The sequence below is a fragment of the Stenotrophomonas maltophilia genome (assembly GCF_002799245.1).
In the GTDB taxonomy this organism is placed as follows: Bacteria; Pseudomonadota; Gammaproteobacteria; order Xanthomonadales; family Xanthomonadaceae; genus Stenotrophomonas; species Stenotrophomonas maltophilia_S.
The window spans coordinates 450,182-537,472 of the sequence record NZ_NEQV01000004.1; the positions used below are offsets into that span (position 1 = coordinate 450,182).

General features: G+C 67.4%; 81 protein-coding genes and 1 tRNA gene (1 of these 82 running past the window's edge). 41 read left to right on the top strand and 41 right to left on the bottom strand.

Annotated elements, in window-relative coordinates:
• From B9Y64_RS14400 to B9Y64_RS14445, 10 genes are all read left to right on the top strand, one after another.
• Window positions 1-3,448: the 3' portion of a host specificity protein J gene (locus tag B9Y64_RS14400; RefSeq protein WP_100441287.1), read on the top strand. It extends 41 nt beyond the left edge of the window; 3,448 of the gene's 3,489 nt are visible here — the last part of the coding sequence; its start codon lies off the left edge, out of view; the stop codon is at window positions 3,446-3,448.
• A 71-nt stretch (window positions 3,449-3,519) separates the two neighbouring features.
• Window positions 3,520-3,726 (top strand): hypothetical protein, encoded by a 207-nt coding sequence (locus B9Y64_RS14405; RefSeq protein ID WP_157804521.1) that lies wholly within the window; start codon window positions 3,520-3,522, stop codon window positions 3,724-3,726.
• A gap of 1 nt (window position 3,727) precedes the next feature.
• Window positions 3,728-4,405, top strand: coding sequence for a hypothetical protein (locus B9Y64_RS21980; protein ID WP_157804522.1), 678 nt, complete (start codon window positions 3,728-3,730; stop codon window positions 4,403-4,405).
• Between the two features lie 222 nt (window positions 4,406-4,627).
• Window positions 4,628-6,082: a SulP family inorganic anion transporter gene (locus B9Y64_RS14415; RefSeq protein ID WP_100441289.1), complete on the top strand. Its 1,455-nt coding sequence runs from the start codon at window positions 4,628-4,630 to the stop codon at window positions 6,080-6,082.
• Between the two features lie 157 nt (window positions 6,083-6,239).
• The gene (locus B9Y64_RS14420) at window positions 6,240-7,115 is read left to right on the top strand and encodes a lysozyme inhibitor LprI family protein (RefSeq protein WP_157804523.1); all 876 of its coding nucleotides are present in this window, start codon (window positions 6,240-6,242) and stop codon (window positions 7,113-7,115) included.
• A 60-nt stretch (window positions 7,116-7,175) separates the two neighbouring features.
• Entirely contained in the window at window positions 7,176-9,908 is a 2,733-nt protein-coding gene (locus tag B9Y64_RS14425; RefSeq protein ID WP_100441291.1) for a peptidoglycan-binding domain-containing protein, read from the top strand.
• Window positions 9,909-9,997: 89 nt separating this feature from the next.
• Window positions 9,998-11,029, top strand: coding sequence for a tRNA dihydrouridine(20/20a) synthase DusA (gene dusA, locus B9Y64_RS14430; protein ID WP_162292376.1), 1,032 nt, complete (start codon window positions 9,998-10,000; stop codon window positions 11,027-11,029).
• Window positions 11,030-11,242: 213 nt separating this feature from the next.
• Complete coding sequence (locus B9Y64_RS14435) at window positions 11,243-11,617, top strand: hypothetical protein (RefSeq protein ID WP_100441292.1); 375 nt, start codon at window positions 11,243-11,245, stop codon at window positions 11,615-11,617.
• Between the two features lie 73 nt (window positions 11,618-11,690).
• Window positions 11,691-12,374, top strand: a complete 684-nt coding sequence (locus B9Y64_RS14440) for a response regulator transcription factor (RefSeq protein WP_004136763.1) — start codon at window positions 11,691-11,693, stop codon at window positions 12,372-12,374.
• Between the two features lie 25 nt (window positions 12,375-12,399).
• Window positions 12,400-13,824, top strand: a complete 1,425-nt coding sequence (locus B9Y64_RS14445; protein WP_100441293.1) for an ATP-binding protein — start codon at window positions 12,400-12,402, stop codon at window positions 13,822-13,824.
• A 68-nt stretch (window positions 13,825-13,892) separates the two neighbouring features.
• On the opposite strand, the gene B9Y64_RS14450 is transcribed toward B9Y64_RS14445, so the two are convergent.
• Entirely contained in the window at window positions 13,893-14,684 is a 792-nt protein-coding gene (locus B9Y64_RS14450; protein ID WP_202909071.1) for a zinc-dependent peptidase, read from the bottom strand.
• Window positions 14,651-14,935 carry a hypothetical protein gene (locus B9Y64_RS14455; protein ID WP_014035646.1) on the bottom strand — a complete coding sequence of 95 codons (285 nt, stop codon included), beginning with the start codon at window positions 14,933-14,935 and terminating at the stop codon, window positions 14,651-14,653. The genes B9Y64_RS14450 and B9Y64_RS14455 overlap by 34 nt, the downstream gene beginning before the upstream one ends.
• Before the next feature lie 144 nt (window positions 14,936-15,079).
• On the opposite strand from B9Y64_RS14455, the gene birA reads away from it, so the two are divergent.
• The 4 genes from birA to B9Y64_RS14475 all read left to right on the top strand — a co-directional run bounded on the left by birA (window position 15,080) and on the right by B9Y64_RS14475 (window position 17,768).
• Window positions 15,080-16,048 (top strand): bifunctional biotin--[acetyl-CoA-carboxylase] ligase/biotin operon repressor BirA, encoded by a 969-nt coding sequence (gene birA, locus B9Y64_RS14460; protein WP_100441295.1) that lies wholly within the window; start codon window positions 15,080-15,082, stop codon window positions 16,046-16,048.
• Entirely contained in the window at window positions 16,045-16,776 is a 732-nt protein-coding gene (locus B9Y64_RS14465) for a type III pantothenate kinase (protein ID WP_100441296.1), read from the top strand. The genes birA and B9Y64_RS14465 overlap by 4 nt, the downstream gene beginning before the upstream one ends.
• 9 nt (window positions 16,777-16,785) lie before the next feature.
• Window positions 16,786-17,652, top strand: a complete 867-nt coding sequence (locus B9Y64_RS14470; protein ID WP_100441297.1) for an SPOR domain-containing protein — start codon at window positions 16,786-16,788, stop codon at window positions 17,650-17,652.
• 40 nt (window positions 17,653-17,692) lie between these two features.
• Window positions 17,693-17,768: transfer RNA gene (locus tag B9Y64_RS14475), tRNA-Thr, on the top strand.
• 110 nt (window positions 17,769-17,878) lie between these two features.
• Here the strand turns inward: B9Y64_RS14475 and B9Y64_RS21985 are convergent.
• The 3 genes from B9Y64_RS21985 to B9Y64_RS14480 all read right to left on the bottom strand — a co-directional run bounded on the left by B9Y64_RS21985 (window position 17,879) and on the right by B9Y64_RS14480 (window position 19,954).
• Window positions 17,879-18,664, bottom strand: coding sequence for a hypothetical protein (locus tag B9Y64_RS21985; RefSeq protein WP_157804524.1), 786 nt, complete (start codon window positions 18,662-18,664; stop codon window positions 17,879-17,881).
• A 54-nt stretch (window positions 18,665-18,718) separates the two neighbouring features.
• The gene (locus B9Y64_RS21990) at window positions 18,719-19,321 is read right to left on the bottom strand and encodes a hypothetical protein (protein WP_157804525.1); all 603 of its coding nucleotides are present in this window, start codon (window positions 19,319-19,321) and stop codon (window positions 18,719-18,721) included.
• Window positions 19,322-19,549: 228 nt separating this feature from the next.
• Entirely contained in the window at window positions 19,550-19,954 is a 405-nt protein-coding gene (locus B9Y64_RS14480) for a hypothetical protein (protein ID WP_100441298.1), read from the bottom strand.
• A gap of 595 nt (window positions 19,955-20,549) precedes the next feature.
• Between B9Y64_RS14480 and B9Y64_RS14485 the strand changes: the two genes are divergently transcribed.
• Window positions 20,550-21,320 (top strand): DUF3011 domain-containing protein, encoded by a 771-nt coding sequence (locus B9Y64_RS14485; RefSeq protein ID WP_100441299.1) that lies wholly within the window; start codon window positions 20,550-20,552, stop codon window positions 21,318-21,320.
• A 75-nt stretch (window positions 21,321-21,395) separates the two neighbouring features.
• Here B9Y64_RS14485 and B9Y64_RS14490 read toward each other — a convergent pair whose 3' ends face one another.
• Window positions 21,396-21,848 (bottom strand): hypothetical protein, encoded by a 453-nt coding sequence (locus B9Y64_RS14490; protein WP_100441300.1) that lies wholly within the window; start codon window positions 21,846-21,848, stop codon window positions 21,396-21,398.
• A gap of 273 nt (window positions 21,849-22,121) precedes the next feature.
• On the opposite strand from B9Y64_RS14490, the gene rocF reads away from it, so the two are divergent.
• The 3 genes from rocF (at window position 22,122) to B9Y64_RS14505 (ending at window position 23,774) form a co-directional block, all read left to right on the top strand.
• Window positions 22,122-23,042 (top strand): arginase, encoded by a 921-nt coding sequence (rocF, locus tag B9Y64_RS14495; protein WP_049431469.1) that lies wholly within the window; start codon window positions 22,122-22,124, stop codon window positions 23,040-23,042.
• A gap of 160 nt (window positions 23,043-23,202) precedes the next feature.
• Window positions 23,203-23,340: an entericidin A/B family lipoprotein gene (locus B9Y64_RS14500; protein WP_014035659.1), complete on the top strand. Its 138-nt coding sequence runs from the start codon at window positions 23,203-23,205 to the stop codon at window positions 23,338-23,340.
• A 212-nt stretch (window positions 23,341-23,552) separates the two neighbouring features.
• On the top strand, window positions 23,553-23,774 hold the full coding sequence (locus B9Y64_RS14505; RefSeq protein ID WP_004137109.1) for a CsbD family protein: 222 nt from the start codon (window positions 23,553-23,555) through the stop codon (window positions 23,772-23,774).
• A gap of 72 nt (window positions 23,775-23,846) precedes the next feature.
• Here B9Y64_RS14505 and B9Y64_RS14510 read toward each other — a convergent pair whose 3' ends face one another.
• Window positions 23,847-24,653: a hypothetical protein gene (locus B9Y64_RS14510; RefSeq protein WP_100441301.1), complete on the bottom strand. Its 807-nt coding sequence runs from the start codon at window positions 24,651-24,653 to the stop codon at window positions 23,847-23,849.
• 108 nt (window positions 24,654-24,761) lie between these two features.
• On the opposite strand from B9Y64_RS14510, the gene B9Y64_RS14515 reads away from it, so the two are divergent.
• The 4 genes from B9Y64_RS14515 to B9Y64_RS14530 all read left to right on the top strand — a co-directional run bounded on the left by B9Y64_RS14515 (window position 24,762) and on the right by B9Y64_RS14530 (window position 29,429).
• On the top strand, window positions 24,762-26,057 hold the full coding sequence (locus B9Y64_RS14515) for a tryptophan--tRNA ligase (protein ID WP_100441302.1): 1,296 nt from the start codon (window positions 24,762-24,764) through the stop codon (window positions 26,055-26,057).
• Between the two features lie 202 nt (window positions 26,058-26,259).
• Complete coding sequence (locus B9Y64_RS14520) at window positions 26,260-26,556, top strand: hypothetical protein (RefSeq protein ID WP_100441303.1); 297 nt, start codon at window positions 26,260-26,262, stop codon at window positions 26,554-26,556.
• A 182-nt stretch (window positions 26,557-26,738) separates the two neighbouring features.
• Window positions 26,739-27,671, top strand: coding sequence for an MBL fold metallo-hydrolase (locus B9Y64_RS14525; protein WP_100441304.1), 933 nt, complete (start codon window positions 26,739-26,741; stop codon window positions 27,669-27,671).
• Window positions 27,672-27,776: 105 nt separating this feature from the next.
• A complete protein-coding gene (locus B9Y64_RS14530; RefSeq protein ID WP_100441305.1) occupies window positions 27,777-29,429 on the top strand; it encodes a M28 family metallopeptidase in 1,653 nt (550 codons plus the stop codon).
• A gap of 92 nt (window positions 29,430-29,521) precedes the next feature.
• On the opposite strand, the gene B9Y64_RS14535 is transcribed toward B9Y64_RS14530, so the two are convergent.
• Window positions 29,522-29,875, bottom strand: coding sequence for a hypothetical protein (locus tag B9Y64_RS14535; protein ID WP_238379907.1), 354 nt, complete (start codon window positions 29,873-29,875; stop codon window positions 29,522-29,524).
• Window positions 29,876-29,885: 10 nt separating this feature from the next.
• On the bottom strand, window positions 29,886-31,220 hold the full coding sequence (locus B9Y64_RS14540; protein ID WP_010486964.1) for an MFS transporter: 1,335 nt from the start codon (window positions 31,218-31,220) through the stop codon (window positions 29,886-29,888).
• A gap of 224 nt (window positions 31,221-31,444) precedes the next feature.
• Here B9Y64_RS14540 and yedA point away from each other — a divergent pair, with 224 nt between their 5' ends.
• Together yedA and rarD are read left to right on the top strand one after the other, a co-directional pair.
• The gene (gene yedA / locus B9Y64_RS14545; RefSeq protein WP_100441306.1) at window positions 31,445-32,350 is read left to right on the top strand and encodes a drug/metabolite exporter YedA; all 906 of its coding nucleotides are present in this window, start codon (window positions 31,445-31,447) and stop codon (window positions 32,348-32,350) included.
• Window positions 32,347-33,240, top strand: coding sequence for an EamA family transporter RarD (gene rarD, locus B9Y64_RS14550; RefSeq protein WP_100441307.1), 894 nt, complete (start codon window positions 32,347-32,349; stop codon window positions 33,238-33,240). Before yedA ends, rarD begins: the two co-directional genes overlap by 4 nt.
• A gap of 153 nt (window positions 33,241-33,393) precedes the next feature.
• On the opposite strand, the gene B9Y64_RS14555 is transcribed toward rarD, so the two are convergent.
• The 5 genes from B9Y64_RS14555 to B9Y64_RS14575 all read right to left on the bottom strand — a co-directional run bounded on the left by B9Y64_RS14555 (window position 33,394) and on the right by B9Y64_RS14575 (window position 41,179).
• Window positions 33,394-36,219: a TonB-dependent receptor gene (locus B9Y64_RS14555; RefSeq protein ID WP_100441308.1), complete on the bottom strand. Its 2,826-nt coding sequence runs from the start codon at window positions 36,217-36,219 to the stop codon at window positions 33,394-33,396.
• A 412-nt stretch (window positions 36,220-36,631) separates the two neighbouring features.
• Window positions 36,632-37,954 carry an ABC transporter permease gene (locus B9Y64_RS14560; RefSeq protein ID WP_100441309.1) on the bottom strand — a complete coding sequence of 441 codons (1,323 nt, stop codon included), beginning with the start codon at window positions 37,952-37,954 and terminating at the stop codon, window positions 36,632-36,634.
• A 13-nt stretch (window positions 37,955-37,967) separates the two neighbouring features.
• Complete coding sequence (locus B9Y64_RS14565) at window positions 37,968-39,125, bottom strand: ABC transporter permease (RefSeq protein ID WP_100441310.1); 1,158 nt, start codon at window positions 39,123-39,125, stop codon at window positions 37,968-37,970.
• Between the two features lie 14 nt (window positions 39,126-39,139).
• Window positions 39,140-39,829 (bottom strand): ABC transporter ATP-binding protein, encoded by a 690-nt coding sequence (locus B9Y64_RS14570; protein WP_004137569.1) that lies wholly within the window; start codon window positions 39,827-39,829, stop codon window positions 39,140-39,142.
• A gap of 102 nt (window positions 39,830-39,931) precedes the next feature.
• Window positions 39,932-41,179 (bottom strand): efflux RND transporter periplasmic adaptor subunit, encoded by a 1,248-nt coding sequence (locus tag B9Y64_RS14575; protein WP_100441311.1) that lies wholly within the window; start codon window positions 41,177-41,179, stop codon window positions 39,932-39,934.
• Window positions 41,180-41,380: 201 nt separating this feature from the next.
• On the opposite strand from B9Y64_RS14575, the gene B9Y64_RS14580 reads away from it, so the two are divergent.
• The 4 genes from B9Y64_RS14580 to B9Y64_RS14595 are packed head-to-tail and all read left to right on the top strand — an operon-like array spanning window position 41,381 to window position 44,885.
• Window positions 41,381-42,277 (top strand): ABC transporter ATP-binding protein, encoded by an 897-nt coding sequence (locus B9Y64_RS14580; RefSeq protein ID WP_100441312.1) that lies wholly within the window; start codon window positions 41,381-41,383, stop codon window positions 42,275-42,277.
• On the top strand, window positions 42,274-43,056 hold the full coding sequence (locus B9Y64_RS14585; RefSeq protein ID WP_100441313.1) for an ABC transporter permease: 783 nt from the start codon (window positions 42,274-42,276) through the stop codon (window positions 43,054-43,056). Before B9Y64_RS14580 ends, B9Y64_RS14585 begins: the two co-directional genes overlap by 4 nt.
• Window positions 43,057-43,062: 6 nt before the next feature.
• On the top strand, window positions 43,063-44,286 hold the full coding sequence (locus B9Y64_RS14590) for a sensor histidine kinase (protein ID WP_100441314.1): 1,224 nt from the start codon (window positions 43,063-43,065) through the stop codon (window positions 44,284-44,286).
• Entirely contained in the window at window positions 44,283-44,885 is a 603-nt protein-coding gene (locus B9Y64_RS14595) for a response regulator transcription factor (protein ID WP_100441315.1), read from the top strand. Before B9Y64_RS14590 ends, B9Y64_RS14595 begins: the two co-directional genes overlap by 4 nt.
• A 702-nt stretch (window positions 44,886-45,587) precedes the next feature.
• On the opposite strand, the gene B9Y64_RS14600 is transcribed toward B9Y64_RS14595, so the two are convergent.
• The 9 genes from B9Y64_RS14600 to B9Y64_RS14640 all read right to left on the bottom strand — a co-directional run bounded on the left by B9Y64_RS14600 (window position 45,588) and on the right by B9Y64_RS14640 (window position 53,498).
• The gene (locus tag B9Y64_RS14600; RefSeq protein WP_100441316.1) at window positions 45,588-46,124 is read right to left on the bottom strand and encodes a cytochrome b; all 537 of its coding nucleotides are present in this window, start codon (window positions 46,122-46,124) and stop codon (window positions 45,588-45,590) included.
• Window positions 46,121-47,224 carry a catalase family peroxidase gene (locus B9Y64_RS14605; RefSeq protein ID WP_100441317.1) on the bottom strand — a complete coding sequence of 368 codons (1,104 nt, stop codon included), beginning with the start codon at window positions 47,222-47,224 and terminating at the stop codon, window positions 46,121-46,123. The genes B9Y64_RS14600 and B9Y64_RS14605 overlap by 4 nt, the downstream gene beginning before the upstream one ends.
• Before the next feature lie 143 nt (window positions 47,225-47,367).
• Window positions 47,368-48,735 carry a leucyl aminopeptidase family protein gene (locus tag B9Y64_RS14610; RefSeq protein ID WP_100441318.1) on the bottom strand — a complete coding sequence of 456 codons (1,368 nt, stop codon included), beginning with the start codon at window positions 48,733-48,735 and terminating at the stop codon, window positions 47,368-47,370.
• Window positions 48,736-48,738: 3 nt separating this feature from the next.
• Window positions 48,739-49,458 carry an HAD family hydrolase gene (locus tag B9Y64_RS14615; protein WP_100441319.1) on the bottom strand — a complete coding sequence of 240 codons (720 nt, stop codon included), beginning with the start codon at window positions 49,456-49,458 and terminating at the stop codon, window positions 48,739-48,741.
• Window positions 49,459-49,489: 31 nt separating this feature from the next.
• Window positions 49,490-50,599: an AI-2E family transporter gene (locus B9Y64_RS14620; RefSeq protein ID WP_100441320.1), complete on the bottom strand. Its 1,110-nt coding sequence runs from the start codon at window positions 50,597-50,599 to the stop codon at window positions 49,490-49,492.
• Between the two features lie 67 nt (window positions 50,600-50,666).
• Window positions 50,667-51,122: a protein sip-5 gene (locus tag B9Y64_RS14625; RefSeq protein WP_100441321.1), complete on the bottom strand. Its 456-nt coding sequence runs from the start codon at window positions 51,120-51,122 to the stop codon at window positions 50,667-50,669.
• Window positions 51,119-51,589: a phage holin family protein gene (locus tag B9Y64_RS14630; RefSeq protein ID WP_100441322.1), complete on the bottom strand. Its 471-nt coding sequence runs from the start codon at window positions 51,587-51,589 to the stop codon at window positions 51,119-51,121. The genes B9Y64_RS14625 and B9Y64_RS14630 overlap by 4 nt, the downstream gene beginning before the upstream one ends.
• 8 nt (window positions 51,590-51,597) lie before the next feature.
• Entirely contained in the window at window positions 51,598-51,963 is a 366-nt protein-coding gene (locus tag B9Y64_RS14635; RefSeq protein ID WP_099551487.1) for a hypothetical protein, read from the bottom strand.
• A gap of 101 nt (window positions 51,964-52,064) precedes the next feature.
• Window positions 52,065-53,498 (bottom strand): Do family serine endopeptidase, encoded by a 1,434-nt coding sequence (locus B9Y64_RS14640; protein WP_100441323.1) that lies wholly within the window; start codon window positions 53,496-53,498, stop codon window positions 52,065-52,067.
• Window positions 53,499-53,987: 489 nt separating this feature from the next.
• Here B9Y64_RS14640 and B9Y64_RS14645 point away from each other — a divergent pair, with 489 nt between their 5' ends.
• Together B9Y64_RS14645 and B9Y64_RS14650 are read left to right on the top strand one after the other, a co-directional pair.
• Complete coding sequence (locus tag B9Y64_RS14645; RefSeq protein ID WP_100441324.1) at window positions 53,988-54,875, top strand: histone; 888 nt, start codon at window positions 53,988-53,990, stop codon at window positions 54,873-54,875.
• Window positions 54,876-54,982: 107 nt separating this feature from the next.
• A complete protein-coding gene (locus B9Y64_RS14650; RefSeq protein ID WP_100441325.1) occupies window positions 54,983-55,669 on the top strand; it encodes a hypothetical protein in 687 nt (228 codons plus the stop codon).
• 15 nt (window positions 55,670-55,684) lie between these two features.
• On the opposite strand, the gene B9Y64_RS14655 is transcribed toward B9Y64_RS14650, so the two are convergent.
• The gene (locus B9Y64_RS14655; RefSeq protein WP_100441326.1) at window positions 55,685-56,044 is read right to left on the bottom strand and encodes a DUF1428 domain-containing protein; all 360 of its coding nucleotides are present in this window, start codon (window positions 56,042-56,044) and stop codon (window positions 55,685-55,687) included.
• A 427-nt stretch (window positions 56,045-56,471) separates the two neighbouring features.
• On the opposite strand from B9Y64_RS14655, the gene B9Y64_RS14660 reads away from it, so the two are divergent.
• Entirely contained in the window at window positions 56,472-57,044 is a 573-nt protein-coding gene (locus tag B9Y64_RS14660) for an Ax21 family protein (protein ID WP_100441327.1), read from the top strand.
• A 102-nt stretch (window positions 57,045-57,146) separates the two neighbouring features.
• Here B9Y64_RS14660 and B9Y64_RS14665 read toward each other — a convergent pair whose 3' ends face one another.
• Complete coding sequence (locus tag B9Y64_RS14665) at window positions 57,147-57,536, bottom strand: DUF6165 family protein (RefSeq protein ID WP_046984111.1); 390 nt, start codon at window positions 57,534-57,536, stop codon at window positions 57,147-57,149.
• Window positions 57,537-57,714: 178 nt separating this feature from the next.
• Between B9Y64_RS14665 and B9Y64_RS14670 the strand changes: the two genes are divergently transcribed.
• Window positions 57,715-58,413, top strand: a complete 699-nt coding sequence (locus B9Y64_RS14670; RefSeq protein ID WP_100441328.1) for a TorF family putative porin — start codon at window positions 57,715-57,717, stop codon at window positions 58,411-58,413.
• Here B9Y64_RS14670 and B9Y64_RS14675 read toward each other — a convergent pair.
• Window positions 58,410-59,558 carry an MFS transporter gene (locus tag B9Y64_RS14675; protein WP_343124715.1) on the bottom strand — a complete coding sequence of 383 codons (1,149 nt, stop codon included), beginning with the start codon at window positions 59,556-59,558 and terminating at the stop codon, window positions 58,410-58,412. The two genes, B9Y64_RS14670 and B9Y64_RS14675, sit on opposite strands and share 4 nt — an antisense overlap.
• Before the next feature lie 143 nt (window positions 59,559-59,701).
• Here B9Y64_RS14675 and B9Y64_RS14680 point away from each other — a divergent pair, with 143 nt between their 5' ends.
• Window positions 59,702-60,589, top strand: a complete 888-nt coding sequence (locus B9Y64_RS14680) for a LysR family transcriptional regulator (RefSeq protein ID WP_100441330.1) — start codon at window positions 59,702-59,704, stop codon at window positions 60,587-60,589.
• Here the strand turns inward: B9Y64_RS14680 and B9Y64_RS14685 are convergent.
• The gene (locus tag B9Y64_RS14685) at window positions 60,558-61,025 is read right to left on the bottom strand and encodes a DUF1456 family protein (protein WP_100441331.1); all 468 of its coding nucleotides are present in this window, start codon (window positions 61,023-61,025) and stop codon (window positions 60,558-60,560) included. The two genes, B9Y64_RS14680 and B9Y64_RS14685, sit on opposite strands and share 32 nt — an antisense overlap.
• A gap of 149 nt (window positions 61,026-61,174) precedes the next feature.
• Between B9Y64_RS14685 and B9Y64_RS14690 the strand changes: the two genes are divergently transcribed.
• Window positions 61,175-61,927, top strand: coding sequence for an SDR family NAD(P)-dependent oxidoreductase (locus tag B9Y64_RS14690; RefSeq protein ID WP_100441332.1), 753 nt, complete (start codon window positions 61,175-61,177; stop codon window positions 61,925-61,927).
• A gap of 131 nt (window positions 61,928-62,058) precedes the next feature.
• Here the strand turns inward: B9Y64_RS14690 and B9Y64_RS14695 are convergent, their stop codons facing one another.
• The 4 genes from B9Y64_RS14695 to B9Y64_RS14710 form a co-directional block, all read right to left on the bottom strand.
• On the bottom strand, window positions 62,059-62,967 hold the full coding sequence (locus tag B9Y64_RS14695; protein ID WP_100441333.1) for an SPOR domain-containing protein: 909 nt from the start codon (window positions 62,965-62,967) through the stop codon (window positions 62,059-62,061).
• A gap of 21 nt (window positions 62,968-62,988) precedes the next feature.
• Window positions 62,989-64,677 carry an arginine--tRNA ligase gene (gene argS, locus B9Y64_RS14700; protein WP_100441334.1) on the bottom strand — a complete coding sequence of 563 codons (1,689 nt, stop codon included), beginning with the start codon at window positions 64,675-64,677 and terminating at the stop codon, window positions 62,989-62,991.
• Between the two features lie 113 nt (window positions 64,678-64,790).
• The gene (gene radC, locus B9Y64_RS14705) at window positions 64,791-65,495 is read right to left on the bottom strand and encodes a RadC family protein (protein WP_100441373.1); all 705 of its coding nucleotides are present in this window, start codon (window positions 65,493-65,495) and stop codon (window positions 64,791-64,793) included.
• A gap of 70 nt (window positions 65,496-65,565) precedes the next feature.
• Window positions 65,566-66,192 (bottom strand): response regulator transcription factor, encoded by a 627-nt coding sequence (locus tag B9Y64_RS14710; RefSeq protein WP_100441335.1) that lies wholly within the window; start codon window positions 66,190-66,192, stop codon window positions 65,566-65,568.
• Between the two features lie 198 nt (window positions 66,193-66,390).
• Here B9Y64_RS14710 and coaBC point away from each other — a divergent pair, with 198 nt between their 5' ends.
• From coaBC to B9Y64_RS14725, 3 genes are read left to right on the top strand one after another with little or no spacing between them, the layout of a single operon-like run.
• Window positions 66,391-67,680 carry a bifunctional phosphopantothenoylcysteine decarboxylase/phosphopantothenate--cysteine ligase CoaBC gene (gene coaBC, locus B9Y64_RS14715; RefSeq protein ID WP_100441336.1) on the top strand — a complete coding sequence of 430 codons (1,290 nt, stop codon included), beginning with the start codon at window positions 66,391-66,393 and terminating at the stop codon, window positions 67,678-67,680.
• On the top strand, window positions 67,677-68,150 hold the full coding sequence (dut, locus tag B9Y64_RS14720; protein ID WP_100441337.1) for a dUTP diphosphatase: 474 nt from the start codon (window positions 67,677-67,679) through the stop codon (window positions 68,148-68,150). Before coaBC ends, dut begins: the two co-directional genes overlap by 4 nt.
• Before the next feature lie 12 nt (window positions 68,151-68,162).
• Window positions 68,163-70,511, top strand: coding sequence for a phosphomannomutase/phosphoglucomutase (locus tag B9Y64_RS14725; RefSeq protein ID WP_100441338.1), 2,349 nt, complete (start codon window positions 68,163-68,165; stop codon window positions 70,509-70,511).
• A 115-nt stretch (window positions 70,512-70,626) separates the two neighbouring features.
• Here B9Y64_RS14725 and B9Y64_RS14730 read toward each other — a convergent pair whose 3' ends face one another.
• The 8 genes from B9Y64_RS14730 to pyrE form a co-directional block, all read right to left on the bottom strand.
• A complete protein-coding gene (locus B9Y64_RS14730) occupies window positions 70,627-71,340 on the bottom strand; it encodes a response regulator transcription factor (RefSeq protein ID WP_100441339.1) in 714 nt (237 codons plus the stop codon).
• The gene (locus B9Y64_RS14735) at window positions 71,321-73,981 is read right to left on the bottom strand and encodes a sensor histidine kinase (protein ID WP_100441340.1); all 2,661 of its coding nucleotides are present in this window, start codon (window positions 73,979-73,981) and stop codon (window positions 71,321-71,323) included. Before B9Y64_RS14735 ends, B9Y64_RS14730 begins: the two co-directional genes overlap by 20 nt.
• Before the next feature lie 51 nt (window positions 73,982-74,032).
• The gene (gene kdpC, locus B9Y64_RS14740) at window positions 74,033-74,683 is read right to left on the bottom strand and encodes a potassium-transporting ATPase subunit KdpC (protein WP_100441341.1); all 651 of its coding nucleotides are present in this window, start codon (window positions 74,681-74,683) and stop codon (window positions 74,033-74,035) included.
• Window positions 74,680-76,752, bottom strand: coding sequence for a potassium-transporting ATPase subunit KdpB (gene kdpB / locus B9Y64_RS14745; protein ID WP_100441342.1), 2,073 nt, complete (start codon window positions 76,750-76,752; stop codon window positions 74,680-74,682). The genes kdpC and kdpB overlap by 4 nt, the downstream gene beginning before the upstream one ends.
• Before the next feature lie 10 nt (window positions 76,753-76,762).
• The gene (gene kdpA / locus B9Y64_RS14750; protein ID WP_100441343.1) at window positions 76,763-78,472 is read right to left on the bottom strand and encodes a potassium-transporting ATPase subunit KdpA; all 1,710 of its coding nucleotides are present in this window, start codon (window positions 78,470-78,472) and stop codon (window positions 76,763-76,765) included.
• 12 nt (window positions 78,473-78,484) lie between these two features.
• Window positions 78,485-78,577, bottom strand: coding sequence for a potassium-transporting ATPase subunit F (locus tag B9Y64_RS14755; protein WP_005407770.1), 93 nt, complete (start codon window positions 78,575-78,577; stop codon window positions 78,485-78,487).
• A 244-nt stretch (window positions 78,578-78,821) separates the two neighbouring features.
• Complete coding sequence (locus tag B9Y64_RS14760) at window positions 78,822-79,472, bottom strand: hypothetical protein (protein ID WP_100441344.1); 651 nt, start codon at window positions 79,470-79,472, stop codon at window positions 78,822-78,824.
• 18 nt (window positions 79,473-79,490) lie between these two features.
• Window positions 79,491-80,150 carry an orotate phosphoribosyltransferase gene (pyrE, locus tag B9Y64_RS14765; protein ID WP_010486876.1) on the bottom strand — a complete coding sequence of 220 codons (660 nt, stop codon included), beginning with the start codon at window positions 80,148-80,150 and terminating at the stop codon, window positions 79,491-79,493.
• Window positions 80,151-80,312: 162 nt separating this feature from the next.
• On the opposite strand from pyrE, the gene B9Y64_RS14770 reads away from it, so the two are divergent.
• From B9Y64_RS14770 to B9Y64_RS14780, 3 genes are all read left to right on the top strand, one after another.
• Window positions 80,313-81,113: an exodeoxyribonuclease III gene (locus B9Y64_RS14770; RefSeq protein ID WP_100441345.1), complete on the top strand. Its 801-nt coding sequence runs from the start codon at window positions 80,313-80,315 to the stop codon at window positions 81,111-81,113.
• Window positions 81,110-82,414 carry an AmpG family muropeptide MFS transporter gene (locus B9Y64_RS14775; RefSeq protein ID WP_100441346.1) on the top strand — a complete coding sequence of 435 codons (1,305 nt, stop codon included), beginning with the start codon at window positions 81,110-81,112 and terminating at the stop codon, window positions 82,412-82,414. The genes B9Y64_RS14770 and B9Y64_RS14775 overlap by 4 nt, the downstream gene beginning before the upstream one ends.
• Window positions 82,415-82,492: 78 nt before the next feature.
• Window positions 82,493-82,723, top strand: a complete 231-nt coding sequence (locus B9Y64_RS14780; RefSeq protein ID WP_005420465.1) for a hypothetical protein — start codon at window positions 82,493-82,495, stop codon at window positions 82,721-82,723.
• A gap of 50 nt (window positions 82,724-82,773) precedes the next feature.
• Here the strand turns inward: B9Y64_RS14780 and B9Y64_RS14785 are convergent, their stop codons facing one another.
• Both B9Y64_RS14785 and B9Y64_RS14790 read right to left on the bottom strand, forming a co-directional pair.
• Window positions 82,774-83,901, bottom strand: coding sequence for an anhydro-N-acetylmuramic acid kinase (locus B9Y64_RS14785; protein WP_100441374.1), 1,128 nt, complete (start codon window positions 83,899-83,901; stop codon window positions 82,774-82,776).
• 65 nt (window positions 83,902-83,966) lie between these two features.
• Window positions 83,967-85,439, bottom strand: coding sequence for a M23 family metallopeptidase (locus B9Y64_RS14790; RefSeq protein ID WP_100441347.1), 1,473 nt, complete (start codon window positions 85,437-85,439; stop codon window positions 83,967-83,969).
• Window positions 85,440-85,606: 167 nt separating this feature from the next.
• Between B9Y64_RS14790 and tyrS the strand changes: the two genes are divergently transcribed.
• A complete protein-coding gene (gene tyrS, locus B9Y64_RS14795) occupies window positions 85,607-86,818 on the top strand; it encodes a tyrosine--tRNA ligase (RefSeq protein ID WP_100441348.1) in 1,212 nt (403 codons plus the stop codon).
• Window positions 86,819-87,291 lie beyond the last annotated feature (473 nt).

Genomic DNA, 87,291 nt, shown 5'->3' on the forward strand with positions numbered 1-87,291 from the left:
ATCGGCTCCCCTGCTGGCGGGTGCGAAGAAGGGCAGCAGCAATGCGCGGACCCCGGTCGAAACCGCCGACAGCCTGCACTCGATGGCGGTTGCCCGCATCATCGACCTGGCCAGCGAAGGCGAGATCCGCGGCCTGGTCGCCGGCAGGCAGTCGATCTACCTGGACCAGGTGCCGATCGAGAATCCGGACGGCACGCTGAATTTCTCCGGCGTGGACGTGCAGACGCGTTCCGGCACCCAGGACCAGGAGCACATCAGCGGCTTCCCGTCCATCGAGAACGAAGTCGGCGTCAACGTCGAGCTGCGCAGCGATGCGCCGGTGGTGCGCACCGTATCCGGTGCCGACCTGTCGGCCGTCCGTATCCGCTTCGCGGTGCCGGCGCTGCAGAAGACCAACACCGAGAACGGTGACACCGAAGGCTACCGGATCATGTATGCGGTGGATCTGTCCACCGACGGTGGCCCGTTCAGCACGGTGCTGACCGATGCCTTCAGTGGCAAGACCACCACCCAGTACGAGCGCAGCCGCCGCATCGATCTGCCTGCCGGTAGCCAGTGGCAGGTGCGTATCCGCCGTCTGACCGCCAACGCCAACAGCAGCACCATCGCCGATACCATCAACGTGCTGTCGATGACCGAGATCATCGATGCCAAGCTGCGCTATCCGAACTGCGCGCTGGCGGCGGTGCAGGTCGACGCCAGCCAGTTCCAGAACATCCCCACCCGGTCCTACCAGCTCTGGGGGCGCATCGTGCGCATCCCCTCCAACTACGATCCACTCAGTCGTCTCTACAGCGGCGTGTGGGACGGTACCTTCAAGAGCGGGTGGACCAACAACCCGGCGTGGGTGTTCTTCGACATCGTCACCAACGATCGCTTCGGGCTGGGCCATCGTGTTCCGCTGGACTGGGTGGACAAGTGGCGGCTGTACCAGATCGCGCGCTACTGCGATGAACTGGTCAGCGACGGCCAGGGCGGCAAGGAGCCGCGCTTCACCTGCAGCCTGTACCTGCAGACCCGCGCCGAGGCCTATCGCGTGCTGCAGGACATCGCCACCATGTTCCGCGGCATCAGCTTCTATGCGGCGGGGCAGGTGATGGCCTCGGCCGACATGCCCAAGGACCCGGTGCTGACCTACAGCCAGGCCAACGTCATCGAAGGGCGCTTCCACTATGCGGGCAGCAGCCGCACGGCGCGGCACACGGTGGCGCTGGTGTCGTGGATCGATCCGGACGACTTCGGCCGGCAGAAGGTCGAGGTGGTGCAGCATCTGCCCGGCGTGGCCCGCTACGGCATCAACCAGACCGAAGTGACGGCGGTGGGCTGCCATTCGCGTTCGCAGGCGCAGCGCGTGGGCAACCATATCCTGCATACCGAAATGCTGGAAACAGAGACCATCAGCTTTTCGGTGGGATTGGATGCACTGGGCTGCATGCCTGGTGATGTGATCCAGGTGGCCGACCCGAACCGCGCCGGCCGCCGCAATGCCGGTCGCATCCGCAGTGCAGGTACACGCAGCCTGGTGCTGGACCGCATGCCGGAACAGGTCGCTGCCGGTGACACCCTGCGTGCCACCCTGCCCAGCGGGCAGACCGAAGCACGCACGGTGCAGTCGGTGGACGGCGAGACGGTGACCGTCACCGCGCCGTGGTCGGCGCTGCCGGTCGCGCAGTCGGTGTGGGCGCTGGAATCGCCGGAGCTGGCCCTGCAGCACTATCGCGTGCTGTCGATCAGCGAGGGCGACGAGCTGACCTACCAGATCACCGCGCTCAAGCACGTGCCGGGCAAGTACGCGGCCATCGACGATGGCACGCGCCTGGAGCAGCCGCCGATCAGCATCATCCCGCCCAGCGTGCAGCCGGCACCGGCCAACGTGCGGATGGCCTCGCATGTGGTGGTGGACCAGGGCATCGCCACCTCCGTGCTCACCATCGAGTGGGATGCCGCGGACAAAGCGATCGGCTATGACGTGGAATGGCGGCGTGGTGATCTCAACTGGGTCCGCGCTGGCCGCGTCGGGACGCAGAGCCTGGAGGTGCGGGGCGTCTACGCAGGCGAGTACCTGGCCCGCGTACGCGCGGTCAATGCGCTGGGCGCGGTGTCGCAGCCGACGCTCAGTGTGCTCACCACCATTGAAGGAAAGACGACGCCGCCACCCTCGCTGGCATCGTTGACCAGCACCGCTCGCCCCTTCGGCATCGCACTGTCCTGGGGTTTCCCCGCAGGTGCAACCGATACTGAAAGGACCGAGCTCTGGTACAGCACCGGCCCCAATCGCGAGAGCGCGATCAAGCTGGGCGATTTCGCCTATCCGCAGGCCCAGCATCAGATGAACGGCCTGGCCGCTGGCGCGCGCTTCTGGTTCTGGGGTCGGCTGGTGGACCGAAGTGGCAACATCGGCCCGTGGTACCCGGCGCAAGCCGGGGTGATGGGTGAATCGAGCAGCAACCCGGACGACTACGACGCTTACTTTGCCGGCCGCATCAACGAAAGCGCGCTGGGGCAACAGCTGAAGGGCAAGATCGAGCGCGTCACCGAGGTGTTGCCGCTGGTCTGGGATGCCTCGGCAACCTACACCCCGGGCCAGACCGTCATTCATGACGGCCGGATCTGGAGCTGGCAGGGCACTGCCGCAGGCAATGAAACGCCGCCGGGCAGCCACTGGAAGAACATCGGTGATGCCATCGCCGAGGCGGGCGCCATCGTTGGCCGTGTCGACCAGCTGGAAATGGACGTGACCGACGTCGATGGCAAGGTGGCCGCGCAGGGGCAGAAGGTCGATGGCCTGTTCGCCCAGGTCAGCGATCACAGTGCCGGTGAGGAGGACTACAACGTCGGCGAGAACGATGTCAGCGCCGGCGCCATCACCGTCTACAGCGTGATGGCCGAAAAGGATGCGGCACTGGCCAAGCGCGTGGATACAGTCGAAGCGTCCATCGACGGTGTACCCGGCAAGATCGAAGGCGTCAGTGCGGCGGTCCAGCAGGTCTCGCAGGCCGTGGTCAACCTGGATGGCAAGGTCAGCGCGACCTATACGGTCAAGGCGCAGATCACCAGCGCCGGGCAGATCTACATGGCCGGCATGGGTCTGGGTGTCGAGCAGCAGCCGGATGGCAGCTACCAGAGCCAGATCCTGATGCAGGCCGATCGCTTCGCGCTGATCAACGAGAGAAACGGACAGATCACCACGCCCTTCGTGGTCGAGAACGGCCAGACCTTCATCAGCCAGGCATTGATCGGAAACGGCAGGATCCAGAACGCGATGATCGGCGATTTCATCCAGTCCAATGCGGTGGGTGCGAGAGGGCAGCCACGCTGGCGGTTGGACAAGAGCGGCGCGATGACCATGACCGGTCCCGACAATGGCGGCTATCTGACCATCGTCAACAATGTGATCCAGGTATTTGATGCAGCAGGAACGCTGCGCGTGCAGATGGGGGTGTGGTGATGCCAGTAGGAATCCAGGTCTTCAACGCTGATGGCAGTCTGGGCTATGACCCGCAAGGCAGGTTGTTTCGCGTGCTTGCAAGCATCCAGTACAGCACGGTCGACGGCAGCGCAGCCTTCTCCCGGCAACCGGAAGATACCGACCTGACGGCGGTTGCCCGTGGCAGGTATGCCCCGGAATTCTCCATTGACGTGGCCTCCGGCATTGTCAGCTGGCGCCATGTCAATGTTCCCGCCAAGGACCGCTATCCCGGTATCGTCGAAGTATGGGCCCGCTGACATGACTGCAGGAATCAAGATCATCAACGACTGGGGCACCGTATTGATCGACGATGCCTTCCCGACACTCGCCATGCTGGCGCAAGGCACCACCACGCTGGATGGCGAGGGGAGCGGGTACATCGGCAACCATGCTGGCATGGTGGCCGTGCGTTCGACCTCGGTGGTCGGAAGCCAGCACTTCAACGAGATCGACGGATATCCGGCTGGGTTGTACCTGTTCGGACCTCCCGGCGCGGTGGTGCAGTGGTATGTGTACGCGCCGCCGCAGGAGCCACCGAGCAATTTTGGCCTGATCATCCGTGACGGTGCCGGCCGGCTGATGTTCGATGCAGGCAGAAAAGCTGCGCGTGTGGCTGGCCTCCGCTCTGCATCGACACGGCCTGGCTGGCAGGGGAGTGCCCAGTTTGATCCGGGACGTGCCTGGGCAGTGATGCCCTTGGTCTACGCGTACGATTCGGTGAACACGTTCCAGCGATGGGGCGATCCACAGGAGTACCTGCAACACGAGGACGTAAGTGTTTCCGGAGCGGCGATCAACGGTGGAGCCATCACCTTCGGGATGACGCGGACGGCGCGGCGCACTTACGGTCCCTACTACGGACTACCTCTCCCCACCCGGTTCACCTATACCGGGAACAATGCAGCTCTCGCGGTGCTTGATGTAACCGGCTACTAGTGCAGACCACGCGTCGGTCGGGAAACAGCGGCGCGGGCGGCCATTTGAGCCGCCCGCGCCGTTCCCGTAGACTGCGCGCCTCCTACGTATCGACGCCCGCCTGCAGTGATCACGCCACCCTGACCCTTGCCGCCCATCGGCAGCCGGCCCGCCCGGCTCAGGAACCCGTGTCTTTCCACTGCAGCGCCATGCGGCCACGCCCGCGTGCGTGCGGAGTTTTCCATGCAAACGTCCTACCCCCTGCGCCAGCAATGGCTCGGCAACATCCGTGGTGATCTGCTGTCCGGCATGGTCGTCGCCCTGGCCCTGATTCCCGAGGCCATCGCCTTCTCGCTCATTGCCGGCGTCGACCCCAAGGTCGGCCTGTACGCCGCGTTCTCCATCGCGGTGATCACCGCCATCGCGGGCGGCCGGCCGGGCATGATCTCCGCTGCTACCGGTGCGATGGCGCTGGTGATGGTCGATCTGGTCAAGGACCACGGCCTGCAGTACCTGTTTGCCGCCAGCATCCTGGCTGGCCTGCTGCAGGTGCTGGCCGGCGTGTTCAAGCTCGGTTCGCTGATGCGCTTTGTCTCGCGCTCGGTCATCACCGGCTTCGTCAACGCGTTGGCGATCCTGATCTTCCTGGCGCAGATGCCCGAGCTGATCGGTCGCGGCCCGGCCGTCTACGTACTGTGTACCGCCGCGTTGGCGATCATCTACCTGCTGCCGCGCCTCACCCGCGCCGTGCCGTCGCCGCTGGTGGCCATCGTCGTGCTCACCGCCATAGTGATCGGCTTCGATGTGGAGGTGCGCAGCGTGGGTGACATGGGCCAGCTGCCGGACAGCCTGCCGCACTTCCTGCTGCCCGATGTGCCGCTCACCTGGGAAACGCTGCGCATCCTGCTGCCGGTGTCGGCCACGCTGGCCGTGGTCGGCCTGCTCGAATCGATGATGACGCTGCAGATCGTCGAGGACATCACCGAGACGCCCAGCCAGCGCAACCGCGAATGCGTCGGGCAGGGCGTGGCGAATACGGTGACCGGTTTCCTCGGCGGCATGGCGGGCTGCGCGATGATCGGCCAGTCGGTGATCAACGTGACCTCCGGTGGCCGTGGTCGCCTGTCCTGCCTGGTGGCCGGCGTGCTGCTGCTGGTGCTGGTGGTGTACGGCAGCGACCTGGTGCGGCAGATCCCGATGGCCGCGCTGGTGGCAGTGATGATCATGGTCAGCATCGGCACCTTCAGCTGGCGCTCGTTGCGCGACCTGCGCACGCATCCGCGCAGTTCATCTGCGGTGATGCTGCTGACCGTGGTGGTCACCGTGGCCACCCACGATCTGGCCAAGGGCGTGCTCAGTGGCGTGCTGCTGTCGGCGCTGTTCTTCGCGCGCAAGGTTGGCCGCATGCTGGATGTGCGGCGCGAGGACGCTGGAGACATGCAGGTCTACCGCGTACGTGGCCAGGTGTTCTTCGCCTCGGCCGGCCAGCTCGGCGCCGCGTTCGATTACCAGCACGTGGCGCCGAAGGTGCAGATCGACCTGCGCGACGCCCATCTGTGGGACCTGACGGCTGTGGCTGCACTGCAGCGCGCGCAGGAAAAGCTGGCCGCGCAGGGTGCCGGGGTGACGGTGGTGGGCCTCAATGCGGCCAGCCAGACGTTGATCGAACAGGTAGGCGGGCGCGCTGGCGGGCACTGACGTTCAGGCGTCCGGCTTCTGCGACAACGTGCACGCATTCTGAATCCAGTCAGGCATCTGAAATCCATGCTGTCGTAGCATTGCCCGCGTGATGGGGCCGATGGACGGCCCCTCCCTGCCAGCACGATGCTGGCGACACGCAAGGGAGAAGCAGGCAATGCAGGCAACAGGCGCGCTTGGGCGCAACGTACGGGTCGGCTTCGGCCGTGGGTATTGGAAGGTGCTGGCCCTGTGCCTGGCACTTGCCGCATGCCAGGCACCTTCTTCCCAGGCAGCGGCCGAAGCGGCTGCGCCCGCGTCGATCGCCGCGACATCGCCGGTAGCGTCCCCCGGCCCGGCATCCGCAGATTCCCCACGGTACCCGGATACGTCCTATACCGAAGGTCGGCTGCGTCCCGCCTATGGCTGGTGTGTGGATGGGGTGGAGGATGCAGGCAAGCTCCAGGCCTGTGGCAAGGACGAACTCGCTTACCAGGAAGGGCGCCTCGAACAGGCGGCCAGCAAGGCGGTGGCTGGGCTCGACGCCGCTGCCCGGACCGCGTTCCAGGCCACCCAGGCGAGCTGGCGCAGCGATACAGACCGCTATTGCCGCCAGGCCCCCAACGGCAGCGTGCAGCAGCTGCAGGTCGCGCAGGAATGCCGCCTGTACCGTGTCGCCAATCGTGCCGACCAGCTGCTGGCGCAGAGCGCGCCGCCGGATACCTCGTATACCCAGGCAACGCTGCGTCCGGAGTACACCCGTTGCGTGCAGGACGCCCGCGGCCTCGACGACCAGCTGGAAGCCTGTGATGCGGCCGAGCTCAGCCATCACAAGGCGTTGCTGGAAGCACAGGTCGCGCGACTGATGGACAGCCCCGATGGCCCGGCCAAGGACCGCTGGATGGACGAGCAGGCCAACTGGGTCGCAGACACCGAAAAGCGCTGTGCGCCTGCCAGCGACCATGTGGGGCCGATGCTGGATGCACAGTCGTGCCGCATCAACCGGTATGCCAACCGCGCCGTCGAGCTGCACGCGCGCGTGCTGACGCCCTGATCCACCGTCGCCAGAAGGCGATTGCACCCGGTCATTCCTCCACGGACAAGGAAGTGAGACATGCCAAACAACATTGACACCCGCAACCTGGACGCCACTGCCGGCGCGGTGTTCTTTGCTGTCGGACGCGGCACCGAAGGCGGTGGATCGTCGTACCACCTCAGCATTGCCGGCATCACCAGGAACTTGAACGAGCCGCAATGGGGCACGGTCAGCGCGGTGAGGGACAACAGCGGCTATTCGCTGGGCACCATCCAGGTGGATTTCGGCCAACGTGGCGAGTGGCCGCTGGGCGCGACTGAAGAGCGCAAACTGAAGCCGGGCGAGACAACGTATGTCGATGGGGTCATCGGCCAGGCCAGCGCCTACGCCAAGGCACACAACCTGCCCTTCACGCATGACCGCGCCGATCTGCGTGCGGATCTGCTCAGCCACGGCAACGGTGAGGGAAAGCGCTCGTCCATCCGGTTCATCGATGCACCGACGCGCGACAGCATCAATGCCTGGGCCGGCTCGCCGGAAGGCAAGCAGTGGATCCACACGCACATCGATTACCCGCAGGTGCGCAATGCAACGCATATCGCCATGACCATGCTGGACAAGCATGGCAGCGGCATTGCCGAGGACAAGCGCTTCGAAGCCATCGCGTTGATCGCCAAGACCGCCAACCAGCTGCCGGGCCGGTTGGATGGCCTGGAAGCAGTGCTCAAGCGCGGGGGGGATTACCAGGATCTGCGCGATCAGGCCACCGCGATCCGCCATCGCACTCCTTCCTATGCCGGGTTGGCCGCTGCCGACGTCGCAGCAGGTTATGAAGATGCCTATGCGCAGCACTCCGCCGAAATGGACCGCGCGCACCTGAAGGTCGGAAGCCGCGATTTCGCGCCCGCCACCGAAGGCAGCGATCCTGATATCCGCGTTGCGCTGCAGCAGGCACGTTCGCACCACGCCGGCGGGAGTGCACAGGTCCTGAAGGAAGGTTCCAGCGGCCGCGCGGTGGAAAAGCTGGAGCACAACCTGCACACGCTGGGCTATGGCGGCGCAGGCGCGCAGGCCATCCATCCCGACCGGCAGTTCGATGCGGCCACCCGGCAGGCCGTCGAAGCCTTCCAGCGCGATCATGGGCTGACCCCGGTGGATGGCAAGGCCGGGCCGGCCACGCTGAGCGCGATCGATCGCGAGGCGCGTGGGCTGCAACGCGACATGGCAGCGCTGGGTCTGACCGATGCACACGGTAAAGCGATCACCGCCGATGGTTACCTGGGGGCTGGCAGCCAGCACGCTCTCAACACCTTCCAGCAGCGGCACCATCTGCCGGCCACCGGCATGGCCGACGCCGGCACGCGCGGTGCGCTCCAGGCCGAAGCGGCACAGCACCGACCTGCAACGCCGGCACCGGCCGCGCCCGCTGCACCGGCCGCTGCACCCGCACCCGAACGTCACAGTGGACCGGCCGCAGCCGCCGCACCCGGCGGCCAGCGCATCTCGGTCGTGGAGCCGTTCGGCAATGGCGGCAGCAACCGCACCTTGCGCCACGGCATCAGCGGCGAAGAAGCGTTCCGCGAACTGAAGATCCACCACCCCAACACCAACGCGGCTGCCGTACGCGCGGGTGATGCCAGCCGGGTCGACCGCAGTGCGGAAATGGTCGAGGGCGAGCTGGAGGCCGTGCGCAGGCGCGGCGACGTCAACGGTATTCCGCTGGTGCAGAAGGACCTGATCCTGACCGACCGGTCAGGCGGGCGCAGTCTGATGGTTCCCAGTCCCGTCGCCGGTTACGTCAAGCTCAACAACGACGGCACCAACTCGATCAGCATCTACAGCCATCCGCTCGACGATGCGCGCCGCGAGCTGGTAGGCCAGGTGCTGCACGGCGAGCGCGGATCCATTCCGTACAAGAACGGGGACTTCGTGGAGTACGGCGCGCCGCTGGTGCGGCAGTCGGACGTGGGCTCGCCGGGTGCCGTGCATGCGCACATCGAGGTCGAGCCGGATCAGTATCGGCGCTATCTGGGCGACATCCTCAACGACCGCATCACCCTGGGCGGCAAGGTGCAGGCGCAGGGGCCCGAGGCCGCACAGGCCGCACGCAGCGCGCAGCAGGCGCCGATGGCCGATGGCGTGCTGAAGCAGGGCGAGCGCGGCGATGAGGTCAAGGCATTGCAGGGCAAGCTGGCCGCGCTGGGTTATGCCGGGGCCGATGGCCGGCCGCTGCATGCCGATGGCGTGTATGGCAAGGACACGCTCGCAGCGGTCAAGCAGTTCCAGGCCAACAACGGCCTGGACGACGATGGCAAGGCTGGCCGGAAGACCCTGGCGCAGGTCGACGCCCCCGACGCGGTGAAGGCCGCTACCCAGTCGGCGGCACCGGCCCGGGCCGAACCTGCGGCGCCGGCCAGCATGCGTGACCCCGGGCATGCCGACAACGCGCGTTTCGGCCAGGCCCTGGACAAGCTGCAGGCGCTGGAGCAGCAGCGCGCCCAGGCTGGCCTGAAGCCGCTGTTCGCCAACCCGCAGGAAGCCGAGCGTGCGGCCGGCCAGCTGGCCTACGAAAGCAAGGTGTCCGGCATGCGCCAGATCGACCACGTCGTGGCCCGTCCCGACGGCACCGGCCTGTTCGCGGTGCAGGGCGAGCCGGGTGATCCGGCGGCGCAGCGGACCTTCGTCGACCGCCAGCAGGCGGTATCGCAGTCGGTCGAGGCCAGCAGCCGGCAGAGCGAAGCGCTGGACAGCCAGTTCAACCAGCGTGCGCAGGAACAGCAGCAGGAACAGGTGCGCAGCCGCGGGTTGTAAGCCACGCGGCGTCCCGGGGCCGGTCGGCCGGCCCCGGAGCCACCCGCCGCCATTCAGCCGTCCGGTGTAAACTATTGATCTCACTGGCAATGCCAGTCTCCACGATCAACACGCCGATGACGTCCGCCACCGCCCGTTACGCCGATTCCCTGCGCCTGTCCGTTGCCCCGATGATGGACTGGACCGATCGCCATTGCCGCGTGTTCCATCGCGTGCTGGCACCGGGTGTGCGCCTGTACACGGAAATGGTGCACGCCAACGCGGTCATCCACGGTGATCGCGAGCGCCTGCTCGGCTTCGACCGCAGCGAGCAGCCGCTGGCGCTGCAGCTGGGTGGCAGCGACCCGGCGCTGCTGGCGCAGGCCGCGCGCATCGCTGCCGACTGGGGCTACGACGAGGTCAACCTCAACTGTGGCTGCCCGTCCGACCGCGTGCAGGCCGGGCGCTTCGGCGCCTGCCTGATGCGCGAGCCGGTACTGGTGGCCGACTGCGTGGCGGCGATGGTCGATGCCGTCGGGATTCCGGTGACGGTGAAGTGCCGCCTGGGCGTGGATGAGGACAACGACTACGACGTGTTCGCCGCTTTCGTCGACCGCCAGGTCGCAGCCGGTGCCGCGATGGTGGTGGTGCATGCGCGCAACGCGTGGCTGAAGGGCCTGTCGCCGAAGGAGAACCGCGAGGTTCCGCCGCTGAAGTACGACTGGGCCTACCGCCTGAAGCAGGAGCGCCCGGCGCTGCCGGTGGTGCTCAACGGCGGCCTGGCCAGCATCGAGGCGGTGCAGGCGCAGGCTGCGCACGTCGATGGCGTGATGCTGGGCCGCGCGGCCTACCACGACCCCTACCTGCTGCATCAGCTGGAGGCGCTGCAGACCGGCGCCCCGCTGCAGGCCCGCGGCGACCTTCTGCGCGCGCTGCGCCCCTATGTGGAAGCGCGCCTGGGCGAGGGCCTGGCGCTGAAGCACATCACCCGCCACCTGCTCGGCCTGTTCCACGGCCAGCCCGGTGGCCGCGCATTCCGCCAGGTGCTGAGCGAGGGCGCACACCGCCCGGGCGCCGGTTGGAGCCTGGTCGAGCAGGCGCTGGCAGTGACCGAACGCGACGCCGATCGCGCTGCCGCGTGACCTACGTCACATTCCTGACTTGACACGACGCGGCAATTGGTCCCGAATGTTCACCTAGCTGAACATCGCGGGGCAGCGGCCGGAAAAGTTCAGACCGGATTCACTGCCCCAAACCAAGAATTTGCAAAGGATTTGTAAAGCGCCGGGCCCGAAACCCGGCATCCGGATTTACGACTTTTGAACGAATCGCCGTGCTCGGCTAGGATCGCATCGATGTCTTCCGCTTCCCTCCATTGCCGCATTGCCCTGGCCACCTGCGTTGTGCTGGCGGCTGCGCCGCTGTCGTCGGCGCTGGCACAGCAGCCGCCGCGTGGTGAGCAGGGGCGTGCGGAGATGATGGATCGAGGCGAGCGTGGCAACCGTGGCGACGAGCGTTCGCTGTCCGATGCCGTGCGCCGCGTGCAGCGCACCACGGGTGGCCACATCCTCGGTGCCGAGCGCGTGCCGTTCGATGGTCGTGATATCAACCGGGTGAAGTACATGGACGACCGGGGCCGGGTCCGCTACATGGACGACCCCGCCCCGTCGCGTTCACAGCCGCGCACGCCGCGGTCGGATATGTCATCACTACGCGGCGATAACCCCTGAACAGGGATAGTTGCCGCTATCAACCCGTACCCCACAGGCCTCCGGGCCACACCCAGGACACTAGGGAGAGTTCATGCGTATCCTTCTGGTCGAAGACGAAGCCCCGCTGCGTGAGACCCTGGCAGCCCGGCTCAAGCGCGAAGGCTTTGCCGTCGATGCTGCGCAGGACGGCGAGGAAGGCCTCTACATGGGGCGCGAAGTTCCGTTCGATGTCGGCATCATCGACCTCGGCCTGCCCAAGATGTCGGGCATGGAGCTGATCAAGGCCCTGCGTGACGAAGGCAAGAAGTTCCCGGTGCTGATCCTGACCGCGCGTTCGAGCTGGCAGGACAAGGTCGAGGGCCTGAAGCAGGGCGCCGACGATTACCTGGTCAAGCCGTTCCACGTCGAAGAACTGCTGGCCCGCGTCAACGCGCTGCTGCGCCGCGCCGCCGGCTGGAGCAAGCCGACCCTGGAATGCGGCCCGGTCGCCCTGGACCTCGCTGCGCAGACCGTCAGCGTGGCCGGCAGCAATGTCGACCTGACCAGCTACGAGTACAAGGTGCTGGAGTACCTGATGATGCATGCCGGTGAACTGGTCTCCAAGGCCGACCTCACCGAGCACATCTACCAGCAGGACTTCGACCGCGACTCGAACGTGCTGGAAGTCTTCATCGGCCGCCTGCGCAAGAAGCTGGACCCGGATGGCGAACTGAAGCCGATCGAGACCGTGCGCGGTCGCGGCTACCGTTTCGCGATCCCGCGCAACGAGGGCTGAGCCGGCTCACCCTGGCGATAACACGATGTCCGGCCGTCTGTGGTTCTTCCGACGCTGGCGGCCGCGCTCACTGCAGGCGCGCCAGATGCTCGCCGCGTCCGTGGGCCTGGTTGCGTTCCTGGCCCTGGCCGGTTACGCGCTCGACGCCGCCTTCGCCGATACGGCGAAGGCGAACCTGCGTGAGCGCCTGAAGAATTACGCCACCTCCTACGCGGCCGGCATCGACTTCACCCGCGACCGCTCGCTGTACATCCGCGAGCAGCCGCCGGATTCGCGCTTCGATGTGCCCGGCAGTGGCCTGTACCTGCAGGTGGTGATGCCGCACGGCAAGGGCAATTCGATGTCCGCCGAAGGCCCGATGCTGCCCACCGTTGGCGGCGGCCTGCTGGCACCGCGCCAGGAAGTGTTCGAAGGCCCGCTGCCGATGATCCAGATCGATGGCAGCCAGGGCTCGGTGTACCGCTATGGCCTGGGCCTGGTGTGGGGCGCCGACGCCGACCCCGCCACTGAATTCCCCTACACCATCTATGTGATGGAAGACTCGCGCGCGCTGGGTGCACAGCTGCGCGTGTTCCGTGGCCGCGTCTGGTTCTACCTGGGTGGCATCGGCCTGATCCTGTTGCTGCTGCAGACCGTCATCCTGCAGTGGAGCCTGCGACCGCTGCGCCGCGTGATCACCGAGCTGACCAAGGTGCAGCGCGGCGAGACCGAGCGCATGAGCGAGCGCCACCCGCGTGAGCTGGAACCGCTGACCGACAGCATCAACGCCTTCATCGAGAGCGAACGCGAGAACCTCGAACGCCAGCGCAACACCCTGGCCGACCTCGCGCACAGCCTGAAGACGCCGATTGCGGTGCTGCGCACGCAGATGGACAGCGGCGCCGACGACAGCGCGCTGCGCGAAGAACTGGACGTGCAGCTGCAACGCATGAACAACCTGGTCTCGTACCAGCTGGCACGCGCGGCGTCGTCGGGCCACAAGCTGTTCTCCGCGCCGCTGCCGATCGAGTCCAATGCCGAGGAAATCGTGCGCGGCCTGGAAAAGGTCTACGCCTCCAAGGGCGTGCTGTGCGAATTCGATATCGACCCGGCGGCACGCTTCCACGGCGAACCGGGCGACCTGCAGGAACTGCTCGGCAACCTGCTGGAGAACGCCTTCAAATGGGCCAACCGCCGCGTGCTGCTGACCACGCAGCCGCTGCCGGCACCGAACGCGCGCCGCGCCGGCCTGCTGCTGGCGGTGGACGACGATGGCCCGGGCATTGCCCCGGACGACATCGGCAAGGTGCTGCAGCGTGGCGTGCGTGGCGATGAGCGCGTGCAGGGCCACGGCATCGGCCTGTCGATCGTGCAGGACCTGATCAAGGATTACCGCGGCGAACTGACCGTGGGCCGTTCCGCCGAACTGGGTGGCGCCCGCTTCGAGGTGCGCCTGCCGCCGGGGCCCTAGGCCTCCGCAATCGGCAGTGCCGGCCGCTGGCCGGCACCCTCACGATTTCTGCCGGCCAGCGGCCGGCACTACCGTCTTTCGAACGCCGGTGGCTCGCCGTAGAACCGCCGCAGCTGCGCAGCCACCTCCGGCAACGCCTGCCGCAGCAGATCCGGGGCCGAGAAGTGGTATTCGCTGGCCACCGCGAAGAACTCTTCCGGCGCTTCGGCCGCATACGGATCGATCAGCGTTTCTTCACCTGCATCCACCTGCGCACAGAAGGCGTCATAGGCGCGCTGGAAGGTGGCCGCCCACTCGCGCTGCCACTCGCGCGGCAGCGGCGGTGTGCCGTCCATCGCGCCATCCAGCGCATCCAGCTTGTGCACCATCTCGTGCACCGCCACGCAGTAGCCCTCGTGCGGTGCGGCCAGGTCGGCCTGCACGTCGGCCCAGGACAGGATCAACGGCCCGCTGTCCCACGACTCGCCGATCAGCTCGTCATCCCACTCGTGCAGCACGCCAGCGGCATCCATGTGGCTGCGGTGCACGCGGAAGGCATCGGGGTAGACGATCAGCTGCGACCAGCCTTCCAGCCCTACCTGGCCGAACTCCAGCAGCGGCAGGCAGCACAGCGCGGCCAGCAGCACGCCGTCGCCGGCCTGCAGCTGCAGCTCACCGATCGGGGTAATGGTCTTTTCATGCAGGAAGCGCGTGGCCAGCACGCGCAGGCGCGCGCGGCGTTCGTCGTCCAGACCGTGCAGCCAGGCCGCGCGGCGGCAGGCGTCTTCCCAAAGTGCATCGTCGATCGGCCGCGGCGCGGGCCGCAGCCACTGCAGCAACGACTTGATCAGCGGAACATTCCCGGCAGGTAGCTGTGCCACTTCGGCGCGCGGATGCGCTGCAGCACGTCGTCGTCGCTGCCACCGCCACCGGTGCTGGTGGCACTGCTGGCCGCCGGGCGCACCGCTGCCGGCTTGGTGGTGGCGGCCGAGGCGGTCGCGGTCGGCGCGCGCTGCGAGGCGGCATCACCGTTGGAGGACACGCAGGCGCCACGGCTGTCGTCCAGCGCTGCCGTCGCAGACGCCGCGAAGGGCATCATCAGCAGGATCAGGCAATGGGCATAACGGCGCATTGACGACATCCACGTTAAGGGAGGGTGAGTTCCCGATTCTAGCCCGAACCCGGCGCCGCGTTGGAAGCCCCTGCGGAACCCAGCGTGGCGGGCGTCACTGGCGGCTTTCCCGCATAATTCCTTCCTGACTTCGTGGAAGCTGCCGTGGACGATCGCCAATTGCTGGCCAAACTCGCTGCCGGTCGCCTGTCCGGCGACGCCCTGGCCCGTGAGCTGGGCCAGACCCGGGCGGCTATTTGGAAGCGTATTCAAGGGCTTAGGGCCGCTGGTGTGGACATCGAGGGCCGCGCTGGCGAAGGCTATGGCCTGACCCGCCCGGTTGATCTGCTGGACCCGGCCGCGATCCGCGCCGGCCTGCCTGCCGACGCCCAGGCCCTGCTGCACGACCTGCAGGTGGCGTGGACGGTGGATTCCACCAACGCCGAATTGCTGCGGTGCAGCGCGCCCCAGCGCGGGGTCAGCGTCCTGTTGGCCGAACGCCAGACCGGTGGCCGCGGCCGTCGTGGCCGTACCTGGGCCTCGCCGCTGGCCGCGCATATCTACCTGTCGGTGATGCGCCTGTACTCCGGTGGCCTCGGCCGCCTGGCCGGGCTGAGCCTGGTGGCCGGCATCGCCGTGGCCGAAGCGCTGCACGACCTTGGCTACACCCAGGCGCAGCTGAAGTGGCCGAATGACCTGATCGTCGATGGCCGCCGCAAGCTGGTTGGCCTGCTCGCAGAAGGCGGTGGCGAATACGCCGGCCCGGCGCGCGCGGTGATCGGCATCGGCATCAACACGCACATGCCGCCGTCATTCGCCGAGCAGATCACCCAGCCATGGGTGGACCTGGACACGCTGGCCGGCAAGCCGGTGGACCGCAACCTGGTCGTGGCTGCCGTGCTGGCGCGCCTGCTGCCGGCACTGGAAGAGTTCGATCGCGAAGGTCTCGCTCCGTTCCTGCCGCGCTACGCTGCCTTCGACATGCTGGCCGGCCGCGAAGTGCGCGTGGAACTGGAAGGGCAGTGGCAGCACGGTACCGCGCTTGGCCTGGCCGATGACGGCGCTTTGCGCGTGCGCATCGATGGCCAGGAACGCCTGCTGCACGCCGGCGAAGTCAGCGTGAGGGCGGCATGAGCGATTGGTTGTTCGACCTCGGCAACTCGCGCTTCAAGTTCGCGCCGTTGCAGGGTGACCGTGCCGGCGACGTGCAGGCCTGGGCGCATGGCGCCGAAGGCATGGCCGGGCAGCCGCCGCACAGCCTGCCCAGCGGCAGCACCGCGTTCGTGGCCAGCGTGGCCGCGCCGTCGCTGACCAGCGCCATGCTGGACCAGTTGCAGCGTCGCTTCGAGCACGTGCACGTTGTACGCACCAGCGCCCAGTGTGCGGGCGTGCGCATCGCCTATGCCAAGCCGGAAAAGTTCGGCGTTGACCGCTTCCTGGCGCTGCTGGCGGCGGCCAAGGCGCAGCGCCCGGTGCTGGTGGTCGGCGTGGGCACCGCACTGACGATCGATCTGCTCGACGCCGATGGCCAGCATCATGGTGGCCGCATCTCCGCATCGCCCACCACCATGCGCGAAGCGCTGCATGCCCGTGCCGTACAGCTGCCCGCTACCGGCGGTGACTACAGCGAATTTGCCAACGACACCGCCGACGCGCTGGCCTCCGGTTGCGATGGTGCAGCGGTGGCGCTGATCGAACGCAGTGCGCAGCAGGCACACGCGCTGCTGGGCGTGGCACCCTCGCTGCTGGTGCACGGTGGCGGCGCACCGGCGCTGATGCCCTTGCTGCCCGGCGCCGACTACCACCCATCGCTGGTGCTGGATGGCCTCGCCCGCTGGGCGGTGCACCAGCCCGCAGGCTAGTATCCGCGCATGCTGACCCGTGCCCTGATCGTCGTACTGGCCATCCTCAATCTTGGCGTCGCCTGCTGGTGGCTGCTGCGCGACGCGCCGCAAGCGCCCGCGCCGCCACCGCAACCGGCCGGCGTGGCCGAGCTGCGCTGGGTGCCCGGTGGCGTTGATGCGAATGCCGCCGCGCAGGCCACTGCTGCGGCCCCGACCGCACCGCTGATGGAGCGCGAACCGGCCGCGAAGACCGCCGTGGCTGCGACGCCTGCGCCTGCGCCGGCCGTGCCGGCAAAGCCCGAGGACGCCAAGCCGCCGCTGGCTGAGGTTGCCGCTGCCGCTGCGCCGGTTGCCGCCGCTGCCAGACCCGTGGCGCCGCCCGTACCGGCACCGGCAGCGGAAAAGCCAGCAACCCCGCCCGCGGCTGCCGAGCCGCCGCGCTGCGTGGCGCTGGGCCCGTTCGCCGACCACGCCGCCGCGAGCGGCGCGCAGGGCAAGGCCGGCAACGTGCTCAGCCAGGTACGCCTGCGTGAACAGCCCGCTGCCAGCGGCAGTGCCCGTTACCGGGTGATGCTACCGGCTGCCGCCAACCGCGAAGAAGCGCAGGCCACGGTGAAGCGCATCGTCGCCGCCGGCCTGAGCGACTACTACATCATCAGCCAGGGCGAGGAGGCCAACGCCGTGGCGCTGGGCCAGTACCGCAACCGCGAAGGCGCCGAGCGGCGCATGGCCGCAGTGCAGGCCGCCGGCTTCCAGCCGCGCCTGGTCGCCAGCGGCGATGCCGGCCAGTGGTGGCTGGAAGGGCAGCTGGCGACGGGTACGCAGGCGGCCCAGGCCCAGCAGCGCAGTGGCGCGGCACAGAGCCGGTCGCTGGAATGCACACGGTTGCGCTAGAATCCCCGGACCGCGGCGCTGCCGCCGGTGATCCACCCATGCCGCTTTAGCTCAGTTGGTAGAGCAACTGTCTTGTAAACAGTAGGTCATCCGTTCGATTCGGATAAGCGGCACCATCTTCGATCCCTTGGCATCCGCAAATGTCCACGGAGAACAATCAACCCGCTGCAATGGCGGGTTTTTGTGCGTTGTCGTTCTGGGAAAGAATGAGAGCCTGCAGGCATGATCACCGTGACGCCGCAAGGCCCCTTCTAAGCTGACTGCAACGTTGGAGCATACGTTCGCCAGATTGCTCCTTGAGTTGAATGCTGCCATCAGCGAGAAGGGGATAGGTCTCGAGACGGACACGATAGGCCGCTTGCGAAGACAGCTGCACTGCATCGTCGTCCGTGCCGATCGTGGCTCCAGGCAGTGAATCTTCTCGAACAACGCCATTTACCTGAAGCTGTGCGCAGATTCCGGCGTAGTAGGCGATGCGTTCATCAAGCGCCTGAGGGTGCCTTGTGGCATGACCTAGCGCATGGAATGTCTCGTGTGCGACCAGATCGACGAGGTTCGCAACAGTCCGTCCGCGGTCGTCATGGATCGAAGCCGCAAGTGCCAATGTCTTCCCACCCGAAAACGATCCAAAAGTACGCGACTGTATCGTCGCGGTGGTATCCGTTGGCGCGAGAAGAATCCGGTATCTGTTCGCTTTTGCTTCTATCCATGATTCGGAAAACTTCGCTGCTGCATCAATGCGCTCGCAGGTATCTGCAACGTCAACCTGTGATCCCGCAGTCATCATGAGCAAGATCTCGTGCTGAGTGTGCCTGCATTGAAACGATTCCAGGGGAGGCAGGCTTCTGCGCCCTGGAACAATGGACAGCGACCGGAAGTAGCGGAATGGCCCGAGAGGCGTGGACACCAGCTCGGTGTAGCCATCCGGAGGGATACCTTGTGGCAATCTGATCGTTGTGGCGCAGCCAGCCAGGATGGAGGCGGCGAATGCGGTGAGTACGACTCCTTTCATCGCTTCTCCCAAAGGTGCGGGTGCTCAATGCGCACCCGCATCTCCCGTTGTTTACTACATCTCCATGCACAAGTGCGGCGACGGGTGGTTGACACAATCCCTTCCTTCGAATTCCAGGTAGTAGCTCGCCTTGGTGATGCCCTCCTGTTTGGCTTGTCCAGCGATAACCTGCGGGCCATTTCCGTATGCCGAATGGAAGGGGAGCAGGTCGTAGCTCAAAGCATCACCATTACCCACATTGGCATATATCCAGGCATTCACCACGTTTGGGTCCGCAACCCGGATCACTGTGCCTGTTCTGACCCATGAAAATGTTTGGGACGCGCTGATTGCGCCCGTAGCGACGTTCTTTACCCGGAGTACCGCATTGCCCGTGGCAGGATACGGTATGGTTGATCCGGATGTATCCAGCTCAAACGTCGCGGCATCTGGGAGCACGCTGAGAGAGGACAGCAGGGAGTTGTAAATGCTCTTCTTACCACCACCGTCCCCTTCCCATATGACTTCCATACCCGCCTTGCACTCCCCGCCACCTGCCTGTTTTCCGCTGCACTCGCCATAAGCTCGAACACTCTTCAGGTTGCAACCTGTGAACAGGAGTGCGCTTCCCAATGCGATAGTGGAGGCCGCCAATATGCTCTTGGAATTCATTCTCATGCTAGATCTCTCCTTGGTCTAGAAGGATGCGTGGTGCACCGTGGTTTCGAAACCACGCGGAGCAGTTGACATCAGATCGACAGGGGTAGACGTGACTTCGGTCTTGGTATCGAGTATCCGTCGGTGTCGTCGAGTATCACCTTCGGGAATGAGGCGCGCATGTGCGAGGGCAAGGGAACATCCCACAACGAAGTAGAGCCCGGGCAATTGTGCAGATGCTCTCGCCAGCTATCTCCCACCCACCTGCAACGCCACATATTCCGCCAGCCCCCGGCAGGCCAGCATCAGCCCTTCGCGCGTGCCGTCGCCGATATCGTCTTTCTCTTCCCCGTCCACGCGCACACGCTCGGTGGCGTGGTACAGCTCCAGCAGCGACACCAGGCCAACTGCGGCGCGATCCCGGCGTGCGGCGGCCACGGCCTGGCCGGGTGTGCTGGCCGGACCCTGCAATGGCTGTCCGTCGGCGGCGTCACCGGCCTGGATACGCTGCAGGCAGCCGGGCAGGTTGATGAGTGCAGGGGCCTCGTTCGCAGCGGCGAAAGCGGCTTCCAACGGCTGCGCCAGTTCGGGCGGCAGGCGCAGGGCGGCCTCGCCCAGGGTGGCGGTCAGGTACGGGTAATGGGTTCTGGACATGCGGGCATCCTCGTGCGGAACAGAGGTGCCACCGCGAGAGGGTGGCGGACGATGCGTGGTTTCCAATCCCGGGACTGAATGAGCCGGTGGGCACAAGGCCCCCACGCACCGCCCGCCATAAGTCGGCCGACGGATTGCCAGCCGGCGCCGCTCTTGGGAAGACGACGCCGGCTGACAAGCGTAAACAGCTTTCAGTCATCGGGTTGGAAATCCCGGCCACCTCTACAGGTGGCAATTCATCATGCGCACGCGAAATCACCGCCTGCCAGTCGCTTGTTTCGATGGCACCGGGTGATCTGAAAGGAAAAATGAATTATCGCGTCTGACCTGTTTCCAGCAATGCAATGCCAGAAGCGACATATGGCGCAGTGCCGCCATCATCGAGAAATCTGGCCGGGCCATTGCTGCCGCACGGTTCATGATGGCCCACCCAGTAAAGCTGGCTTAACTGCCCAGGCAGGGCTTCAAGCACACCCTACCAGACCTGAATTCCCATGCGTGCGGCCCGGATCTTGATATTCCTCACGGACAGCCCGCAACGGCCCACCGCATACTGCCGCCACACGCCCACCCTGGGGCCCTTCGGGATCCGCACATGCGTCGCCACGCCCTGTCGCTCACCGCCGCACTGCTGTCCACCGCCGTTGTGACCCCGGCCATGGCCGCCGTGCCGTTCTTCAACGCCCGTTGCCCGGGCGGCATCGACGTGCACGCCGACGAAGGCGGTCCCGTCTACGTGCAGGGGCGAGAGGCGGCGCTGAAGCGCTTCAACGACCGCTATTTCGAAGCACGCGATGCCAACAGCGGCATCACCCTGTCGATCAGCAGCAACGACAACGGCACGCCGCAGATCAGCTACACCGGCCGTGACGGTGCCAATGGCATCTGTCAGGTCAGTACCACTGGAACACCTGCGTCGCAGGAACACGGTAATCACCCTCGCGGTGCTGCCGCCAACGACGCTGCGCTACCACGCGAGGTGACCTGCGAATCCACCGACCAGCAGCAGGTGTCGTGCGACATGGATACCCGTGGCAACGTGGAGGTGGCGCGCCAGCTCAGCCATACCCGCTGCGAACAGGGCCAGAACTGGGGCCTGTCGCGGCACTCGGTATGGGTGAATGGCGGTTGCCGTGCGGTGTTCCGCAATGTGTCGAAGGTGGCGTACAGCGCACCGGCGGATGATACCGCGCTGGGTTCCTGCAACATGCGCAAGGGCGCGCAGGGCACGCTGGTGACCCAGATGCCCGTGGGCAGCGATTACCAGGAACTGATCATCGATTATCCCGATGGCCGCTTCCTGTGCATGATGCGCAACAACGGCCAGGTGCAGAGCCTGACGCCGGTTCGCCGCCGCGGCGGTTGAGGTGCCGCGGCGGCGCGACCGCCGTCGGCCGCGTGTTCGAAGGGGGCAATGCGGCGAGCGTTGCCCCTGTCCCCGCTACTGCTGGTTTACCGGGTCATTTCCCTTCCTGTAGGTGTACCCAGTGACATCCCAGCCGCCGCCATGACCGGACGGAGGTTCTACCCAGGTGAACTCCCACGTCTGCAGGGAGCCGTCGGGAAGCAGGTTTTCCACCCGGTAGACCTCACCGGGGATGCCCTGCCCCGGCAGCTTTCCGGGAATCGATTCATCCGAGCGTGCAGACGCGCGCCCTACGGAGAACGCCTGCCGTTCCACCCGTACGTTGCCGTAGCCCTGGGGGGCGAACGACGGCTTTACACGCTGTGCCACCCAGTCCAATACTTGGCGTGCGCCTGCTGTCTGCATTGGAAAGGCATCCGATGTCACCGTCTGCGTGACGCGTTGCGAGGATGCACTGGCAGCTGCAGGAAACAGTCCGCCCAGGGCAATCGCCAGTACCGCAAGTCCATTGATGAGTGCATGTTTCATGTGCGTCGTTCTCCAGGGTTGGGGAATTGAAGCCGCACCTTTCGGGTGCCGACGCAGGGTGGAGACAAAGACCGCCGTCGGTAAGAGGCGATACCGACTCGGGTGTGAAGTGGATCAAGAAAGGGCGGGTTTCTGACCATTCAGCGCTGGAATGCCTGACCGGGAACGCCTGCGTGTTCACGGCGATCTGGCGATGGGCCTGCTGCACCGCCGCGAGTGGTGTCACACAGCTCTGGCTAGACTGTGCTTCTTTTTCCCCCGCAGGAGGCACCCATGGCCCATCCCATTTCCGTATCCCTGATTGGCGTTCCCACCGATGTCGGTGCAGGCCATCGCGGTGCACGGCTGGGGCCGGAAGCGCTGCGCGTAGCGGGCCTGCCGGAGGCGCTGGAAGCGCGCGGGGTGGACGTGCGCGACCTGGGCAACCTGGATGGCCCGCGCAACCCGTGGACCGCGCCGGTGGAAGGCTACCGCCACCTGGATGAGGTGGTGGCGTGGAACCATGCGCTGATGGAAGCCAGCTATGCCGAACTGCAGGCCGGGCGCATGCCGATCATGCTCGGTGGCGACCATTGCCTGGGCATCGGTTCGATCACCGCCGTCGCGCGCTGGTGCCGCGAGCAGGGCAAGACCCTGCGCGTGCTGTGGCTGGATGCGCACTCGGACTTCAACACCAGCGATGTCACGCCGTCGGGCAACATCCACGGCATGCCGGTGGCCTGCCTGTGCGGCCTCGGCCCGGACGCGCTGACCCGCCTGGGCGGCAGCGCGCCGGCGATCACCCCGGCGCAGATGCACCAGATCGGCATCCGCTCGGTGGATCCGGAAGAGAAGCGCCTGATCAAGACCCACAAGGTCGACGTGTACGACATGCGCTACATCGACGAGAACGGCATGAAGCGCGCGGTGGAAGCAGCGCTGGCCGGCATCGATGAGAACACCCACCTGCATGTCAGCTTCGATGTGGACTTCCTCGACCCGAGCATCGCACCGGGCGTGGGCACCACGGTGCCGGGCGGGGTGAACTACCGCGAGGCGCAGCTGGTGATGGAGATGATCGCCGATACCGGGCGCATGGGGTCGCTGGACATCGTCGAGCTCAACCCCTTGCTGGACAAGCAGAATGCCACCGCAGAACTGGCCGTGGACCTGGTCGAAAGCCTGTTCGGCAAGTCCACCCTGATGCGCGACTGAGGGCTCGGCCTGAACGGATCGCTGATTCGTTCACATGCGCTCCACGCCACTGCCGCCAGATTGCACTTCACGCGGCGGTGGTGGCATTGGCCCTTCCCGCCGAGCGACAGAACCCCATCCGCGAATGAAGCGGTGTAGCGGCGAACCCAAGGAGAAGCCCATGAAGCGCGTAGTTGCCCTGATGCTGTTGTCGATGTTCTCGGTGGCCTTGCTGGCCGGTTGCAACACCGTTGCCGGTGCAGGCAAGGATGTGCAGAAGGCCGGTGAAAAGGTTGAGGACGCCGCCAAGGGCAAGTGAGCCCGGCGCGGATTGGAAAGCAGAAGGCCGGGGGTATCCCCGGCCTTTTTCGTGCGCGCAAGGTGCGTGCGATCTGCTGCGTGTTGTCGAAGCGGAGTGAACCATTCAAGCAGGTGAGCAGCACTTTCATGGTGGGTTGACCGGCATTCAACGGCAGCCAAGCGAAGCTGGAGCCACGGTAAGAACGCCGTTGCAACCAAGGACTCCCAGCAATGAACAAAGACATCATTTCCGGCAAGTGGTCGCAGCTGAAGGGCAAGGCCCAGGCCAAGTGGGGCGATCTGACCAACGACGACTTCGATGTGGCCGAAGGCAATGCCGAGTATCTGGCCGGTCGCCTGCAGGAACGTTATGGCTGGGCCAAGGACCGCGCCGAGAAGGAAGTCCGTGAGTTCCAGGACAGCGTGAGCAAGGACTATCCGGACTACAAGTAAGCACTCCGGTTTCCCCCGCAACACAACGCCCGCACCGTGAGGTTGCGGGCGTTGTGCTGTCTGGGGGGACGATCAGCGCGCCGGCGGGTCCGGCACGTAGCGGTTGGGGAAGGCCTGCGGTTCACGCGGCAGGCGCGAAGGCGAATCCACCAGGATGCCGCGCGCGCGCAGGTTGCGTGCGCTGTCGTAGCGCAGCTGCAGCACCTGGGCCGGGCTGCGGCTGGCGCGCTCGAAGTCGGTATCGCGCACCGAGGACTGCTCGCGTGCGCCATGGCCGGTACCCAGCGCCGGCGCCGGCGCCTGCGACTTGCTGGCGTAGCCTTCGATGCGGCTGGCGCTGGCGCTGGCATCGGCGGCGGCCTCCGCGGCCGGTGCCGGAGGCGGCAGGCCACGGCGCAGGATCGGCTCGGCTCGCCAGCGGCGGGCTTCCTCGAACACGGCCACGCCCACCACGCCGATGTTGTCCGGGCGGCCGGTGCGGCTGGCATAACTGCCGCTGGGGCTGCTGAACACGAACTGCGCCACTTCGTCCTGGCTCTTGCGCCAGCCGGTGATGTCGGCGCGCTGGCCGGGGTTGAGCACATAACCGGTCTGCGAGGGATCGGCATCCTCGCCGGAGATGGCGTTGACGCCGTCCACCGACAGCACCACCAGCACCCGGCGCGGGCTGTCGTTGTACAGGCGCACGGCATAGCGGTGGCCGCGCTCGCCGGCCACCCAGCGCTGGCCCTCGGCCAGGTAGCTGCGCAGTTCGGTACCGCGGTCGCGGTCGACCAGGGCCATGCGCACGGGGCCGCCCTCGTACACCGGCGGCGGTGGCGGGGCCGGGCGGAAGCCCGCCAGGGGCAGGATCAACAGCAGGGGCAGCAGGCGTTTCATCGGGCGTCTCCAGCGGGGTTGCGTGAATGAACGCGCCGCAGGCCCTGACGGGGTTGGTGGCGTGCAAGGTAAACTGGCCCCGTTCATCGAAGGTTACCCCACGCAGTCATGACGACCCGAGTCCTTACCGGCATCACCCCATCCGGCACGCCCCACCTGGGCAACTACGTTGGCGCCATCCGTCCGGCGATCGCGGCCAGCCGCGCCCCGGGGATCGAGAGCTTCTTCTTCCTGGCCGACCTGCACAGCCTGATCAAGTCGCAGGACCCGCAGCGCACCCAGCGCGCGACCCTGGAGATCGCGGCCAGCTGGCTGGCCTGCGGCCTGGACCCGGAACACGTGTGGTTCTACCGCCAGAGCGACATCCGCGAGACCACCGAGCTGATGTGGTTCCTGACTGCCATCGCCAGCAAGGGCATCCTCAACCGGGCGCACGCCTACAAGGCAGCGGTGGACAAGAACCGCGAGGAAGGCGTGGACGAGGACGCAGGCGTCAGCGCCGGCCTGTTCATGTACCCGGTGCTGATGGCTGCCGACATCCTGATCTTCAAGGCCAACCAGGTACCGGTGGGCCGTGACCAGATCCAGCACATCGAGATGGCGCGCGATTTCGCCCAGCGCTTCAACCACGTGTACGGCAAGGAGTACTTCCCGCTGCCGGATGTGGTGATCGATGAGCAGGTGGCGACGCTGGCGGGCCTGGATGGCCGCAAGATGAGCAAGAGCTACCACAACACCATTCCGCTGTTCGTGCCGCGCGACGAGCTGAAGAAGCTGGTGTTCTCGATCCTGACCGACTCGCGCGCACCGGGCGAGCCGAAGGACACCGAGGGCTCGGCGCTGTTCCAGATGTACCAGGCGTTCGCTACCCCGGAACAGACCGCGGAGTTCGCCAAGGCGTTCGCCGCCGGTATCAGCTGGGGCGATGCCAAGCAGCAGCTGTTCGAGCGCATCGACAGCGAGTTGGCACCGCTGCGCGAGCGCTACAACGCGCTGATGGCCGAGCCGGAGAAGATCGAAGCGCTGCTCAAGCGTCGTGGCCAGCAGCTGCGCGAGCAGCTGGCGGCACCGCTGCTGGAAGAGCTGCGCCATGCCGTGGGCCTGCGCGACCTGTCCACCGCGGGCGACATCGCCAGCGAGGACGCCGGCGTGGCCCGCGTGGCACCGCCGCTGTTCAAGCAGTACCGCGAAAAGGATGGCCGTTTCTACTTCAAGCTGACCGCCGGTGACGGCACGCTGCTGATCCAGAGCGAAGGCTTCGATTCGCCGCGCGATGCGGGCCAGCTGATCGCGGTGATCAAGCAGGCCGAGCAGGGCGACCAGCTGCAGAGCGAACTGTTCAAGCTGGAAGCCGAAGTGGACGCCGTGCTGGCCGCCCTGGCCGTGCTGCGCGAAGCGGCCTGATCGGAGACTGTTGTGGAGCCGAGCCCACGCTCGGCTTTGCTTTTGTAGGGTCGAGCCATGCTCGACTGCTTTTCCAGCCAGTCGAGCATGGCTCGACTCTACGTAATGGTGAGGAGCCGAGCATGGGCTCGGCTCTACAGGGCTACCCACCACCCATGGCATGATGTCCGCGCGCCCCCGGCGCGATGACATGGAGTCTGCGATGGCCTGGTTGTCGCTGCTGCTGTTCCTGCCCTGGTTCCTGCTGCTGGGCAGCCTGTACTGGCTGTTCCCACGCCAGCCCCGTAGCGCACGGCGGCGCCTGTTCGATGGCACCACCCTGCTAGTGGCCTTCGCGCTGAGCATCGTGTCGATGCTGTGGGGCTACCGCATCGGCGTGGTGCAGCCCGGCGCCGGCCCGATCTGGCCACAGGTGCTGGCGGTGCTGTATGCCTACGGCGCGTTCCTGGCGGTGCTGGTGCTGGCCCTGCTGCTGCGGCCGCGCTGGTTGCGCCCCTGATGGAGCGCCCCGCGCGCGCCCTCTGTAGAGCCGAGCCCATGCTCGGCTGATGTCTGGCAGAAAGGCAGCCGGGCATGGGCTTGGCTCTACGGAATTGCCCCTCCGACCAAAGCCGCATCGAACCCGGGCCGCCTGCGCGCCTACCATGGGGGTCCATTCCCGATCCTGCCAGGTGCGTGCCGATGACCGCCGACCCCAGCATCCACACCATCGATACCGGCTTCCAGCGCCCCGATTTCGATGCGGCCTACCTGATCGTTGAGAACGGCCGCGCCGCGTTCGTCGACTGCGGCACCGGCCTGTCGGTACCGGCGATGCTGCAGGCGCTGGCGGACGCCGGCCTGGGCGTGGAAGCGGTGGATTGGTTGCTGCTCACGCATGTGCACCTGGACCATGCCGGTGGTGCGGGCCTGCTGATGCAGCAGCTGCCGAACGCAAAGGCGGTGCTGCATCCGCGCGGCGCGCCGCACATGATCGACCCGGCCCGGCTGATCGCCGGTGCGACGGCGGTGTATGGCGCCGAGGAGATTGCGCGCAGCTACGGCCGCATCGAGGCGATTGCAGAACAGCGTGTGGTGGTGGCTGAAGATGGCCACCGCATCGACCTGGCCGGCCGCGAGCTGTTGCTGCTGCACACGCCGGGCCACGCGCTGCACCACTACTGCGTGTGGGATGCGCGCAGCCGCAGCTGGTTCACCGGCGATACGTTCGGTATCTCCTACCGCGAGCTGGACAGCGCACAGGGTGCCTTCATCTTCCCGACGTCGTCGCCGGTGCAGTTCGACCCGGAGGCGATGAAGGCCTCGATCCGGCGCATGCTGGGCTACGCACCGCAGGCGATGTACCTGACCCACTATGGGCGCGTGGAGCAGGTGGAAAAACTGGCAGCAGACCTGCTCGAGCAGATCGATGCGATGGCCACCATCGGCCGCCAGTGCGATGGCCGCCCGGACCGCCACCGCTGCCTGCTGGCGGCATTGCAGGCGCTGTACCTGGAACGTGCGCAACTGCATGGCTGTGCGCTGGACCAGGCGGCGGTGACTGCGGTGCTGGCGATGGACATCGAACTCAACGCACAGGGCCTGGCCTGCTGGCTGGATCGCATCCGCAGGTAGATCCGCGCCCCGGGGGGATGAAGCAGGCCCACGCTGCACCGCGATGTCACGACCACGTTACACTCTGGTGACTTCCAAGCTAGCCGTGGTACTGCCGTGAATCCGATGCGCGTGTTGCTGCTGTCGTCCTGCCTGTTTGTCGGTGGCCTGGCCCATGCGGCCAACGACCTGCCGGGTGGCGGCATCGATCCGCAGGCGCTGTCGCGCCACGTGCGTGTGCTGGCGTCGGATGAATTCGAGGGCCGCGCGCCGGCCACCGAGGGCGAAGAGCGCACCGTGCAGTACCTGATCGAGCAGTTCCGCAGCTACGGCCTGCAGCCGGGTGGCGTGGATGGAAGCTGGGTGCAGCCGGTACCGCTGGTGCGCGCGCAGCTGGAGGGCCCGGCCAAGGCCAGCCTGTCGCTGAAGCAGGGCAACCGCGCGCTGGCCAACGGCGTGGACGTGACCCTGCAGAGCCTGCAGCCGCGCAAGCGCGTGCAGATCAGGAATGCGCCACTGGTGTTCGTCGGCTACGGCATCGATGCGCCGGAACGCCAGTGGAACGACTACAAGGACGTGGACCTTCACGGCAAGATTGCCGTGGTGCTGATCAACGACGCCGATTTCGAGGCCGATGCGCCGGGCGCGTTCGATGGCAAGGCGGTGACCTACTACGGCCGCTGGAGCTACAAGTTCGAAGAAGCCGCGCGCCGTGGTGCCGAAGGCGTGCTGATCGTGCACGAGACCGCACCGGCCGCGTATGGCTGGGCCACGGTGAAGAGTTCGGGTACCTCGCCGCTGTTCGACATCGAGCGCGGCCAGGCCGAAGCGATGGCGCAGCACACGCCGCTGCGCGGCTGGATGCAGCGCGAGCTGGCCGAGGCGATCTTCGCCGACGCCGGCCTGGACTTCGACGCCGAGAAGCGCAAGGCGATGCGCGCCGACTTCCGCCCGGTTGCGCTGGACAACGCGAAGCTGAGCGTGGATTTCGCGCTCAAGCGCGAGCAGGTGGTGACCCGCAACGTGGTGGCCAAGCTGCCCGGTGGCGAACATGGCGATGAAGCGGTGATCTTCTCCGCGCACTGGGATGCGTTCGGTATCGGCCAGCCCGATGCCAAGGGTGACCGCATCCGCCGTGGCGCGATCGACAATGCCACCGGCGTGGCCACGGTGCTGGAGCTGGGCCGCGTGTTCGCCGCCGGCCCGCAGCCGCAGCGCACGCTGTACTTCGTGGCACTGACGGCCGAAGAGAAGGGCCTGCTGGGCGCCAGCTACTACGCGGCGCACCCGCTGGCGCCGCTGGACAAGACCGCCGCGGTGCTGAACATCGAGATGTTCAGCCCGGATGGCCCGACCCGCGACATCGCTTCGTGGGGCAAGGGCCGGGTGTCGCTGGAAGGCGACCTGGAGCGCGTGGCCAAGGCCCGCGGTCGCAGCTACAGCCCGGACCCGAACCTGGAAGCCGGCTTCTTCTACCGCGCCGACCACTTTGCCTTCGCCCGCCTGGGCGTGCCGGCGATCACCATCGGCCCGGGGCTGGACAAGCTGGACGGTGGCGTTGAAGCCGGCCGCGCGCTGCGCGAGAAGTACTTCGCTGACTGCTACCACCAGGCCTGTGATGCGTGGACGCCGAGCTGGGACCCGAGCGGCCACGCCGCCGATACCCTGCTGGTCTACGATCTGGGCGCGGAGCTGGCCAACAGCCGCCGTTGGCCGACATGGGAAAAGGAATCGGAGTTCCGCGGCGCGCGCGACAAGAGCGAAGCGGCCCGCCGTTGAAGGGGGTAGTGCCGGCCGCTGGCCGGCAACGCCACCGTCTTTCCGAAGGTACATGAGGTTGCCGGCCAGCGGCCGGCACTACCGTGTGTCCGTCAGCGCCGGCGCAGCAGCTTCCACGCGCCCCAGCCGCTGGCCGCGAGCGCTGCCAGATAGCACGCCACCATCGTACGCAGGCCGACCAGCGACCCTGGACTGAGGCCGCGATGCAGGCGCAGCCGCAACGAGCTGTGGCCGCTGCCCAGGTCCACCGCCAGCTGCAGCGCCAGCGCGGCACAGAACACCAGCAGGGCGATTCCGAACCCGATGCGCGGCCACGCGGCCTGCGCGTTGGGGCGGCGCAGCAGCCAGGCCAGTGCCGTGGCTGCGGCCATCGTCACCGCGATCCACATCAATGGGGTGGCCGGAGACGCAGCGGCCACCGGCATTGCACCGGTGGCCGCGATCATGGCAGCGCGCTTACTTGCGGGTGCCGTCGAGCCAGTTCGGGCCCTTGTTGGTGAGGAAGAACACATAGACCACCAACGATACCGCGATGGTGGCGGTGACGTAGATGGCGAACCAGTCGACATGGCCGGTCTTCAGCGCGCCCTGGTACAGCAGCGGGGCGGTGCCGCCGAACAGCGAGTTGGCCAGCGCATAGCCCAGGCCCACGCCGAGTGCGCGCACATGGGTGGGGAACAGTTCGGCCTTCACCACTGCGTTGATCGAGGTGTAGCCGGTGAGGATGACGAACGCCATGGCCAGGGTCAGGAAGGCCAGGGTGGCGTCATGCTGGTGCGGCAGCTGGGTGATCAGGTACCAGCTGTACAGCACGCCGCCGACACCGAAGAACACCAGCAGGGTCTTGCGGCCGATGATGTCCGACAGCCAGCCACCGACCGGCTGCAGCACCATCAGGAAGGCCAGCACGCCCAGGTTGATCAGGGTGCCGGTCATCGGGTCGTTGCCGGCGAAGGCGCTCTGGATCATCTTCGGGCCGTTCACCGAGTAGGTGTAGAAGGCCACGGTGCCGCCGGCGGTGATCAGGAAGCACAGCAGCAGCGGCCGCCACTGGTGCACGAACAGTTCGTACATCGAACCGGACTTCTGTGCCTTGCCCTCGCGCGCGGCCTCGATCGACGACTCCGACAGCGATTCGTCCATGCCCCGGCGCAGCCAGAACACCACCACCGCGGCGATGCCGCCGATGCCGAAGGCGATGCGCCAGCCCCATTCGGAGATTTCCGGCTTGCCCCAGAAGGTCAGCATCAGCAGCAGGGTCAGCTGGGCCAGCACATGGCCGCCGACCAGGGTGACGTAGTGGAAGGAGGACAGGAAGCCGCGGCGGCCGGGAATGGCGGCCTCGGACATGTAGGTGGCGCTGGCGCCGTACTCGCCACCGGTGGCGAAGCCCTGCAGCAGGCGTGCGAACAGCAGGATGACCGCGGCCCAGATGCCGATGCTGGCGGCGGTGGGGGTGATGGCGATGAGGAACGAGCACAGTGCCATCAGCGTGACCGAGACGGTCAGCGCCAGGCGGCGGCCGTGGCGGTCGGCGAAGCGGCCGAAGAACCAGGCGCCGATCGGGCGCATCAGGAACGTTGCGGCGAAGATCGCCCACACGTACATCGTGGAGTTCTTGTCGTCCGGCGAGAAGAACTGCGATTCGAAGTACACGGCGAACACCGAGTACACATAGACGTCATACCACTCCACCAGGTTGCCGGCGGAGCCTTTGAGGGTATTGGAGATCGACCGGCGCAGGGCGGCGCGGTCGTTCGCGGGTACGGCGGGTTGGGACGTGGTGCTCATCTGGGTGGGAATCCTCGATGCGGCGCGTCCGTGCGCAGGGAAAACGGCGCCCGGTCATCGGGGCGGCGCGACCGGGCAGCCCTCTTGGTACTGCATCGGCCGTCAACACGGGGTAGCAGACCAGAGCAGGGTGCATGGATGGATGACAGCGTGCCACCGTATGGGGTCACGGACCATACTCAAAACGTCCTAGAATCCGCGTTCCCCCGGCTCCCTGGTGTGTCATGTCGGCTCCCCCCTCTTCGTCTGCGGCTGCCCCCCGGGGTGGCCTTGTCGCGCTGGCCCTGCTGCTGGTCTATGTGGTCTGGGGCTCGACCTACCTGGGTATCGCCAAGGCCCTGCACGGCGGTGCGCTGCCGCTGACGATGGTCTCCGGCAGCCGGTTCATCATTGCCGGCGGGGTGATGTTCGCGGCGCTGCGGTTGTTCTGGAAGCTGCCGAAACCGACGCTGCGGCAGTGGCGCAATCTGGTGGTGATGGGCGTGACCATGCTGGTGCTGGGCAACGGCATGGTGGTACTGGCCGAGCGCGAGGTGTCTTCGGGCCTGGCCGCCACCGCGGTGGCCTCGGTGCCGCTGTGGATGGCGCTGTTCTCGGCACTGCGCGGGCAGCATGCCAGCCGCGGTGAGTGGCTGGGTATCGCCATCGGCTTCCTGGGCGTGGTCTGGCTCAACGCCGGCAGCAGCCTGACCGCCTCGCCGACCGGGTTGGTGCTGCTGCTGATCGCGCCGATTGGCTGGGCGTTCGGTTCGGTGTGGGCACGCGGGCTGGACCTGCCTGGGCCGTTCATGACCGCGGCCGGGCAGATGATCTGCGGCGGCGTGCTGCTGGTGCTGATCGGCCTGGCGGTGGGCGAGCGCCCGACCACGCTGCCCGACACCGGCGGCCTGCTGGCGATGGCCTACCTGTGCGTGTTCGGCTCGATCGTCGCGTTCACCGCCTACGTGTGGCTGCTGCAGAACGTGCGCCCGGCGCTGGCCGGCAGCTATGCGTACGTCAACCCGGTGATCGCGGTGCTGCTGGGCGCGCTGCTCAACGGTGAGCGGTTCGGCTGGCGCGACCTGCTGGCGATGGCGGTGATACTCCTGGGCGTGGTGGTACTGACAATGGCAAGGACGAGAAAGAAGTGAGCATGGACGAGAAAGAACAACGCCGGGGCCTGCTGGTCACTGCGTCCACCTTCGTGATCTGGGGCCTGGTGCCGGTGTACTGGCACCTGCTCAACGAGGTGCCCTCGTTCCAGATCATTGCCCACCGCATCATCTGGAGCACCGTGATGGTGCTGGGCTGGCTGTTGATCAGCTCGCGCCTGGGCTGGTGGCAGAAGATCGCCGCGCAGCCGCGCGCGCTGCCGATCCTGCTGGTGTCGAGCCTGACCATCGCCTTCAACTGGGGCCTGTACATCTGGGCGATCAATGCCGGCCACGTCATCGAGACCAGCCTGGGTTACTTCATCAACCCGCTGGTGAACGTGTTGCTGGGGGTGCTGGTGCTGAAGGAGCGGCTGCGCCGCCTGCAGTGGGTAGCGGTGGCGATGGCGGCGGTGGGCGTGGCCTGGCTGACCATCGACGCCGGCACGCCGCCGTGGATCGCGCTGGGCCTGGCCTGTTCGTTCGGCCTGTATGGCCTGCTGCGCAAGCTGGTCTCGGTCGACCCGGTGGCGGGCCTGGGCGTGGAAAGCCTGTACCTGTTCCTGCCCGCGCTGGCCTTCGCCATCTGGGCCGAAAACGGCCATGGCGGCGCGTTCTTCCATGGCTGGGGCTGGCGCAACGACCTGCTGCTGATCTTCGGCGGCGCGATCACCGCGGTGCCGCTGATCGGCTTCGCTTACGGCGTGAAGCGCATTCCGCTGTCGCTGGTCGGGATCCTGCAGTACATCGCGCCGAGCCTGCAGCTGCTGCTGGGCGTGTTCTTCTTCCACGAAGCGTTCGACACTGCCAAGGCGATCGGCTTTGCCGCGATCTGGGCCGGGCTGGTGCTGTTCGTCGGCGACAACATCCGCACGATGCGCAAGCGGTAGCGCTGGCGGCGCTGCGGGGCCGGATCCCTTCGCAGGGCGAAGGGATCCGACCCCGCTTCCACCCAAAAAAGAACGGCGCCCCGAAGGGCGCCGCTCTGCTTCCATCCACGGCCAGGAGAGAGGGATGGCCGTGGCGGGAACGCGGTTGCAGGCTTAGAAGCGCTGCTGGTACTTCATGTACATGAAGCGGCCGATGTCGAAGCCACCGTAGTAGGTGAAGCTGCTGTTCGGCTGGCTGTACATGATCGGGCCCTGGTGGTTGAACACGTTGTTCACGCCCAGCGACACGGTGCCATCCCACGGCAGGCTGTAACGCACCTGCAGGTCGTGGAAGGTGTTGGAGCCCACCTTGTTGGTCGGCGACGCGCTGGTATACGACGAGTTGAAGCCCGGCATGTTGCACTCGTCCATGTACGAGCACTTCTCCTTCATGCTGGAGTAGTAGCGTGCGGTCCAGCCGATGCCGAGGTCGCCGTACTGCCAATCCAGGTTGAAGGTGGAGCGCACGCGGAAGTCGCCGCCCCAACCGGTACGCTGTTCCACCGGGGTGGTGGCGGCGCTGTCGTTGCGCTGCTCCAGGTAGTCGGTGTAGGTGGTGTTCCAGTTGACGGCGAGCTTGCCGAACGCGGTTTCCGGCAGGCGGTAGCGCACGTTGATGTCATAGCCGGCGGTTTCGCGGTAGCCCGCGTTGACCAGCGAGCGGTCCAGCGAAGTGACCTGGCCGTTGCTGCCACGGGCGAAGCGGCCGCAGGCAGCATCCGAACCCTGCACGTAGCACTGTTCCAGGATGTTGGTGGCCGACTCACCGACGATGGCGTTGTCGATGCGGATCTTCCACCAGTCCAGGCTGACGTCCAGGCCCTGCACGAAGTCCGGGCTGTAGACCAGGCCCACGGTCCAGGTCTTGGCGGTTTCCGGCTTCAGGTTCGGGTTGGAACCCGAGCTGAAATCGGTGGTGGCCTGCTGGCCGGGCTTGGTGGCCACGCTGCCATCGCTGTTGAGCTGGCGGAAGTTGGCCGGCACCTTCAGCGCCTGGCAACGGGCGGCCACGGCCGCGCTGGTGGCGGCGGTACCGAAGGAGGTATCGCACGGGTCGGTGAACGAGTCGCGGCTGCTGACGGTGCCGCCGTACAGGTCATCCACGGTTGGCGCACGGAAGCCGGTGCCGTAGGTGGCGCGCACCAGCAGGCTGTCGATCGGCTTCCACTTCAGGCCGAACTTGCTGTTGGTGGTCGAACCGAAGTTGTTGTAGTCGGAGTAGCGGCCGGCCATGTCCAGCGACAGTTCGCGGGCGAACGGCAGGTCGGCCAGCAGCGGCACCTGCAGTTCCAGGTAGACCTCGTTGAGCGAGTAGTTGCCGCGGGTCGGCTGGCCGCCGGTGCCGGCGATCTCACCCTTCTGCACCATCATGTCCGGGGTGTAGCTGGCTTCCTCGCTGCGGTGCTCGAAGCCCATCGCGGCCAGGATGTCGCCGGCCGGCAGGGTGAACAGCGAGCCGGAGATGTTGCCGCTGGCGACCTTGGTGGTGCTCTGCATCTTGTCGACGAAGCGGGTGAACAGGTAGTCCTGCACATCCTGGTTGCTCAGCGAGCCCGGGCCGGTGTAACCCATCGGGGCGGCCGGGTTCCACGGCACGCAGCCGGCGATCACCGCACCCGGTGCACCGCAACGGGCCACGTTGCCGTCCATGAAGGACGGGCCGACGGCCAGGTTGACGTGCGGCTGGTACATGCTGCCGGTACCGATGCGCTCGCCTTCGTTGCGGTTGTACATGTAGTTGACGTTCCAGTCCCAGTACCGCGAACCGGTTTCGAAGCTGCCTTCCAGGCCGATGCTGGCGCGCTTGGTTTCCAGGTTGTTCTCGGTGCCGCGCGGCAGTTCCTCGGTGCGGTGCGCGAACAGCGCGTCCTGGCCCCACAGGTTGAACGCGCTGTCCTTGGACAGGGCGGCACGGCTGCCATTGCGGGCCTGTGCGGCGCTGACCGAGTACGGGTAGCCGGCCAGGTGCTTGGTCGACTCGCGCTTGCTGTACAGCGCGTCGGCGACGATGCGCAGGTTGTCGGTGATCGAGAAGCCACCGTTGGCGAACACCGAGGTGCGCTCCAGGCCGGTCAGCAGGCTCATGTTCGACTTGGTGTTGGCACCATCGGCCGGATCCGGCGCATGGAAGTTGCCGGCCTTGCCCGGGTCGCCGCCCGGGCCCACGGTCAGGTTCTTGCCACCGACGGTGACGTAGCCCCACGGGGTGTTGCCGTTCAGGCCATCGTTCGGGTGACGCGGGCCGTTGGTGTAACGGCTGAATTCGCGGTCCTTGCCCAGCACCTCGTCTTCCTTGGTGCGCTCGGCGCCCACGCTGAACCAGCCGCGTTCGAAGGTCTTGCCGAAGGTCGCGCTGTAGGCGCGCTTCTGGCCGTCACCCTGGCCGTACTGGCCCACATAGACGCTGGCTTCGCCGCCATCGAAATTCTTGCGGGTGATGATGTTGACCACACCGGCGATGGCATCGGAGCCGTACAGCGCGGAGGCGCCGTCGGTCAGCACTTCCACGCGCTCGACGATGGACGACGGGATCGAGGCCAGGTCGGAGTAGCCGCCGGCGCTGACGCCCATGCGGCGGCCGTCGATCAGCACCAGGCTGCGTTCCGGGCCCAGGTTGCGCAGGCTCACGTACATGCCGCCGAAATCGCGCGAAGAGGTCAGCGACGAGGCGCGGCTCATGCTCGGCGCACCGGCGGCAGGAATGTCCTGCAGGATGTCGGCGACGTTGACGTAGCCCTTCTTCTCGATCTCGGCGCGGTTGAGCGCGACCACCGGCTGTGCGGTTTCGACACTGGCCTGGCGGATGCGCGAGCCGGTGATTTCGATGCGGTCGAGGTTGGTCGGGGTATCGCCGGCGCTCTGTGCGAAGGCGGGGGTGCTGCAGCTGGCGGCCAGCGCGATGACGATCGCGTTGCGCAGCGGATTGGTTTTCAGGGACATCCGTGAAATCTCGTGTTTCAGTAAAAACAAGCGCCCGTTCTATGGGCGCGTGGGGTGCTGCAAACCAACGTGGGGGGCGCGATTCTAGAGTGTTTCCATTCGTAACTGTTTGTCTCGACGCCGCTGGACGTGCGCGAAAATGAATCGCAACCAACAATCCACAGATGCGCTGTGCGCAGCGTCACGCGCGCTGCGTTTGCGATGGGCAGAGGCATCGATAGCGGCGGATTTCCGGCGATCTGTAGCAGCGTGTGCGCGCAGGCATTCATCCACGCATGGCGTGGATCTACTGCACCGAGATCGGGGTCAGATCCCTTCGCGTAGCGAAGGGATCTGACCCCGCCAACGAAAAAAGGGACGGAGCCTTCGCTCCGTCCCCCTGCGGGATGCGCAGTCCATCGCTGCGTGATGCTCAGGTTTCGCGCAGCGCCGTAGTGATCGGCAAACGCGCCGCGCGCAGTGCCGGGAACAGGCCGCCGACCAGGCCGATGCCCAGTGCCCATTTCAGGCCGGTCCACAGCAGTTCCGGCGACACGTGGAACTTGAACACCACCGCGCTGAAGTTGCTGCCGATGGTGGACACGCTGTAGCCATTGAACAGCAGCCATGCGACCGCACACCCGAGCAGGCCGCCGAGCAGCGCCAGCAGCATCGTCTCCAGCATCACCGCGGTCACCACCGGCAGGCCGCGGAAGCCGATCGCGCGCATGGTGGCGATTTCGCGCGCGCGCGTGGCCACCGCCGCATACATGGTGTTGAGCGCGCCGAACACTGCACCGACCGCCATGATCGTGCCGATCACCTTGCCGAGGATGTCGATCAGCTTGGTCAGCCCGCCGCCCTGCTTGCCGTAGTAGACGCGGGTGGTTTCCACGTCCAGTTTCAGGCGCGGGTCGGCGGCGACGGCTGCCTTGAACTGCTCGAAGCCGGCCTTGCCCTCGGTGCGTACGCTGATCGACTGCCAGGCACTGCGCTGGTAGGTGGTGGCCAGCGTATCGGCGTCGGTCCACAGTTCCGAATCATGCGCATCACCGGTGGCGAACACGCCGACCACGGTCCAGGTCTGGTTGCCCAGGTTCAGCGTCTTGCCGACCTCCATGTTGCGGAACTGGCCCTTCGCACCCTGGCCGACCACGATCTCGCGCAGGCCGGGGGCGAATTTGCGGCCTTCGATGATCTTGACCTTGTCATGCACCGCCCACGCCTGTGGGCCGACGCCGCGGAACTGCGCGTTGACGTCGGTGCCATCGGACTTCGACACCAGGTTGACCACCTGCGACAGCTCCGGCGACAACAGCGGCCGGCCCTGTGCATCGCGGCTGATGCCCGGCAGGGTGGACAGCGTCGGTACCTGCTCGCGGGTGATCACCGAGTTGGTTTCGGCCTGCGAGCCACCGCGCAGCACGATGGCGGTGGTGTCGTCGCCGGTGTTGTTGAGCGTGGCCTGGAAGCCTTCGCCCATCGCCAGCATCGCCACCAGCACGCCGACCACGCCGGCGATGCCGACTACGATCACCGAGGAGGCGCCCCAGCGCTGCGGCAGGCTGGCCACACCGATGCGGGTGGCGGCCAGGGCCAGCCGTCCGCCACGGGTCAGCAGCAGCCACAGCGCCAGCAGCACGGCCACGGCCAGCACGCCGATCCACGGCAGGCTGATCCAGAGCACCAGGCCGATCACCAGCAGCAGCACGGTGACCGCGTTGCCCAACCACTTCTTGAGTTTGCTCTTGAACATGTCGGTGTCCTCCTCAGCGGCCGGCCAGTGCGTCGACGATCTTCAGGCGCTTGGCACGCAGCGCCGGCAGCAGGCCGACGATGATGCCGATCACCACGATCAGGCCCAGCCCCATCAGCCAGGTTGGCGTGGGCACGTGCGGTGGCAGCATGCCTATGCTCTTCGGACTGATCACCGGCAGGATCAGCGCAGCCAGGCCCATGCCGATCAGGCCCCCGAGGCCGATCAGCAGCACCGACTCCACCATCACCAGGGTCAGCACGGTGCTGTCCTTGAAGCCCAGTGTCTTCAGCGTGGCCAGCTCCGGCACGCGCTCGCGCACCGCCTGTGCCATGGTGTTGCCGGTCAGCAGCAGCAGGGTGAAGAACACCGCGCCCATGATCGAGGTGACGATCATGCCGATATCCGCGAACTGCTTGACGAAGGCCTGCTGGAACGCCGATTCGGTCTGGGTCTTGGTCTCGTGGTCGGAGTTGGCCGAGATCGCATCGATGGCCTGCGCCACCCGCGAGGAGTGGTCGGGGTTGTCCAGCGTCACCGTGTACCAGCTCACCTGGTTCTTGATGTAATCGTTGGATTCATCGAAGTACTTCCAGTTCATCATCAACTGGCGTTCTTCGTTTGCCGCCAGCGCGCGGTCCTTGGAGCGGTAGATGCCCTTCAGCTCCAGCGGCCAGTCGTTGCTGCCGCCGCGCGGGAAGATCGTCGCCTGCAGTGGGATGGTATCGCCGATCTTCCAGCCGAACTGCTTGGCCAGGGTCTCGCCGACGATGGCGCCGGTGCGGGTCTGCTTCCAGTCTTCCAGCTGTGCCGGGTCGATCTGCAGTTCGCGGTAGACATCGAAGTAGTTGGGTGACACCGAGAAGTTCGGGAAGAAGTTCTTTGGGTCCTGGTAGATGCCGCCGAACCACATGCCGTAGGCCACGTCGCGCACGCCGGCCACCTGGCGGATCTGGGTTTCCAGGCGGATCGGCAGCGACTGGGTGATCGACAGCCGCGAGGCCACCACCAGGCGGTTGGCGCCTTCCACGCTGCCACCCGACGAGAACGCCACGCGCACCGAATCGAGCATGCCGAACAGCAGGAACGCGGCCACCACCGACAGCAGGGTCAGCAGGGTACGGGTGCGGCTGCGGAACAGCTGTGCCCACACCAACGAGAAGTATTTCATCGCCGTGGCCTCCGTCAGTGGGCCAGCGGCGCGTCGGCCAGCTCGCCCTTGTCCAGGTGCACCGTGTGCGTGGCGTACTCGGCGGCCTTCGGGTCATGGGTGACCATGATGATGGTCTTGCCGTGTTCGCGGTTGAGCTGCTGCAGCAGGCCGAGGATCTCCTCGGCGGATTGGCGGTCGAGGTCGCCGGTCGGTTCGTCGCAGATCAGGAAGGTCGGGTCGGAGACGATCGCGCGGGCGATCGCCACGCGCTGCTGCTGGCCGCCGGACAGCTCATTCGGGCGATGGCTGCGGCGGTCGGCCAGGCCAACCAGGGTCAGCGCGATTTCCGCATTGCGGCGCCGCTGGGCGGCATTGAGGTGGGTCAGCAGCAGCGGCAGCTCCACGTTCTTCTGTGCGGTCAGCATGGGCATCAGGTTGTAGAACTGGAATACGAAGCCGACGTGGTGGCTGCGCCAGGTCGACAGCTGGCCGCCGCTCATCTGGTCGATGCGCTCGCCTTCGATGCTGATCTCGCCGCCGCTGGGGTTGTCCAGGCCGCCGATCAGGTTGAGCAGGGTGGTCTTGCCCGAGCCGGACGGGCCCATCAGCGCGACGAAGTCGCCGCTGGCGATGTCCAGGTCGATGCCGTGCAGCACCTGCACTTTCTCGGGGCCACGCTGGTAGGTCTTGGTGATGTTGCGCAGTGAAACCAGGGTCGACATGGGTGGTTCTCCACGGAAGGCGGGAAACGGGGAAGCGCCGCGGCGATGGCCGCAGGCGTGCGTCGAGCGGTGCTGCCGGCGGCGCCCACGGGCGCCAGGCCGTTACTGCGCTTGTTTCTGTTGCACCTTGGCGCCATCGCGCAGCGTGTCCGGCGGGTTCACCACCACCGGTTCACCCGCGCTCACGCCCTTGAGGATCTGGCGGTCCTTGCCCATCGCCTGGCCGGCCTCGACGGTGCGCTGCTGCACCCGGCTACCGTCACCCAGCACGAAGGCCACCGAGGCACCCTCACGCTGCACTACGGCGCCGCCCGGCACGCGCACGCCTTGCGGCTTGGCGGCCACCTGCGGCTGCGCCTGTTCCAGGAAGCTGACCCGCACGCCCATTTCCGGCACGATGCGCGGGTCTTTCACCTTCAGCGCCACACGGACCTTCACCGTGGCCTTGCCGCGGTCGGCGGTGGGGATGATGGCGATCACCTCGCCGGGAATCTTCCATTCCGGGTAGGCATTGAGCGTGGCTTCCACCGGCATCTTCGGCTGCACGCGGCCGATGAAGGCCTCGCCGACCTCGACTTCGATCTCCAGCGAGTCCATGTCGACGATGGTGCCGATGCCGGTACGGGTGAAGCCGCCACCGGCCGACAGCGGCGAGACGATCTCACCCGGTTGCGCCGCCTTGGCGGTGACCACGCCGGAGAACGGTGCGCGCACCACGTTGTTGTCCACGCCGAGGTCGGCGATGGCCAGCTGGTCGTGGGCGACCTTGACGTTGCGCTGCGCCGTATCCAACTGCGCACGCAGGCTGTCGCGCTGGGCCACGGCCTGGTCGTACTGCGAGCGCGAGACCAGTTGCTGGCCGACCAGCGCCTGCAGGCGGCTGGCTTCGGCGGCGGCCTGCTTCTGCTGTGCCTCCAGCCCGGCTACCTGGCTGCGTGCGGCCTGCAGCTGCGAGGCATACAGGCTGCGCTGCGCGTCGGCATCGATCGGGTCCAGCGTGGCCATCACCTGGCCGGCCTCGACCCGCATGCCTTCCTCGATCATCACTTCGCGTACCTTGCCGGTGATCTTGGCCGACACCGTGGCCATGCGCCGGGCAACCACATAGCCGCTGGCGTCGAGCACCGAGCTGCTGGCGCTGCCCTGCTGGATGGCCACCGCGGGGGCAGTTTCCACCTCCACGGCCGGTGCGCGGCCGAACAGGAAGGCCACGGCGGCGGCGATCAGCAACACGACCACGATGATCGCGATCCACAGCCCACGGCGGCCACCGCCATTGCCTCCGGAGGCCGGCGGGGGCGATTTGCGGTCGATACGGAGTTCCTTCAACAGCTCGGCAGAAGCGTTCATTCGTTCCATCACAGGCGTTCGGGCGGGTATGGCCGGAAGGGCGGACGGCGGCGGTTCCGGCGGTGAGCGTGCGGCACAGCATGCAGGCAGGCACAGCGATGACGGCAGTGACAGCTGTCACCCGATGACACTGACGGCGGCAACTGCGAAACGTGACCACGGCGGCACAGGATGGCAACGTCCCCGCTACCGGTACCGCTCATGGATCCGATCGCCCCGTCGCTGGCCCGCCTGCAGCAGGTGCAGGTGCGCTATCGCGACCATACCGCCCTGCAGGGCATCGACCTGCAGGTCCGCGCTGGCCAGGTGCTGGCATTGCTGGGCCGCAACGGTGCCGGCAAGAGTACCGCGATCGGCGTGCTGTTGGGCCTGCGTCGTGCCGATGCCGGCCAGGTCGAGCTGCTTGGCGGCGACCCGCAGCAGCGTGCCAACCGTGTTGGCCTGGGCGTGATGCTGCAGAGCACCAGCCTGCCGCCGATGCTGAAGGTGGACGAACTGGTGGCGCAGGCCAGCGCCTGCTATCCCGACCCGATGCCGCTGCAGGAGGTGCTGCAGCGCGCTGGCCTGCAGGCACTGGCGCGGCGTCGCTACGGCCAGCTGTCCGGTGGCCAGCAGCGCGCGGTGCAGTTCGCCATCGCGCTGTGCGGCCGCCCACGCGTGCTGTTCCTGGACGAGCCCACCACCGGCCTGGACATCCAGGCGCGGCAGGCGATGTGGCAGTCCATCCGGCAACTGGTGGCCGAAGGCTGCGGCGTGCTGCTGACCACCCACTACCTGGAGGAGGCCGAAGCACTGGCGCAGCAGGTGGTGGTACTGGAGCAGGGGCGGGTAGTGGCCGATGCACCGCTGGGCGAGCTGCGCCTGGCCGACCGGCCGCGCCGGATTCGCTGCCGCAGCGGGCTGTCCGCCGAAGACGTGCAGCACTGGCCGGGCGTGCAGCAGGTGCAGCGCGACGGAGACTACCTGCAGCTGCTGGCCAGTCCGGCCGAACCGGTGGTGGCGCGTCTGCTGGCTGCCGACACCCAGCTGCGCGAACTGGAAGTGCAGGGCGCGGCCTTGGCCGACGCCTTCCTCGACATGACCCGGGAGGCCGCATGAATACCCTGAACCCGCCAGTCGCCGCTGCGCGCCCGCTCTCGAGCTGGCGCCGCGCGCTGCGCCCGTACCGCGCCGAACTGCAGGCCGAGCTGCGCCGCGCCTGGCGCACGCCCGCCTTCGCCGTGCCCTCGCTGCTGTTCCCGGTGTTGTTCTACCTGTTGTTCGGCGTGTTGCTGGACCGCGGCCATGCACCGCTGTACCTGCTGGCCACCTATTGCGTGTTCGGCGCGATGGCCCCGGCGTTGTTCGGCTTCGGCGTGCAGCTGGCGCTGGACCGCGAAGGCGGCCTGCTGACCCTCAAGCGCGCGCTGCCGATGCCGGCGGCCGCGCCGTTGCTGGCGCGGTTGGCGATGGCGGTGATGTTCGCGCTGCTGGTGGGCGCGCTGTTGATCGGCGTGGCGCGCGTGTTCGGTGGTGTGCACCTGCAGGTGGTGCAGATGCTGCAGCTGCTGGCGGTGGCAGGACTGGCGGCGCTGCCGCTGGGCGCGATCGGGCTGTTGATCGGCAGCCATGTCAGCGCCAGCGCGGCGCCGGCGATGGTCAACCTGGTCTACCTGCCGCTGGCGTTGCTGTCGGGCCTGTGGCTGCCGCTGTCGGCGTTGCCCAAGGCGTTTTCGATGATGGCACCGCTGTGGCCGACCTGGCACCTGGCGCAGCTGGCGCTGCCGGTGGTCGGGCTGCCATCGGAGGGCAGTCTCGCCGGCCATCTGCTGGTGCTGCTGGCGGTCACGCTGGTGGCACTGCTGCTGGCGCGGCGCCGCCTGCGCCGGATCGGCTGAACTGGCATGATCGGCAGCGATCGTCCCCGCCTGGATCCCCCCGTGCCACCGAGCTGGCTTGCCTCCCTGCTGCGCCCCGCGCCGGATTCGGCGGTGGCCGACAACCTGCGCCGTGGCAAACCGGCCTGGGCCGATGCCATCCACCTGCTGTGGACGATCTGGGTGTTCATGACGCCGGTGTTCAGCGGCGGCTTCACCCTGCGCTGGGTGCTGCTGACCCTGGCCAGCTACCCGGTGTTCCTGCTGCTGTATGCGCGCCTGCTGTTGTCGCCGCGCCACCATGCGCCGCGCTACGCGTTGGCAATGGTGGCGCTGGCCACGGTGCTGGTGCCCTGGTATCCGTCGGGCATCAGCTACTTCATTTTCGGCTGCGTGATGCTGCGTGTCTGTGGGCGGGGCAGCTGGTGGCTGTACCTGCTGCAGCTGGCCGCGTTGAATGCGGTGTTCTGCACGGCGGCGATGCTCGCGCACTACCCCTGGCAGAGCCTGGTCTGGATACCGGCCGTATCGTTCATCATCGGCATGGTGGTGAACGTGGAAGCGGTGAACAAGGACAAGGACGCTGCGCTGCAGCTGTCGCAGGAGGAAGTGCGGCGGCTGGCGACCACCGCCGAGCGTGAACGCATCGGCCGCGACCTGCATGACCTGCTCGGCCACACCCTGTCGCTGATCACGTTGAAGCTGGAACTGGCGCGCAAACTGCACGACCGCGGCGATGCACGCGCGCGGCAGGAGATCGGCGAGGCCGAGGCCATTGCCCGCGAAGCGCTGGCGCAGGTCCGCAGTGCGGTCACCGGCATCCGCGCCAGCGACCTGGCCGGTGAACTGGCATCGGCGCGGCTGCTGCTGGAGTGCCAGCAGGTACACCTTCACTACGCACCACCACCAGCGATGCCGGTGGATGTCGAACGCGGGCTGGCGCTGGTGCTGCGCGAGGCCGCGACCAATATCGTGCGCCATGCACAGGCGACACAGGCTCGGGTGGAATTCATGCTGGAGGGACGCATGCTGGCGATGCAGATCCGCGACGATGGCCGTGGCGGCGTGCAGGCCGAGGGCAACGGGCTGTGCGGCATGCGCGAACGCGTGGCTGCCCTGGGTGGAAGCCTGCAGGTGCAGTCCGCAAAGGGCGAGGGCACGGTGCTCACTGTGCGCGTGCCCCTGGCTGCCGCAACCACACCGCTGCCGCCGGGAACGCCGCCGTCGCTGGCACAGGACGGTGCCGCATGATCCGCATCCTGCTGGCCGAAGACCAGGCGATGGTGCGTGGCGCGCTGTCGGCGCTGCTGGGCCTGGAGCCGGATATCGAGGTGCTGGGCAGCGCCGCCGACGGTGAAACCGCCTGGCGCATGCTGCAGCAGCTGCAGCCGGACATCCTGGTGACCGACATCGAGATGCCGGGCCTGTCCGGTCTGGAACTGGCACAGCGCATCGCCCGCCATGAGCTGCCGATCAAGGTGGTGATCGTGACCACCTTTGCCCGTGCCGGCTTCCTGCGCCGCGCGCTGGAAGCAGGCGTGCTGGGTTATCTGCTGAAGGACGCGCCGGCGGAGAATCTGGCCGACGCCCTGCGCAAGGTGAAGCAGGGCATCCGCGCGATCGACCCGCAACTGGCGCTGGACGCATGGTCGCAGGCCGACCCGCTGACCGACCGCGAACGCCGCGTGCTGCGACTGGCCGGCGAGGGCCGCACCGCCAGCGAGATCGCCGAACAGCTGGGGTTGTCGCACGGCAAGGTACGCAATTACCTGTCCGAGTGCATCGGCAAGCTGGGTGTGGCCAACCGGATCGAGGCGTACCGGCTGGCGCGGCAGAAGGGGTGGTTGTAGGGGCGGCCTGCTTTTTTCGGTGATGTCATTTCCGCGACCGCGGAGGGGTGTCACTTTCTTGCTCGTGCAAGAAAGTAACCAAAGAAACACGCCGCTAGAGCGCGAGCCGACGCTGCGCGCCGGTGCCCTGCGCTTCTCGGTGAATCAGGGGACGGCACCAAGGGCAGCCGAGCATGGCTCGGCTCTACAGAAGGCGAGGCGCCTCTGCGCGCCTGATTCCCCTGCGATGCTCGGCTCGCTCAAGGCGGACCCAACATCAAGAGCAACAGCTGCACCCAGTAGATCCAGGCCATGCGTGGATGCTCTTGCTGTTGATCTTGCCCTTCCAGTCCGCCTTGAGCGAGCCGAGCACCGCAGGTCCGGCGAGGGCGAAGAGGCGCGGGTGTCTGAGCGCAGCGAGTTCCCGCGCCGTCCCTCGACGGATCGAGGAGCGCAGGGTACCGGCGTGCGAAGCACGTCGGCTCGCGGCCGGCGGAGCGTTTCTTTGGTTACTTTCTTGATGGCGCACATCCATGTGCGCCACCCTACGGGCCGGCTACGCCGTTCCACGCTGCTCCTGCAGCGTGGTGCACGCGCAAAGAAAGTGACACCCCTCCGAGGTCGCGGAAACGATCCGCCGGGAACTCCCGGCAAACCCAGCAAACCCAGCAAACCCAGCAAACCCAGCAAACCCAGCAAACCCAGCAAACCCAGCAAACCCAGTCAATCCTTCCCGCGCGCCATCGCCTGGAACACGCCATCACGGCGCACCCACAGGTGGAACAACGCAGCACCCACATGCATCAGCACCGTGGCGAACAACACATACGCCAGCAGGCTGTGCGCATTGCGCAACGCGGCATACAACGCAGCGGTGTGCGGCACGATCGGCGGCAGGTGCAGGCCGCCCCACAGCACGATCGGGTAACCGCCGGCCGACAGCATCGCCCAGCCGATCAGCGGCATCGCCAGCATCAGCGCGTACAGCATCCAGTGCGAGGCCTTGGCCGCCATCACCTGCCATACCGGAAGATCCGCCGGCAGCGGGGGTGGGCGATGGCGCAGCCGGTTGTACAGGCGCAACAGCACCAGTACGCCGATGGCGATACCCAATGGGCGGTGCAGGTCGATCAGCATCGGCCGCAGGTGCAGCGAGGCGACCATGGTCACGCCGATGAACAGCATGGCGATGATCATCAGCGCCATGGACCAGTGCAGCACCCGCGCCAGCAGGTTGAAGTGGCCGTTGCCGGTGCTCATCGTGCGGCCTCCTTCGGTTGCTCGACGTTGCCGCTGGCGCGCTCGCGTTCGCGGCGGTTGAAGGACTGCGAATACACCGCCGAGCGCGCCGCCAGGATCGGATCGTTGCTGCCGCGCACGCCGCTGGGCAGGATCAGTGGATCGAAGTTGATCTGGCCGCAGGCACCCAGTTCCTGCGACTGCATGCGGTCCAGGCTGAGTACGCCGGCGACCACCTGGTCACGCGACTCCGGCCACGGTACCGACGGATCATCGATGGCATCGCCGGGCCCGGCGGTGGTCACCACCAGGTTCCAGCGCACCGGACCACCGGCCAGGCGCTGTTGCAGTTCCTGGCTGAGGAAATCGACGCTGGCCCGCTTGCGCGTTTCCGCATCCATCTCCACCACCGGCGCCTGCGGCTGCCAGCGCCAGCGCACCGCGCGCTTCTGGCCCTGCGCGTTGGTGAACCAGAAGCTGTTGACGCTGTTGAAGGTGGTGTCGGCCCAGCTGCTGGTCCACGGCGCCGTCTTGGCCCACTGCTGGAACGCCTGCGCACTGGGGTATTTCGCCAGCACCGCGGCCATCTTCTGCGGGTCGGGCTTGCCGGTGGCCGGGTCGGGAATGGAGGCGCGGGTCTGCTCGTAGAACGCCTCGGCATCGGGAACGGCGAAGAACGGAAAACTGTTCATCGCCATGCGCCATTCCTGGCCATCATCGCCGACCATCTGCACCGCGAGGCTGCGCACGCGTGCGGTGTTGTCGGCGCCGTAGGGATCACCGCCGCCGATCGACAGGCGGCCCATCACCGGCACGCGGCGCTGCGAGAACACCCGTGCACTGGACAGGGTAGGGGCCTGCGCGCTGGGTTCGAACCAGCCGCTCACGCAGATGCCCTTGCTGTGCGCACGGCGGAACCCGGGATGGGCCGGGCCGGTGGCCTCGATGGTATCGGTGAAGCGCTGCGCGGTGAGGCGGTTGCCGATCCAGCCGGCCAGCCAGGCGAAGGCCAGCGCGGCGGCGCCGAGGATGATCGCGATCAGTGCGATCCAGAGCAGCGGCGAATGCCTGCGCGGTGCGCCGGCTGCCTGGCCGGCGCGGGTATAGCGGAAGAGCGACATGGTCGGGTTCCTGCCTTCACGGAGCGTGTGGGTGGTCGACCCACACATCCTCGCAGAACCCGGCCGGGGCCGAAATTCAATTTTTCGTCAGATTTTCCGGCCCCATCAGGGCGGACAGCGCCGGGCCATGCCCGGCGCCTCCATCAGGCGTAACGCGCCTTCAGCATTGCCCATGCCGAACGCAGCGCCAGCGCTTCGCCACCGGCCGGACGGCCCGGGCGCTCGCCGTCGTTCCAGGCATATACGTCAAGATGCGCCCAGCGCTGGCCGTCTTCCAGGAAGCGCTCCAGGTACAACGCGGCAGTCACCGAGCCGGCCATGCGCGAACCGGCATTGGCCAGGTCGGCAATGCCGCTGCTGAGGTAACGCAGGTAGGGGCGCCACAGCGGCATGCGCCAGACCGGGTCGCGGGTCGCATCACCGGCCTGCAGCCACTGCTGGGCCACGCTGTCGTCATTGCTGAAGAGCGCCGGCAGATCCGGGCCCAGCGCGATGCGTGCGGCACCGGTGAGAGTGGCGAAATCCAGCACCAGGTCGGGCTTCTGCTCACTGGCGAAGGTCAGCGCATCGCACAGGATCACGCGGCCTTCGGCATCGGTGTTGTCGATCTCCACGCTCAGGCCCTTGCGGGTGGCGATCACTTCGCCCGGGCGGAAGGCATCCGGACCGATCGCGTTTTCCACCGCCGGCACCAGCAGGGTCAGGCGTACCGGCAGCCCGCGTGCCATCACCAGGCCGGCCAGGGCCAGTGCGTGCGCGGCGCCGCCCATATCCTTCTTCATGTTGCGCATGCCGTCGGCCGGCTTGATGTCCAGGCCGCCGGTATCGAAGCACACGCCCTTGCCGACCAGCACCAGTGCCGGATCCGATTCCTTGCCCCAGCGCAGCACCACCAGGCGCGGCGCACGGTGCGACGCGCGGCCCACGGCGTGGATGGCCGGGAAGTTCTGCTTCAGCAGTTCATCGCCGGTGATCGCCTCGACCTGCGCGCCATGCGCATCGGCCAGGGCGCGGGCGGCGTCTTCCAGCTGCTGCGGGCCCATGTCTTCGGTCGGCGTGTTGACCCAGTCACGCACACGCAGGCTGGCGGCGATCAGATCGGCCACCTCGCCAGACGGTGCGGCCACCAGCTGCGCCGGTGCACGGTTGCGCTTGCGGTAGCGGTCGAAGCGGTAGCTGCCCAGGCCCCAGCCCAGCTGCAGCAGCGCCAGTTCGGCGGCCGGCAGTTCGCTGGCCAGCTGCCACACGCTGCCTTCCGGCAGGGCGTGCGGGGCATGCGCATAGCTGTAGGCATCGCCACGATCACCCACACCCATCACCGCACCGGCCAGGCCATCGCTGCCGGGCAGCAGGGCCACGCTGTGCGCGCCGGCGGTGAAGCCCTGCGACGCCAGCCAGGCCTGGGTGGCGGCCGGCTGGCCGTCCTTCCAGGCGGCGAACTGTTCGCGGTCCAGCACGTACAGCGGCAGCGCTGCGGCGGTGTCGGCGGTGAAACCAGTGATCTCGCTCATGCGTCAGATACTCCGGGGTGCGGCGGCGTCGAGGTTGGCGTCCAACCAGTCGGCCAGGCCGGTGAGGGTGTCGAACTGCAGGTCCGGCTGCAGCTGCGGATGGGTCCAGGTGGCTGCTTCGCGGTTGATCCAGCACCCGCGCAGGCCGGCGGCGATCGCCCCGGCCACGTCCATCTCGGCGTGGTCGCCGACGTGCAGTACCTGTGCCGGCGCCACACCCAGACGGGTGCAGGCGGCGTGGAAGATGCTTGCCTCGGGCTTGGCCGCGCCATGTTCGCGCGCGCCCAGCTGGAAGGCGAAATGATGGGCCAGGCCGATCCGCTCCAGATCGGCATTGCCATTGCTCAGCGCTGCCACCGGCACCCGCGCGGCAATCCGCGCCAACGCATCGATTGCATCGGGATAGCACTCGACCTGGTTGCGTGCGGCGTAGAACACCTCGTAGGCCGGCTCCAGCAGATCGAGGCTGGCGCCGCTGGCGTGCAGCGCTTCGTGCAGGGTCAGCCGGCGCAGCGCGCTCAGGTCGTGGTGGAGGTGCGGATGGGCGTGGTACAGGCGCTCGCGCAGTTCGCGCATCGCCGCCACCGGATACATCGCGGCGGTGGCGGGGCTGTGTTCACGCATCCACTCGTGCAGGACCAGGTCGATACGGGCGCCGATCGGAGCGAACGGCCACAGCGTGTCGTCAAGGTCGAGAGTGATGGCTTGGACGGGGAAATTCACCCCGCCATTCTACGCCTGCCCGCGCGGGCTTTCATTCCAGCAACCGCGCCCAGCCCTGCATGCCGTCCAGCCGCGCCAGCACCAGCTTGATGCAGACCAGCAGTGGCACCGCCAGCAGCAGGCCGATCATGCCCCAGGCCCAGCCGAACACCATCAGTGCCAGGATCAGCACCAGTGGCGACAGCTTCATGCGCCGGCCCAGCACGATCGGGGTCACCATCTGTCCCTCCAGGGTGTGCAGTGCCAGGTAGGCGGCCGCCGGCAGCAAGGCCTGCAACGGGTCGCGGAACTCCACGAAGCCCATCAGCAGCATCAGTGCCACGCCGATCAGCGGGCCGACATAGGGGGCGAAGTTCAGCAGTGCGGCCACCGTGCCCCACAACAGTGCTTCCTGCAGGCCGATGCCGAGCAGCATCAGTATGCCGGCGAACACCAGGCCCACCAGGGTGTTGATCACGCTGATGGTCAGTACGTAGCGCGAGACCTCGCGTTCGATCGAACGCAGGATGTCGCTGGTGAAGCGCTGCTGCTGGCGGTTCGGGAACAGCGCGATCGCCGCGCGCTGCAGGCTCTGCCCGTAGATCATGAAGAACAGGGTCAGCAGCACCACCGCCAGCACCGATGCGGCCAGCCGTGGCGCGCGGGTCAGCATGCGGTAGGGGTCGTCGAGCTGGGTGCGGATCACCTGCACCTTGTGGTTGCTGTCGCCACCGGCAACGCGGGCGAAGTTCTCCGCCGCCTGGTTGGCCTGCTGCACCGGCTTGGTCAGGTCCTGCACCTGGCGGGCGACCTTGCGCAGCTGCTGCGGTGCTTCCTGCGCCCATTCCATCGCCGGGCCGATCAACTGCACCGCCAGCGAGCCGGTCACGCCCAGGCCGGCGCCGAGGATCAGCAGGGCGCCCAGGGCGCGCGGAATCCACAGCTTCTGCAGCAGGCGCAGGATCGGATTGCCGACCAGTGCGAAGAACATCGCCAGCAGCACCGGCAGGATGATGTCCTGCGCGGCCCACAGCGTGTAGCCCACCGCCAGGGTCGCCAGTACCACCAGTGACATCGGGCCACGCGGGCGCGACGGTGGCGGCAGCGGTGCCTCCGGCGCCTGCGGATCGGCCGGTGACGGGGACAGGAGGGACTCGCTCATCGACGCACCAACCGGGAAGGGGAGCGCATTATCCGCCGGCCGCGATCGGCGCGGCGGATTCCGTGGATCAACGTTCGGACAGCTCGGTGGCGGCTTCGGCCGGGCGCGGTTCGCGCACTTCCGGTTCGGGTTCCGGTGGCGGTCGCGGTGCGGGCCGTGCGTCGGCGGCGGAGGCAGCCGCCTGCGCCTGTTCGCCGGCCTCGTCGGCTTGCTCGGCCGCGTCGTCGGCGGAGGCGGCGGCCTGCGCCGCCATCGCTGCGCCGAACGCCGCCTGCGCGCTGGCGAACAGGTTGGAAACCGAACCCACCATCTGCAGCCAGCGTGCACCGTTGACCTTGCCCGGCACTTCCAGCTTGCCGGCAATGAAGCCACCGGCCAGGCCGACCACGACGATGCGCAGTGGCGACCAGCCCTGGCGCCAGACCTGGCTGAGCGTGGACCAGTGGTCCTGGGTCTCGCCCAGGCGCACGGTCACCACCTGTTCGCAGCGTTTCACCCGCCGCTGCAGCGCGCCGAACTTCATGGCTTGCCCTCTGGCAGCTGCACGCCGGCATCGGGGTCGTCTTCGCTGGGCTCGTCGAACAGGCCCAGGCGTGACAGCTGGCGCCGGGTGGCGTGCATGCCGGTGTGGTGGAAGAAGTAGGACACCCGCCAGATCGCGTAGCCGGTGACGGCCAGGCTCAGCAGCGAGGTGATCAGCAGGGCCTGCAGCCAGCTCAGGCCCCAGCTCTGCAGCAGGGCGATGAGGGTGGCGGCCATCAGCAGCCAGGCCGACGCACCGAATACGATCGCCACGCCGGCCCAGGCCAGCGCACGACCGAACGCGCTGCGTGCCAGCGCGAAGTCGGCCGAAGCCAACCGGCGCAGCGAACGTACGGTGTGCTTGGCCGAATCGGCGGCGGCACGACCGGCCGCACCGACCTGGCGGATGCTCTCATCCAGCGGCGGGGTCGCCGCCGGATCAGGCGTTTGCGCGTTGTCTTCGCTCACGCCGCGGCTTACTTGTCGCTGCTGCCGCGAGCCAGCTTGGCGATGATCCAGCCGGCAGCGAAGGCGACGCCGAACGAAGCCAGCGGACGCTCACGGATCAACTCGGCGGCGCTGTCGATCAGGTCCTTGCCCTTGTCCATCAGCGCGTCGACCTGCTCCTTGGCGGCGGCACCACCAAACTCGGCGGCGGCCAGGCCGGACAGGGCGCTGTCAGACAGTTCCGCCTTGACGTTGGCCTTGCCGATGCGCAGTTCGTCGCTCGCTGCACCGGTTGCGCCCTTGATCGCACCGCCGGCAGCGCTGGCAGCCTGCTTCAGGTGGGAACCGGCTTCACCCAGGTGTTCCTTCAGGTTCTCGGTATTGGTGGGGCTCATCGAATCACTCCTGTTGCGATGGGGGAACGGGTGTCGGCGGTGCCGACCTGGACTGACAGCAATAGCATTGCCGGGGTATAGGGGGTGTTACGGCAGGGCGATCAGCGCATCACGAGCTGGCCCTGCTGCTGGCCGTTGTTGCGCAGCACGCGTACCACCAGGGTCGGCGGGCGCTGCTGGAAATTGGCACGCCAGCTGGCCAGGTCGGCGAATTCACCCACGGTGGCGTCGGTGATGATGTCGCCCTGCTGCAGGCCGTTGCTGGCCGCGCGGCTGCCACGCTTGACCTCGCTGACCAGTACGCCGCCCACGCCCGACTGCCGCAGCGACTCGGGCAGGTCGACGAAGGTGGCACCGGTCAGCCGTGGGTCCAGGCTTTCGCCGGTGACCGCGCGTGCCTGTTCCTTCAGCGTTGCCTTGATCTGCAGCGGCTTGCCTTCGCGGCGGACCTCCAGCGTCAGCGGGCTGCCGACCGCGGCCAGGCCTTCCACGTTGTGCAGGGCTTCGGCGCTGTCCACGCGTTGGCCATTGGCCGAGACCACCACGTCGCCCGGCTTCAGCCCGGCTGCGGCAGCGGCCGAACCGGCCAGCACGCGGGTGATCAGCGCACCACGCGTTTCGCCCAGGCCCAGCCCCTGCGCGATCTGTGCGGTCAGGTTCTGGCTCTCCACGCCCAGCGTGCCGCGCACCACCACGCCATGCTTGACCAGCTGGTCGACCACGCTGCGCGCCAGGTTGGACGGAATCGCCAGGCCCAGGCCGATGTTGCCGGCCATGCTGCCCTGCGGGTTGAAGCTGGCGGTATTGATGCCGACCAGCTGGCCCTGCAGGTTGACCAGCGCGCCACCGGAATTGCCCGGGTTGATCGACGCATCGGTCTGGATGAAGTTCTGGTAGCCCAGGCCACGGATGCCGCTGCGGCCCACCGCCGAGACGATGCCTGAGGTGACCGTCTGGCTGAAGCCGAACGGGTTGCCGATGGCCACCACGAAGTCGCCCACCCGCAGCTGGTCGCTGTTGCCCAGCTTGATGTCGGTCAGGTTCTGCGCCGGGATGCGGATCAGCGCGATGTCGGTATCGCGGTCCGAACCGAGGAACTCGGCCTTCACCGTGCGCCCGTCGGCCAGTGTCACCTGTACGTCATCGGCGTTCTCGATGACATGGTGGTTGGTCAGTACCAGGCCTTCCCTGGCATCGATGATCACGCCCGAACCCAGCGACTCATTGATGCGCTCCTGCGGGATGTCCGGGAACAGGCGGCGGAAGAACGGGTCGTTGAAAAAGGGGTTGCGCACGCGCACCACCTGCTTGGTGTTGACGCTGACCACCGCCGGCATCGCCTTTTCCAGCATCGGTGCCAGCGACGGCACCGCCTGTCCGGCCACCGAGGCCGGCAACGCCGCCGTGGTCGGCAGCACCGCTGGCAGTGGCGCGGCATCGGCACGGTTGTCCAGGTGGGCATTGATGCCGGTGGCAACGAAGCCACCGAAGGCGGCGGCGATTGCGAGCGTGAGCAGGGTGGGAAGCGGTCGCATGGGAGTCGGTTCGCTGGCGTGGGTGGGGGCGGTTCGGCCCTACGGTAAAACAAGCTGAATGAGTGTGTCGCGATCTGGATAAATGCGCCATGAAAACGGCGTGCATCGACGGGGCGGTGGAGGCCGGAAACCGGGGTGTGGCGACACCCGGGCTGGTGATTCGTGCGCCACTCAAGGCCAATGCGTGCCGCGCTGACACAGGCGGATACTTGCGCAGTTCCGCGCAAGCCGGTGCCGCACTGCGCCACAACGCACGCCGGACGGTGCATCCGTGCATGCGCGCGCGACGACCGCCCGGCAGCGCGCGATTCGTGTGGCGCAGCACTGAAAAAAAGGGGTTTGCTGCAAACCGCAGGCGATGACAGGTACCGCTGCGTACACCATCTGCGTCGCATCAGATGCGATTGCTGGCGCGTGCCCCGTTCCACGATCGTCAATGTCGGTATAGCATCGCCCCGTTTTGATACTTAAGGCCCCCAGGAGGGCAACATGAGCAACGGTAATGGTGTGTCGGTCGTGACCGACGCCGTCGAGAACGTCAAAGAAACCGCCACCAACGTCGGCGAGACCATCGCCCACGCCGCCGAAGACGCCGTGAAGTCGGTCAAGAAGACCGTCAAGCGCGCCACCAAGGCTGCCGGCACCCGCGTTGCCAAGGCCAAGAAGGCTGTGGCCAAGGTCGAGAAGACCGTTGCCAAGAAGGCCGAGAAGGCCGCCAAGTCGGTCGGCAAGACCGTTGCCAACGCCAAGAAGAAGCTGGAAGCCGCCAAGAAGAACGCCAAGGCCGAAGCCGCTGCCCTGAAGAAGGAAGTGGCCAAGAAGAAGGCAGCTGCAGGCAAGGCTGTGACCAAGAAGGCCGCTGCTGCCAAGAAGACCACCAAGGCCGCCACCAAGGCTGCCGGCAAGAAGGTCACCACTGTGAAGAAGGCCGCCACCAAGAAGGCTGCCGTCGCCAAGAAGACCGTTGCCAAGAAGACCGCGGCCGCCAAGAAGGTGGTCGGCAAGAAGGTCGCTACCGCCAAGAAGGCCGTGGCCAAGAAGACCGTCGCTGCCAAGAAGGTCGCTGGCAAGAAGGCCGTGGCTGCGAAGAAGGTTGTCGGCAAGAAGGTTGCCGCCACCAAGAAGGTCGCCACCAAGAAGACCACCGCTGCCAAGAAGGTTGTCGGCAAGAAGGCTGCCGTCGCCAAGAAGGCTGTTGCCAGGAAGACCACTGCTGCCAAGAAGGTTGTCGGCAAGAAGGCCGCCGCGACCAAGAAGGTCGTCGCCAAGAAGGCTGCACCGCTGAAGAAGGTCGCTGCCAAGAAGGCTCCGGCCAAGAAGGCTGTCGCCAAGAAGGCCCCGGCCAAGGCCGTGCGCAAGGTCGCCAAGCGCAAGTAATCGCGCCGTGACCGAAGGCCCTGCCACCTTCCGGGTGGTGGGGCCTTTCGCGTTTCTGGGGTGCGGTCTGGGGCAAGATGCAGGTTCTTCCCGCCGGAGCCCCGACCATGCGCGGTATCGACTTCAGTTCCTGGCAGGGCGTGCTGTCCACGTTGGCCGGCCTGGTTCTGATCACCCTGCTGGGCGTGGGCATCCGCCTGCTGGTGATGCAGACCCTGCAGCAGCGCCGTGAGCGCGAGAACCGGCAGATCAACGAACGGCTGCGCACGCTGATGGCCGCCTACAAGACCCTGGGCGGTTCGTTCACCGGCGAGCTGGGCGTGGATCCCAGCCATCGTCGCGACCTGCGCCAGCGTGAAGATGCCGAAGGCATCGCCGAGCCGCGCTCGGACCGAGCACGGCGCATCCGCGATGCGGTCGAAGCGGCGCTGTCGGACATCCTGCTGCTGGGTACCGACGAGCAGGTGCGGCTGGCCGCGCGTGCCGCCAATGAACTGGCACAGGGGCGACCGGTACACATCCACGAACTGGTGATCTCGCTGCGCGACTTCGTGCGCGAAGCGCTGGATCTGGCCCCGATTCCGGCCGGCCTGCAGATTCCGCCGCAGGGGCCGACCCGGCCGGGTGCCAGTGGTGGTGGCAAGGGCCGTAACGATGGCGATGCCAAGGGCGGTCGCGCGGGGGGAGGTGGTGGTGGCGGAATGGGGGCCGGCATGGGCGGCATGGGCCTTGGCGCCGGCGCCGCACTGGGCGCCGGCCATGCTGCTGCCAGCGATGAAACGGACGCGCGCTGAGCACGTCCGCCGCGTTCAGCGCGTCAGCTCGTAGATGGGCACGAAGCCGCCGTAGATCATCCGCGCGCCGTCGAACGGCATCGGATTCTTCGTTGGATCAAACCGCGGGTCTTCCATCATCTTCTTCATGCCGGCGTCGCGGGTCGGTTTGTCCGGCCATTCGATCCAGGAAAACACCACCGTTTCATCCGGTGTGGCTTTCACCGCGCCGAAGAAGTCGGTGCTCTTGCCGTGCGGTACGTCATCACCCCAGCACTCGACCACGCGCAGCGCGCCGTACTCGATGAAGACGGGATCACCTGTGCGAGCGTGGGCGAGGAACTTCTCCTTGTTGGCGGTGGGCACCGCCAGGACGAAACCATCGATGTAGCTCATTGCCTGCCTCCGGATGGACCGTGCCGCATGCACGGCCTTCAAGTACCCGACGAACCAGCGCGTCGGGGATCGACATCCTGCGTGCGCCTGTTCAGCCCGGGCCAGCAGGGAGTGGCGCCAGCACTGTATCCGGCGGCCCCCGCCGGCCTGGTGACGCACGAAGAAGTCCCACATGCGGAGCGTGCAGGTGGCGTCGTTGCGGAACGGGAACCGCAGTGGGGCAGGCACGTGCAAGGCAACCACCTGTTGCAAATGCACGCGCGCCGCGCGCGTATGCCAGACGCCGCCTGAATCAAGGCAAAAAATTCAGCAATGCGAAGACCGCTGTTTTCAGGGAGCGTTGTGGCGAATAACGGAGAATTTACATTCCCGATGCGATGGCGCCCTGGCGCTGCTGCACACCATAAGAAAGTAAAGGTGTACCCCCATGAAGAATTCGCTGATTGCTCTGGCCCTGGCCGCTGCCCTGCCGTTCACCGCCTCGGCTGCTGAGAACCTGTCCTACAACTACGCCGAAGCCAACTACGCCAAGACCGACAACGACGCGTTCAAGTCCGACGGTTGGGGCGTGAAGGGTTCGTACGGCTTCCTGCCGAACTTCCACGCTTTCGGTGAGTACAGCCGCCAGGAATTCGACCACACCAACATCAAGCTGGACCAGTGGAAGATCGGTGCCGGCTACAACGTTGAAATCGCCCCGAGCACCGACTTCGTTGCCCGCGTTGCCTACCAGAAGCTCGACCAGAAGCACGGCCTGGACTTCAACGGCTACAGCGCTGAAGCCGGTATCCGCACCGCCTTCGGTGCCCACGCCGAGGTCTACGGCCTGGTCGGCTACGAAGATTACGCCAAGAAGCACGGCGTCAATCCGGATGGCCAGTGGTACGGCCGCCTGGGTGGTCAGGTCAAGCTGAACCAGAACTGGGGCCTGAATGGCGAGCTGAAGATGAACCGTCACGGCGACAAGGAATACACCGTCGGCCCGCGCTTCAGCTGGTAATTGCCATCCCGGCGCGATTCCGCGCTGGAGATGCTTCAACAGGCCCGGCATCTGCCGGGCCTGTTGCGTTTGCGCCACCTGCTGGAATGCGGATGAGCGGTCTTACTCGCCCTGGTACTGCTTCTCTTCCACCAGCGCCGAACCGGCCACGCGGTTGATCTCGTTCTTCACCTGCACGCGCTCGCCGTTGGTGCCGTAGACGCCGCGTGCCAGCTGGATGAACGCATCGTCGAACACCTGGGCCGCTTCCTTGTCGCGCAGCTGGTCCTGGATGTCCCACATGCGCTCATTGATCGCCTTCAACTGCTGCTTCAGCGCGGCCAATGCCGGCTGTGCCTGCAGCTGCTGCTGCAGCAAGGGCAGCAGGCCGTCCAGCTCGGTGCGCACGTTGGCCAGCTTGGCGGCATCGTCGATGCGCTCGGCCTTGATCTCGAGAATGGTGATCTTGTCGATCAGCTCGCCGATCGATACCGGGGTCAGGATGGCGTCCACGCGGTTGGTTCCTGGAAACAAGGCGCCATGATACCGCGCCGCCGACGCATGGCCTCCATCCACGGGATTTACGCTGAATTTGCGCCGCAGGCCGCGCAGCACCCTCGATCCGTTACGGGCACGCGCTCGACACTGCCGTCCCGGCGGCGCGACCGCTTTCGACGAGGAACACAGTGCAGTGAACAGCGAGGGGATGATGGCGGCAGCGGTGGCCGCCCTGGCGGGGCTGCTTGGCATGGGCAGTGCGCAGGCACAGGTACAGGTCAGTGGCAGTGCTGCACTGACCAGCGACTACGTATGGCGCGGCAGCTCGCAGAGCGACGGTGACCCGGCAGTGCAGGCTGGCGCGAAGATCTCGATCCCGTCGGGCTGGTACGCCAGCGTCTGGGGATCGAACGTCTCGTTCAAACCGGACAATGGCGCGCGCAGTGAGTTCGACCTGGTGGCGGGCTGGTCTGGCGCACTGGCACCGGACTGGGCGCTGGACGCGAACCTGACCCGTTACGTGTATCCGGGCACCGGCCGTGCGCTGGACTGGACCGAGCTCAACACCACGCTGACCTGGAAGCAGCGCGCCTGGCTGCAGGTCGCCCATTCCAACGATGCACTGGCCGGCGGCCATCGTGGCACCTATGCGCAGCTGGGCGTGCGTGTGCCGCTGCACCCGCGCTTCCGCCTGGAAGCAGCGGTGGGCCAGTGCTGGCTGGCCACCGCGCAGGGCCCGGACTACCTGCATGGCCAGCTCAGTGCCATTGCCACGCTGGCCCCGGCATGGGAGCTGCGCGCCACCGTGCACGACACCGACACCGCGGCCAAGCGCCTGTTCCCGGGCAATGCCGGTGGGCGGTGGGAACTGGCGCTGCAGGGCAGCTTCTAGTTGGCAGCCGGGGCCTGGCGTGCGCGCAGCGCGCCGGGCAGCCACAGCAGCAGGGCCAGCAGGGCCACCGTGGTACCGGCCACGCAGACACCGGTCCAGCCGTAGCGCTGGTAGACCTGTGCAGACAGCAGCGAACCCAGCGAGCCGCCGATGAAGTAACCGGTCATGTAGCCGGCATTGAGGCGGTTGCGTGCTGCAGGCTGCAGCGCATAGATCAGGTTCTGGTTGCTGACGTGCAGCAGCTGCGCGGCCAGGTCCAGCACCACCACGCCGACCAGCAGCGCCAGCAAGGAGTGCGTCGACAGCCCCAGCGGGAGCCACGAGAGCAGCAACAGCACCAGCGCGATGGCAGTGGCACGGCCGGTCTGGCCACGGTCGGACATGCGGCCGGCCAGACCGGCGGCCAGCGTGCCGGCCGCGCCGACCAGGCCGAACAGGCCGATGGTGGCGTCGCTGTAGGCATAAGGCGGCTGTGCCAGCAGGAACGCGAGCGGGGTCCAGAAGATCGCGAACATGGCAAAGCTGCACGCGCCCAGCAGCGTGCGCTGGCGCAGCACCGGTTCCTGCACGAACAGCACGCCGATCGAGCGCAGCAATGCGAAATAGCCGAGACCGGCGCTGTGGTGGAATCGCGGCAGGCCGCGCTGCAATGCCAGTGCGGTCAGCACCAGGGTGCCAGCAGCGATCGCGTACACCAGGCGCCAGTCGCCCAGGCTGGAAAGCAGGCCGGCCACGGTGCGCGCCAGCAGGATGCCCAGCAGCAGGCCACTCATCAATGTGCCGACCACGCGGCCACGATGTTCCGGCGCGGCCAGCGTGGCGGCGAACGGCACCAGCACCTGGGCCACCACCGAGAACAGGCCGGTGATGGCGGTGCCCACCAGCAACCAGGTCAGCGACGGTGCGCAGGCACTGATCACCAGGCCGCCCGCCGACAGCAGGCTCATCACCACGATCAGGCGGCGGCGCTCGAACAGGTCACCCAGTGGCACCAGCAGGATCAGCCCGGCGGCATAGCTCAGCTGCGCGGCAGTGACCACCATGCCGACCTGGCCGAATGGCACGCCGAAGGCGTCGGCGATGGTATGCAGCAGCGGTTGCGCATAGTAGTTGCTGGCCACGGCCACGCCGGTAGCGATCGACATCAGCAGCACCTGCCAGCGGTGCAGAGGGGGGAGGGACGGGCTCACGCGGTGTTCCAGGAAGCGGGGTGCACAGTGTCCGCCTGCTGCAGTCATGATGGAAATGAATCATCATCATCCATGCCATCTGAAAACAAGATAGTTGGATGAACCTCAAACAGCTCGAGTTCGCCGTGGCGCTGGCCGAAGAGGGCAATTTCACCCGTGCCGCCGAGCGCTGCCACGTGGTGCAGTCCGCGCTCAGTCACCAGATCGCCCATCTTGAACAGGAGCTGGGCGCCACGCTGTTCGAGCGCCTGCCGCGCCAGGTGCGGGCGACCGCCGCCGGCGAGGCGTTGCTGGTACACGCACGCCAGGTGCTGGCCAGCCTGCGCCATCTTCGCGCCGACGTGGCCGCCGTCAGTGGCGAGGTGCGTGGGCTGCTGGCCATCGGGCAGATTTCTTCGCTGACCGGCATCGACGTCGTGGCGATGCTGGCGGCTTTCCAGCAGGTGCACCCGCAGGTGGAGTTCCAGTTGCGCGTGGACAAGAGCGAGGACCTGATCGCGCAGGTACAGTCGCGCGCGCTGGATGTGGCGCTGGTTGGGCTGGCGCCTTCTGCGGCGCTGGACGGCGTCTGCCACCAGATGCTGCAGGAGGAGGATCTGGTGGCGGTACTGGCGCCATCGCACCGGCTGGCCGGGCGCAAGCGGCTGCCATTGACCGCACTGCAGGATGAAGCGCTGGTCGACTTCCCGCGCGGCACCGGTGCGCGCCGGCAGACCGACGATGCCTTCGCCGCCGCCGGGCTGCCACACACGGTGCGCTTCGAGGTCAATCTGATGGAACTGGTCGAGCGCTTTGTCCGCCATGGGTTGGCGGTCGGCATCGTGCCGGTGTTGATCGCCGAAGGCTTCCAGGGCGTGGTTCAGATTCCCCTGCAGCCAACCCCGACCCGGCGCGTGCACCTGGTCTGGCAGCGGCTGCCGACACCGGCGGCACGGGCGTTCGTCGAGGCCGTGCTCAGCCGCGCAGGCGCAGGCTCAGGCCCTTGAGGAAATTGCGCAGCATCTGGTCCAGGCAACGCCGGTAATTGGTGTGCCCGGGTTGGCGGAACAGCGCGCCCACTTCCGACTTGGACACGTTGAAACCGGCGCTGGCGAAGATCTCCATCAGATCGACGTCGCGCAGCTGGAAGGCGACGCGCAGTTTCTTCAGCACCAGGTTGTTGTCGATGCGGGTTTCCACCGCACGCTGCGGCTGGCTCTCGTCGCGACCGCGCAGGTGCACGATCAGGCCGTCGAGGAAGTGGGCCAGCGCGCTGTCGTTCATCGCCTCGAAACCGGCTTCGTCCTCGCGGCGCAGCCAGGCCTTCACCTGCTCGGTATCCACGACGAAGGCCGGATCGGCCATCTGGCACAGGGTGACCACGTGCTGGTCACCCAGGTCCAGGGAGTAGCGCACGCTGCGCAGGACATCATTGTTGATCATGGCCCAATTGTACCGGTCACCCCGACAGGTGGGGTCAGATCCCTTCCCCCGGCAACGGGACCTGACCCCGGTTCTGGCCGATCCGGCAACACGGGTGCTGTCAGACGGTGCCAGAATGGGGGTCTGGTTTTTCCCCCTGGAGTTGCCTGATGACCCGCACTGTCCTGATTACCGGCGCCACGTCCGGCTTCGGCGCCGCCGCCGTTCACCGCTTCGCCCAGGCCGGCTGGAAGGTGATCGCTACCGGCCGCCGCGGCGAACGCCTGCAGCCGTTGGTCGAGCGCTACGGCAAGGACGTGGTGCACGCCGCCGCCTTCGACATCCGCGATCCGGTGGCGATGGAGGCGGCCCTGCTGGCGCTGCCGCCTGCCTTCGGCGAGATCGATCTGCTGGTCAACAACGCCGGCCTGGCACAGGGCACCGCACCGGCACAGGGCGCCAAGCTGTCGGACTGGACCACGATGATCGACACCAACATCACCGCGCTGGTGACCCTGACCCATCGCCTGCTGCCGCAGCTGGTAGAGCGCAAGGGCGCGATCATCAACATTTCGTCGGTGGCCGGTGTCTACCCGTACCCGGGCGGCAATGCCTACGGTGGCACCAAGGCCTTCGTCAGCCAGTTCTCATTGGGCCTGCGCTCGGACCTGCACGGTACCGGCGTGCGCGTGACCACGATCGAGCCGGGCATGGCCGAGACCGAATTCACCGTGGTCCGCACCCACGGTGACCAGAATGCGTCGGACAAGCTGTACAGCGGTGCCAACCCGATGACCGCCGAGGACATCGCCGAACAGATCTTCTGGGTGGCCACGCTGCCGCCGCACCTGAACATCAACCGCCTGGAGCTGATGCCGGTCAGCCAGTCGTTTGCCGGTTTCCAGGTCGCCCGCGAGGGCTGACCTGCGCCGTGCCGTTTGTCGTGTGTGCTTTGTAGAGCCGTGCCCATGCCCGGCTTCGTCTGGATTCAGCCGAGCATGGCTCGGCTCTACAGAAACAAAAAAGCCGGGCAGTGCCCGGCTTTTTCAATGGTTCATTGTGCCTTGATCGCCATTGCCTGCAGGCCAGTGCCATCCAGCTTCTGTTTGGCTTCGGACAGTTCGCCGGCGCTGCCATACGGCCCCATGCGCACGCGATACACGGTCTTGCCGTTGATCTGCGCCGACTCCACGCGTGCCGCCAGGCCCATCATGGCCAGCTTGGCCTTGGTGGCTTCGGCGTCGCCGGAAGCACCGAAGGCACCTGCCTGCAGGATGTAGCGGGCGTTGTCGGCAGCTGCCGGTGCAGCGGCGGCGGCCGGCGTCGCAGATGCGACGGGCGCGGTTTCCGCGCGCGTCGCCGGGGTGGCGGCCGCCGTGCTGGTCGACGCAGGGGCGGTGCTGGCCGACGCGGATGCCGCGGCCGGGCGCTCGCTCAGCGGTGCCGGCAGCGGACGGTTGGTTGCGGTTACCGGTGCGGTGCTTGCGACGCTGGCCGTTGCAGCCGGTGCCGGCGTGGCCGTGCTCGCCGGCGGTACCGGCTTGCCCTCCAGCGCGGCCTGCGCGCGTGACGCTTCGGCCTTGGCCCGGCGCTGGTCCTCGGCGCGCGCGCTGGCGGCCAGTTCAGCGTCGGACATTTCCACTTCCTTGCCCGGCAGCAGGGTGTAGAAGTCGTACTGCGTCGCGGCGGGCTTCTCTGGTTCGGCCGGCTTCGGCGTGGCCGGCTGCGCGGCCGGCTGGCTGCCGACATCGCTGTCGGCATCAGCGACCGGGGCCGGCTGCGCGTTCGGGTTCGGTTGCGGACCGGCGCGCAGGAAGCCGTCGCCTTCGCCCTTGAACAGGTTCGGCGCCGCCAGGAACACCACGGCGGCGATCGCCACACCGGCCACCAGCCACACCCATCCGGGTGTGCCCTGGCTGCTGCTGTTGCGTCGTGCCTGGGTTTTGCCGCGTCGTGCTGCCATGAGTACTGCGTCTCCTGATGCTTACATTTTTTCCGGGGCACTCACGCCCAGGAGTTCGAGGCCGTTGGCCAGCACCTGGCGCGCCGCGCAGGCCAGGGTCAGCTTGGCGTTGCGATCGGTGGCGTCGTCCACCAGCACCGGCGTCCCGTGATACCACGTGTGGAAGGCATGCGCCAATTCACGCAGGTACTGCGCCACCAGGTGCGGCTCCAGCGCCACGCCGGCCGCTTCCACTACTTCCGGATACCGCGAGATCTCGTTCATCAGCGCCAGCGAGGCATCGTCGGCCAGGCGGCCGAGATTGGCCAGGCCATTGCCCTGCTCGTACACCAGGCCCTTTTCCTGGGCCTGGCGCAGCAGGCTGCAGACGCGGGCGTGCGCGTACTGCACGTAGAACACCGGATTGTCGTTGCTCTGCTGGCGGGCCAGGTCGATGTCGAAGGTCAGCTGCGAATCGGGCTTGCGCGCGATCAGGAACCAGCGGGTCGCATCGCGGCCGGCCTCTTCGATCAGGTCGCGCAGGGTGAAGTAACTGCCGGCACGCTTGGACAGCTTCACTTCCTCGCCGCCACGCATGACCGTGACCATCTGGTGCAGCACGTATTCCGGCCAGCCCTGCGGGATGCCCACTTCCATCGCCTGCAGGCCGGCGCGCACGCGCGCCAGCGAGCCATGGTGGTCGGCGCCCAGTTCGGTGATCGCGCGCTCATAGCCGCGCTGCCACTTGGACAGGTGGTAGGCCACATCCGGCACGAAGTAGGTGAAGGTGCCGTCGGACTTGCGCATCACGCGGTCCTTGTCGTCACCGAAGTCGGTGCTGCGCAGCCACAGTGCGCCGCCTTCCTCGTAGGTGTGACCCGAGGCCTGCAGCTTGGCCACGGCCTCGGCGACCTTGCCATCGGCGTACAGCGAGCTTTCCAGGAAGTAGATGTCGAAGTCGACGCCGAACGCGGCCAGGTCCAGGTTCTGCTCGTTGCGCAGGTAAGCCACCGCGAAACGGCGGATCGCCTGCATGTCGTCCGCGTCCTTGGCGCCGACCACCAGGGTGCCTTCCAGGTCGACGCTGGCGCCGGCCATGTAGGCGCGGGCGACGTCGGCGATGTACTCGCCGCGGTAGCCGCCTTCCGGCCAGCCGTCCTGATCCGGCGCAATGCCCTTCACGCGGGCCTGCACCGACAGCGCCAGGTTCTCGATCTGCACGCCGGCGTCGTTGTAGTAGAACTCGCGCTTGGCGTTCCAGCCGTTGGCATCGAGCACGCGGGCCACGCAGTCGCCGATGGCCGCCGCGCGGCCATGGCCGACATGCAGCGGGCCGGTCGGGTTGGCCGACACGTACTCCACGCCCACCGTGCGGCCATTGCCGGACAGGTTGCGGCCGTAGTCGTGGGCTTCCTTGATGACCGAGGCGGTTTCGCGCTGGTACGCGGCCGGAGCCAGGTGGAAGTTGATGAAGCCGGGGCCGGCGATCTCGACCTTGCTGACGTCCTCGCTGCGCGGCAGCGCCTCGACCAGCGCCTGTGCCAGTGCGCGCGGATTGCTGCGCGCGGCCTTGGCCAGCAGCATCGCGGCGTTGGTGGCGAAGTCGCCGTGGTCACGGGTCTTCGGGCGCTCGACCACGAAGTCCGGCGGCAGGGAGTCGGCGGGCAGGGTGCCATTGGCGCGCAAGGCTTCGATGCCTTGGCTGATCAGGGCGCGGAGGAGATTTTTCACGAGGCCTGCTGTGAGAATGAGCGGCGGAATCGCCCATTTTAGCGCAGATACCCGCGACCACGCTGACCAGAACATGCCTGTGGGGCCACCTGCCCGCCCGCGGCCGCGGCCGCTCAGCCGAACAGGCGTGGCTGGGGCTGGGCCAGCAGGCCCCGTTCAGCAAACGAAACAGGGCGACCCTCGCCGACCACGAAGTGGTCCAGCAGGCGCACGTCCACCAGCGCCAATGCCTGCTGCAGTTCGTCGGTGATGCGGGTGTCGGCGCTGGAGGGCTCCGGGTCGCCGGAGGGGTGATTGTGGCTGAGGATCACGGCTGCTGCATTGTGCAGCAGGGCGCGCCGCACCACCTCGCGGGGATAGACCGGGGCGGCATTGATGGTGCCCTGGAACAGCTCCTCGCAGGCGATCAGGCGGTGGCGGTTGTCCAGGAACAGTGCCATGAAGATCTCGCGGGCCTGGCCGCGCAGGCGGTGCTGCAGGTAGCGGCCGACCGCGACCGGGTTGTTGCCGACCGCCTCGCCCTGCTGAAGCTCGGCGGCCAGGTAGCGATGGGCCAGCTCCAGCCCGGCGGCCAGTGCACAGCTTCGTGCCGGGCCCAGCCCGGGCAAACGGGCCAGCTCGCGGGCCGGGCGGTCCAGCAGCACGCGCAGGGGGCCATGCGCCCGCAGCAGGTCGCGTGCGGTCTGCACCGCGTCGCGTCCACCGAAGCCCGAGCCGAGGAACAGCGCCAGCAGCTCGGCGTCGGACAGCGTGGCGGGGCCGCGCGCGATCAGCTTCTCGCGGGGACGTTCCTGTTCGGGCCAGTCATGGATGGGCATGCCTGCATCATCGCCAGTGCGGGCGATCCGGCCCATCAGGGCAGGGCGCACGTCCGGGTCAGCCGTTGCCTCAGACGCGTCGCGACTGCAGATAGGCGAACAGCTCCTGATTGTTCTGCAGCCCCAGCTTGCGCTTGGCCTCGGCCTTCTGCCGGCTGATCGTCTTCGGGCTGCGGCCGCAGTGGGCGGCGATGGCGTTCACCTTCAGCCCTGCGGCCAACAGGTCCAGCACTTGCTGCTCGCGGGCCGACAACGCCGCCGGTTCACGCGCGAGCATCAGGTCGCGCGCCTGCAGGTGGTGGCGCAGCTGCTGCGAGATGAACACCTGCCCGGCCATGGCCGCGTTCAAGGCCTGTGGCAGCTCGCCGAAACCGGCGCACTTGTCGACCAGGCCGCTGACGCCGTCACGCAGCAGGCCATCGAGCAGGCCGGGGTGGCGGGCACCGGTAAGCACCACGACGGGCATACCCGGATGGCGTGCGCGCAGTTCAGCGATCAATTCCGGGCCATCCGGGCCGGTGCCTGGCATGGAGAGGTCGGTCAGCACTGCGTCGCAACCGTGGTGCTCGACCAGCTGCAGCAGCTGGGCACCGTCGCGCGCGCTGCAGACGACCTCCATCAGGTGGGTCTGCAGCACGATGCGGATGCCGTGCAGGACGACGGGATGGTCGTCGGCGATGATGATGCGCGGGTGCACGCGGAATCCTCGAAAAGCGGAGCGGCACACCTACGGTGGCCACTGACGATTCTGCAAACCTGACCGGGCTACTGGTATAGGAAAGTTCCGAATCGCGGCGGCTTGAACCTGGAAGCGCCGCGGTGCAAGTCCCATCTGCTGATAGCCGCCGGCTATGTGCGACGTGTACCGGGACATTACCGACCATCGGGTAAGCTAATGCCCTCGTTTGCACAGGAATTCCAGGTGGCTGACTCCCCCAACGCTTCCCCCGCGCCCAGCCGCGCGCTGGAAGGCCAGAAACTGCTGTTGTGCGTCGGAGGCGGGATCGCGGCCTACAAGGGCCTGGAGCTGGTGCGGCGCCTGCGTGACGCCGGTGCCCAGGTGCAGGTGGCGATGACCGCCGGCGCCCAGCAGTTCGTCACCCCCCTCAGCTTCCAGGCCCTGTCCGGGCAGCCGACCCGCACCACGCTGTGGGACAGCGCCGCCGAACAGGCCATGGGCCACATCGAGCTGGCCCGCTGGGCCGACCGCATCGTGGTCGCGCCGGGAACCGCCGATCTGCTGGCCCGGCTGGCCCAGGGCCATGCCGATGACCTGGTCAGCACCCTGTGCCTGGCCAGTACCGCACCGCTGACGATCTGCCCGGCGATGAACCATCGCATGTGGCTGCACCCGGCCACCCAGGCCAACATCGCCCTGCTGCGCCAGCGTGGTGCGCAGGTGATCGGCCCGGTGGATGGTCCGCTGGCCGAAGGTGAATCCGGCCCCGGCCGGCTGGCCGAACCCGGCGACATCGTGGCCGCGCTGGCGGCCAATGGCGGTGCCGCTGCGACGGTTGCCGCACCGGAAACCCGTGCCCTGCAGGGGCTGCGCCTGCTGATCAGTGCCGGCCCGACCTACGAAGACATCGATCCGGTGCGCTACGTCGGCAACCGCAGCAGCGGCAAGATGGGCTTCGCCCTGGCCGCCGCCGCCGCCGCGCTGGGCGCGCAGGTGGTGCTGGTCAGCGGCCCGGTACAGCTGCCGACGCCGCCGGGCGTGCAGCGCATCGACGTGCGCTCGGCGGCGCAGATGCGCGATGCCGTACTGGAATCGCTGCCCGCCGACATCTATATCGGTGCCGCTGCGGTGTCCGACTACACACCGCGCCAGGTTGCCGCGCAGAAGCTGAAGAAGACCGCCGACAGCCAGTCGCTGGTGATCGAGCTGGTGCGCACGCCGGACATCCTCGCCGAGGTCGCCGCGCAGACGCAGTCGCTGAAGCTGGTGGTCGGCTTCGCCGCCGAGACCCACGACGTGGAGAAATATGCCCGCGGCAAGCTGATCGACAAGCGCCTGGACCTGGTCATCGCCAACCAGGTCGGCATCAGCGGCGGCGGTTTCGAAAGCGACAACAATGCCGCCACGGCCTTCTGGCAGGACGGCGAACAGGTATTCCCGGCCACCTCCAAGCGCGAGCTGGCCGAACAACTGCTGGCGCTGATCGCGCGGAGACTCCAGGCATGACCCAGGCTTTCACTTCCCAACCGCTGCAGGTCAAGCTGCTTGATCCGCGTTTCGGCGACAGCTGGCCGCTGCCGGCCTACGCCACCGAAGCCAGCGCCGGCATGGATCTGCGCGCGGCGCTGGATACCGCGCTGACGCTGCAGCCGGGTGACACCGCGCTGGTACCCAGCGGCCTGGCCATCCACATTGCCGATCCGCAGCTGTGCGCGGTGATCCTGCCGCGTTCGGGGCTGGGCCATCGCCACGGCATCGTGCTGGGCAACGGCACCGGCCTGATCGATGCCGATTACCAGGGCCCGCTGCTGATCAGTGTCTGGAACCGTGGCCGTGAGGCCTTCACCATTGAACCGGGCGATCGCATCGCCCAGCTCGTGGTCGTGCCGATTGCCCGCGTCAGCCTGCAGGTGGTGGATACTTTCACCGACAGCGTGCGGGGCGCGGGTGGATTCGGCCATACCGGGGTGCGTTGACAGGGGACATCGATGAGCGGCATCGGGGAAGGACAGCGGGGACGGTCGTTGGGTCGCAGTGCACCACTACTGGGGGGGCTGCTGATCCTGCTGGCCGGCTGGTTCGGATGGAGCGCGGTGCAGCAATGGCGGCAGGAGGCCAACGGGCAGGCGCTGGAAGAAGCGCGTGACCAGGCCGTGCAGGGCCTGCAGCAGGCCGCTGCGGGCCAGTTGCAGCAGCTGCAGCAGCAGTTGAAGAACGATCGCGTGCAGCAGGCGCTGCAGGCCGGCGATGCTGCTGCAGCGGCGCTGGCCGTGCGCGAGAGCTGGACCGGGGTCGAGCAGGTCGAGGTGCTGGCGGCTGATCTGGCCAACGCCTATGCCGATCCGGCCACCTTCGGGTATGCCCGCCTGGCGCTGCTGGAAGCTGCGCTGGCTGAGGCCAGGCCAAGCCTGCGCGTGGTCCGCGACGGTGGCGGCAACCGTCTGGGCCTGGCTGCGCCGGTGCAGCTGGGCAGCCTGGGGCCGGCGGTCATCTATGTCCGCCAACCGCTGCTGCGGCTGACCTCGCCGCTGGACCAGGTCCGTGCGCCGTCCGCCGGCTTCCTTGGCCTGCGCCAGGGTGGCTTCGATCTGGTCACCCAGGGTGACGCGGGCCTGGCCGAAAGCGCGGAAGCACTCGCGCGCCCGGTTGCCGGCACACCGCTGCGACTGGTCGCGTCGGTCCCGAATGTCGAAGCCGGCCCGCTGGGCCTGGGCGCGCTGGCCAGCGCCATTGTTGCGTTGCTGCTGGCGTTCATTGCCGTGCTGCTGGTGGTCGGTCGTGGCCGCCTGCCGAAGTCGCTGCCCCTGCCGCGCCGCGCCGCAGTTTCCGAGGCCGACCACGGCCCGACCCTGAGCGAGAGCCTGCAGCAGGCGCCGCCACCGGTGGCCGCCGTGGCCGGCAGTGGCGATGCCACGCCTCCGCCGCCACCGCCGGTACCGGCCGAGGAGCTGGCCGCCGGTATCTTCCGCGCCTACGACATCCGTGGCGTGGTTGGCAGCGAACTGACACCGAAGACTGCAGCGCTGATCGGCCAGGCCATCGGCACCGTAGCGTTGGAGCAGGGCCTGCGCGAAGTGGTGATCGGCCGCGATGGCCGCCTGTCCGGACCCGAGCTGGCGGCCGGGCTGGCCGAAGGCCTGCGCCGTGCCGGCTGCGCGGTGATCGACATCGGCCTGGCGCCGACCCCGCTCGTGTACTACGCCGCCTTCCATCTGCGTACCGGCACCTGCGTGGCGGTCACCGGCAGCCACAACCCGCCCGAGTACAACGGCTTCAAGGTGGTCATCGGCGGCGAGACGCTGTCCGGCGATGCCATCACTGATCTCTACCAGCGCATCGTCGAGGGCCGCCTGGTGCAGTCCGCCGAGCCGGGTGACTACCAGCAGCGCGATGTCAGTGCCGACTACATCCAGCGCATCGCCGATGACGTGCAGCTGGACCGCCCGCTGAAGGTCGTGGCCGATGCCGGCAATGGCGTGGCCGGCGCACTGGCACCGCAGCTGCTGGAAGCGATCGGCGCCGACGTCATCCCGCTGTATTGCGATGTCGACGGCACCTTCCCCAACCATCATCCCGACCCGAGCGAGCCGGCCAACCTGGAAGACCTGGTGCAGACGGTCAAGCGCTTCGGCGCCGACCTCGGCGTGGCGTTCGATGGCGACGGCGACCGGTTGGGCGTGGTCACCGGCCAAGGCAAGATCATCTATGCCGACCGCCTGCTGATGCTGTTCGCTGCCGATGTGCTGATGCGCAATCCGGGCGCGATGGTGATCTACGACGTGAAGTGCACGGGCAAGCTGTCCGACCACGTGCTGCGCAATGGTGGCAGCCCGCTGATGTGGAAGACCGGGCATTCGCTGATGAAGGCGAAGATGCGCGAGACCGATGCCGAACTGGCGGGCGAGATGAGCGGCCACTTCTTCTTCAAGGAACGCTGGTTCGGATTCGACGACGGCCTGTACGCCGCTGCGCGCCTGCTGGAGATCCTGGCCCAGCGCGAGGAAACCCCGGACGAGGTGCTGGGCGAGCTGCCGGAAATGGTCGCCACGCCGGAGCTGAAGGTGCCGGTGGCCGACGGCACGCCGCATGCCCTGGTGGCGATGCTGGTGGCGGCGGCGCAGTCGCCGGACAACCCGTATGTGGGTGGCCGCCTGTCGACCATCGATGGCCTGCGCGTGGATTTCGCCGATGGCTGGGGCCTGGTGCGTGCCTCCAACACCACGCCGGTGCTGGTGCTGCGTTTCGAAGGCAACGACGAGGCGGCACTGGAACGCATCCAGGCCCTGTTCCGCAGCCAGCTGCAACCGGTGCTGGGCGACACCCCGCTGGGGTTCTGATCGATCTTGGTGGTTGCCGACCGTTGGTCGGCACACCTTTCCTGCTCTTGGTAGGTGTCGACCTTGGTCGACACAGCAGATCCACGGTGGTTGCCGACCGTTGGTCGGCACGCTTTCACCCCTTGAACCGCAGCCCCACGCCCGGCTCGGTGAACAGGTAGCGCGAATCCAGCGCTGAATCGCCCAGCTTGTGCCGCAGCTTGCCGACCAGGATGCGCAGGTAGTGGGTGTCGTGCTGGTGGGTCGGCCCCCAGATCTCCTGCAGGATCTGCGGCTGGGTCACCACCCGTCCGGCATTGCGCAGCAGCAGCGACAGCAACGCGTACTCCTTGCGGGTCAACGCCACCGGTTCCCCCTGCAGCGCCACTTCGCGGCGCACCAGGTCCACGCGCAGGTGGCCATCGTCGAATACCGGCGGTGTGCCATCGGCCGGCACGCTGCGCGTGCGCAGCAGCGCCCGCACCCGCGCCATCAGCTCCTGCGTGCCGAACGGCTTGGTCACGTAGTCGTTGGCGCCGGTATCCAGTGCGCGCACCTTCTCGGCTTCGCCCGCCCGCACGGTCAGCATGATCACCGGCACCTGGCTCCACTGCCGCAGCTGTTCCAGCACCTCGTGGCCTTCCATGTCCGGCAGGCCGATATCCAGGATCACCAGGTCCATGTCCTCGCTGGCCGCCAGCTGCAGGCCTTCCTGGCCGGTTGCCGCCTGCCGCACCTGGTAGCCCTGCGCGCGCAGGCTGATGTCCAGGAACCGGCGGATCTGGGTTTCATCATCGATCACCAGCACGCGCGCGGCCGGCACGCTGGCATCAATCGGGGTCTGGCTCATCGTGGGAGGCTGGCTTGAGCAGGGGCAGGGTGATGCGGATCAGGGTACCGCGACCGTCGCGTCCAGGCAGCGCCTGCACGCTGCCGCCATGCGCGCCGATCATGCCCTGGCAGATGGTCAGGCCCAGGCCGGTGCCGTGGCGGCCGCGGTCGCCGCGCTCGACGCTGTAGAACATGTCGAAGATGCGCGCGCGCTCGTCGTCGGGAATGCCGGGGCCGGCATCGATCACGTCGATGCGCAGCTGGCCATCCAGTTCGCGCGCCTGTACCTGTACGGCGGCCTCCGGAGGCGAGAACTTGGCCGCGTTCTCCATCACGTTGAACACCGCCTGTTCGACCAGCGCCGGGTGCACCCAGATCGGCGCCAGCGTGGACGGAATATCCAGCTCCAGCCGCACCTTCGGCTGGTAGCGCTGCAGGCGTCGTGCCGCCGAGCCGATCAGTTCGTCCACGCCGATCCAGTCGCGGTTGATCTTCAGGCCTTCGTGGCCAAGCCGGGTCATGTCCAGCAGGTTCTGGATGTAGCGGTCCAGCCGTTCGCCTTCGACCAGGATGGTGTCCAGCAGGGCACGGCGGTCGGCGGTATCCATCGCCGCACCGTAGCTGGCCAGGCTGTCGGCCGAACCGATCATCGCCGCCAGCGGGGAGCGCAGGTCGTGCGACACCGAAGAGAGCAGGGCCGAGCGCAACCGCTCGGTCTCATTGCTGACGTGCGCCTGTTCCAGCTCCGCCACCAGCCGGGTGCGCAGCGCGGCCTGCGCGATGTCATCGACCATCGCTTCGGCCAGCTGCCGTTGTTCGGGCAGCAGGCGTGCCTGTGCGCCGGGCAGGTACAGGCCGGCCACGCCGATCGCACGCTCCTCGCCGTCGAGCAGCGGCAGGAACCACCATTGCGCGCCGGCCAGGGTGTCGGTGAAGCGTCCGCTGGGCTGGCCATGGCGCAGCGCCCAGTCGGCGGCGGCCAGGTCGGTATCGCCGGGCTGGCTGCGGCCACCGGCGGCGGTGTCGGAGCCGATGCGCAGCCATGCTGGCACATCCATGGCCTGTTCCAGGGCATGCCGACCTGCCTGTGCCACCTCGCCGTTGCCGGCGGCGCTGGCCAGCTGGCGGCCCAGCTGCTGGCGCGCACGCGCATGGCGATTGGCCGCACGCAGCGCAATCACCTGCATGCGCAGCCGCGAGGCCAGGCGCCCGGCCACCAGTGCGGCGGCCAGGAACAGGAAGACGGTGATCACGCCCTGGCGCGCACCGATGGCGAAGGTGAAGCGGGGCGCGATGAACAGGAAGTTGTAGGCGAGGAAGCACAGGATCGCCGCCATCACCGCCACGCTGGCGCGCGTGCGTGCAGCCACCAGCACCACCGCGACGATGAACACCATCGACAGGTCGGCCATGCCCACCCAGCGTTCGGCCAGCCATGCCACCGCACAGGCCAGCGCGGTGGCGATCAGGGCCTGTGCCGGTTCGTAGCTGATGCCGCGCATCGGCGGCAGCAGGCCCTCGCGGCGTGAGCGCGCCCGTGCCTGCGGCGTGCTGATGATGGTGATCTCGTAGTGCGCGCCGCGCTGGATCAGCTGCTGGGTGAGGGTGCGGTTGAACATCCGCGCCAGCGGACGTTCTCGGGTCCGGCCCAGCACCAGGGTCGACACGCCGTTGTGTGCGGCATGGTCGAGCAGGGCATCGGCGATGCTCGATCCGTGCAGCAGCTCGGCGTCGCCGCCCAGGCGCCGCGCCAGTGCGAAGGCCGCATCGATCTCGCGCCGGGTCGCGTCATCCTGGCGGCGGCCCTGCACGGTCACCACCGTCCACGGTGCGTCGCGGCGCTCGGCGATGCGACGGGCCACGCGCACCAGGTATTCGCTCTGGCCGCCCCCATCGATGGCCACCAGCACGCCGCGACGCAACGGCAGATTGCCTTCGCCACGCGCGGCGCGGGTTTCACGCAGGCTGCTGTCGACGCGGTCGGCGGCTTCCTGCATCGCCAGTTCGCGCAGCGCGGTCAGGTTGGCCGGTGAGAAGAACGCCTGCAGTGCCTGCGTGGCCTGCTCGGGCACATAGACCTTGCCCTGCTGCAGGCGAGCGATCAGTTCGCGCGGCGGCAGGTCGACCAGCACGATGTCGTGCAGGCGGTCGAGCACACCGTCCGGTACGGTCTCGCTGACGCGCACGCCGGTGATGCGCATCACGACGTCGTTGAGGCTTTCCAGATGCTGGATGTTGACCGTGGTCCAGACGTCGATGCCGGCATCCAGCAGCTCCATCACATCCTGCCAGCGCCGCTCATGGCGACTGCCCGGCGCGTTGCGGTGGGCCAGTTCATCTACCAGCACCAGCGCCGGATGCCGTGCCAGCACGGCATCCAGGTCCATCTCCTGCAGGGTGTGGCCGTGATAGGCCACTTCCTTCAGCGGCAGCTGCGGCAGGCCCTCCAGCAGGGCCTGGGTATCGGCGCGGCCATGGGTTTCCACCAGCCCGATCACCAGATCAACGCCGCGGCGCAGCTGTTCCTGCGCGCGGGTCAGCATGGTGTAGGTCTTGCCCACGCCCGGCGCCGCGCCCAGGAACACGGTCAGCTTGCCGCTGGCTTCGCGTTGCAGGCCTTCGACCAGGGCATCGGCCTGGCGGGTACGCGCATCAGTCATGGGTGCCGCTGTCATGGCCGCCATTGTGCGCGCTGCCGGTGCAGCCTGGCATCACGGTGCCCTGGCCGCGTGGTCCAGCGCGAAGTTCAGCGTTACCACGTTCACCCGCGGCTGGCCGAACAGGCCCCACTGGCGGTCTTCGGTATGTGCCTGCACCAGCGCCTGCACGCGTTCCACCGGCAGGCCACGGGCACGCGCCACGCGTGCCACCTGCAGCTGCGCCGCCGCCGGCGACAGCTGCGGATCCAGGCCGCCGCCGGACTGGGTGACCAGGTCTGCCGGCACCTGCGCCGGGGCGACGCCTTCGCGTGCGGCTACCGCAGCAGTGCTGGCCGCCACACGTTCGGCCAATGCCGGGTTGCTGCGCGCCAGATTGGAACCGGCCGCGGCCATCGGGTCGTAGTTGGCGGCCGACGGCCGTGCCTGGAAGTAGCCATCACCAGTGAACGGCTGCGACAGCCACACCGAGCCACGCACCTGGCCGCTGCCGTCACGCAGCAGGCTGCCCTCGGCCTGGGTCGGGTACGCCAGGCCGGCGAAACCGGTGGCGATACCGGCGTAGACCGCGCCGGCCAGCAGCAGGGTGGCCAGGCCCAGGCCGATCGCCGGGCGCCAGCTGGCGCCGTCCTGCAGGCGGGTCGCGCGGGCCTCGGCGGTCGCTTCGCGGGGCAGGGAAGTGGAAGTGGAAACAGAACGGTTCATGCGCCGAATACCAGGACAAGAAGGAGGTCGATCAGCTTGATCGCCGCGAACGGCAGCAGCACGCCGCCGAGGCCGTACACCAGCATGTTCCGGCGCAGCAGCGCGGTGGCGGTGGCCGGGCGGAAGCGCACGCCACGCAGGGCGAGCGGGATCAGGGCGGGAATCACCAGGGCGTTGAAGATCAGTGCCGCCAGCACCGCGTTGCGCGGGCTCGACAGCTGCATCACGTTCAGTGCGGCCATGGTGGGAACGGCAGCGGCGAACAGCGCCGGCAGGATCGCGAAGTACTTGGAGACGTCGTTGGCCAGCGAGAAGGTGGTCAGCGCGCCACGGGTGATCAGCTGCTGCTTGCCCACCTCCACCACCGCCAGCAGCTTGGCCGGGTCCGAATCGAGGTCGACCATGTTGCCGGCCTCCTTCGCCGCCTGCGTACCGGAGTTCATCGCCAGGCCGATGTCGGCCTGGGCCAGTGCCGGGGCGTCGTTGGTACCGTCACCGACCATCGCCACCAGGCGGCCCCCGGCCTGCTCCTGGCGGATGCGTGCCAGCTTGTCTTCCGGGCGGGCCTCAGCGATGTAGTCATCGACGCCGGCCTCGGCGGCGATGGCGGCGGCGGTCAGCGGGTTGTCACCGGTGATCATCACCGTGCGGATGCCCATCGCGCGCAGCTGCGCGAACTTCTCGCGCATGCCGTGCTTGACCACGTCCGACAGCTCGATCACGCCCAGCACGTGGCGGCCTTCGGCCACCACCAGCGGGGTGGCGCCATTGCGCGCGACCTGCTCGACGCGCCCGCCCAGTTCGGCCGGCACGCTGCCACCCAGCGCCTGCACGTGGTTGCGGATCGCATCCAGTGCGCCCTTGCGGATCTGCCGGCCGGGCTCCTGACCAGGCTGGGCCAGATCGACGCCGGACATGCGGGTCTGCGCACTGAAGGCCAGGTACTCGGCATGGTCCGGTTCGGCGGTGGCGCAGCCCTGTTCGCGCGCCAGGCGCACGATCGACTTGCCTTCCGGGGTCGGGTCGGCCAGCGAAGACAGCAGCGCCGCTTCGCGCAGCTGGCTGGCGTCGATGCCGGCCAGCGGATGGAAGTGGCTGGCCTGGCGGTCGCCATAGGTGATGGTGCCGGTCTTGTCGAGCAGCAGCACGTCGACGTCGCCGGCCACTTCCACCGCCTTGCCCGACTTGGCCAGCACATTGGCGGCCAGCGCACGGTTCATGCCAGCGATGCCGATGGCCGGCAGCAGCCCGCCGATGGTGGTCGGGATCAGGCACACCAGCAGCGCGATCAGCAGCAGCGGGTCGACCTTGACGCCCACGGAGGCACCGATCGCCGGCAGTGTCGCCACCACCACCAGGAAGGTCAGCGTCATCGCTGCCAGCAACAGGGTCAGCGCGATCTCGTTCGGGGTCTTCTGGCGGTTGGCACCCTCCACCAGGGCGATCATCCGGTCCAGGAAGCTGTGGCCCGGCTCGGCGGTCACCCGCACGATGATCTGGTCGGACAGCACCTTGGTGCCGCCGATCACGCCGGAGCGGTCGGTACCGGCCTCGCGCAGCACCGGTGCCGATTCGCCGGTCACCGCCGCTTCGTTGATGGTGGCCAGGCCCTGCACGATCTCGCCATCGGCCGGCACCAGCTCATCGGCACTGACAATCACATAGTCACCCGGACGCAGTTCGGCGGCCGGGACCTGGGCTTCGGCTGCGCCCGGCTGCGGCGCAGCCAGCCGGCGCGCCACCAGATCCTGGCGGGCACGGCGCAGCGACGCGGCCTGGCCACGACCACGCGCCTCGGCCACCGCTTCGGCGAAGTTGCCGAACAACACGGTCACCAGCAGGATCACGGTCACCGCCAGGCCGAAGCCCAGCGGCGCATTGCCGGTCAGGGTGACGATGGCGGCGACGATCGTGCCGGCCATCACCACCGCCATCACCGGGCTGCGCACCAGGTGCATCGGGGACAGCTTGCGCACTGCGTCGACCAGCGCACGGCGCAGGCCGGCGCCATCAAGCAGGGCCGGGCGCGCTGCAAGGGAACTGCGGGTGGAACTTGCTTGGGTACTCATCGGGGTGTCCTTAGTGCAGTCCCAGGCTCAGGTGGTCGGCGATCGGGCCGAGTACCAGCGCCGGCATGAACTGCAGCACGGTCAGGATGACGATCACCGAGACCAGGGTCAGGGCGAAGGTCGGGGTTTCGATCTGCAGGCTGCCGGCAGACTCCGGCGCCTGGCGCTTGGCGGCCAGCTGTGCGGCCACCACCAGCGGGATGATCAGCAGCGGGAAGCGGCCCAGCAGCAGCACCAGCGAGCAGCTCAGGTTCCACCACAGGGTGGCGTCACCCAGCCCTTCGAAGCCCGAGCCGTTGTTGGCGTAGGCCGAGACGTACTCGTAGAACACCTGGCTGATGCCATGGAAGCCGGGGTTGGAGGTGCCCGCCAGGCCGGGTACGGCCAGGGTGATCGCAGTGAACACCAGCAGGGTGATCGGCTGCAGCAGCACCAGCAGGGCCAGCAGGCGTACCTGTGGCGTCTCCAGCTTGCGGCCGAACAGCTCCGGCGTTCGCCCGGTCATCAACCCGGCCAGGAACACGCCCAGCAGCAGGTAAACGATGAACTGCTGCAGGCCACAGCCAATGCCGCCCCATATCGCGCTGACCAGCATGTTGACCATCGCGATGCCGCCACTGAGCGGCGCCAGCGAATCGTGCATGCCGTTGACCGAGCCATTGGAGACCTGGGTGGTCACCGCCGCCCACAGCGCCGTGCCGTCGGCGCCGAAGCGCACCTCCTTGCCTTCCATCAGCAGCGGCGTGGCAGCGCTGGCACTGTGTCCTTCGCTCCACATCATCGCGCCGGTGGAAAGCAGCGACATGCCCAGCATGCAGCTGAACACCAGGGCGCCGAAGCGACGCCGGCCGGTGAACGCACCGATCATGAAGATCACCGCGATCGGCACCAGCAGGATGCCGACGATCTCCAGCGCGTTCGACAGCGGGGTCGGGTTCTCCAGCGGGAAGCTGCTGTTCGGGCCGTACCAGCCGCCACCGTTGGCGCCGAGCTGCTTGGCCGCGACCATCGCCGCCACCGGGCCCAGCGGCAGCTTCTGTACGGCCATGCCGGCGCTGGCATCGATCGGCGTGGCCTGCGGGCCACCGGCCATCGTCGAAGGCACGCCCTGGCTGGTCAGCAGCAGGGTCCACACCAGGCACAGCGGCAACAGGAAGCGCACGCACAGGCGCACCACGTCCACGTAGTAGTTTCCCACCGCGACCTGGCGGTCATCGCCGGTACCGGTGGCTGCCGCGGCCTGCGGCGCACGCGAGAACAACGCGCGCAGCGTCGCCACCGCCAGCGCCAGGCCCATCATCGGCGTCACCACCTGCAGGCCGGTGATGCCGGTCATCTGCGAGAGGTAGGACAGCTGCGCCTGGCCCGAATAGTGCTGCTGGTTGGTGTTGGTCAGGAACGAGATCATCGTGTGCAGCGCGGTGTCCCAGCGCATGTTCGGGATCTGGTCCGGGTTCAACGGCAACCAGGCCTGGGTCATGAACACCGCCTGGGTCAGTACAGCGACCACGACATTGCTCAGCACGAAGGCCAGCACGTAGCCGCGCCAGGACATCGCGCGTGACGGATCGACGCCGAACACCTTGTACAGCGGCTTTTCGATCCAGTTGAACAGCACGTCGACCTTCATCGGCGTGCCGCGCATCACGCGCGCCAGGTACAGGCCCAGCGGCCACGCCAGCAGCAGGCTGGCGGCAAGAATGACAAGCATCTCAGTCATGGCAGGCTCCGTTCAGAACGACTCGGGCCGCAGCACGACATAGAGAAGATAGGCGGCGGCGACCAGCACCAGCACGCCACACAACAACGACAGCCAGGGGGACATTGCAATAGCGTCCTGGTGGAACCCCTCCACCTCAGGCCGTCATCGTCGTCCTGCTGCCCATAAACGCACTACGCGCCGGACCGGGCCGACGCGTAAAGAGTGCATAAATTCCGTGGGCCAAGCCGTAACCCGGCCCGCGCCCGGTTGGCGGGCGTGCAGGCAACTGTAGCGCCGAGCCCATGCTCGGCTGCTCCTGCCAAGCCGAGCATGGGCTCGGCGCCACAGGACGGAGATCGGCGGGCGATCAACCCGCCGGCGCCACGCCCTTCAGCTCCCGATAGCGCTGCAGCGTGCTGTCGATCTCGGCCTTCAGTGCCTGCTGCTGCTGCAGGAACCCGGCCTGCAGGCGCTGTTGTGCCTGCAGCTGCACGTGCCGCTGACGGATCGCCTCGGCCTGCTTGTCGGCCACCTTGCCGCCGGCCAGTTCGCGGTCACCGGCGGCCGACAGCAGCGCCACCAGTGATTCGCGCAGGCTGGTGACGTTGTACTCGGCCGTCTTGAGGTTGTTGTCCAGCACTTCCTGGCGTTCGGCGAACACCCGGCGCAGGTCGTCCTCGCTGCCATAGGTGGACAGCATCGCCTGCTCGGTGCGCTGGCGGGTCTGCTCGGCCATCAGGTCCAGCTGCTGCTGCTGCGCTGCGGTGCTGGCGGCGGCGCGCTCCTCGTCGGTCAACGCGCGCTGGACCTGCGCATTGCGCAGGCCGCTCTTCGCGTTGAACTCCTCGCGGGCGTGATTGACCGCATCGGCCGGCAGCGAATCGCTGCAGATCCGCTCCTTGCCCTCGTTCCAGCAGTACAGCTTCTTTTCCACCTTGCCGTCGCGCGACTGCGCCGGCACGGTGAACGGCACGGCCAGCAGCAGGCCGGCAAAGACAACAGCAGGCACTCGGGACATGACCTTTCCCCTGGTCGGTCAGCGGATCGAACGGACGCCGTACTGGGCCCGGTAGGCTTCCAGCGGCTGCCGGTAACCCACAAGTTCCGGGTTGCCGGAGGCGAAATCAAGCAGATCGGCCAGCGACGCTACGGCAATCACCGGAATGCCGGCCTCTTCGGCCACCGACTGCGCCGCCGAGCGGCGGTCGGTTTCCGAGGCGATCTCCTGGCGGTCCAGTGCCACCACGATGCCGGCCGGGGTGCCGCCGGCAGCGCGGATGATGCCCAGTGCTTCGCGGATCGCGGTACCGGCGGTGATCACGTCATCGACGATCAGCACGCGCTTGCCGTTCATGTCGGCGCCGATCAGCTGGCCGCCTTCGCCGTGGTCCTTGGCTTCCTTGCGGTTGAACGACAGCGGCAGGTCGCGGCCACGCTGGGCCAGCTCGCAGGCCATCGCAGTGGCCAGCGGGATGCCCTTGTAGGCCGGGCCGAACACCACGTCGTACTTGATCCCGGTGGCATCGATGGCATCGGCGTAGCAGGCGCCGAGCTGCGACAGCAGCGAACCGGAGTCGAAACGACCGGCGTTGAAGAAATAGGGGCTCAGCCGGCCGGACTTGAGGGTGAACTGCCCGAAGCGCAGGGCGTCGGCGGTCAGGGCCAGCTGCAGGAAACGGTGGCGGTGGTCGCTCATCAAAACTCGATTCATCTTCATTTGGAGCACAAATCCTAATCCAGCTGGGCGTTTCGCGCTCGTCCAGCGCTGTGTGAAAGCCGTCCATGCCCGCCCCGGCGGACTGCGCAGGCCTGCGGGCAACCGGTATGCTTGCCCGGTTTCCCGCCGCAGGTCCCCCGCATGCGCATCATCAGTTTCAATGCCAATGGCATCCGTTCCGCCGCGACCAAGGGCTTCCTCGACTGGTTCCGTGCCCAGGACGCCGACGTCCTGTGCATCCAGGAGACCAAGGCCCAGGAAGACCAGCTGACCGACCCGATGTTCCGTCCGGATGGCCATCACTGTTTCTACCGTGATGCCATCACCAAGAAGGGCTACAGCGGTGTCGCGATCTACAGCAAGCGCGAGCCGGACCAGGTCATCACCTCGCTGGGCTGGGCTCCGTTCGACGACGAAGGCCGCTACATCGAGGCGCGCTACGGCAATCTCAGCGTGGTCTCCTTCTATATTCCCTCCGGCAGCTCGGGCGACCTGCGCCAGGGTTTCAAGTTCGAAGTGATGGAATGGCTGCGGCCGATCCTTGAGGAGTGGGCGCGCAGCGGCCGCGATTACGTGCTGTGCGGCGACTGGAACATCGTGCGTTCGGCGCTGGACATCAAGAACTGGAAGTCCAACCAGAAGAACTCCGGCTGCCTGCCGGAAGAGCGCGACTGGCTCAACGCCCTGTGCGCCGACCATGGTCAGGCCACCGATGTCGCTTCCGGCCGTGGCTGGGCCGATGCTTACCGCCTGCTCAACCCCACCGGCGAGGACTACACCTGGTGGAGCAACCGCGGCGCAGCCCGCGCCAACAATGTCGGTTGGCGCATCGACTACCAGTTCATCACCCCGGGCCTGCGTGACCGCCTGCGCAGCTGCTCGATCTACCGCGACGAGCGCTTCTCCGACCACGCCCCGTTCATCGTGGACTACGACCTGTGACCGAGGCCGCCACGCCGGCCAGCTACAAGGGCTGGGCAGGCATCAAGCGGGCCTTCGGTACCCCGTCGGCGCTGACCATGGCCATGCTTGGCTTCGGCAGCGGCCTGCCGTTCCTGCTGATTGCCTCGCAGACCCTGTCCACGCGCCTGCGCGACGTAGGCCTGGACCTGGGCAGCATCGGCCTGATCAGCCTGGCCAGCTTCTTCTACCTGCTCAAGTTCCTGTGGGCGCCGCTGCTGGACCGCTATGCGTTCCCGCTGCTGGGCGGGCTGGGTCGCCGTCGTTCCTGGCTGCTGGTATCGCAGGTGCTGGTGCTGGTCGGCCTGGTCGCACTGGCGTTCGTGCGGCCGGAACAGGGTGTCTGGCCGCTGGTGATGTGGGTGCTGGTGGCGTCCTTCGCGGGCGCCACCCAGGACTCCGCCGTCGATGCCTATCGCATCGAGATCGCACCGCAGGCGGCCCAGGCTGCGCTGGCTGCCACCTATACGCTGGGCTACCGGATCGGCCTGATCCTGGCCGGTGCCGGCGCGCTCTACCTGGCCCAGTTCGAAGGCTGGATCGTTGCCTACCTGGCGATGGCCGCGCTGATGCTGCTGCCGATCGTCACCACCCTGCTGTGCGCCGAACCGGAGCGCCCGGCCACGGCCGTGCAGCGCCGCATCGATATCGCCGAAGCCTTCGTCCAGCCCATCTCCAGCTTCTTCAGCCGCAATGGCGTCGCGCTGGCACTGGTGCTGCTGGCCTTCGTCGGCCTGTTCAAGTTCCCCGATCAGGTGATCGGGGTGATGGCCGGGCCGTTCTATCTCGATTCGGGCTTCGACAAGGCCGACATCGCTACCGTCTCCAAGCTGTTCGGCGTGTGGATGGGCATCGGCGGTGCGTTCCTGGGCGGTATCGCGGTGGCCGCATTCGGCTTCCGGCGCATGCTGCTGGTGGCCGCACTGGGCGTGGCGCTGTCCAACCTGGCCTTCCTGCTGATGGCGCACAACCCGGGCAAGCTGTGGGCGTTCTATGCCGCGCTCAGTGCCGACAACCTGTTCCAGGGCTTTGCCGGCACCGTGCTGGTGGCCTTCATGTCGTCGCTGACCGACCGCAACTTCACCGCCACCCAGTACGCGCTGCTGGTGTCGCTGGCCAACCTGCCGGGCAAGTTCGTCGGCGGTGTCTCCGGCTATATCGTCGAAGCCACGTCCTACAGCACGTTCTTCATCCTCAGCTCGATCACCGTGGTGCCGACCCTGCTGCTGCTGGCGTGGCTGTGGCCGCGGATCGCCGACCGCGGGCCGCCGCCGGTGGCCTGATTGCCTGCCTGCCCGGACTGCGGGATCATCGCCCCCGACGCGCCGAGGGGGCGGTGCCTTGCGAACGGGGAAGTGAGCATGGCCGACGTTGTGCTGCGGGACCTGGACCCGCTGCTGCTGGAACGCATCCGACGAGTCGCGGTCGCCCGCGGCTGGACCCACGAACAGACCTGCGCCGCCTTGCTGGAGCAGGGCCTGTTCAGCAGTGAACTGGAGGTCCGCTCCGGCTTCGGCGATCCCGAAGTGGACGCCCTCTCTGACGCCATCGCCGCCCTGCAGGCCTTGCCCGCAGGGCAGGGCTTCGATTAGCGGCCGCGCCGCAATGCTGTAGAGCCGAGCCCACGCTCGGCTGCTTCTGCTCACGCCAGATGAATCGCGCCCAGGATCCGCGGGCCCGTCGCCCCGGTCACGCTCGGCAGGTTGCCGGCCAACCCGTCCATCGTCCGCTGCGCCAGCCAGGCGAAGCCCATCGCCTCGACATACTCCGGGTCCAGCCCATGCACCGCGCTGGACTCCACCTGCACCTCCGGCAGCCGCGCCGCCAGCCGCTTCATCAGCTGCCGGTTGCGCACCCCGCCGCCACAGACCAGCAGGCGCCGGGTCCGCGGCTGCTGCGCCAGCAGCGCATCGGCTACCGTCGCCACGGTCAGCTCCAGCAGGGTGGCCTGCACGTCGGCAGCGGCGTATTCGCCTTCGCCCATGTGGGCCTCGGCCCAGGCCAGGTGGAACTGTTCGCGCCCGGTGCTCTTCGGCGGCGGCAGCGCGAACCACGGCTCCGAACGCCAGCCGGCCAGCAGGCCCTCGTCCACCGCGCCACTGGCAGCGTACGCGCCATCGGCATCGAAGGTGCGGCCGGTATGACGCTGGCACCAGGCATCCATCAGCGCATTGGCCGGGCCGGTATCGAAGCCACGCACCGCGCCTTCGCGCGGGATCAGGGTCAGATTGGCGATGCCGCCCAGGTTGAGCACCGCGCGGTCTTCATCGGCGGTGCCCAGCATGCCCAGGTGGAAGGCCGGCATCAGCGGTGCGCCATGGCCACCGGCCGCCACGTCGCGGCGGCGGAAGTCGGACACCGTGGTGATCCCGGTCAGTTCGGCGATGCGGTTGCCGTCGCCCAGCTGCACGGTGAAGGCGGGGTTGGCCAGCGGGCGGTGGCGCACGGTCTGGCCGTGCGAGCCGATCGCGCGCACCTGGCTGCGGTCCACGCCGGCCTCGGCCAGCAGCTGGTTGGCCGCCCCGGCAAAGTTGATCGCGATCCGCGCGTCCAGCTCGCCCAGCTCCTCCAGCGAATCCAGCGGCCCACCTTCAACCAGCGCCACCAGCCGCGCACGCAGCACCGGTTCCCAGCGAGCGGTCAGGCCATGCACGAAGCGGCAGCCACCGCCCGCGGGGAACTGCACCAGCGCGGCGTCGATGCCGTCGGCGCTGGTGCCCGACATCAGGCCAAGGTACAGGGGGGCGTCAGCGTCGGCAGTCGTGTTCATGGCAGGCATAAAAAAAGGACGCGGCAAGCTTGGGCTGCCGCGTCCTTCTTCGTCAACGCAGGGGCTCAGCCGCGCTTGCGGCTGCTGGACGGCTTGTCCTTGGCGCTGGCCACCTCGGGGGCAGCCTCGTCGCGGCTGGTCGGCGCCGGGCTGGCGTCGGCGTAGATCAGCTTCTCCATGCCCTGGATGCGGGCCATCGCCGGCGCGGTCTGCGCGCGGAACGCGACCAGCTCGGCGCCCTTCAGCGGCTCCGGCGGCGGCATGGTCACGGTGAGCGGGTTGCGGTGTTCGCCGTTGACGCGGAATTCGTAGTGCAGGTGCGGGCCGGTCGCCAGGCCGGTCGAGCCGACATAGCCGATCACCGTGCCCTGGGCCACGCGCTGGCCGGCCTTGATGTTCGCAAAGCGCGACATGTGGCCGTACAGGGTGGTGTGGCCGCGGCCATGGTCGAGGATCACCACATTGCCGTAGCCGTTCTGCACGCCGGCAAACTGCACGCGGGCGTCGCCGGCGGCCATGATCGGGGTGCCGGTGCGGGCGGCGTAGTCCACGCCCTTGTGCATGCGCATCTTGCCCAGCACCGGGTGCTTGCGCGCGCCGAAGGTCGAGCTCAGCCGCGCGAACGGGATCGGCATGCGGATGAAGCTCTTCTTCAGCGAGCGGCCGTTGATGTCGTAGTACTCGGACTTGCCGTTGCGGTCGAAGCGGAAGCCGGAATAGGTCTTGCCCCCGGTGGTGAAGGTCGCCGCCAGGATCTTGCTGGTGTCCACCTTCTCGCCTTCGCGCCAGGTTTCATCCATCACCACGCTGAAGCGGTCGCCCGGCTGCAGGTCCTTGGAGAAGTCGATGTCGTACTTGAAGATGTCGTCGGTCATCGTCGCGATCGCCGACGGCGACAGCCCGGCCCGTCGGGCCGCGGCATACAGCGAACTGGTGATCTCGCCGCTGGTGACCACGGTGCGCGTGGAGGTCTCGCGCTTGGTCACCTTCTCCTTGATGTCATCGCCGGCCAGGCTCAGTTCCACCCGGTTGTCGGCATCGCGGTCGAAACGGATGCTGCGCAGGTCGCCGGACAGCGGCATGTCGAAGGCGATCTCGGCGCCGGGGCGCAGCTTGGTCAGCGCCTCGCGTGCACCGGGATGGTCCAGCACCCGGTGCAGGGTGGTGGCCGGAATGCCGGCCTGGTCGAACAGGTCGCTCAGGGTCTGGCCACGCTGCACGCGCAGCACCTGCCAGCTGTCGCCCGGCACCTGCTGCTGGCGGGCCATGGTCAGCGGCGGCAACGGCAGCGCCAGGCTGGTGTGGCTGTCGGCGTACGGCGCATCGATGGTGTGCGAGAAGCCGGGGACGATCGTCGCCACCAGGGCGCCGATGGTCGCAAACAGGCTGGCGTGCATCCAATGGCGGCGGGTCCAGCGCTCATTGAAGGCGGCGGGAAGGTGTTGCCTGAGCTTCCGATGCAGGGCGTTGTCGTGCAGGACGTGGAGGCGTTCCTGGAAGCGCTGCTTGCGTGCGCGCCCTTGTTCGGAATTGTGCATCGGCGGTTTTTTCCTGGCGGCCCGGGAGCGCGGGCCTGATCGCCGGTTACCATAGACACCTGAGAAAACCGCGTCAAACCCTTGTGCCCATTGGCTTTTGTGAAGCCAATCGGGTTAACTTTGCTTTAACACCCCACACAAGAATCGGCGTTGCCGGGAGTAGTCACGTGTCCTCGATTGAAGAAGCCCTTGCCCTGATCGGCCGCGGTGCCGACGAGATCCTCAAGCTCGAGGATCTGCGTGCGCGCCTGCAGGAAGGCCGCCCGTTGCGGATCAAGGCCGGCTTCGACCCCACTGCGCCCGACCTGCACCTGGGCCATACGGTGCTGCTGAACAAGATGCGCCAGTTCCAGGACCTCGGCCACCAGGTCATTTTCCTGATCGGCGACTTCACCGGCATGATCGGCGACCCCTCGGGCAAGAGCCTGACCCGCAAGCCGCTCAGCCGCGATGACGTGCTGGCCAACGCCCGTACCTACGAGGAACAGGTGTTCAAGGTGCTGGACCGCAGCCGTACCGAAGTCCGCTTCAACTCGGAGTGGTTCGGCAAGATGGGCGCGGCCGACATGATCCGCCTGGCCGGGCAGCACACCGTGGCGCGCATGCTCGAGCGCGACGACTTCGCCAAGCGCTATGCCGCCCAGCAGTCCATCGCCATCCACGAGTTCCTGTACCCGCTGGTGCAGGGCTACGACTCGGTGGCCCTGGAGGCCGACGTCGAGCTTGGCGGTACCGACCAGAAGTTCAACCTGCTGATGGGCCGCGGCCTGCAAGAACACCACGGCCAGAAGCCGCAGGTGGTGCTGACCATGCCGTTGCTGGAAGGCCTGGACGGCGTCAACAAGATGTCCAAGTCGCTGGGCAACTACATTGGCATCAGCGAGCCGGCCATCGATATCGTCACCAAGACCATGAAGGTGGACGACACCCTGATGTGGCGCTGGATCGAACTGCTGTCCTTCGACATCGGCCAGGCCGAAGCCGTGCAGCTGCGTGAGCAGGTGGCCAATGGCGGCCTGAACCCGCGCGTGGTCAAGCTGCGCCTGGCACGTGAACTGGCGACCCGCTTCCACGACGCCGCGGCCGCCGAGCAGGCGGTCGCCGGCTGGGAAGCGGCGGTGACCGGGCAGGGCGACATCACCCAGCTGCCGTTGCAGGACGTGGCGATCCCGGCCGAAGGCCTGCGCATCGCCGCGTTGCTGACGGCGGCCGGGCTGACCCCGAGCAACTCCGAAGCCAATCGCAAGCTCAAGGAGCGCGCGGTCAAGGTGGACGGCGAAGTGGTCGAAGACGGCCAGCAGGTGTTGCAGCCGGGCTTTGAGGGCCTGCTGCAGGTCGGCAAGCGCACGTTCGCCCGCGTGCGCCTGGTCACTGCCTGACACAAAGCAAGGGCCGGCGTCAGCCGGCCCTTGCTTATGCTCTTGTAGAGCCGGGCATCTGCTCGGCTGCTCTTCGCGGATTCCTTCCGCAAGGCGCGACGGATGAACGGATGCAACATCCGTTGAAAAAAATCGCCACACCCCCTTCACAAATGATCCAAATGGGGACATACTTCTCCTCCCCCGTCGCAGGGGTCGCCACCAAGGGGCTTCAGCGACAACAGGGCGCCCACTACCGCCGAACGAGATGATCGAACGAAGGTGTTGACGGACTGAAAAAGTCTGGCATAATGGGCGGCTCGCTACGAAGGAAACTTCGCAGCACACGGGAACGGCGCTGAGGCCGCTTCCCCTGATCTTTGAAAGTATGCGCAGGTATCTTGTGAAGGCGCCTGCAGGAAGGATGATTGTCCATCTTGCAGACGTTTGATCAAGCAACTATTAATTGTTTTAAAGCAAGCGATACGTTGCCA

Coding starts and splice junctions, on each gene's coding strand:
- B9Y64_RS21980 (WP_157804522.1), top strand. CDS start 3,728: ATGACTGCAGGAATCAAGATCATCAACGACTGGGGCACCGTATTGATC.
- B9Y64_RS14415 (WP_100441289.1), top strand. CDS start 4,628: ATGCAAACGTCCTACCCCCTGCGCCAGCAATGGCTCGGCAACATCCGT.
- B9Y64_RS14420 (WP_157804523.1), top strand. CDS start 6,240: ATGCAGGCAACAGGCGCGCTTGGGCGCAACGTACGGGTCGGCTTCGGC.
- B9Y64_RS14425 (WP_100441291.1), top strand. CDS start 7,176: ATGCCAAACAACATTGACACCCGCAACCTGGACGCCACTGCCGGCGCG.
- dusA (WP_162292376.1), top strand. CDS start 9,998: ATGCCAGTCTCCACGATCAACACGCCGATGACGTCCGCCACCGCCCGT.
- B9Y64_RS14435 (WP_100441292.1), top strand. CDS start 11,243: ATGTCTTCCGCTTCCCTCCATTGCCGCATTGCCCTGGCCACCTGCGTT.
- B9Y64_RS14440 (WP_004136763.1), top strand. CDS start 11,691: ATGCGTATCCTTCTGGTCGAAGACGAAGCCCCGCTGCGTGAGACCCTG.
- B9Y64_RS14445 (WP_100441293.1), top strand. CDS start 12,400: ATGTCCGGCCGTCTGTGGTTCTTCCGACGCTGGCGGCCGCGCTCACTG.
- B9Y64_RS14455 (WP_014035646.1), bottom strand. CDS start 14,935: ATGCGCCGTTATGCCCATTGCCTGATCCTGCTGATGATGCCCTTCGCG.
- B9Y64_RS14465 (WP_100441296.1), top strand. CDS start 16,045: ATGAGCGATTGGTTGTTCGACCTCGGCAACTCGCGCTTCAAGTTCGCG.
- B9Y64_RS14470 (WP_100441297.1), top strand. CDS start 16,786: ATGCTGACCCGTGCCCTGATCGTCGTACTGGCCATCCTCAATCTTGGC.
- B9Y64_RS21985 (WP_157804524.1), bottom strand. CDS start 18,664: ATGAAAGGAGTCGTACTCACCGCATTCGCCGCCTCCATCCTGGCTGGC.
- B9Y64_RS21990 (WP_157804525.1), bottom strand. CDS start 19,321: ATGAGAATGAATTCCAAGAGCATATTGGCGGCCTCCACTATCGCATTG.
- B9Y64_RS14480 (WP_100441298.1), bottom strand. CDS start 19,954: ATGTCCAGAACCCATTACCCGTACCTGACCGCCACCCTGGGCGAGGCC.
- B9Y64_RS14485 (WP_100441299.1), top strand. CDS start 20,550: ATGCGTCGCCACGCCCTGTCGCTCACCGCCGCACTGCTGTCCACCGCC.
- B9Y64_RS14490 (WP_100441300.1), bottom strand. CDS start 21,848: ATGAAACATGCACTCATCAATGGACTTGCGGTACTGGCGATTGCCCTG.
- rocF (WP_049431469.1), top strand. CDS start 22,122: ATGGCCCATCCCATTTCCGTATCCCTGATTGGCGTTCCCACCGATGTC.
- B9Y64_RS14500 (WP_014035659.1), top strand. CDS start 23,203: ATGAAGCGCGTAGTTGCCCTGATGCTGTTGTCGATGTTCTCGGTGGCC.
- B9Y64_RS14505 (WP_004137109.1), top strand. CDS start 23,553: ATGAACAAAGACATCATTTCCGGCAAGTGGTCGCAGCTGAAGGGCAAG.
- B9Y64_RS14510 (WP_100441301.1), bottom strand. CDS start 24,653: ATGAAACGCCTGCTGCCCCTGCTGTTGATCCTGCCCCTGGCGGGCTTC.
- B9Y64_RS14515 (WP_100441302.1), top strand. CDS start 24,762: ATGACGACCCGAGTCCTTACCGGCATCACCCCATCCGGCACGCCCCAC.
- B9Y64_RS14520 (WP_100441303.1), top strand. CDS start 26,260: ATGGCCTGGTTGTCGCTGCTGCTGTTCCTGCCCTGGTTCCTGCTGCTG.
- B9Y64_RS14525 (WP_100441304.1), top strand. CDS start 26,739: ATGACCGCCGACCCCAGCATCCACACCATCGATACCGGCTTCCAGCGC.
- B9Y64_RS14530 (WP_100441305.1), top strand. CDS start 27,777: ATGCGCGTGTTGCTGCTGTCGTCCTGCCTGTTTGTCGGTGGCCTGGCC.
- B9Y64_RS14535 (WP_238379907.1), bottom strand. CDS start 29,875: ATGATCGCGGCCACCGGTGCAATGCCGGTGGCCGCTGCGTCTCCGGCC.
- B9Y64_RS14540 (WP_010486964.1), bottom strand. CDS start 31,220: ATGAGCACCACGTCCCAACCCGCCGTACCCGCGAACGACCGCGCCGCC.
- yedA (WP_100441306.1), top strand. CDS start 31,445: ATGTCGGCTCCCCCCTCTTCGTCTGCGGCTGCCCCCCGGGGTGGCCTT.
- B9Y64_RS14555 (WP_100441308.1), bottom strand. CDS start 36,219: ATGTCCCTGAAAACCAATCCGCTGCGCAACGCGATCGTCATCGCGCTG.
- B9Y64_RS14560 (WP_100441309.1), bottom strand. CDS start 37,954: ATGTTCAAGAGCAAACTCAAGAAGTGGTTGGGCAACGCGGTCACCGTG.
- B9Y64_RS14565 (WP_100441310.1), bottom strand. CDS start 39,125: ATGAAATACTTCTCGTTGGTGTGGGCACAGCTGTTCCGCAGCCGCACC.
- B9Y64_RS14570 (WP_004137569.1), bottom strand. CDS start 39,829: ATGTCGACCCTGGTTTCACTGCGCAACATCACCAAGACCTACCAGCGT.
- B9Y64_RS14575 (WP_100441311.1), bottom strand. CDS start 41,179: ATGAACGCTTCTGCCGAGCTGTTGAAGGAACTCCGTATCGACCGCAAA.
- B9Y64_RS14580 (WP_100441312.1), top strand. CDS start 41,381: ATGGATCCGATCGCCCCGTCGCTGGCCCGCCTGCAGCAGGTGCAGGTG.
- B9Y64_RS14585 (WP_100441313.1), top strand. CDS start 42,274: ATGAATACCCTGAACCCGCCAGTCGCCGCTGCGCGCCCGCTCTCGAGC.
- B9Y64_RS14590 (WP_100441314.1), top strand. CDS start 43,063: ATGATCGGCAGCGATCGTCCCCGCCTGGATCCCCCCGTGCCACCGAGC.
- B9Y64_RS14595 (WP_100441315.1), top strand. CDS start 44,283: ATGATCCGCATCCTGCTGGCCGAAGACCAGGCGATGGTGCGTGGCGCG.
- B9Y64_RS14600 (WP_100441316.1), bottom strand. CDS start 46,124: ATGAGCACCGGCAACGGCCACTTCAACCTGCTGGCGCGGGTGCTGCAC.
- B9Y64_RS14605 (WP_100441317.1), bottom strand. CDS start 47,224: ATGTCGCTCTTCCGCTATACCCGCGCCGGCCAGGCAGCCGGCGCACCG.
- B9Y64_RS14610 (WP_100441318.1), bottom strand. CDS start 48,735: ATGAGCGAGATCACTGGTTTCACCGCCGACACCGCCGCAGCGCTGCCG.
- B9Y64_RS14620 (WP_100441320.1), bottom strand. CDS start 50,599: ATGAGCGAGTCCCTCCTGTCCCCGTCACCGGCCGATCCGCAGGCGCCG.
- B9Y64_RS14625 (WP_100441321.1), bottom strand. CDS start 51,122: ATGAAGTTCGGCGCGCTGCAGCGGCGGGTGAAACGCTGCGAACAGGTG.
- B9Y64_RS14635 (WP_099551487.1), bottom strand. CDS start 51,963: ATGAGCCCCACCAATACCGAGAACCTGAAGGAACACCTGGGTGAAGCC.
- B9Y64_RS14640 (WP_100441323.1), bottom strand. CDS start 53,498: ATGCGACCGCTTCCCACCCTGCTCACGCTCGCAATCGCCGCCGCCTTC.
- B9Y64_RS14645 (WP_100441324.1), top strand. CDS start 53,988: ATGAGCAACGGTAATGGTGTGTCGGTCGTGACCGACGCCGTCGAGAAC.
- B9Y64_RS14650 (WP_100441325.1), top strand. CDS start 54,983: ATGCGCGGTATCGACTTCAGTTCCTGGCAGGGCGTGCTGTCCACGTTG.
- B9Y64_RS14655 (WP_100441326.1), bottom strand. CDS start 56,044: ATGAGCTACATCGATGGTTTCGTCCTGGCGGTGCCCACCGCCAACAAG.
- B9Y64_RS14660 (WP_100441327.1), top strand. CDS start 56,472: ATGAAGAATTCGCTGATTGCTCTGGCCCTGGCCGCTGCCCTGCCGTTC.
- B9Y64_RS14675 (WP_343124715.1), bottom strand. CDS start 59,558: ATGTCGATCGCTACCGGCGTGGCCGTGGCCAGCAACTACTATGCGCAA.
- B9Y64_RS14680 (WP_100441330.1), top strand. CDS start 59,702: ATGAACCTCAAACAGCTCGAGTTCGCCGTGGCGCTGGCCGAAGAGGGC.
- B9Y64_RS14685 (WP_100441331.1), bottom strand. CDS start 61,025: ATGATCAACAATGATGTCCTGCGCAGCGTGCGCTACTCCCTGGACCTG.
- B9Y64_RS14690 (WP_100441332.1), top strand. CDS start 61,175: ATGACCCGCACTGTCCTGATTACCGGCGCCACGTCCGGCTTCGGCGCC.
- B9Y64_RS14695 (WP_100441333.1), bottom strand. CDS start 62,967: ATGGCAGCACGACGCGGCAAAACCCAGGCACGACGCAACAGCAGCAGC.
- radC (WP_100441373.1), bottom strand. CDS start 65,495: ATGCCCATCCATGACTGGCCCGAACAGGAACGTCCCCGCGAGAAGCTG.
- coaBC (WP_100441336.1), top strand. CDS start 66,391: ATGCCCTCGTTTGCACAGGAATTCCAGGTGGCTGACTCCCCCAACGCT.
- dut (WP_100441337.1), top strand. CDS start 67,677: ATGACCCAGGCTTTCACTTCCCAACCGCTGCAGGTCAAGCTGCTTGAT.
- B9Y64_RS14725 (WP_100441338.1), top strand. CDS start 68,163: ATGAGCGGCATCGGGGAAGGACAGCGGGGACGGTCGTTGGGTCGCAGT.
- B9Y64_RS14730 (WP_100441339.1), bottom strand. CDS start 71,340: ATGAGCCAGACCCCGATTGATGCCAGCGTGCCGGCCGCGCGCGTGCTG.
- B9Y64_RS14735 (WP_100441340.1), bottom strand. CDS start 73,981: ATGACTGATGCGCGTACCCGCCAGGCCGATGCCCTGGTCGAAGGCCTG.
- kdpC (WP_100441341.1), bottom strand. CDS start 74,683: ATGAACCGTTCTGTTTCCACTTCCACTTCCCTGCCCCGCGAAGCGACC.
- kdpB (WP_100441342.1), bottom strand. CDS start 76,752: ATGAGTACCCAAGCAAGTTCCACCCGCAGTTCCCTTGCAGCGCGCCCG.
- kdpA (WP_100441343.1), bottom strand. CDS start 78,472: ATGACTGAGATGCTTGTCATTCTTGCCGCCAGCCTGCTGCTGGCGTGG.
- B9Y64_RS14755 (WP_005407770.1), bottom strand. CDS start 78,577: ATGTCCCCCTGGCTGTCGTTGTTGTGTGGCGTGCTGGTGCTGGTCGCC.
- B9Y64_RS14760 (WP_100441344.1), bottom strand. CDS start 79,472: ATGTCCCGAGTGCCTGCTGTTGTCTTTGCCGGCCTGCTGCTGGCCGTG.
- pyrE (WP_010486876.1), bottom strand. CDS start 80,150: ATGAGCGACCACCGCCACCGTTTCCTGCAGCTGGCCCTGACCGCCGAC.
- B9Y64_RS14770 (WP_100441345.1), top strand. CDS start 80,313: ATGCGCATCATCAGTTTCAATGCCAATGGCATCCGTTCCGCCGCGACC.
- B9Y64_RS14780 (WP_005420465.1), top strand. CDS start 82,493: ATGGCCGACGTTGTGCTGCGGGACCTGGACCCGCTGCTGCTGGAACGC.
- B9Y64_RS14785 (WP_100441374.1), bottom strand. CDS start 83,901: ATGAACACGACTGCCGACGCTGACGCCCCCCTGTACCTTGGCCTGATG.
- B9Y64_RS14790 (WP_100441347.1), bottom strand. CDS start 85,439: ATGCACAATTCCGAACAAGGGCGCGCACGCAAGCAGCGCTTCCAGGAA.